Annotated in this window: 108 protein-coding genes, 3 tRNA genes, 1 pseudogene and 1 riboswitch (1 of these 113 cut by a window edge); of the genes and pseudogenes, 57 read left to right on the top strand and 55 right to left on the bottom strand. The window is 71.1% G+C overall.

All coding sequences use genetic code 11. The features are described 5' to 3' along the window. On the top strand, positions 1–753 hold the 3' portion of the coding sequence (locus FH610_RS44565) for an RICIN domain-containing protein (RefSeq protein ID WP_139576573.1). It extends 540 nt beyond the left edge of the window; only the last 753 of its 1,293 coding nucleotides appear in the window; its start codon lies beyond the left edge, outside the window; it ends in the stop codon at positions 751–753. A gap of 299 nt (positions 754–1,052) precedes the next feature. Here FH610_RS44565 and FH610_RS22705 read toward each other — a convergent pair whose 3' ends face one another. After that, entirely contained in the window at positions 1,053–1,676 is a 624-nt protein-coding gene (locus FH610_RS22705; RefSeq protein WP_139576567.1) for a TetR/AcrR family transcriptional regulator, read from the bottom strand. 71 nt (positions 1,677–1,747) lie between these two features. Between FH610_RS22705 and FH610_RS22700 the strand changes: the two genes are divergently transcribed. Beyond that, complete coding sequence (locus FH610_RS22700; protein WP_139576561.1) at positions 1,748–2,623, top strand: NmrA family NAD(P)-binding protein; 876 nt, start codon at positions 1,748–1,750, stop codon at positions 2,621–2,623. Positions 2,624–3,056: 433 nt separating this feature from the next. On the opposite strand, the gene FH610_RS22695 is transcribed toward FH610_RS22700, so the two are convergent. Beyond that, positions 3,057–3,130 (bottom strand) — tRNA-Arg (locus FH610_RS22695). A gap of 306 nt (positions 3,131–3,436) precedes the next feature. Here FH610_RS22695 and FH610_RS22690 point away from each other — a divergent pair. The 8 genes from FH610_RS22690 (at position 3,437) to FH610_RS22660 (ending at position 10,026) form a co-directional block, all read left to right on the top strand. Continuing rightward, positions 3,437–4,255 (top strand): phosphotransferase, encoded by an 819-nt coding sequence (locus tag FH610_RS22690; protein ID WP_139576555.1) that lies wholly within the window; start codon positions 3,437–3,439, stop codon positions 4,253–4,255. Between the two features lie 41 nt (positions 4,256–4,296). Then, positions 4,297–5,253, top strand: a complete 957-nt coding sequence (locus FH610_RS22685) for a cobalamin biosynthesis protein (RefSeq protein WP_139576775.1) — start codon at positions 4,297–4,299, stop codon at positions 5,251–5,253. After that, complete coding sequence (locus FH610_RS42910; RefSeq protein WP_161628055.1) at positions 5,250–5,396, top strand: hypothetical protein; 147 nt, start codon at positions 5,250–5,252, stop codon at positions 5,394–5,396. Before FH610_RS22685 ends, FH610_RS42910 begins: the two co-directional genes overlap by 4 nt. A gap of 10 nt (positions 5,397–5,406) precedes the next feature. Then, positions 5,407–5,790 (top strand): DCC1-like thiol-disulfide oxidoreductase family protein, encoded by a 384-nt coding sequence (locus FH610_RS22680; protein WP_161628054.1) that lies wholly within the window; start codon positions 5,407–5,409, stop codon positions 5,788–5,790. A 92-nt stretch (positions 5,791–5,882) separates the two neighbouring features. Further along, positions 5,883–6,791: an ABC transporter ATP-binding protein gene (locus tag FH610_RS22675; RefSeq protein ID WP_139576544.1), complete on the top strand. Its 909-nt coding sequence runs from the start codon at positions 5,883–5,885 to the stop codon at positions 6,789–6,791. Then, positions 6,772–7,572, top strand: coding sequence for an ABC transporter permease subunit (locus FH610_RS22670; RefSeq protein ID WP_139576541.1), 801 nt, complete (start codon positions 6,772–6,774; stop codon positions 7,570–7,572). Before FH610_RS22675 ends, FH610_RS22670 begins: the two co-directional genes overlap by 20 nt. Next, entirely contained in the window at positions 7,572–8,624 is a 1,053-nt protein-coding gene (locus FH610_RS22665) for a PucR family transcriptional regulator (RefSeq protein ID WP_139576536.1), read from the top strand. The genes FH610_RS22670 and FH610_RS22665 overlap by 1 nt, the downstream gene beginning before the upstream one ends. 190 nt (positions 8,625–8,814) lie before the next feature. After that, complete coding sequence (locus tag FH610_RS22660) at positions 8,815–10,026, top strand: glycosyltransferase (RefSeq protein ID WP_139576535.1); 1,212 nt, start codon at positions 8,815–8,817, stop codon at positions 10,024–10,026. Positions 10,027–10,091: 65 nt separating this feature from the next. On the opposite strand, the gene FH610_RS22655 is transcribed toward FH610_RS22660, so the two are convergent. From FH610_RS22655 to FH610_RS22620, 8 genes are all read right to left on the bottom strand, one after another. After that, complete coding sequence (locus FH610_RS22655; RefSeq protein WP_139576534.1) at positions 10,092–11,054, bottom strand: quinone oxidoreductase family protein; 963 nt, start codon at positions 11,052–11,054, stop codon at positions 10,092–10,094. An 89-nt stretch (positions 11,055–11,143) separates the two neighbouring features. Continuing rightward, positions 11,144–12,178: a zinc-binding alcohol dehydrogenase family protein gene (locus FH610_RS22650; protein WP_205825976.1), complete on the bottom strand. Its 1,035-nt coding sequence runs from the start codon at positions 12,176–12,178 to the stop codon at positions 11,144–11,146. 137 nt (positions 12,179–12,315) lie between these two features. After that, positions 12,316–12,678 carry a winged helix-turn-helix transcriptional regulator gene (locus FH610_RS22645; protein WP_139576533.1) on the bottom strand — a complete coding sequence of 121 codons (363 nt, stop codon included), beginning with the start codon at positions 12,676–12,678 and terminating at the stop codon, positions 12,316–12,318. Between the two features lie 24 nt (positions 12,679–12,702). Then, entirely contained in the window at positions 12,703–13,386 is a 684-nt protein-coding gene (locus FH610_RS22640; protein ID WP_139576532.1) for an HAD family hydrolase, read from the bottom strand. Next, entirely contained in the window at positions 13,376–14,470 is a 1,095-nt protein-coding gene (locus tag FH610_RS22635) for an ABC transporter ATP-binding protein (RefSeq protein WP_139576531.1), read from the bottom strand. Before FH610_RS22635 ends, FH610_RS22640 begins: the two co-directional genes overlap by 11 nt. Further along, positions 14,467–15,366: an ABC transporter permease gene (locus FH610_RS22630; RefSeq protein ID WP_139576530.1), complete on the bottom strand. Its 900-nt coding sequence runs from the start codon at positions 15,364–15,366 to the stop codon at positions 14,467–14,469. Before FH610_RS22630 ends, FH610_RS22635 begins: the two co-directional genes overlap by 4 nt. Continuing rightward, positions 15,354–16,190, bottom strand: coding sequence for an ABC transporter permease (locus FH610_RS22625; protein ID WP_240809132.1), 837 nt, complete (start codon positions 16,188–16,190; stop codon positions 15,354–15,356). Before FH610_RS22625 ends, FH610_RS22630 begins: the two co-directional genes overlap by 13 nt. Before the next feature lie 4 nt (positions 16,191–16,194). Then, the gene (locus tag FH610_RS22620) at positions 16,195–17,346 is read right to left on the bottom strand and encodes an ABC transporter substrate-binding protein (protein ID WP_240809131.1); all 1,152 of its coding nucleotides are present in this window, start codon (positions 17,344–17,346) and stop codon (positions 16,195–16,197) included. A 112-nt stretch (positions 17,347–17,458) separates the two neighbouring features. Here FH610_RS22620 and FH610_RS22615 point away from each other — a divergent pair, with 112 nt between their 5' ends. Continuing rightward, positions 17,459–18,196: a GntR family transcriptional regulator gene (locus tag FH610_RS22615; RefSeq protein ID WP_139576528.1), complete on the top strand. Its 738-nt coding sequence runs from the start codon at positions 17,459–17,461 to the stop codon at positions 18,194–18,196. A 26-nt stretch (positions 18,197–18,222) separates the two neighbouring features. Here the strand turns inward: FH610_RS22615 and FH610_RS22610 are convergent, their stop codons facing one another. The 5 genes from FH610_RS22610 to FH610_RS22590 are packed head-to-tail and all read right to left on the bottom strand — an operon-like array spanning position 18,223 to position 22,587. Further along, positions 18,223–19,008, bottom strand: a complete 786-nt coding sequence (locus FH610_RS22610; protein ID WP_139576527.1) for a putative hydro-lyase — start codon at positions 19,006–19,008, stop codon at positions 18,223–18,225. Then, the gene (locus FH610_RS22605) at positions 19,008–19,925 is read right to left on the bottom strand and encodes a 5-oxoprolinase subunit C family protein (protein WP_139576526.1); all 918 of its coding nucleotides are present in this window, start codon (positions 19,923–19,925) and stop codon (positions 19,008–19,010) included. The genes FH610_RS22610 and FH610_RS22605 overlap by 1 nt, the downstream gene beginning before the upstream one ends. A gap of 25 nt (positions 19,926–19,950) precedes the next feature. After that, positions 19,951–20,565 (bottom strand): 5-oxoprolinase subunit B family protein, encoded by a 615-nt coding sequence (locus tag FH610_RS22600; protein WP_139576525.1) that lies wholly within the window; start codon positions 20,563–20,565, stop codon positions 19,951–19,953. Beyond that, on the bottom strand, positions 20,562–21,329 hold the full coding sequence (locus FH610_RS22595) for a LamB/YcsF family protein (RefSeq protein WP_139576772.1): 768 nt from the start codon (positions 21,327–21,329) through the stop codon (positions 20,562–20,564). Before FH610_RS22595 ends, FH610_RS22600 begins: the two co-directional genes overlap by 4 nt. Positions 21,330–21,345: 16 nt before the next feature. Further along, positions 21,346–22,587 carry an NRAMP family divalent metal transporter gene (locus FH610_RS22590; protein ID WP_139576524.1) on the bottom strand — a complete coding sequence of 414 codons (1,242 nt, stop codon included), beginning with the start codon at positions 22,585–22,587 and terminating at the stop codon, positions 21,346–21,348. A gap of 188 nt (positions 22,588–22,775) precedes the next feature. On the opposite strand from FH610_RS22590, the gene FH610_RS22585 reads away from it, so the two are divergent. The 4 genes from FH610_RS22585 to FH610_RS22570 all read left to right on the top strand — a co-directional run bounded on the left by FH610_RS22585 (position 22,776) and on the right by FH610_RS22570 (position 28,838). Continuing rightward, positions 22,776–23,474, top strand: a complete 699-nt coding sequence (locus FH610_RS22585) for a GntR family transcriptional regulator (protein ID WP_139576523.1) — start codon at positions 22,776–22,778, stop codon at positions 23,472–23,474. A gap of 66 nt (positions 23,475–23,540) precedes the next feature. Then, complete coding sequence (locus tag FH610_RS22580; RefSeq protein ID WP_139576522.1) at positions 23,541–24,773, top strand: hypothetical protein; 1,233 nt, start codon at positions 23,541–23,543, stop codon at positions 24,771–24,773. Positions 24,774–24,934: 161 nt separating this feature from the next. Further along, positions 24,935–25,201: a DUF6504 family protein gene (locus FH610_RS22575; RefSeq protein ID WP_139576521.1), complete on the top strand. Its 267-nt coding sequence runs from the start codon at positions 24,935–24,937 to the stop codon at positions 25,199–25,201. 79 nt (positions 25,202–25,280) lie between these two features. After that, positions 25,281–28,838, top strand: a complete 3,558-nt coding sequence (locus FH610_RS22570; protein ID WP_139576520.1) for a DNA polymerase III subunit alpha — start codon at positions 25,281–25,283, stop codon at positions 28,836–28,838. 889 nt (positions 28,839–29,727) lie between these two features. On the opposite strand, the gene FH610_RS22565 is transcribed toward FH610_RS22570, so the two are convergent. Continuing rightward, entirely contained in the window at positions 29,728–30,279 is a 552-nt protein-coding gene (locus FH610_RS22565; protein ID WP_139576519.1) for a DUF4760 domain-containing protein, read from the bottom strand. A 166-nt stretch (positions 30,280–30,445) separates the two neighbouring features. Here FH610_RS22565 and FH610_RS22560 point away from each other — a divergent pair, with 166 nt between their 5' ends. After that, entirely contained in the window at positions 30,446–30,916 is a 471-nt protein-coding gene (locus tag FH610_RS22560) for a DinB family protein (protein WP_139576518.1), read from the top strand. A 112-nt stretch (positions 30,917–31,028) separates the two neighbouring features. On the opposite strand, the gene FH610_RS22555 is transcribed toward FH610_RS22560, so the two are convergent. After that, positions 31,029–31,871 (bottom strand): LysR family transcriptional regulator, encoded by an 843-nt coding sequence (locus tag FH610_RS22555; RefSeq protein ID WP_139576517.1) that lies wholly within the window; start codon positions 31,869–31,871, stop codon positions 31,029–31,031. 75 nt (positions 31,872–31,946) lie between these two features. Here FH610_RS22555 and FH610_RS22550 point away from each other — a divergent pair, with 75 nt between their 5' ends. Continuing rightward, positions 31,947–32,657 carry a CTP synthase C-terminal region-related (seleno)protein gene (locus tag FH610_RS22550; RefSeq protein WP_240809130.1) on the top strand — a complete coding sequence of 237 codons (711 nt, stop codon included), beginning with the start codon at positions 31,947–31,949 and terminating at the stop codon, positions 32,655–32,657. On the opposite strand, the gene FH610_RS22545 is transcribed toward FH610_RS22550, so the two are convergent. Together FH610_RS22545 and FH610_RS22540 are read right to left on the bottom strand one after the other, a co-directional pair. Beyond that, positions 32,626–33,639 carry an LLM class F420-dependent oxidoreductase gene (locus FH610_RS22545; protein ID WP_139576515.1) on the bottom strand — a complete coding sequence of 338 codons (1,014 nt, stop codon included), beginning with the start codon at positions 33,637–33,639 and terminating at the stop codon, positions 32,626–32,628. The genes FH610_RS22550 and FH610_RS22545 overlap by 32 nt on opposite strands. Before the next feature lie 20 nt (positions 33,640–33,659). Then, positions 33,660–34,418 (bottom strand): FadR/GntR family transcriptional regulator, encoded by a 759-nt coding sequence (locus FH610_RS22540; protein WP_139576514.1) that lies wholly within the window; start codon positions 34,416–34,418, stop codon positions 33,660–33,662. Positions 34,419–34,509: 91 nt separating this feature from the next. Here FH610_RS22540 and FH610_RS22535 point away from each other — a divergent pair, with 91 nt between their 5' ends. Genes FH610_RS22535 through FH610_RS22525 form a run of 3 tightly spaced genes read left to right on the top strand, consistent with a single transcriptional unit; the run spans position 34,510 to position 37,267 of the window. Next, positions 34,510–35,247, top strand: coding sequence for a (Fe-S)-binding protein (locus FH610_RS22535; RefSeq protein WP_139576513.1), 738 nt, complete (start codon positions 34,510–34,512; stop codon positions 35,245–35,247). Next, positions 35,244–36,659, top strand: a complete 1,416-nt coding sequence (locus FH610_RS22530; RefSeq protein WP_139576512.1) for a lactate utilization protein B — start codon at positions 35,244–35,246, stop codon at positions 36,657–36,659. Before FH610_RS22535 ends, FH610_RS22530 begins: the two co-directional genes overlap by 4 nt. Beyond that, on the top strand, positions 36,656–37,267 hold the full coding sequence (locus tag FH610_RS22525; protein WP_139576511.1) for a LutC/YkgG family protein: 612 nt from the start codon (positions 36,656–36,658) through the stop codon (positions 37,265–37,267). The genes FH610_RS22530 and FH610_RS22525 overlap by 4 nt, the downstream gene beginning before the upstream one ends. Positions 37,268–37,289: 22 nt before the next feature. On the opposite strand, the gene FH610_RS22520 is transcribed toward FH610_RS22525, so the two are convergent. Beyond that, positions 37,290–38,363: a baeRF2 domain-containing protein gene (locus FH610_RS22520; RefSeq protein ID WP_139576510.1), complete on the bottom strand. Its 1,074-nt coding sequence runs from the start codon at positions 38,361–38,363 to the stop codon at positions 37,290–37,292. 9 nt (positions 38,364–38,372) lie between these two features. Beyond that, the gene (locus FH610_RS22515) at positions 38,373–38,792 is read right to left on the bottom strand and encodes a DUF2795 domain-containing protein (protein WP_139576509.1); all 420 of its coding nucleotides are present in this window, start codon (positions 38,790–38,792) and stop codon (positions 38,373–38,375) included. 134 nt (positions 38,793–38,926) lie between these two features. On the opposite strand from FH610_RS22515, the gene FH610_RS22510 reads away from it, so the two are divergent. From FH610_RS22510 to FH610_RS22460, 11 genes are all read left to right on the top strand, one after another. Beyond that, complete coding sequence (locus FH610_RS22510) at positions 38,927–40,015, top strand: GNAT family N-acetyltransferase (RefSeq protein ID WP_139576508.1); 1,089 nt, start codon at positions 38,927–38,929, stop codon at positions 40,013–40,015. A 215-nt stretch (positions 40,016–40,230) separates the two neighbouring features. Then, complete coding sequence (locus FH610_RS22505; protein ID WP_205825974.1) at positions 40,231–41,409, top strand: sirohydrochlorin chelatase; 1,179 nt, start codon at positions 40,231–40,233, stop codon at positions 41,407–41,409. A gap of 22 nt (positions 41,410–41,431) precedes the next feature. Further along, positions 41,432–42,517 (top strand): nicotinate-nucleotide--dimethylbenzimidazole phosphoribosyltransferase, encoded by a 1,086-nt coding sequence (gene cobT / locus FH610_RS22500; protein ID WP_139576507.1) that lies wholly within the window; start codon positions 41,432–41,434, stop codon positions 42,515–42,517. 126 nt (positions 42,518–42,643) lie between these two features. Beyond that, positions 42,644–43,876, top strand: a complete 1,233-nt coding sequence (gene cobA / locus FH610_RS22495) for a uroporphyrinogen-III C-methyltransferase (protein WP_139576506.1) — start codon at positions 42,644–42,646, stop codon at positions 43,874–43,876. Continuing rightward, on the top strand, positions 43,873–46,080 hold the full coding sequence (locus FH610_RS22490) for a dynamin family protein (RefSeq protein ID WP_240809129.1): 2,208 nt from the start codon (positions 43,873–43,875) through the stop codon (positions 46,078–46,080). Before cobA ends, FH610_RS22490 begins: the two co-directional genes overlap by 4 nt. Positions 46,081–46,138: 58 nt before the next feature. After that, positions 46,139–47,770, top strand: a complete 1,632-nt coding sequence (locus FH610_RS22485) for a GTPase (protein ID WP_139576505.1) — start codon at positions 46,139–46,141, stop codon at positions 47,768–47,770. A 157-nt stretch (positions 47,771–47,927) separates the two neighbouring features. Then, complete coding sequence (locus FH610_RS22480) at positions 47,928–48,701, top strand: single-stranded DNA-binding protein (protein WP_139576504.1); 774 nt, start codon at positions 47,928–47,930, stop codon at positions 48,699–48,701. Positions 48,702–49,047: 346 nt separating this feature from the next. Further along, a complete protein-coding gene (locus FH610_RS22475; protein WP_139576503.1) occupies positions 49,048–49,641 on the top strand; it encodes a pyridoxamine 5'-phosphate oxidase family protein in 594 nt (197 codons plus the stop codon). A gap of 237 nt (positions 49,642–49,878) precedes the next feature. Continuing rightward, positions 49,879–51,180: a GGDEF domain-containing protein gene (locus FH610_RS22470; protein ID WP_139576502.1), complete on the top strand. Its 1,302-nt coding sequence runs from the start codon at positions 49,879–49,881 to the stop codon at positions 51,178–51,180. Positions 51,181–51,190: 10 nt separating this feature from the next. Further along, positions 51,191–52,855, top strand: a complete 1,665-nt coding sequence (ettA, locus tag FH610_RS22465) for an energy-dependent translational throttle protein EttA (protein ID WP_139576501.1) — start codon at positions 51,191–51,193, stop codon at positions 52,853–52,855. 85 nt (positions 52,856–52,940) lie between these two features. Beyond that, positions 52,941–53,378: an acyl-CoA thioesterase gene (locus FH610_RS22460; RefSeq protein WP_240809128.1), complete on the top strand. Its 438-nt coding sequence runs from the start codon at positions 52,941–52,943 to the stop codon at positions 53,376–53,378. 48 nt (positions 53,379–53,426) lie between these two features. On the opposite strand, the gene FH610_RS22455 is transcribed toward FH610_RS22460, so the two are convergent. From FH610_RS22455 to FH610_RS22440, 4 genes are all read right to left on the bottom strand, one after another. Continuing rightward, positions 53,427–54,977, bottom strand: a complete 1,551-nt coding sequence (locus tag FH610_RS22455; protein WP_139576500.1) for a glycoside hydrolase family 13 protein — start codon at positions 54,975–54,977, stop codon at positions 53,427–53,429. A 30-nt stretch (positions 54,978–55,007) separates the two neighbouring features. Then, a complete protein-coding gene (locus FH610_RS22450) occupies positions 55,008–55,391 on the bottom strand; it encodes a globin (protein WP_139576499.1) in 384 nt (127 codons plus the stop codon). A 34-nt stretch (positions 55,392–55,425) separates the two neighbouring features. Continuing rightward, positions 55,426–56,436 carry a mechanosensitive ion channel family protein gene (locus FH610_RS22445; protein ID WP_240809127.1) on the bottom strand — a complete coding sequence of 337 codons (1,011 nt, stop codon included), beginning with the start codon at positions 56,434–56,436 and terminating at the stop codon, positions 55,426–55,428. Positions 56,437–56,890: 454 nt separating this feature from the next. Continuing rightward, positions 56,891–57,151, bottom strand: a complete 261-nt coding sequence (locus FH610_RS22440; protein ID WP_030509616.1) for a hypothetical protein — start codon at positions 57,149–57,151, stop codon at positions 56,891–56,893. 335 nt (positions 57,152–57,486) lie between these two features. On the opposite strand from FH610_RS22440, the gene FH610_RS22435 reads away from it, so the two are divergent. From FH610_RS22435 to purU, 4 genes are all read left to right on the top strand, one after another. Continuing rightward, complete coding sequence (locus FH610_RS22435; protein ID WP_139576497.1) at positions 57,487–59,076, top strand: tetratricopeptide repeat protein; 1,590 nt, start codon at positions 57,487–57,489, stop codon at positions 59,074–59,076. A 21-nt stretch (positions 59,077–59,097) separates the two neighbouring features. After that, positions 59,098–59,664, top strand: coding sequence for a GNAT family N-acetyltransferase (locus FH610_RS22430; protein ID WP_240809126.1), 567 nt, complete (start codon positions 59,098–59,100; stop codon positions 59,662–59,664). 247 nt (positions 59,665–59,911) lie between these two features. Next, on the top strand, positions 59,912–61,825 hold the full coding sequence (locus tag FH610_RS22425; protein WP_139576496.1) for a tetratricopeptide repeat protein: 1,914 nt from the start codon (positions 59,912–59,914) through the stop codon (positions 61,823–61,825). A gap of 133 nt (positions 61,826–61,958) precedes the next feature. Continuing rightward, positions 61,959–62,807, top strand: coding sequence for a formyltetrahydrofolate deformylase (gene purU / locus FH610_RS22420; protein ID WP_139576495.1), 849 nt, complete (start codon positions 61,959–61,961; stop codon positions 62,805–62,807). 10 nt (positions 62,808–62,817) lie between these two features. Here purU and FH610_RS22415 read toward each other — a convergent pair whose 3' ends face one another. Next, on the bottom strand, positions 62,818–64,881 hold the full coding sequence (locus FH610_RS22415) for a prolyl oligopeptidase family serine peptidase (protein ID WP_139576494.1): 2,064 nt from the start codon (positions 64,879–64,881) through the stop codon (positions 62,818–62,820). Positions 64,882–65,182: 301 nt separating this feature from the next. On the opposite strand from FH610_RS22415, the gene FH610_RS22410 reads away from it, so the two are divergent. The 3 genes from FH610_RS22410 to FH610_RS22400 all read left to right on the top strand — a co-directional run bounded on the left by FH610_RS22410 (position 65,183) and on the right by FH610_RS22400 (position 66,807). Continuing rightward, positions 65,183–65,692, top strand: coding sequence for an HNH endonuclease (locus FH610_RS22410; protein WP_139576493.1), 510 nt, complete (start codon positions 65,183–65,185; stop codon positions 65,690–65,692). 11 nt (positions 65,693–65,703) lie between these two features. Continuing rightward, complete coding sequence (locus FH610_RS22405; protein WP_139576492.1) at positions 65,704–66,519, top strand: GNAT family N-acetyltransferase; 816 nt, start codon at positions 65,704–65,706, stop codon at positions 66,517–66,519. Positions 66,520–66,582: 63 nt separating this feature from the next. Then, entirely contained in the window at positions 66,583–66,807 is a 225-nt protein-coding gene (locus FH610_RS22400; protein WP_139576491.1) for an FmdB family zinc ribbon protein, read from the top strand. An 88-nt stretch (positions 66,808–66,895) separates the two neighbouring features. Here FH610_RS22400 and FH610_RS22395 read toward each other — a convergent pair whose 3' ends face one another. Next, positions 66,896–67,390 (bottom strand): helix-turn-helix transcriptional regulator, encoded by a 495-nt coding sequence (locus tag FH610_RS22395; protein ID WP_030509607.1) that lies wholly within the window; start codon positions 67,388–67,390, stop codon positions 66,896–66,898. Between the two features lie 300 nt (positions 67,391–67,690). On the opposite strand from FH610_RS22395, the gene FH610_RS43770 reads away from it, so the two are divergent. Continuing rightward, positions 67,691–67,906: a hypothetical protein gene (locus FH610_RS43770; RefSeq protein ID WP_205825973.1), complete on the top strand. Its 216-nt coding sequence runs from the start codon at positions 67,691–67,693 to the stop codon at positions 67,904–67,906. A 158-nt stretch (positions 67,907–68,064) separates the two neighbouring features. Then, positions 68,065–68,538, top strand: a complete 474-nt coding sequence (locus FH610_RS22385) for a hypothetical protein (RefSeq protein WP_139576490.1) — start codon at positions 68,065–68,067, stop codon at positions 68,536–68,538. A gap of 48 nt (positions 68,539–68,586) precedes the next feature. On the opposite strand, the gene ilvD is transcribed toward FH610_RS22385, so the two are convergent. Beyond that, positions 68,587–70,425, bottom strand: coding sequence for a dihydroxy-acid dehydratase (ilvD, locus tag FH610_RS22380; RefSeq protein ID WP_139576489.1), 1,839 nt, complete (start codon positions 70,423–70,425; stop codon positions 68,587–68,589). A 91-nt stretch (positions 70,426–70,516) separates the two neighbouring features. After that, positions 70,517–71,296 carry a nuclease-related domain-containing protein gene (locus FH610_RS22375; protein WP_240809125.1) on the bottom strand — a complete coding sequence of 260 codons (780 nt, stop codon included), beginning with the start codon at positions 71,294–71,296 and terminating at the stop codon, positions 70,517–70,519. A 195-nt stretch (positions 71,297–71,491) separates the two neighbouring features. On the opposite strand from FH610_RS22375, the gene FH610_RS22370 reads away from it, so the two are divergent. After that, positions 71,492–72,919 (top strand): amidase, encoded by a 1,428-nt coding sequence (locus tag FH610_RS22370; RefSeq protein ID WP_139576488.1) that lies wholly within the window; start codon positions 71,492–71,494, stop codon positions 72,917–72,919. Positions 72,920–72,922: 3 nt separating this feature from the next. On the opposite strand, the gene FH610_RS22365 is transcribed toward FH610_RS22370, so the two are convergent. From FH610_RS22365 to pepN, 4 genes are all read right to left on the bottom strand, one after another. Further along, complete coding sequence (locus FH610_RS22365; protein ID WP_139576487.1) at positions 72,923–73,894, bottom strand: hypothetical protein; 972 nt, start codon at positions 73,892–73,894, stop codon at positions 72,923–72,925. 9 nt (positions 73,895–73,903) lie between these two features. After that, positions 73,904–75,373, bottom strand: a complete 1,470-nt coding sequence (locus FH610_RS22360; RefSeq protein WP_139576486.1) for a DUF2207 family protein — start codon at positions 75,371–75,373, stop codon at positions 73,904–73,906. Between the two features lie 2 nt (positions 75,374–75,375). Continuing rightward, a complete protein-coding gene (locus FH610_RS22355; RefSeq protein ID WP_240809124.1) occupies positions 75,376–75,918 on the bottom strand; it encodes a LemA family protein in 543 nt (180 codons plus the stop codon). Positions 75,919–76,133: 215 nt separating this feature from the next. After that, positions 76,134–78,698, bottom strand: coding sequence for an aminopeptidase N (pepN, locus tag FH610_RS22350; RefSeq protein ID WP_139576484.1), 2,565 nt, complete (start codon positions 78,696–78,698; stop codon positions 76,134–76,136). A 182-nt stretch (positions 78,699–78,880) separates the two neighbouring features. Between pepN and FH610_RS22345 the strand changes: the two genes are divergently transcribed. Both FH610_RS22345 and FH610_RS22340 read left to right on the top strand, forming a co-directional pair. Then, complete coding sequence (locus tag FH610_RS22345) at positions 78,881–79,489, top strand: mycothiol-dependent nitroreductase Rv2466c family protein (RefSeq protein WP_139576483.1); 609 nt, start codon at positions 78,881–78,883, stop codon at positions 79,487–79,489. 95 nt (positions 79,490–79,584) lie between these two features. Beyond that, positions 79,585–80,991, top strand: coding sequence for an aldehyde dehydrogenase family protein (locus FH610_RS22340; RefSeq protein ID WP_139576482.1), 1,407 nt, complete (start codon positions 79,585–79,587; stop codon positions 80,989–80,991). Positions 80,992–80,995: 4 nt separating this feature from the next. Here the strand turns inward: FH610_RS22340 and def are convergent, their stop codons facing one another. Then, complete coding sequence (gene def, locus FH610_RS22335) at positions 80,996–81,484, bottom strand: peptide deformylase (RefSeq protein WP_139576481.1); 489 nt, start codon at positions 81,482–81,484, stop codon at positions 80,996–80,998. Between the two features lie 107 nt (positions 81,485–81,591). Between def and FH610_RS22330 the strand changes: the two genes are divergently transcribed. After that, positions 81,592–82,062, top strand: a complete 471-nt coding sequence (locus FH610_RS22330; protein WP_139576480.1) for a ribose-5-phosphate isomerase — start codon at positions 81,592–81,594, stop codon at positions 82,060–82,062. Between the two features lie 22 nt (positions 82,063–82,084). On the opposite strand, the gene FH610_RS42905 is transcribed toward FH610_RS22330, so the two are convergent. Both FH610_RS42905 and FH610_RS22325 read right to left on the bottom strand, forming a co-directional pair. Beyond that, entirely contained in the window at positions 82,085–82,246 is a 162-nt protein-coding gene (locus tag FH610_RS42905) for a hypothetical protein (RefSeq protein ID WP_161628053.1), read from the bottom strand. Between the two features lie 54 nt (positions 82,247–82,300). Next, complete coding sequence (locus tag FH610_RS22325) at positions 82,301–83,530, bottom strand: GNAT family N-acetyltransferase (RefSeq protein WP_139576479.1); 1,230 nt, start codon at positions 83,528–83,530, stop codon at positions 82,301–82,303. 117 nt (positions 83,531–83,647) lie between these two features. Here FH610_RS22325 and FH610_RS22320 point away from each other — a divergent pair, with 117 nt between their 5' ends. Further along, entirely contained in the window at positions 83,648–84,760 is a 1,113-nt protein-coding gene (locus tag FH610_RS22320; RefSeq protein ID WP_139576478.1) for a PP2C family protein-serine/threonine phosphatase, read from the top strand. Positions 84,761–84,764: 4 nt separating this feature from the next. On the opposite strand, the gene FH610_RS22315 is transcribed toward FH610_RS22320, so the two are convergent. Further along, on the bottom strand, positions 84,765–85,370 hold the full coding sequence (locus FH610_RS22315; protein ID WP_139576477.1) for a response regulator transcription factor: 606 nt from the start codon (positions 85,368–85,370) through the stop codon (positions 84,765–84,767). Between the two features lie 190 nt (positions 85,371–85,560). On the opposite strand from FH610_RS22315, the gene FH610_RS22310 reads away from it, so the two are divergent. Continuing rightward, on the top strand, positions 85,561–86,865 hold the full coding sequence (locus FH610_RS22310; RefSeq protein WP_139576476.1) for a M50 family metallopeptidase: 1,305 nt from the start codon (positions 85,561–85,563) through the stop codon (positions 86,863–86,865). An 18-nt stretch (positions 86,866–86,883) separates the two neighbouring features. Here FH610_RS22310 and FH610_RS22305 read toward each other — a convergent pair whose 3' ends face one another. From FH610_RS22305 to FH610_RS22285, 5 genes are all read right to left on the bottom strand, one after another. Beyond that, entirely contained in the window at positions 86,884–87,393 is a 510-nt protein-coding gene (locus FH610_RS22305; protein WP_139576475.1) for a DinB family protein, read from the bottom strand. A 36-nt stretch (positions 87,394–87,429) separates the two neighbouring features. Next, entirely contained in the window at positions 87,430–87,984 is a 555-nt protein-coding gene (locus FH610_RS22300; protein ID WP_139576474.1) for a dihydrofolate reductase family protein, read from the bottom strand. Between the two features lie 162 nt (positions 87,985–88,146). Further along, the gene (locus FH610_RS22295) at positions 88,147–88,617 is read right to left on the bottom strand and encodes a hypothetical protein (protein ID WP_139576473.1); all 471 of its coding nucleotides are present in this window, start codon (positions 88,615–88,617) and stop codon (positions 88,147–88,149) included. A 170-nt stretch (positions 88,618–88,787) separates the two neighbouring features. Then, on the bottom strand, positions 88,788–89,627 hold the full coding sequence (locus tag FH610_RS22290) for an alpha/beta fold hydrolase (protein ID WP_240809123.1): 840 nt from the start codon (positions 89,625–89,627) through the stop codon (positions 88,788–88,790). A 17-nt stretch (positions 89,628–89,644) separates the two neighbouring features. Continuing rightward, complete coding sequence (locus FH610_RS22285; protein ID WP_139576471.1) at positions 89,645–90,793, bottom strand: FAD-dependent oxidoreductase; 1,149 nt, start codon at positions 90,791–90,793, stop codon at positions 89,645–89,647. Positions 90,794–90,881: 88 nt separating this feature from the next. On the opposite strand from FH610_RS22285, the gene FH610_RS22280 reads away from it, so the two are divergent. Further along, positions 90,882–91,433 (top strand): TetR/AcrR family transcriptional regulator C-terminal domain-containing protein, encoded by a 552-nt coding sequence (locus tag FH610_RS22280; RefSeq protein WP_139576470.1) that lies wholly within the window; start codon positions 90,882–90,884, stop codon positions 91,431–91,433. Then, the gene (locus tag FH610_RS42900) at positions 91,430–91,585 is read left to right on the top strand and encodes a hypothetical protein (RefSeq protein WP_161628052.1); all 156 of its coding nucleotides are present in this window, start codon (positions 91,430–91,432) and stop codon (positions 91,583–91,585) included. Before FH610_RS22280 ends, FH610_RS42900 begins: the two co-directional genes overlap by 4 nt. Before the next feature lie 291 nt (positions 91,586–91,876). On the opposite strand, the gene FH610_RS22275 is transcribed toward FH610_RS42900, so the two are convergent. The 4 genes from FH610_RS22275 to FH610_RS22260 all read right to left on the bottom strand — a co-directional run bounded on the left by FH610_RS22275 (position 91,877) and on the right by FH610_RS22260 (position 95,570). Further along, positions 91,877–92,437: an HAD domain-containing protein gene (locus tag FH610_RS22275; RefSeq protein WP_240809122.1), complete on the bottom strand. Its 561-nt coding sequence runs from the start codon at positions 92,435–92,437 to the stop codon at positions 91,877–91,879. A 21-nt stretch (positions 92,438–92,458) separates the two neighbouring features. After that, complete coding sequence (locus FH610_RS22270) at positions 92,459–93,370, bottom strand: coiled-coil domain-containing protein (protein ID WP_240809121.1); 912 nt, start codon at positions 93,368–93,370, stop codon at positions 92,459–92,461. Between the two features lie 34 nt (positions 93,371–93,404). Continuing rightward, positions 93,405–93,543: riboswitch (cyclic di-AMP (ydaO/yuaA leader) on the bottom strand. Between the two features lie 70 nt (positions 93,544–93,613). Then, on the bottom strand, positions 93,614–94,672 hold the full coding sequence (galT, locus tag FH610_RS22265) for a galactose-1-phosphate uridylyltransferase (protein WP_139576469.1): 1,059 nt from the start codon (positions 94,670–94,672) through the stop codon (positions 93,614–93,616). Between the two features lie 94 nt (positions 94,673–94,766). Then, positions 94,767–95,570, bottom strand: coding sequence for a DeoR/GlpR family DNA-binding transcription regulator (locus FH610_RS22260; RefSeq protein ID WP_139576468.1), 804 nt, complete (start codon positions 95,568–95,570; stop codon positions 94,767–94,769). Here FH610_RS22260 and FH610_RS45850 point away from each other — a divergent pair. Then, a complete protein-coding gene (locus FH610_RS45850; protein WP_476703418.1) occupies positions 95,470–95,787 on the top strand; it encodes a 50S ribosomal protein bL37 in 318 nt (105 codons plus the stop codon). The genes FH610_RS22260 and FH610_RS45850 overlap by 101 nt on opposite strands. Before the next feature lie 94 nt (positions 95,788–95,881). Here FH610_RS45850 and FH610_RS22255 read toward each other — a convergent pair whose 3' ends face one another. The 4 genes from FH610_RS22255 to FH610_RS22240 all read right to left on the bottom strand — a co-directional run bounded on the left by FH610_RS22255 (position 95,882) and on the right by FH610_RS22240 (position 100,365). Next, entirely contained in the window at positions 95,882–96,448 is a 567-nt protein-coding gene (locus tag FH610_RS22255; protein ID WP_139576467.1) for a TIGR03086 family metal-binding protein, read from the bottom strand. An 87-nt stretch (positions 96,449–96,535) separates the two neighbouring features. Beyond that, entirely contained in the window at positions 96,536–98,269 is a 1,734-nt protein-coding gene (locus FH610_RS22250) for an ATP-binding SpoIIE family protein phosphatase (protein ID WP_139576466.1), read from the bottom strand. A 162-nt stretch (positions 98,270–98,431) separates the two neighbouring features. Next, entirely contained in the window at positions 98,432–99,790 is a 1,359-nt protein-coding gene (locus FH610_RS22245) for a TrpB-like pyridoxal phosphate-dependent enzyme (protein WP_139576465.1), read from the bottom strand. A gap of 77 nt (positions 99,791–99,867) precedes the next feature. Next, positions 99,868–100,365: a DUF2087 domain-containing protein gene (locus FH610_RS22240; protein ID WP_139576464.1), complete on the bottom strand. Its 498-nt coding sequence runs from the start codon at positions 100,363–100,365 to the stop codon at positions 99,868–99,870. 20 nt (positions 100,366–100,385) lie between these two features. On the opposite strand from FH610_RS22240, the gene FH610_RS22235 reads away from it, so the two are divergent. After that, the gene (locus FH610_RS22235) at positions 100,386–100,808 is read left to right on the top strand and encodes a VOC family protein (protein WP_338104569.1); all 423 of its coding nucleotides are present in this window, start codon (positions 100,386–100,388) and stop codon (positions 100,806–100,808) included. Positions 100,809–100,811: 3 nt separating this feature from the next. Here FH610_RS22235 and FH610_RS22230 read toward each other — a convergent pair whose 3' ends face one another. Further along, positions 100,812–101,573: an enoyl-CoA hydratase gene (locus tag FH610_RS22230; RefSeq protein WP_139576463.1), complete on the bottom strand. Its 762-nt coding sequence runs from the start codon at positions 101,571–101,573 to the stop codon at positions 100,812–100,814. A 772-nt stretch (positions 101,574–102,345) separates the two neighbouring features. Further along, a tRNA-Pro gene (locus FH610_RS22220) sits at positions 102,346–102,422 on the bottom strand. A 90-nt stretch (positions 102,423–102,512) separates the two neighbouring features. On the opposite strand from FH610_RS22220, the gene FH610_RS22215 reads away from it, so the two are divergent. Beyond that, positions 102,513–102,583, top strand: a tRNA-Gly gene (locus FH610_RS22215). 95 nt (positions 102,584–102,678) lie between these two features. Here the strand turns inward: FH610_RS22215 and FH610_RS45270 are convergent. The 3 genes and pseudogenes from FH610_RS45270 to FH610_RS22200 form a co-directional block, all read right to left on the bottom strand. Further along, positions 102,679–102,978, bottom strand: a pseudogene (locus FH610_RS45270) (tyrosine-type recombinase/integrase); the annotation flags it as partial. Positions 102,979–103,189: 211 nt separating this feature from the next. Next, positions 103,190–103,384 carry a hypothetical protein gene (locus FH610_RS22205; RefSeq protein ID WP_139576461.1) on the bottom strand — a complete coding sequence of 65 codons (195 nt, stop codon included), beginning with the start codon at positions 103,382–103,384 and terminating at the stop codon, positions 103,190–103,192. A 491-nt stretch (positions 103,385–103,875) separates the two neighbouring features. Continuing rightward, the gene (locus FH610_RS22200; RefSeq protein WP_139576460.1) at positions 103,876–104,355 is read right to left on the bottom strand and encodes an ATP-binding protein; all 480 of its coding nucleotides are present in this window, start codon (positions 104,353–104,355) and stop codon (positions 103,876–103,878) included. A 275-nt stretch (positions 104,356–104,630) separates the two neighbouring features. On the opposite strand from FH610_RS22200, the gene FH610_RS22195 reads away from it, so the two are divergent. The 6 genes from FH610_RS22195 (at position 104,631) to FH610_RS22170 (ending at position 112,936) form a co-directional block, all read left to right on the top strand. Next, positions 104,631–105,497: a helix-turn-helix domain-containing protein gene (locus tag FH610_RS22195; RefSeq protein ID WP_139576459.1), complete on the top strand. Its 867-nt coding sequence runs from the start codon at positions 104,631–104,633 to the stop codon at positions 105,495–105,497. A gap of 201 nt (positions 105,498–105,698) precedes the next feature. Beyond that, a complete protein-coding gene (gene tig, locus FH610_RS22190; protein WP_139576458.1) occupies positions 105,699–107,093 on the top strand; it encodes a trigger factor in 1,395 nt (464 codons plus the stop codon). A 356-nt stretch (positions 107,094–107,449) separates the two neighbouring features. Next, positions 107,450–108,094, top strand: coding sequence for a ClpP family protease (locus tag FH610_RS22185; protein WP_030509565.1), 645 nt, complete (start codon positions 107,450–107,452; stop codon positions 108,092–108,094). A gap of 14 nt (positions 108,095–108,108) precedes the next feature. Then, positions 108,109–108,756, top strand: a complete 648-nt coding sequence (locus tag FH610_RS22180; protein ID WP_139576457.1) for an ATP-dependent Clp protease proteolytic subunit — start codon at positions 108,109–108,111, stop codon at positions 108,754–108,756. A 234-nt stretch (positions 108,757–108,990) separates the two neighbouring features. Then, positions 108,991–110,274, top strand: coding sequence for an ATP-dependent Clp protease ATP-binding subunit ClpX (gene clpX, locus FH610_RS22175; protein WP_079317756.1), 1,284 nt, complete (start codon positions 108,991–108,993; stop codon positions 110,272–110,274). 73 nt (positions 110,275–110,347) lie between these two features. After that, the gene (locus FH610_RS22170; RefSeq protein ID WP_139576456.1) at positions 110,348–112,936 is read left to right on the top strand and encodes a valine--tRNA ligase; all 2,589 of its coding nucleotides are present in this window, start codon (positions 110,348–110,350) and stop codon (positions 112,934–112,936) included. The last annotated feature ends 588 nt before the right edge of the window (positions 112,937–113,524 follow it).

The raw sequence follows: 113,524 nt of genomic DNA, 5'->3' as shown, positions 1-113,524 counted from the left end.
CTCCGCCGGCTGACGAAGCCGATCGCCTACTTCATCGGCGGGCCGAGTGACATCGCCTACCCGAACGCCATCGACGACTGGGGCAAGTTGCCGGCGGGACTGCCCGCGTTCATGGGCAATCTGAACGTCGGACACGGCGGCACCTACGACCAGACCAACGGCGGAGAGTTCGGCCGTGTGGCGGTGCTGTACCTCAAGTGGCGGCTGAAGGGCGACACGACGGCCGGCGCCAACTTCGTCGGCCCCAACTGCGGCCTGTGCAGCACCCAGTGGCAGGTCCAGCAGAAGAACCTCACGCTCGACGGCGGTACCTCGTCTCCGTCCCCCAGCCCGTCCCCCAGCCCGAGCGTGACTCCTACCTCCGGTGGTGGTAGCGGGCCGATCAAGGGGGCGGCCTCCGGCCGCTGCCTGGACGTGCCCGGCGCGAGCACCGCCGACGGCACCCAGGTGCAGCTGTGGGACTGCAACGGCGGCACCAACCAGACCTGGACCTCCACCTCCGCCGGTGAGATCCGGGTGTACGGCAACAAGTGCCTCGACGCGGCCGGCACCGGCAACGGCGCCAAGGTCCAGATCTACTCCTGCTGGGGCGGCGACAACCAGAAGTGGCGGGTGAACTCCGACGGCACCATCCAGGGCGTCCAGTCCGGGTTGTGCCTCGACGCCGCCGGAGCCGGCACCGGCAACGGCACCAAGATCCAGCTTTATTCCTGCTGGGGCGGCACCAACCAGAAGTGGGCCTGGAACGGATAGCCCGCGCCCGTGGCCTGCGGTGCCGACCACCCCGCCGCACCGCAGGCCACGCCCCGGGCAGCCCCTCACCCGCTGATGCCGGGACGACGCGGTAGCGGGCCGGTGTCAGCCGAGCACCTCCGGACCAAAGAAGAGCCCCTGACCTGCGTTGTCACAGGTCAGGGGCTCTTCTAACGTCGCCACCCAGCGCGTAGGGAGCCCGGCGCCGACGCGGGCGTGCTGACCGAGGTCCGGCGGGTGTTCGAGGCCGACGTCTTCTGGCCGAGCAGGAGTGCGGCGGCCGTCGGCAGTGGCCTGTGTCACGCTGCAGTCGGCGGCGGCATGACGATGTGGAGGAGTCGCCGGATTCTGTCAAGGTCGACGTCGGTCGCCAGCCGGGCCTCCTCTGGCATCTCGTCCACGAGGGGTTCGACTCCGAACAGCAGGCGGGGGAGCGTCGGGTGGATGACGAGGCCGATCAGTTCGTTCGCCACGACCTCGGCCTTGTCAGGCGCGAGCCCCAGGGCTGTCACCAGATGTGAGGCGAGATCGCGGACCGTGATCCCGAAGAGGACGTCGTAGAGGCCCGCTGCCAGATCCGGTAGTCGGTCGGCCTCGGCGACGCCGAGACGGAGCATCCTGGCGACCGAGGACCACCGCAACAGCTGTACGAAGCGCCCGCAGTACTGCACGACCGCTTCCGACGGTTGCGCGGAGTACTCGGCAGGTGTGCGCATCCGGGCACCGAACAGGACACGGATGCGCTCGACGACCGCGAGGAACAGCGCGTCCTTGGTCGGGAAGTGCGCATACAGGGAACGCTTCGACGTTTCCGCGCGCGCCGCGATCGCATCCATGGAGGTCCGCTCGAAGCCGTCCTCCAGGAACGCGAGCTTCGCCGTGTCGAGGATGTGCTCGCGCAACTCTTGCCCGCGTCGGGCCATTGGCACTCACCTTAAAGTATACGGTACAGTCGAGTTTACTTCGCTCTCAGTGCTGATTGGAGTCATCATCCATGATTGTGATTACCGCTCCGACCGGGCAGATCGGCAGCAAGCTCGTCGCCACGCTGCTCCAGCAGAGTGAGCCGGTCCGCCTCATCACCCGGGACCCCGGCAAGCTACCCGCCGAGGTACGAGACCGAGCCGAGATCGTCGTCGGATCGCACCGGGATCGCGACGTTCTGGACCGCGCGCTCGAGGGCGCCGACGCGCTGTTCTGGCTCATGCCGGCGGACGCGACCGCGAGCAGCCCCTACGAGGCGTACGTCACCGCCTCCGTCCCAGGCGCGGATGCCGTCGTGCGCCACGCGGTGGCGCGCGTCGTGATCATCTCCGCGCTCGGGCGCGGATCGCAGATCTATGCCGGCCACGTCTCCGCGTCGCACGCGATGGAGGACCTCTTTCGCAGCACCGGCGCGCACGTGCGCGCTCTGGCTCTGCCCACCTTCATGGACAACATCCTCCGGCAGACGGCCACGATCAGGAACGGGGTCATCTCGGGCACCCTCCCGGCCGATTTCACGATGCCGTGGATCGCGACGAAGGACATCGCGGCGCTCGCCGCCAAGTACCTTCTCGACCACACCTGGACCGGGCAGGACTCGGTCGAGGTCCTCGGCGGTGAGGACCTCTCGTACCACGACATCGCCGAAATCCTCACCGACGTTCTCGGCACACCCGTCCGGTTCGAGCACGGAGACCGCACTGCCGTCAGACACTTCCTCATCAGCTGTGGTTTCTCCGAGGCGATGGCCCAGTCGATGATGGATATGGACCTCGCCGGCGAACGCGGCATCAACAACGCCACGCCGCGCACCGCCGAGTCCACCACGCCCACCACCTTCCGCGAGTTCGCCGAAGAAGCCATCAAGCCGGCGGTGGCCGAATGAGCGGCGCCGTCGGCCTCCCAGCGCTCCGCCGTACGGCCTGAACCGCAGTGACCCCGCCCGTTGTCCCACGACTGGTCCCTGACGCAGGGCAGGGGAACCGGCTCGCCGGCCCGTGATCACGGGATGTCCCGCGCGACCGTCCGGCTGACGTGCTGCGCGCGACTGCTCGCCCGTCATCCCTCTCACCTCGCTACCCAGGACCGTCTACGAGTGGGGGGTCCCAGTCCGACGTATGCCCGTGACCGCGGCTCTCGGGTAGAGAGTGTCCACAGCGGGTTTGCCCGTCGCCTTGCGGAAATGCGGCCAAGATCATTTCGGATATGTTCCGGGACTGGCCGCCTGGGACTGCATCTGGTGACGTCCGGCTGCATCCTCGGCACAGCCCGATCAAGGGAAAGCCCAGCTCAGAGGGCATCTGGGCTGGATGGGGGAGCGCGCCCTGAGGGATTCGAACCCCCGACCGTCGGATTAGAAGTCCGATGCTCTATCCAGCTGAGCTAAGGGCGCTCGTGCCTAATTCTGCATGATCCGGGGACCGGGTACACACCCGGTTTCCCGGACATGGGCCGGACCGCGCCTCTCACGGGCCCCGAGACCGGTGTCCGTGCTCGTCGGAGATGGCCTGCTGCCGACGTCGCTCAGGCCCTCGTCCAGGTCCCTGCGTGCGAGGAGGGTGTCCCCGATGTTCCGATCGTGGCGCGTCCGGCGCCGCCGGCCGCCGTACGAGGCGCTGAGAAGCGCCCGTCAGGGGAACGATAGGGAAGTCGCCCGCGCGACTGCGGTCCGGTGATCGCGCGGCTACACTGCATCGCCATGTCCGTACGCGAGATCCCGCTCATCGGAGATGTCTCCGAGGGGGTCGTACGGGTGGGGGCGACGGTGCGGCGGCCGATGCGGCCCACGTCGCCGTCGGTCCACGCGCTGCTGCGGCACCTGGAGTCCGCCGGGTTCGACCGGGCGCCGCGGGTTCTCGGGATCGACGAGCGGGGCAGGGCGATCCTCACGTACGTCGAGGGCGTGGTGCCCGCGCATCCCCTGCCGGCGTACGCGGTGGGCGACGAGGCGCTGACCGCGCTGGCCCGGCTGCTGCGGCGCTTCCACGACGCGGCGGCCTCGTTCAGCCCGCCTCCCGGCGCCGTCTGGGAGGACGGCTCGGCGCCGGAGGGCCCTGCCGAGCTCGTGGGCCACTGCGACGTCACCCCGGCCAACGTCGTCTTCCGCGAGCGGCCCGGCTCGGGACTCCTGCCGTACGCGCTGATCGACTTCGACATGGCCAGGCCGACCACGCGGCTGTTCGACGTGGTCACCACGTTGCGACACTGGGCCCCGCTCGCCGATCCGCTGGACCGCGACCCGCTGCAGCGGTCCCTGGACGCGGCGGCCCGGGTGCGGTCGTTCTGCGACGCGTACGGCCTGCCGGCGCGGGACCGGCTCAAGCTGGTGGAGACGGCCAGGACGCGGTTCGGCCGCTCCTACGCGCTCATGCGGGACCGGGCCAGGACGCTCGGCGGCGGCTGGGCGCGCATGTGGGACGGCGGCGCGGGCGGACGGATCAGGCGCGCCGCGGCCTGGCTCGACGCCAACGAGGACGCGATCCAGCGCCGTCTCCTCGGCGACGAGCCCATCGCGTGACAAATGCGCACGTACGGCAGAATGCGTGCGTGACCCGGATCATGGACGGTGCCACGGCGGCGGGGCTGCTCGCCGGGGCCGCGATCGACGCCGCGGTGGGAGATCCCCGGCGGGGTCATCCCGTCGCGGTGTTCGGCAGCCGGGCCGCCGCCCTCGAAAAGCGCATATATCGTGATTCGCGGTTGGCGGGCCTGGCCTACACCACCGTCTGTGTCGGCGTGGCGACGGCCGCGGGGCTGCTCGCCGAGCGAATGACCAGATCGAGCCCGATCGCGCGGGCCATGGTCACCGCCGCCGCCACGTGGGCGGTGCTCGGCGGCACGACACTGGGCAGGGAGGGCGCGCTGATGGCCCACTCGTTGAAGGAGGGCGACCTGGCCGCCGCCCGCGCACGCCTTCCGCATCTGTGCGGGCGCGACCCGTCGGGGCTGGACGCCGCGGAGCTCTCGCGGGGCACGGTCGAGTCCATCGCGGAGAACACCTCGGACGCCGTCGTCGCCCCGCTCGTGTGGGGCGCGCTCTTCGGCGTGCCCGGCCTGCTCGGCTACCGCGCGGCGAACACGCTCGACGCGATGGTGGGCCACCGGTCGCCGCGCTACGCGAGGTTCGGCTGGGCATCGGCCCGGCTGGACGACGTGGCCAACTACGTGCCGGCCCGGCTGACGGCCCTGCTCACCGTGGGCCTCGCCGGTCTGGCGGGCGGTTCCCCGCGCCGCGCGGCGGCCGTCCTCGTGCGGGACGGGCACCGCCATCCCAGCCCCAACTCCGGACGTTGCGAGGCGGCCTTCGCCGGCGCCCTCGGCGTACGCCTCGGCGGGGCCAACGACTACGGCGGCAGGGTGGAGCACCGCCCGGAGCTGGGCGACGGTCCCCGCCCGGCCGTCTCCGACATCCCCAGGTCCGTACGGCTGGCGCGCGCGGTGTCGTACGCGTCGGTCGGCCTGGCCGTCGCCGCCCGGCTCGCCCTCACCCGGAACCGCCGAAGGGATCGACGATGAGTGCGCTCGTCCTGCTGCTGGTCTTCGCGGTCGTCTTCAGCGTCGCGGTCGCGGTGATCGTGCTCGCCGTGCTGATCATGCGCGCGTCGCGGCGGCCGGCGCCGCCACCACGAGACCGGAATGATCCGTCCCAGGATTGGTAGGTTCGACGGCATGGGCGAAGAAAGCGGAGAGAACCGGGTCCTGCTGGTCTTCGACGGCGACTGCGCCTTCTGCCAGACGTGCGTGAACGCCGGGCATCGGCTCCTGCCGTACATGCCCGCCGTGCGGGCGTGGCAGGGCCTCGACCTCGGCGCGGTGGGGCTGACGCGCGAGGAGGTCGCGACGTCCGTGCAGCTCCTGGGCCCGGACGGGCTGCGCGCCCACGGCGCGCGCGCCGTCGCACTGCTCCTCGCCCTGCAGCCGCGCGCGGCCTGGCGCGCGGCCGGCCGGGCGATGCTGACCCCGCCGGTGAGCTGGCTCGCGGAGGCGGGCTACCGGCTGGTCTCGCGCTACCGCCACCTGCTGCCCGGCTCCACCACCTGCGGCACGTCTTGACCTCCGCTTTGCCGAAGGTGCGAACAAACACGACCGGCAAGTGTCCGGAAGCGGGCATACCCCGCGCCTGACGGGAGCGCCACCATTGCGGCATGACAGCAGTGGTGGAGACCGAAGGACTGACGAAGTTCTACGGTACGAGACGGGGCCTCGAGGACCTCACCCTCGAAATCCGGCCGGGCGAGGTCTTCGGCTATCTGGGCCCCAACGGCGCCGGCAAGACGACGACGATCCGGCTGCTCCTCGACGTGATCCGGCCGACGTCCGGCCGGGCGACCGTCTTCGGCGCCGACACCCGTGATCCGCGCGTACGCGCCCGGATCGGCTACCTCCCGGGCGAGCTGGCCCTGGAGGGCAGGGAGCGGGCCCGCGACTACCTGCAGTTCCTCGCCGACGTGCGCGGCGGGGTGAGCCGCGGCAGGATCGACGAACTGGCCGAGCGGCTCGACGCCGACCTGTCCGTCAGGATGGGCGAACTGTCGAAGGGCAACAAGCAGAAGGTCGGCCTCATCCAGGCGTTCATGCACGAGCCCGAGCTGCTCATCCTCGACGAGCCGACGAGCGGGCTCGACCCGCTGGTGCAGCAGGAGTTCCTGGCCATGGTCCGGGAGGCGCGCACGGCCGGCCACACCATCCTGATGTCGTCGCACGTGCTCGCCGAGGTGGAGCACGTGGCCGACCGGGTGGGCATCGTGCGCGCGGGCCGCCTCGTCGCGGTCGAGGACATCGCCGCCCTGCGCGAGCGGGCCGTACGGCACGTGGAGCTCCATTTCGACGCGCCGGTCCCCAAGGAGTCGTTCGACGGGCTCCCGGGCGTACGCGACGTGGTCGTCCAGGGGGCGAGCCTGCGCTGCACGATCGACGGCAGGCCCGACGCGCTGATCAAGGCGGCGGCCCGCTACACCGTGGTCCACATGGTCAGCGCGGAGCCGGACCTCGAGGAGATCTTCCTGACCTACTACAGCGAGGAGGAGGGCCGTCATGCCCACGCTGGTGCGTAAGAGCCTCGGAGAGTACCGCCGCGCCCTCATCGGGTGGACGGTCGGGCTGTGCGCGTTCCTCGGGATGTACATCTCGATCTACGCGAGCATGATGAAGGACCCCGAGACGTTCAGCAGGCAGGCCATCGCCAAGTATCCCGGCGCGTTCAGGGACCTGATGGGCGGCATGACCGACATCGCGACCGGGCGCGGCTACCTGCAGGCGGTCGCCTACCAGCTCCTCGGCCCGCTGCTGTTCACCATGTGCGCCGCGATCCTCGGCAACCGGGCCATCGCCGGCCCGGAGGAGGCCAAGACGCTGGAGCTCACGCTGACGCTGCCGATCGACCGCAGGCGGCTGCTCCTGGAGCGCTGGGCCGCGCTGACGCTCGGCCTGCTCGGGGTGGCGCTGGTGACGCTGGCCGTCGCCGCCGGGGCCTCGTCCGCCGCCGACATGGACGTGCCGTTCGGCAGCATCCTCGCCGCGCACACCGGGCTGTTCCTGCTCGTGCTGTTCTTCGGGACGCTGACGCTGTGTGTGGGCGCGGCCTTCGGGCGCAAGCAGATCGCGCTCGCCGTGGTCGGCGTCTGGGGCGTGGCCGGGTACATCGTGGAGACCATGGGCAGGAGCATCGACGCGATCTCCTGGCTGCGCTGGATCTCGCCCGTCCACTACTACCTCGACGGCAGGCCGCTCTATCAGGGCTGGCCGTACGGCGACTACCTTGTGCTGCTGGGTGCGACGGCCGTCCTCCTCATGACGGCGCTGCTCGCTTTCGAACGGCGTGACGTAGGAGTCTGATGGACAGCGTTCTCGCTCGCGTGAGCGAGGCGACCGGGGTGCCCGCCGACTTACTCGGCGGGTTCCTGTCGGTTCTGGCCGCGTCGGCCGCCACCGGCAGGCTGCCCGGCCGCGCCGACATGGACGGCCTGCGTGAGTGCGGTGCCCTCGCCGCCGAACGCGGCATCCCGCTGCGGGTGCTCGCCGACGCCTGCCTGCACGCCGCCGAGATCACCGCGGGCGGGGCCTTCGGCGCCGTACGCCGCGGCATGGCCGCCTACATCGAGGGATACGAGGAGGCCCAGCGGGCCGCCCTCCGGCAGGAGGAGGAGGCCCGCCGCCTGTTCGTCGACGACCTGCTGCAGGGCAGGGCGGACGCCGAGCGGGCCGAGCACTTCGGCCTGCGGCTCGCCGGGGCGTACGTCGTGACCGTGGCCAGGCCCCGCACCCCGGTGACGGCGGGCGACCCGCTGGCCGGGAGGATCGAGCAGGCGCTGGTGGCGAGATTCGGATCGCACAACATCCTGGTCGCCGTCCGCGACGGCCTTCTGGTGTGCGTGTCCCCGGGCGCGCTGACCGCCGCGACCGGGGAGTTCACCCACCACGTACGCTCCGCGCTCACGGACTGGCGGGCGGGGGTGGGCCGCCCCCACCAGGGCCCCGGCGGCATCGTCACCTCCTATCGGGAAGCGGTCAACGCGATCGACCTCGGCGAGCGGCTCGGCCTGCGGGCCCAGGTGCTGAAGGCGGCCGACCTGCTGGTCTTCCCGGTGCTGCTACGGGACAGGGAGGCGATCGTGGACCTCGTCTCCACCGTGCTCGGGCCGCTGACCTCCGCCCGCGGCGGCCCCGAGCCGCTGCTGGAGACGCTGGAGGCGATCTTCGCCTCCCAGGGCAACCACACGGCGGCGGCGCGCAGGCTCGGCGTCAGCACCCGGGCGATCACCTACCGGCTGGAGCGGATCAGGAGGCTGACCGGCTTCTCGCCGAGCGACCCCACACAGCGGTTCACGCTGGAGACGGCCGTGCTCGGGGCCCGCCTCCTGGAGTGGCCGGCCCACCCGCTGGCCTGATCGAGGCATCTCCGCCACTTTCAACGTATAGGTGACGGGGGGACTTGCGGCAAGGCCCCGGTGACGGCGCACAATCGGGGGCCGTGAGCCGGGCCGGCCCACGGCGGACGCCGCACCGAGCCGCGAGCACGCTCACGTCCACCATGCCGTCACAGGGGCCGTCACAAGGGGCCGTCACAGGGGAGTGCACATGCGCGTGTTGTTGTCCACGATCGGAACGCGGGGGGAAGTCCAGCCGATGGTGGCGCTGGCCATGGCGTTGCGGGAACTTGGGCAGGAGGCCCGCCTGTGCGTGCCTCCCGACTTCCGCGACTGGGTCGAGGGCCTCGGATTCCCCGTCGTGCCCATCGGGCCGGAGCTGCGCCCGACCGCCTCGGCCGCCCCACGGGTCCAGGCGCCGCCCACGCCCGAGCAACGCCGGCGGATGATCGAGGGCACGGTCGCCGTCCAGTTCGCCACGATCCCCGCGGCGGCCGAGGGCTGCGACGTCATCGTGGGAGGCGGGGCCATGTCGATGGCCGCCCACTCGGTGGCGGAGCAGCTGGGGATCGGCTACGTCTACGTGAGCTACTGCCCCGTCACGCTGCCGTCGCCGCATCACGCGCCCGTACCCGTCTGGGGGCAGGCGCCGGCGGACGCGACGGCCGGCAACCGCGCGCGCTGGGCCGAGGACGCGCGGCGCTGGAACGGCACCGTCGGCGCCGCGCTCAACGCCCACCGGGCCGCGGCCGGCCTGGCTCCGGTGGCGGACACGCGAGGTCACATGTTCACCGACCGGCCCTGGCTGGCCGCCGACCCGACGCTGGGGCCCTGGCCCGAGCCCGCTGACGTCGGCGTCGTGCAGACGGGCGCCTGGATCCTGCCGGACCGGCGCCCGCTGCCACCGGAACTGGAGAAGTTCCTCGACGACGGAGAGCCGCCCGTCTGCGTCGGCTTCGGCAGCGTCCGCGCTCCCCGGGACATCGCGCAGGCGACGGTCGAGGCGGCCCGCGCGCTCGGACGCCGCGTGGTCGTGCTCCGCGGCTGGGCCGGCCTGTCCCCGGCGGACGGCGGACCCGATTGCCTGTCGATCGACGAGGTCAACCAGCAGGCGCTGTTCCCCCGGGTCGCCGCCGTCGTCCACCACGGCGGCGCGGGCACCACGACCGCCGCCGCGCTGGCCGGGGCAACTCAGGTCGTCCTGCCGCAGCACTACGACCAGCACTACTGGGCAGAGCGGGTCGCCGATCTCGGGATCGGGATCGCGCACCCGCCCGCCGCGCCGACCGCCGAGTCGCTGGCCACGGCTGTCGACCGGGCCCTCTACCCCGGCGTGGCGGCCCGTGCCGCGGCCGTCGCGGGCGAGGTGCGTACCGACGGCGCCGCGGCCGCGGCGCGGCGGCTGGTCGCCATGGTGGCCTGAGGACGGTTGCCCACGGCCCAGGAGATCAGCGGTTCAGGAGCTCAGCGGTTCAGGAGATCAGCGGTTCAGGGGATCAGCAGCAGCTTGCCGGTCGTCCGCCTGCCTTCCAGGTCGTCGTGGGCGCGCCGGGCCTCGGCGAGCGGATAGCGCTGGGAGACGTGCACCTTCAGCGCGCCGGAGGCGACCCAGCCGAGCAGGTCGTTCGCCCGCGACAGCAGCTCCTCGCGGGTGGCCGTGTAGTGCGCGAGCGTGGGCCGGGTCAGGAACAGCGAGCCGCCCGCGTTGAGCCGCTGCGGGTCGAACGGCGGGACGGGGCCGCTGGCCGCGCCGTACAGCGCCATCATGCCGCGCGGCCGCAGCGACGCGAGCGACCCCTCGAACGTGGCGGCGCCGACCCCGTCGTAGACGACGTGCACTCCGGCGCCGTCGGTGATCTCCCTGACGGCCTCGGGGAAGCCCTCGTAGCCGACGATCTCGTCGGCGCCCGCCTGCCGGGCGAGCTTCTCCTTCTCTGCGCTGGAGACCGTGCCGATCACGCGGGCGCCGCGGAGCTTGGCCATCTGGACGAGCAGCAGGCCCATGCCGCCGGCCGCCGCGTGCACGAGCACGTCGTCGCCCGACCGGACCGCGTACGTGGAGTGGGTCAGGTAATGCGCGGTCAGCCCCTGGAGCAGCACAGCCGCCGCGAGGTCCGGTGACAGCCCCTCGGGCAGCCGGACCAGCTTGTCTGCCGGCACCACGGCCTTGGTCGCGTACGAGCCCATGACGCTGGCCCAGCCGACCCGGTCGCCGGGCACGACGTCGGTCACGCCGGGCCCGACGGCCGTGACCGTGCCCGCGCCCTCGTTGCCTGGCACCAGCGGGAGCGGCATCGGGTAGCGGCCCTCGCGGTGGTAGACGTCGATGAAGTTGACGCCCGTCGCCGCGACCTCGACCAGCACCTCACCGGGACCGGGCTCGGGGTCGGGCCGCTCGGCGTACTCCAGCACGGAGGAATCACCGTAAGCGGGGATGACGATGGCATGCATGCGCGGCTCCTGTTGTCTTCGGCTCGGTTCCTGTGGTCCCCAACCGGCCGGGCCGTATCCGTTGTTCCCCGGCCCCGGCACGGCGGGCCTCAGAAGCCCGTAAGAGTGATCTTGCCGATCGCGGTGCCCGATTCGATGATCCGGTGGGCCTCGCGGAGGTTGGCGGCGTTGACCGGGCCGAGGTCGCGGGTGGCGGTGGTGGTGACGACTCCCGCGTCCACGAGCCGTGCGACCCGGTCGAGGATGCGGTGCTGGTTCACCTGGTGCGGGGTCCGGAACAGCGAGTGGGTGAACATGAGCTCCCAGTGGAACGAGATGCTCTTCGACTTGAGCACGCCGATGTCGAGGGAGTCGTGGTCGTCGATGGCGACGATCTGACCGAAGGGGATGAGCGCCTCGGCGTAGGCCGCGAGGTTGCGGTCGGTGCCGGTCGTGCTGAAGACGTAGTCCATGCCGTCGGGCGCGACCTCGGCCAGTTGCTTCGCCATCGGTCCCCGGTGGTCCACGACGTGGTGGGCGCCCATCCGGCGGGCGAACTCGACCGTCTCGGGGCGGGAGGCCGTGCCGATCACCGTGAGCCCGGTCAGGGCACGTGCGAGCTGCACGACGATGGAGCCGACGCCGCCCGCGGCCGCGGTCACCAGCAGCGTTCCGGTCTGGTCGAGGGCGTCGCCGCGCAGGCCCAGCCGCTCGAACAGGCCCTCCCAGGCCGTGAGGGAGGTCAGCGGCAGCGCGGCGGCCTCGGTGAAGGACAACGTGGCGGGCTTGTGGCCGACGATGCGCTCGTCCACCACGTGGAAGCGGGAGTTCGCGCCGGGCCGGTCGATCGCACCGGCGTAGTAGACCTCGTCGCCGACCTCGAACAGCTCCACCTCGTCGCCCACGGCGACCACGGTGCCGGCGGCGTCCCAGCCGAGCACCCTGGGCTCGCCGCCCGGATCGCTGTTCCGCCGGACCTTGTAGTCCACCGGGTTCACGGCGACCGCCTCCACCCGGACCAGCAGATCGCGCGGGCCGGGGTGCGGCACCGGCAGCTCCACGTCAAGGAGGCTTTCCGGGTCGTCGACGGGGAGGCTGCGCCGGAAGGCGACGGCGGGCATGGTCCCGTTCTGGTTCTCAGTCATGTCTGTCCCCTGCGCTTCATGGATCCCGTGCCGAAGCCGGTCGTACGGCTCGGCGGCATGACCCGCACGGTATCCACCGACGCCTGGTTACCCGCAAGGGACACGAGTACCCATCGGGAACCATCGAGGTCAGCGGGCTAGTCCAGGTCGGGGAAGCGGTCGATGTTGCGCTCCACCCACGTCCGCAGGTGGGCGAGCGGGACGTTGGCGTCGCGGCCGAGCGGGGTGAGGCTGTATTCCACGCGCAGCGGCACCTCGGGATACACGTCGCGGTGGACGAGACCGTGGTCCTCCAGGCGGCGCAGGGTCTGGGTGAGCACCTTGGGGCTGACGCCCTGGAGACGTGCGCGCAGCGCGCCGAAACGCTGCGGCCCGTCCTCCAGGGCGCCCAGGGCCAGTGCGCTCCACTTGTTGGCCAGCAGGTCGAGCATGTTGCGGCACGGGCAGGCGGCCGAGTAGACGTCCTTGGGGTCGTCACAAACCGTCTTCATGGCGTTCATGCTGTGACGATACCCAAAAGGAACTTAGGTTCGAGGAGTGACCGCCCCGGGATCGGAGACGAGCCGGCGCAGCAGCGGCAGGTCGACGCTCTCCAGCGTCGGCACCGCCGTCACACCGTCGACAGCGATTGAGGGGCCGACCACGATGACGGCGCACCCGGCGGACCGGGCCGAGGCGACGCCGGTCGGGCTGTCCTCGATCGCCACGCACGCGGTCGGGTCGACGCCGAGCCGCGCGGCGGCGGCCAGGTACGGATCGGGCGCGGGCTTGTTCCTGGCGCTGTCCCCAGCGGCCACCGACAGCCGGAAGCGGTGCCCGCCGACGGTCTCGAGCACCAGGTCCACGACCGGCCGGGGGGACGCGCTGACCAGCCCGGCCGGGATCCCGGCCGCGCGCAGGGCCTCCAGCAGCGCGACCGCGCCGGGAAGCGTGGTCACCCCGTTCTCCAGCCGGCCGGTGAACGCGTCCGTCAGCATGGTCTCGACGGCCCGCGCCCCGGGGCCCCCGATGGAGTCCAGGGCGGCTGTGATGTGCAGGGCGGCGTCCTCGACCGACAGGCCGAACAGCGCCTCCCGGTCGGCCTCCCCGAGAGGGGAGCCCAGGCCGTCCGCGACCTCCACGCAGGCGTCCCACCACAGGTCCTCGGTGTCCACCAGCGTGCCGTCCATGTCGAACAGGACCGCCGCCGGGCTCTCCCTAGACGACATCGGGTTCGGGGACCGCCGCCGCGGCCCCGGTCTCCGAACGGGCCGACACGAGCACCGGCCGGTCGACCAGCCCGACCCGTACGGCGGTGCCGGGCGCGAAGCGCGCCGAGTCGTGGCCGGGGACGTCGGCCAGCACCTCGGTGCCGTCGCTCAGGCGGACCCGCAGGCGGGCGGTGGAGCCGCGGAACGACGACACCATGACGATCCCGTCGCCCTCGGCGCCGGACGCGTCGACCGGCGTGACCAGCACGGCCTCGGGCCGCACCAGCACGTCCGCCCGCGCCGTGCCCGGCGCCCGGCCCTCCACGGGCAGCGTCTGCCCGAGGACGGTGACCCCGTCGCCCGACACCAGGCCGGGCAGGTGGTTCATCGCGCCGACGAACTCGGCGACGAACGGGGTCGCCGGCCGGTCGTACAGGGTGGCGGGGTCGGCGACCTGCTCCAGGCGGCCGTCGCGCAGCACGGCGACCCGGTCGGCCATCGACAGCGCCTCCTCCTGGTCGTGCGTCACGAAGATCGTCGTGATGCCGAGGGAGAGCTGCAGGCGGCGGATCTCCTCGCGCAGCGTGACCCGCACCTTGGCGTCGAGCGCCGACAGCGGCTCGTCCAGCAGCAGCACCCTGGGCTCCAGGGCGAGCGCGCGGGCCAGCGCCACGCGCTGCTGCTGGCCGCCGGACAACTGGTGGGGGTAGCGGTCGCCGACCGAGGGCAGGCCGACCAGCTCAAGCAACTCCTGCGCGCGGGCGTGCCGCCTGGCGGCGGGCACCTTGCGCACCCGCATGCCGAAGCCCACGTTGTCCCGGGCGTTGAGGTTGGGGAAGAGGCTGTAGGACTGGAAGACCATGCCGGCGTCGCGCCGGTTGGCCGGCACCCGCGTGATGTCGGCGCCGTCCACCAGCACCTCGCCCTCGTCGGGCTGCTCGAAGCCGGCCAGGCAGCGCAGCGCCGTGGTCTTGCCGCACCCCGACGGGCCGAGCAGCGCGATCAGCTCGCCCGGTTCCACCGTGAGGTCGAGTCCGTCCAGCGCCACCGTGCTCCCGAACCGCCGGCGCAGCCCGCGGAACTCGACCCGGGCGCCGTTCATGATCCACTCCTTTGCCGTGCACCGGCGGACGACAGGGCGAGCAGCAGCAGCCAGGTGATCAGCAGGCTGAACACCGAGACGGCCACCGACACCTGCGCCTGTGAGCCGGAGATCCGGTAGATCCAGTTGGGGAAGGTCTGGAAGCTGAGCAGCCGGGCGATCGTGAACTCCCCGAGCACCAGCGCCAGCGTGAGGAACGACGCGCTCGCCATCGCCGACCGCATGTTGGGGATGATCACCCGCAGCAGCACGTGGGGCCACGAAGCCCCGAGGTTCCTGGCCGCCTCCGACAGCGTGCGCACGTCGATCGCGCCCAGGCCCGCGTCGAGCGAGCGGTAGGCGAACGGCAGCGCCAGCACGACGTAGGCGAGCACGAGCACCACCGGGAAGTCCGGGTTCTGCACCGCGATCATCGTCTGGTAGAACGGCGTGCTCGCCAGGTAGTCGGGCCCCCACCGCAGCACGGTGCTGATCCCGGCCACGAACGTGATCGGGGGCACGACCAGCGGCAGCGTGCAGACCACCTCGAGCACCGGCCGCAGCCGCGGCGCGCCGAGCCGTACGGCCACCGCGGCGGGCAGCGTCAGCAGCAGGACCAGCACGATCGTGGCGACGCCGAGCCCGAGCGACAGCAGGAGGCTGCCCCCGAAGCCCTCGGCCGAGAAGATCTGGCCGTACGCGTCGAGCGAGAAGCCCTGATTGGGCACCTTCACCGTGAAGACGAACGACGCGATCAGCGGGACGAGGAAGTAGACGGCGGCCAGCGCGAGGACCACCCCGCGCCACACCCGGGGACGCCGCGGCCGGCCGGGCCGGGAGGGTGCGGGGGCCGGGGCGGCGCCGGGCACCGTCCCGGGGGTCACCTGCGTAGTCACCTGGGGGGTCAGCGAAGCCATCGGGCGCTCCTTCGCTGCAGCGGGAGGTAGACGGCCATGACCAGGCCCGCGACCACGATCATGTCGAGGCTGAGGGCCAGCGCGACGTTCTCGTGGCCGATCAGGACGTTGCCGGTGAGCGCGTCGGCGATCTTCAGCGTGACCAGCGGGACGGTGGACCCGACCATGGCCTGCGCCGTGGCGTAGGCCGAGAACGCGCCGCCGAACAGCAGCACGACCCCGCCGAGCAGCGCCGGGGTCAGCACCGGAATCCCGACGTACCGCCAGAACTGCCAGGTGCTCGCGCCGTTGTTCTGCGCGGCCTCACGCCACTGCGGGCGCAGCCCGTCGAGCGCGGGCACGACCGTGAGCACTTGAAGGGGGATGGAGAAGTACAGGTAGACCAGGGTGAGACCCCAGAAGTTGTACAGGCTCCACCCGTGGCCGCCGAGGCCGAGCGTGGTGGTGACGACGCCCGCGTTGCCGAGCGTGGCGATCCAGGCGAAGGCCAGCGGCACGCCGCCGAAGTTGGCCAGCACCCCGGAGGCGGTCAGCACCGCCTCGCGCAGCGTACGGGACCTGGAGGTCACCACGGCCTGGGCGAGGAAGGTGCCGAGCACCCCGCCCAGCACCGCCACGAGTGCCGAGATCTTGACGCTCCCGAGCAGGGCGGTCAGGTACGCGCCCTGGAGCGACTCGGTGAGGTTGGCGGTGCTGAGCGTGCCCTCCTTGGTGAACGTGCCACCGAGGAGGACCAGCATCGGCACGCCGAAGACGATGACGACGAAGACCAGCAGCGGTACGGCCGCCCACCGGCTCTTCGATCGCGTACGGCTGTCGCGCACGAAATCAGCCCGAGACCGCCGCGCCCCACCCGCTCGCCAGGACCTCCTTGGCCTTGTTGACCTGGTCGGGCGTGGGGAACGTGGGGGTGCCCTCGACCTTGGGGAGCTGGGCGACCATGGCCGCGTCCGCGCTGCCGTCCTGCTGCATGGAGGGCAGCAGCACCGGGCGGGCGTAGCCCTTCAGCCACAGGTTCTGGCCCTCGGCGCTGTAGAGGAACTCCTGCCAGAGGCGGGCGGCGGCGGGGTGCGGCGCCCACTTGTTGATCGCCTGGGCGTAGAAGTTGGCGTACTGGCCGTCCGCGGGGATGGCGATCTTCCAGTCCACGCCCTTGGAGGAGAACTCCTTGGCGTAGCTGGCCTGCAGGTAGTCCCAGTCGAGGGTGACCGGGGTCTCGCCCTTCTCCACCGTGGCGGGGGTGGCCTCGACCGGGTTGAAGTTGCCGTTCTCCTTGAGCTTCTTGAAGAAGTCGATGCCGGGCTGGATGTCGTCGAACGAGCCCTGGTTGGCGAGCGAGGCGGCGTACACGCCGGCGAAGGCGGCGCCGGCCTTGGTCGGGTCGCCGTTCAGCGCGACCATGCCCTTGTATTCGGGCTTGAGCAGGTCGGCGAACGTCTGGGGGCAGGTCTTGACCCGCTTGGCGTCGCAGCCGATGGAGATGTAGCCGCCGTAGTCGTAGTACCAGGCGCCGCCGGTCTCCTTCTGCCCATCGGGGATCTTGTCCCAGCTCTGCACCTTGTAGGGCGCGAACAGGCCCTCCTGAGCGCCGCTGAGCGCGAAGGCGCTGCCGAGGTCGAGCACGTCGGGAGCGCGGCCCTGGCCCTTGAGGGTCTTGACCGCGTTGATCTCGTCCTGGCTGGAGCCGTCGGGGTTGTCATTGGTGATCTTGATGCCGTACTTGGCCTCGAACGCCTTGATGACCTCGCCGTAGTTGGCCCAGTCCGGCGGCAGCGCGATGGTGTTGAGCTGGCCCTCCTTCTTGGCGGCCTCCACCAGCTTGTCCAGCCCGCCGAAGTCCTGGGCCGAGGTCGCGGTGGCCGCCTTGGAGTCACCGGATCCCGAGCCGCCGCCGGCGGTCGTGGGGGCGGCGCCGCACGCCGCGATCACTGAGGTGGTTATCGTGAGCGCGGCCACGAGGCCGGCGGTACGTGTGGACAACGGTCCCTCCCACTGTGGTGCGTGGATCGAACTTAGGCGAACTTGTACAAACAAGCCAGAGCTAGTAAGTCGCATATCGATGTCAGTCGCGTGAACGGAAGGGCTCAGCACGATGGCGCGCTACGAACAGATCGCGAGTGACTTGCGGGATGCCATCGTCCGGGGGGACTATCCGATAGGCGCTCAGCTCCCCTCCGAGGCTGAGCTGGCCTTACGTTATTCGGCGGCGCGCGGGACCGTTCGCCAGGCCGTCGCCCTGCTCGCCGCCGAGGGGCTGGTCGGGTCCCGGCAGGGCGCGCGGCGCATCGTGCTCGGCAGCGAGCGCAGCCAGAGCTTCGCCGAGTTGCACAGCTTCGCCCAGTGGGCCCGGTCGATGGGCTACCGCGCCAGCGGCACCGTGCTGTCCTCCCGGCGCCGCCCGTGCTCGCCCTCCGAGGCCGTACGGCTGTCGCTGGAGCCGGGGGAGGAGGTGCTCGACGTGCTGCGGCTGCGGCGGCTCGACGGCGAACCGGTGCTGGTCGAGCGCACGGTCTACGCCGGCTGGATCGCCCCCGCCGTCGAGCGGCTCGACCCCGACTGCGAGTCGGTGACCCAGGAGCTCTACGAGTCCGTCGGCCTGGTCTTCGCGTACGGCGAGCACCTGATCGACGCGGTGGCGGCCGGCAGCGAGGACGCCCGGCTGCTCGGCGTGCGGCGGGGCAGCCCCCTGCTGCGCCAGCGCCGCGTCACCACCACCCAGGAGGGCCGGCCCGTCGAGTGCTCCGACGACCGCTACCGCGCCGGGAGCGTGACCTTCAGCATCCGCAACTCCACCGCCGCCAACCCCCTCGTCCGCCGCGCCGGCGACTGACAGCGCCAGACCGGGTAAGCGCTGTCTCAGGGGACCAGGTAGGCGCTGTCGCGGGCGTCGGTGATCGCCATGTGGCCGGGCGCGTGGCCGATGGCGAACGGCGGGCGCGACCGCATCACCGCGGCCTGCGGCGTCACCCCGCAGGCCCAGAAGACCGGCAGCTCGCCGTCGCGCACCTCGACCGGGTCGCCGAAGTCGGGCGTGCCGAGGTCGGCGATGCCGAGCGCGGCGGGGTCGCCGACGTGCACCGGCGCGCCGTGCACGGCCGGATAGCGCGAGGTGACCCGTACGGCGACCGGCACCAGCTGGGCGGGGATCGGGCGCATCGACACCACGAGGGGGCCGGAAAGCTCGCCCGCCGGGACGCACGGCCGGTCGGTCAGGTACATCGGCACGTTCGTGCCCGCCTCGATGTGGCGGATCGGGACGCCGGCCTCCAGCAACGCGGCCTCGAAGGTGAAACTGCAGCCGATGAGGAAGCCCACGAGGTCGTCGCGCCAGTAGGACGTCACATCGGTGACCTCGGCGACCTGCTCGCCGTCCCGGTAGACGCGGTAGGCGGGCAGGTCGGTGCGCAGGTCGCCGTCGAAGATCGACGCGAACGGCGCACCCGGCTCGGTGACGGCGAGCACGGGGCAGGGGCGCGGGTTGCGCTGCGCGAACACCAGGAAGTCGTACGCCCGGTCCCTCGGCAGCGCGATCAGGTTGGCCTGCGCCCATCCCGCCGCCCAGCCGGACGTGGGCGTGACCAGCCCACCCTGGAACAGCGCCCGCGCCTCGCGGGGGGTCAGACGTGCGGGGTCGAGTTCCATCAGGGCCTCCTCGGACGAATGGGCCGGTGGTCGCCGGCCACCCGGAAACGGATGCGCTGCCCGGGGCGGGCCTGCGCCGCCCGGTCGATGTGGTGATCGCGCACCACCGCGATGACGGGATATCCACCGGTCACGGGGTGATCCGCGAGGAAGAGCGTCGGCTGTCCGGACGGCGGCACCTGCAGCGCGCCGGGGACCATGCCCTCGCTCGGCAGCTCCCCGTCGCGCGCGCGTTCGAGGCGCGGCCCGCGCAGCCGCATGCCGACCCGGTCGCTCTGCGCCGTGACCTCGTACGGCTCCGCGCACAGGGCCGTCAGCGCCCCGGGCGCGAACCAGTCGTGGCGTGGTCCCGGGAGCACGTCCAGTATGAGGACGCCGGACTCCGGCTCGGGCACCGGCGCGAGATCGGCCGCGGGGAACTCCGCAGGCGCCGGCCCGACCGGGAGCACCGATCCGGGCGCCGGACGTTCCGGGCCGAGTCCCGAGAGCAGATCGGTGGCCCGTGACCCCAGCACCTCGGGGACGTCGATCCCGCCGCGGACCGCGAGGTAGGTCCGCAGCCCGCGGGGCGGCACGCCGAGCCGCAGCGTCGCCCCGTCGGGCAGGCGCTCGACCGACGCGTGCCCGATGCCGCCCGTGCGCCCGTCGGGGTAGGTGACGGTGGCGGGGCACGGCGCGCCGGTGAGCGTCACGAGCAGGTCGCCGGTGGCGCGCACCTTCAGCCCGCCCAGGGTGACCTCCAGGCAGGCGGCGTCCTCGGGATTGGCCAGCAGGCGGTTGGCCAGCCGCAGCGCGCCCCGGTCGGCGGCGCCGGAGCGCCCGACGCCGAGATGGCTGTGCCGGCGCCGCCCGAGGTCCTGCACCGTGGTGAGGGGACCGGGAGCCAGCACCACCAGCGCCCGCCGAAGCTCGCTCACAGCGCCTCGTTCACAGTCGCCCCGCTCACATTGCCTCCGCGAATCGCACCCGCACGCCCGGGCGCAGCAGGGCGGGCGGGTCGGCCGCGATGTCCCACACCACGGTCTCGGTACGCCCGATCAGCTGCCAGCCGCCCGGAGACTCGCGCGGGTAGACCCCGCTGAACTCCCCGGCGAGCCCCACGGAGCCGGTGGGCACGCGCACGCGCGACTCCGGCCGCCGGGGCACGGCCAGCCGGGGATCGCCGCCGATCAGATAGCCGAAGCCGGGGGCGAACCCGCAGAAGGCGACCGTCCACGCTGTCCCGGTGTGCGCCGCCACGACCTCGCGTTCGGTGAGCCCGGTCAGCCGGGCCACGTCGGCGAGGTCGTCGCCGTCGTACTCCACCGGGATCACCACCTCCTCGCTCGTCGCGAGGCGGCCTCCGGCCGGCCGCACGGCCAGGACGGCGGACTCCACCTCATTGTGGCGTGCCGGCGGCTCGAACCGGACGAGCAGCGTGCGCGCCGCGGGGACGATGTCGACGATTCCCCGCGGGGGGTCGGCCGCGAGGGCGTCGTAGAGGGCGACCACCTCCTCGAGACGGTCGAGCTCGACCAGGACCGCGTGCTCGCCACAGCGGTGCAGCCGTGCGTTCACGGCTTCTCCTCGACGAACGGCGCCAGGCCGATGCCGTTCTCCTTGAGCGCGTCACGGACCTCGAGCGCCATGGTCACGGCGCCGGGGCTGTCGCCGTGCACGCAGATCGAGTCCGCCGTGATGGTGAGCGGCGTCCCGTCGACGGCCTCGACCGGCTCGCCCCTGGCCATGCGCACGCTGCGCTCGGCGACCCGCGCGGGGTCGTGCAGGACGGCGCCGGGCACGCCGCGCGGCACCAGCCTGCCCTCGCGGGTGTAGGCGCGGTCGGCGAAGCATTCGGCGACCGTGGTGAGGCCGGCCCGGCAGGCCTGGCGCAGCCACGCCGAGCCGGGGAGGCCGAGCACGGGCAGGCCGGGGTCGTAGGCGCGCACGGCCGCGACCACCGCGGCGGCCTGCGCCTCGTGGTGCACGATCGCGTTGTAGAGCGCGCCGTGCGGCTTGACGTACCTGACCCTGGTGCCCGCCACCCGCGCGAAGGCGTCCAGAGCGCCGATCTGGTAGATGACGTCGTCGGCGAGTTCGACGGGCGGCACGTCGACGAAGCGCCGCCCGAAGCCCGCCAGGTCGCGGTAGCCGACCTGGGCGCCGATCACCACGCCGCGCGCGGCCGCGGTCTCGCAGGTGCGCCGCATGATCACCGGATCTCCCGCGTGGAACCCGCAGGCGACGTTGGCGCTCGTGACGATCGACAGCAGCGCGTCGTCGTCGCCGAGCGTCCACTGGCCGAAGCCCTCGCCCAGGTCGGAGTTGAGGTCGATGCACATGGTCGGGTAGGGCACGTCAGCTCCAGAGCGCGCTGATCCCGTTGAGGGAGTTCCAGCCGAGGTAGATGGTCAGCGCCCAGGCGAGCACACCGATGCCGAGCAGCCAGACAGGGTAGCGGTACCCGCCCATGAGATCACGACGGCGTGCGGCGACCCAGAGGATCACCGCCAGACCGACGGGCAGGATGAGGCCGTTGAGCGCTCCGGCGAGGATCAGGAGGTTGGCCGGAGCCTTGCCGAGGAGGAGGAAGACCGCGGTCGAGACCACGATGAAGGCCACCGTGATCCACGAGCGGTAGCGGTCCGTGCGGGGCGAGAAGCTGGCGAGGAACGACACCGACGTGTACGAGGCGCCGATGACCGAGGTGATGGCCGCGGCCCACAGGACGACCCCGAACAGCCTCAGCCCCACCTCGCCCGCCGCGCTCAGGAAGATGTCGGCGGCCGGGTTCGCCGAGTCCGCGGCGAGCCGGAATCCTCCGGCCACCACGCCGAGCGAGGCGAGGAAGAGGATCACCCGCATGACTCCGGTGACGAGGATGCCGGTGACCGAGCCGCGGGTGATCTGCCCGGCGTTCCGCGGCCCGGTCACGCCCGCGTCGATGAGCCGGTGCGCGCCCGCGTAGGTGATGTAACCCCCGACCGTGCCGCCGATCAGCGTCGTGACGGCGAGGAAGTCGACCGTGTCCGGCAGGACCGTCTGCCGCAGGGCCTCGCCCACCGGCGGGTGGGAGACGATCGCCACGTACAGCGTCAGCGCCACCATCACGACGCCGAGGACGACGACGATCCGGTCGACGGCCACCCCGGCCCGCCTACTGAGGAAGATGGCGACGGCGATCAGGGCGGACACCGTGCCGCCGATCTTGACATCGATCCCCGCGAGGGCGTTCAGGCCGAGCGCCGCGCCGCCGACGTTGCCGATGTTGAACACCAGGCCGCCGAAGGCCACGAGGACGGCCAAGAGATATCCCGAACCGGGCAGCACCCGGTTGCCCAGCGTCTGGGCGCGCATCCCAGAGACGCCGATCACCCGCCAGACGTTCAGCTGGACGGCGATGTCGACGAGGATCGAAGCGACGATCACGAACGCGAACGCCGCGCCGAGCCGCGCCGTGAACGTCGTCGTCTGAGTGATGAAGCCGGGGCCGATGGCACTCGTGGCCATGAGGAACATCGCGCCGAGCAGCGCCGAGCGCCGCCCTCCGCTCGTGATGCCCGCGGATGAGGCCGTCTGGGTGTCGGGGGGTCGGTTCATGCGAGACTCCTTTGCTCACCTCCCCTGGAAGCTAGAGGATTGTTCAACGATTCATCAAGCCTCTTGTCGGTTACTTCTCCGCTACAACCGGGTGTGATCGCGCGAAGCCCGATGGTGATCGCTGGATCCCGGCGACGTCCCGCGGCCTAAGCTGGGAGTGATCGGGCGGTCGAGAAGGGGTTGCGGCGATGACGGCTATGGCGGACTGGGCGGCACGGTTGAGCGCGGCTCGGCCGGTGCTCGATCGGGCCAGCGCCGCCGAACTGGTCGCCGACGTCCTGCGGGAGAACGTCATCGACGGCTCCCTGCCCCCGGGCACCCGCCTGTCGGAGGAGACGATCGGCAACCTGCTCGGCGTCTCCCGCAACACGCTCAGAGAGGCGTTCAGGCTGCTGTCGCACGAGAACCTGCTGGTGCACGAGCTGCACCGCGGTGTCTTCGTCCGCAAGCTCGCCGCGGCCGACGTCGCGGACATCTACGCGATGCGGCGCATTCTCGAGACGGCGGGCGTACGAGCGGTCGTCACGGCCCCGCCCGGGGCCGTGGGGGAGGTGCGGCGCCACGTCGAGGAGGGTCAGGCGGCCGCGGAGAACGGCGACTGGGCGGCCGTCGGCACCGCGAACATGTGGTTCCACCGCGCGATCGCCGCGCTGCTCACCAGTCCCCGTGTGGACAAGACCATGGCGCGCCTGCTCGCCGAGCTGCGGCTGGCCTTCCACGTGATGGGCGAGCTCAGGACCTTCCACGAGCCCTATCTGGAAGACAACGCGCGCATCGCCACGCTGCTGATCGACGGCGACCACGAGCGGGCCGAGCGGGAGCTGCTCGCGTACTTCGACACCGCGGAGGCCCAGCTGCTGGCCGCCTACGCGGAACGCGCGGTCTGAGCCCAGGGGGCACGGCCGGCAGCGGGTTCGGCAGAACCGGATGCCGGCCCGCCGCGTCCTACGGATATGCGGACGCGGATTCTGGGTGTGACGGCGGCGCTGGCCGCGATGGTGCTGCCGGCGGCGTGCGCGTCGACCACGCCTCGCGATCTCGAGACCTGGAACGAGACCGACGCCGCGGCCGCCACGGCCGCCGCGCGGGAGCGGCCTTCGCCCTCCTGCCTGACCGGCTCGCCCACACCGGAGCCGAGCCCGGTCCGGGACGGCGGGTGGCGCGTCGCCTACTACGACTACCGTGACCGCATCACCGGCCTGGCCGTGACCCGCGAGGGGACCGTGTGGGCGGCCGGCACGCGCGTGCCCGAGCCGTGCGGGCCCGAGACGAACGCGCCGCTGCTGCTGCGCGGGGACGGCGGGCGGTGGCGCGAGGTTCCGGCCCCGCCGCTGTCCGAGCCGCGCGCCGTGGCCGCCTCCTCCGACCGCGACGTGTGGCTGTTCGGCGAGAAGACCGCCGCGCGCTGGAACGGGCGGAGGTGGACCGCGGCGCCGAGCCCGGGCGCGGAGCCGGAGCGGGTGCACGCGGCGGCCCCCGGCGACGTCTGGGCGATCCTCAACGCGAACTTCCTTGACGGGGCAGGGGGAGCCGAGGGGCCCTGGAGCTCCTGGTCGGATCTGCGGCACTGGGACGGCACGGCCTGGCGCACGGCGCGGCCGCCGCTGGTCGCCAAGGACGTGGACGGTCTGCCCGGCGGCGCGGTGTGGGCGGCCGGTTCCAGCCGCGGCCGGGCCGCCGTCGCCCGATGGAACGGCTGGTCCTGGAGCATGGTCCCGCTCCCCGCGGTCCCCGCGCTGCACCGGGGTCAGCTCTCCGAGCTCGTGGACCTCGCGGTGGACGAGTCGGGCGCAGTGGCGGCCGTCGGCTGGGTCGCCTGGGTCTGCGGCACCGAGGAGGAGGACGTGACCTTCTGCGGCCGCACGCTGTTCCTGCGCCGGGAGAACGGACGGTGGAGCTACAGCCTGCCGGGCGAGCCCGAGCTCGACCCCCACCTGCGGCTGGAGGCCGACGGCCGGGGCGGGTTCTGGCTGTTCTACGCGAAGAACGAGTGGAGCACGGCGTTAGGTCACTGGTCGGGCGGCCAGTGGACGCACGGGACGTTTCCGGCGGGTCCGCTCGGGCACACCCGGGTGGCGGCCGTCGTCAGGGGGCCGGGGACGGCGCGCGTCTGGGCGGCGGTGGCGGACGCCACCGAACGGGAGGAGCCGCCCTACCGGGGCGGCGGGATCTGGCTCGGCGAGTGATCCGCCGGCGGACGCGCTTCCTGGGCTTTTGTTCCCGGAAAGGGGCCGCGCCGACTTGCGTTCACTCCGCTGGGAACGTATGTTCGAAGTAGCGGCGATTCTGCCCGAATCATCCGCCCGTCTTCCCCCGGGTGGCCACGAAGCCACAGGGAGAAGGAGTCTTGAGCAGACTTTACGGCGATCCGATCGAGGTGTGGGTCCGGGGCGGGCACCCTGCTCAGTTCGTCTGGCGTGACCGGCTCTACACCGTCCGCGAGATCCAGGACCACTGGGTGGTCGCCAGGGAATGGTGGAAGACCTCGGACGCCGATCCCGGCGAGCGGCGTTTCTGGCGAGTGGGGGCCGCGGCCGGCAAGGAGGTCGGGACCTATGAACTGCGCTTCGACACCGCCAGCGGCGGCTGGCTCCTGCTGAGGGCCTGGGACTGATGGGAACGCTCCAGCTCCCCACGACGACCGGGGGACGGGCCGCTGGAGGACGGACCGGGGGACGGACGGGGGCGCGCCTATGACGCACGCCTTCGCCCACCTGCACGTGGCGTCCGCCTTCTCGCTGCGGTACGGCACCGCGTTCCCGGCCGCCCTCGTCCGGCGGGCCGCCGAGCACGGCATGGACACCCTGGCGCTGACCGACCGCGACGGCCTCTACGGCGCGATCAAGCACGTCATCGCCTGCCACGAGCAGGGCGTCCGCCCGGTCGTCGGGGTCGATCTCGCCCTCGACCAAGGTTCTTCCACGTCGGACGACCTGTTCGGAGGCGGCCTGCCGTCCGGCCGCCGCGCCGGACACGGGCACGGGCACGGACACGGACACGGGCGTGGCCGGGGGACGGCGGCCGAGCCGGCGCGGGTCGTCGTGCTCGCGCGCTCGGACGGCTGGGCCTCGCTGTGCCGCCTGGTCACGGCCGCCCACCAGGTGGGGGAGCGCGGCGCGCCGTACGTCACGCCGGGGATGGTGGCCGAGCACGCGACCGGCCCGGACGGCGGGCCGCGGCTGACCGTGCTGCTCGGGCCCCGCTCGGGGGTCGGCCGCGCGGTGGCCGAGCGGCGCGACGACCAGGCCAGGGCCCTGCTGGCCGCCTGGCGCGCGGTGGTCCCCGACCTGGTCGTCGAGGTGTCCGACCTGTACGGCTACCGCGACGCGAACACCGCCGCCCGCATGATCGGGCTGGCCGACTCGATGGGCGTGCCGGTCGTGCTGACCAACGCGGTCCGCTACCTGGACGCCGCCGATCACCAGATCGGCAACGTGCTCGACGCGGCGCGCAAGCTGGTGCCCCTCGACGGGCGGCACCTCGACGACCCCACGGCTCACGCGTACCTGAAGGACGGCGCCGAGATGGCGCGGGTGGCCGCACGGATCTGCGGCGGCGACACCGGCCGGGCCGCGCTGCTGCTGGCCGAGACGCGCCGCGTGGCCGGCAGGTGCGTGCTCGACCCCGTCGAGGTCGTGCCCCTGCTCGAACCCGAGCGGCCCCGGCTCCACCTGCCCGAGGTCGGCGAGGACCCGGTGCCCCTGCTGCGGCGCCGCTGCGAGGAGGGGCTGGCCCGGCGGGGCTTGGAGCGCTCGGCCGAGGCCCGCGACCGGCTCGCCGCCGAACTCCGCGTCATCGAGAAGAAGCGGCTGTCGGGCTATTTCACGTCCGTCGCCGGCATCACGGACATGATCCGGGCGATGGGCGTGCGGTGCGCGATCCGCGGCTCGGGGGCGGGCAGCCTGGTCAACTACCTGATCGGCATCGGCGAGGTGGATCCGCTCGAACACGGCCTGCTGATGGAGCGCTTCCTGTCGGAGGGCCGCAAGGGCCTGCCCGACATCGACATCGACGTGGAGTCGGCCCGCCGCCTCGACTGCTACCGCGCGATCCTCGACAGGTACGGCGAGGAGCGGGTGGCCTGCGTGTCGATGATGGAGACCTACCGCGCCCGCAGCGCGATCAGGGACGTCGGCGCCGCCATGGGCCTGCCGCCGCACGAGATCGACGTCATCGCCAAGGCGTTCCCGCAGGTACGGGCCAGGCAGATCAGGGCCGCGCTGTCCGACCTGCCGGAGCTGCGCGACAGCGGGCTCAACGACCGGTCGCTGGAGACCGTGTTCCGCCTGGCGGAGCGGCTCGACGGGCTGCCCCGGCACATCGCGCTGCACCCCTGCGGCGTGCTGATCGGCAACTCCACGCTGCGCGACCGCACGCCGGTCGAGCGCAGCCTGCTGGAGTTCCCGATGTCGCAGTTCGACAAGGACGACGTCGAGGAGGCGGGCCTGCTCAAGCTCGACGTGCTCGGCGTGCGGATGCAGTCCGCCCTGGCGTACGCCCTCCAGGAGGTCGAGCGGGTCGAGGGGCGGCGGATCGACCTGGACGCCGTCCCGCGCGACGACCGGGAGACCTACGACATGATCCGCCTCAGCCGCACGATCGGCTGCTTCCAGATCGAGTCGCCGGGGCAGCGCGAACTGGTCGCGAAGCTGGAGCCGCGCACGATGCACGACCTGATCGTGGACATCTCGCTGTTCCGCCCGGGACCGGTCAACTCCGACATGGTCACGCCCTATCTGGAGACCAGGCACGGCTTCCGTGAGGCGCGCTACCCGCACGAGTCGCTGCGCGACGCGCTCAGGGAGACCAACGGGGTGGTCGTCTTCCACGAGCAGGTCATGAAGGTCATCGACATCATGACCGGGTCGGGGCTGTCGGAGGCCGACCGGGCCCGCCGCGCCCTCGGGACGCCGGAGGGCCGCGAGGCCGTACGCGCTTGGTTCGTGCCGCTCGCGAGGGGGAACGGCTACGCCCCCGACGTCGTCGAGCGGGCGTGGAAGGTGCTCGACGCGTTCGGCGGGTTCGGGTTCTGCAAGGCGCACGCGGCGGCGTTCGCGCTGCCCACCTACCAGTCGGCCTGGCTGAAGCGGCACCACACCGCCGCGTTCCTCGCGGGCGTGCTCACTCACGACCCCGGCATGTACCCGAGCCGGGTCATCCTCGACGAGGCCCGCCAGTGCGGGGTGGACGTCCTGCCCCTCGACGTCAACCGCTCGGGGAAGACCTGGCTGGTCGAGCGTACGGGTCCGGCGGAGGACGGTCCCGGGGAGTTCGGCCGCGGGTACGGCCTGCGGGTGCCGTTCTCGGCCGTCCGAGGGGTGAGCGAGGCCGAGGTGGACCGCATGGTCGCGGCCCGGCCCTACACCTCGCTGGCCGACTTCTGGGAGCGGGCCCGGCCCTCACGGCCGATCGCCGAGCGGATCGTGGAGGTCGGCGGGTTCGACGCGCTGCACGGCCTGCGGCCGGGGGAGCCGCGCTGGCGGCCGGGGCGGCTGACCAGGCGCGACCTGATCGCCCAGGTCGGCGCGCTCGACCGGGGCTCTCCCGTGGGCGCGGCCGGGCAGCTTCCGATAGGGTTCACCGATCGGGTCACGCCTGGCGAACTGCCGGAGATGACCGAGGCCGAGGCCGTCGAGGCCGAGCTGGAGATCCTCGGCATGGACGTGAGCCACCACGTCATGGACTTCTACCGCGACCTGCTCGACGCGCTCGGCGTGACGCGGGCCAGGGATCTGGTCCGGCAGCGCAACGGTGCGGAGATCCTGGTCGCGGGAGTGAAGGTCGCCACCCAGACGCCCGCCGTGCGGTCGGGGCAGCGGGTCATCTTCACCACCCTGGACGACTCCACCGGCCCGATCGACCTGACGTTCTTCGAGTCGGTGCAGGCGCACACGGCCGCGACCGTGTTCGGGTCGTGGCTGCTGGCCGCCAGGGGAGTGGTGCGGCGCACCGGGGTCAGGGCGGTCTCGCTGCGCGCCGTGCACTGCTGGAACCTCGCCGACCTCGACCGCGTGTGGCGCGACCAGGGGCTCGACGCCGTACGCGCCGTGATCAGCGAGGTCCCCGCGCCCGGCGCGGGGGTGGGCGGACGGCCCATCGAGTACGGCAACGGCTTCCGGGTGTCGCCCTACTCCGACAACGGCGCCCCGCCGGCCGTACGCGAGGGGCGGTTCCTCGGCCATCCGTCCGCGCCCCAGCGGCGGCTCTGGCACGCCAGTTCCGGCAGCTCGGGACCGCCGCCCGGCCGGTGATCCTCCCCGCCGCCGTCCGCGAGTGGGGCGCCCGCCGGTGTCGCCGGTGCCGTCGGCATGCCGGACGGCCGTTCGCCGTGGCCGAGGCGGACCTGCGGCCGGACGGCGGGCCGCACCGCCCGCTTCCGTCCGGCGCCGGTGTGCCGGGCGGTGACCTCGTGGACGGCCGAGGCGCACAGGAGCGCCGCGACGGCGACCGCGGCGGCCTGTGGCGTGCCGAGGCCGGTCAGCCCGTCCCGGGCCGGGTCGGCGAACACCAGCCCGAGCGCGGCCAGCCAGCTCACCCACCAGCAGGCGAGGACGATCAGCCACCGCGTCCGGTCCCAGCCGCCGTACGGCTCGCTCCGCGCGAGGCCGCCGCTTCGCACGATGCCGCTTCGCGCGGGGCCGTCGCTTCGCCGGGTGCGGCCCGCCGGACCCTCGCGCCAGGCCAGGTCGGCGAGGAACGGCGGGACCACGAGGTTGACTCCGGGCACGAGGCACGCCGCCACGAGCGCGACGGGCGGCGTGGCCGGGCGCACCCGCCGCAGCCAGGACAGGTAGGCGGCGGCGCACGCCACGGTGGCGCCGATCATCACCAGGACCAGCACGGCGAACGCCGTCGCCGCGCCGCTGACGGTCCGGGCGGCGGGAGAGGCGGGATCGCCGCCGAAGGCCGCGATCTGCGTGGCCAGCCGCCTGCCCCGGGTCTCCTCGAACACGGCGAGCGCGGCCACCGAGACGACCTGGGCGGCGAGGGCCGCGTACACGCCGGCGGCCGCCCGGCTCACCGCTGACGACGTGGACCGCATGTGTTCTCCCCCCGCGCCGGGTGCGTGACCTGCCTCACTCTTATCCCGTCCGCGATCGCGCTAATCCGGTCCGGGACCACCCGGCGGGGAAGGATGGTTCAGGGCATTTGCGGCTTTTCTTCAGTTCGAACCTGATTCGGTGTCACTGGGAGAGTTTTGAGACGGAGTCCATAACTGGTGTGCAGCGGCATGTGCGCGCGGACTCGCCCCACGAAATCCTCGAACATGCCCGCGTATCGGTCGTCGGATCCGCGAATCTCGCGCTCGCGCCGGACGAACGGCTCTACGGCGTCCCATGCCCTGCTCGCGCGATATCCGATCAGCGGGACGACGAGACTTTCGGCCGCCATTTTCTTGTATACGAAGTAGCCGAATCCGCTGAAGTACCCGATCACCTTGTTGACGGCGATCCTCGCCTCGTCCGGCAGGGCTGAGCAGCCGATCTCCGGGTCGTGCTCGGCCCGGAGGCGTCCCAGGACGTAGGCCTCGGCGCGCTGCCATTCCGTCGACCGGAATTCTTGAAAAAGCTCGACCAGAACGGGGAGCTGATTCGAGTGCCGCATCATCGTCGTCTGACGCAGGGCCGTGAAGACGGACACGACGAGCGCGAGCAGGGAGACCACCAACGCGGCGATATCGGACAGGTCCATCGATCTCCTCGGTGATATTCGGGACCCTTCATCCGATGCCAACGCCCGGGTTCTCCGAATGGTTCGCTCATTTCCGGAAAACGCTCGATGAGGACGTTTCGGCGGGCGTCGAAACGCCGGGGGCCTAGCCTGCGCGGCACATCCCCTCGCACCTCGGAGGCCGCACATGACCGACATCCCGCTGACCGACGACCGCGAGCCCGCGCGGGTCGTGACCGAGATGATCGACCACGTTCTCCGCCTGGCGGCGACCTGGACGGCCTGGGACGGCCGTCCGGTGCCGTCGGGCGACCGGATCTACACCCCGCACAAGGCGATCCGCCGGGTGGCCGACCATCTCGTGGACCACCTGGCGGAGGTCGAGGACCGGCTGGCCGGTCGCATGCCCCTGCCGGACCACTGGCACGGGTCGATGATCACTACTGCGGCCGACCTCGCCCCGTTCACCGAGCAGGACCTCGACGAGGCCCGCAGCAGGCTCACTCGGCTCGCCCGGATCTGGACGGCCTGCCTGGAGGTGCTGACCCCGGAGCAGCTCGACCACTCGCCGGGGGACGGCTGGACGCTCCGCCAGGTCGCCTTCCACGTCAGCGGGTCGGTCTACTACGCCGACGCGGTGGGCGACCTGTCCGGCTGATATCCGTTGCCGCGCGAGCACTTCTCCGCGTTCTCGGGCGCGGACACCGGACAGCGGCTGTCCGGTGTCCGCGGTTGTCTTCTCCGTCCTGCCGCCGGCGGTCTGGAGGGGCTCAGGAGGTGAGCGCGCGGACGACCTCGGCGGCGGGGCCCGGCGGGAGGGCCGCGTGCACCAGTTCGACCCGGTGCACGATCCTCGGCGCGACCAGTGGCACCCGCACCCCGCACGGCGCGGCGGACGCGGGCAGCAGGGTCAGGCCGTGCCCGGCCGCGGCCAGGCGCGCCGCGACGGCCGGGTCGTGGCCCTCGTAGCGGATGCCGGGCCGCAGCCCGTCGAGCCGTGCCACGGCCCGCAGGCGGTCGAGCGGCATCACCTCCGGGGCGTCCACCCACAGGGCGTCGGCCAGGTCGTCCAGCCGCAGACCGGCCCGGCCCGCCAGCGGATGCCCCTCCGCCAGCACGACGACCAGCTCCTCCTCCCGTACGCCGACGGTGGTGAGCGGCCCCGCCTCGGGGAGGTTCAGCGGGTCGGACGGCGCCGCCGGGCCGTCGGCCAGCGCGAGGTCGGCCTCGCCCGAGGCCACCAGCGCCATGGCCGCCGCCGCGCCGGCGATGCGCAGCGTCGTCACCCCGGCCAGCGCCGCCGCCGTACCCGCCGTGAGGACGAGCGGGCCGGCGGCGACGGTGAGGGTCCGCGGCCGCGCGGCCAGCCGCGCCACGTCCGTCCGCGCGGCCCGCAGCCGCAGCAGCAGCGGACCCGCGTGCTCCAGGAGGCGCTCGCCCGCCCTGGTCGGCCGTACGGGACGGCGGGTGAGCAGCGGCACCCCGAGGTCGGCCTCCAGTGCCGCGATCTGCTGGGACACCGCGGGCTGGGTGTAGCCGAGCCGATCCGCGGCGGCCGAGAACGACCCCTCGGTGACCACGGTCACGAACGTGCGCAGCAGATGAGGGTCCACGACATCAGCATCGCTTATGGAGACCTCAGAAATCATCATTTGTCATTAAGTTCGCACGTCGCCAGCATGGAGGTCATGAGACCCCGCATCGCGCTGGTGGGCGACCGGTCACCCGCCGTCCGCTCCCACACCCGCATCCCGCTCATCCTCGACGCGCTGCGCGAGCGTGAGGGGCTGGACCTCGACGCCTACTGGATCAGGACCGACGAGGTCGCCGATCTCGGCGGGTTCGACGGCGTCTGGATCCTGCCCGGCAGCCCCTACCGCAGCGAGCAGGGCGCGATCACGGCCGCGCGGACCGCCAGGGAGAACGCGATCCCGCTGCTCGGCACCTGCGCCGGCTTCCAGCACGCCCTGCTGGAGTACGCCCGCCACGTGTGCGGGCTGAGCGTGAGCCACGCGGAGAACGACCCGGACGCCCCGAACCCGCTGATCAGGCAGCTCGCCTGCTCCCTAGCCGGTCACGAGGCGGCGGTGCGGCTCGTCCCCGGCTCGCTCGCCGAGCGGATCGTCGGCGCCGACCGGACCGTGGAGCGGTACTTCTGCTCCTACGGCCCCGATCCCGCCTATCTGGAGACCCTGGAGGCCCACGGCCTGCGCTTCACCGGCCACGATGAGGAGGGGGAGACGCGGGTGGCCGAGCTGCCCGGCCACCCCTTCTATCTGGTCACGCTGTTCCAGCCCGAGCTGGCCGAGCGCCGGCCCCATCCGCTCGTGCGCGCGTTCGCCGCCGCCGCCGCCGACCGGGCGGCGCTCAGCCGAGGACCAGATCCCGTACGGCTCTGAGCGTGGGCTCGTCGCGGGGGCCCATGACGAGCAGCGTGGTGACCGGGCTGCGGCGCCACAGCTCCAGCCGCTCCCGGATGCGGCCGAGCGGCCCGAGGAGCGCGATGCCGTCGGCCAGCTCGTCGGGAATGGCGGCGAACGCCTCGTCGCGGCGGCCGGCCAGATAGAGCTCCTGGATGCGGCGGGCCTGCTCGGCGTAGCCCATGCGGCCGATGATGTCGGCGTGGAAGTTGCGGGTCCTGGCCCCCATGCCGCCGATGTAGAGCGTCAGCATCATCTTCACGCCGTCGAGCGCGGCCCGCAGGTCGTCGGTGACGACCACCATGACCATGGCGGCGACGTCGAACCCGGGCTTCGCGCCGGACAGCGCGTCGCCGTACATCGCCTCGATCTTCTCGGGGAAGGCGAACAGCGGTAGCCAGCCCTGCCCGATCCCGGCGGCGAGCGCGACGTTCTTCGGGCCCTCCGCGCCCAGGTAGACCGGGATGTCGGGCCGGAGCGGACGGGTGATCAGCTTGAGCGGCTTTCCGAGCCCGCCGGGCAGCGGCAGCGGATAGTGCGGGCCGGGGTTGGTCGCCGGCTCCTCCCGCCGCCACACCCTGCGCATGATCTCGACGTACTCGCGGGTGCGGGCGAGCGGCGCGGCGAACGGCTGGCCATACCAGCCCTCGACGACCTGCGGGCCCGAGGCGCCGACGCCGAGCAGCAGCCGCCCGCCGGTCAGATGGTCGAGCGTCATCGCGGTCATCGCGGTCGTCACCGGGGGCCGGGCGGACAGCTGGGCGACGCTGGTGCCGAGCTTGATGCGGCTGGTCCTGGCGCCATACCAGGCCAGCGGGGTGAACGCGTCGCTGCCGTACGCCTCGGCGGTCCACACCGACTCGTAGCCCAGCCGTTCGGCGGTTTGCACGACCTCGGTCGCGTCGTCGGCGTTCCGCTGCCAGTACCCGAGGTTCAATCCGAGTCTCAGATCATCGGCCACAGGCGTGATTAGAACACGTTCTATGAATCCCGGCCAGACTCCGGATAGGCCCGCGCCAGGTGCTCGGCGACCGCGGCCGCCGCCGCCCCGGCGTCGCCGTCCTCGATCGCCCGGTGGATGCGCCGGTGGTCGTCCTGCAGGCCGCCGGTGTCGCCGAGCCGTACGACGGCGTCCACGGCGTAGCGGCGCAGGGCGTCGCGCAGCGCCCGCATGACCGCCGTGATCAGCCGGTTGCCCGCCGCCTCCGCGAGGGCCAGGTGGAACGCGATGTCGTGCTCGACGAACTCGGCCGGATCGCCGGCGGCGTCCATGGCCGCGATCGCCTCCGCCATCCGCGCCGTCGCCGTGTGCGCGGAAGCGGCCGGTGTGGAAGCGGCCGGTGTGGAAGCCGCCGGTGGGGGAGCCGCCGCCGCGCGGGCCGCGGCCCACTGCTCGATCATCAGCCGGGTGTCGATCACCTCGCGCATCGAGAGCGTCGCGAGGCCGAGATGCAGCCGGAGCAGGTCGGTGAGCGCGTTTCCCGGGCGAGAGGTGAGCACAGCCCCGGCGTCCGGGCCCCGCCCGGCCTGCGACGCGACCACCCCGAGGGTCTCCAGCACGCGCAGCGCCTCCCTGACCGACGACCGGCCCACGCCGAGCTGCTCGGCGAGCTGCCGTTCGCCCGGCAGCCGGTCGCCCACGGTCAGGCCGTCGGCTGTGATCCGCTCCTCGATGCGGGCGAGCACCTCCTCGAAGGCGCGCGGGCGGGCGTCCGGACGCCGGCGTTCTTCGGTGGTCACCGCGGCTCCTCCCGATGCCGGTGTCGCCGGGGGCGAACCAGGATGTATGGTCTGACCATATTTGGTCTGACCATACACGCCGGGAGGGCATGTGCGGGTAGCCCTGTTCGTCACCTGCGTCAACGACACGCTCTTCCCGGACACCGGCCGGGCGGTCGTGCGCCTGCTGCGCCGCCTCGGCGTCGAGGCCGACTTCCCCCGCGCCCAGACCTGCTGCGGCCAGATGCACGCCAACACCGGCTACCGGGACGAGGCCGTACGGCTGGCCCGGCGGAGCGTGGCGGCGCTGCGCGGCTATGACGCGGTCGTCGTCCCCTCGGGCTCGTGCGCGGCCATGATCCGTGAGCAGTACCCGAAGCTGGCCGGGTCGTCCGGACCTTTCGCCGACGCGGTGGCGCAGGTGGTGCCGAAGACGTACGAGCTGACCGAGTTCCTGGTCGACGTGCTGGGGGTGACCGACGTGGGGGCCTACTTCCCGCACCGGGTCACCTACCACCCGACGTGCCACTCCCTGCGCGGCATCCACCTGGGCGACCGCCCGCTGACGCTGTTACGCCAGGTCAAGGGGCTCGAACTGGTGCCGCTGCCGGGCGCGGAGGAGTGCTGCGGATTCGGCGGCACCTTCGCGCTGAAGAACGCCGACGTGTCGGCGGCGATGTGCGCCGACAAAGTGCGGGCCGTCCTCGACACCGGTGCCGAGGTGCTGTGCGCGGCCGACAACTCGTGCCTGATGCACATCGGCGGCATGCTCGGCCGGCAGAAGTCGGGCGTGCGGGTGACGCACCTGGCCGAGATCCTCTGCTCGACCGAGACGGCGGGTGCCCGATGAGCGTCACCTTCCTCGGCATGCCCGCCGACCGCCCCTTCCCCCGCAACGCCGCCAGAGCCCTGCGGGACTCGCAACTGCGCTTCAACCTCCGCAAGGCGACTCGGACGATCAGGGCCAGGCGGGCGAGCGTCGTCGCGGAGGCGCCCGACTGGGCCGAGCTGCGCGAGGCCGGCCGGACGATCAAGGAGCACACGCTCCGCAACCTGGACAGATACCTGGTGCAGCTGGAGGAGGCCGTCACGGCGGCCGGAGGCCACGTGCACTGGGCCGCCGACGCGGCCGAGGCCAACGGGATCGTCGCCGCGCTGGTGAAGGCCACGGGCGAGACCGAGGTCGTCAAGGTCAAGTCGATGGCCACCCAGGAGATCGGGCTCAACGAGGCGCTGCTGGAGCACGGCATCACCGCGTACGAGACCGACCTCGCCGAGCTCATCGTGCAGCTGGGCGACGACCGGCCCTCGCACATCCTCGTCCCGGCGATCCACCGCAACCGCGCGGAGATCCGGGAGATCTTCGCCGAGCACATGTCCGGCTGGGGCAGGCCCGCCCCCGAGGACCTGACCGACGACCCCGCGGAGCTGGCCGAGGCGGCCAGGCTCCATCTGCGCGAGCGCTTCCTGAAGACCAAGGTGGCGATCTCCGGCGCCAACTTCGCGATCGCCGAGACCGGCACGATGGTCGTGCTGGAGTCCGAGGGCAACGGCCGCATGTGCCTCACCCTGCCGCGCACCCTGATCAGCGTGGTCGGCATCGAGAAGGTGCTGCCGACCTGGCGCGACCTGGAGGTCTTCCTGCAGTTGCTGCCCCGCAGCTCCACGGGGGAGCGGATGAACCCCTACACCTCGTCGTGGACCGGCGCCGCCGAGGGTCAGGAGTTCCACCTCGTGCTGCTCGACAACGGCCGCACCGGCGTCCTCGCCGACGAGGTGGGGCGGCAGGCCCTGCGCTGCATCCGCTGCTCGGCCTGCCTCAACGTCTGCCCCGTGTACGAACGGGCGGGCGGCCACGCGTACGGGTCGGTCTATCCCGGGCCGATCGGGGCGATCCTGACGCCACAGCTCCGCGGCATGGGCTCCGAGCTCGACCGCTCATTGCCGTACGCCTCCTCGCTGTGCGGCGCCTGCTACGAGGTCTGCCCGGTGGCCATCGACATCCCGTCCGTACTGCTGGACCTGCGGGCCCGGGCCCGCCACCCCTGGCCCGAGCGCGCCGGGATGGCGGCGGCCGGATGGGTGTTCGAGCGGTCGGGACGGCTGGCGCGCCTGCAGCGGGCCGGGGGACGGCTGCGCCGGCTCGTGCCCCGCCGGCTGCCCGGGCCCCTCGGCGGCTGGACCGACACAAGGGACCTCCCCGAGGTGCCGGAAGAGTCGTTCCGCGCATGGTGGGACCGCACGGACGGAGGACGCCGATGAGCTCCCGCGACCTGATCCTCGCCCGGGTCCGCCGCGCCCTGGCGGGCGTGCCCGACGTCGAGATCACCCGTGCCTACCGCGGGCCTTCGCGGACGCCGGGCGAGATCCGCCTGTTCGAGGAGCGGGTCCGCGATTACCGCGCCGTGGTCCACCTCGTGGACGAGGCGGGCGTGGCGGAGCGCGTCGCGCTGTCTCTCGCCGGGCGCGGGGCGCGGCGGGTCGTCGTGCCCGCCGGGTTCCCCGCGCGATGGCTCGCCGCCGCGGACGCGGAGGCGGTCGCCGACGACCCGCCGCTGAGCGCCGCCGACCTCGACGCCGTGGACGGCGTGCTCACCACCTGCGCGGTCGCGATCGCGGAGACCGGCACGATCGTCCTCGACGCCGGGCCGGGCCAGGGCCGGCGGGCGCTCACGCTGGTGCCCGATCACCACCTGTGCGTGGTGCGGGCCGACCAGGTCGTCGCGGGGGTGCCGGACGCCGTCGACCGGCTCGCCCCCGCGCGGCCCCTGACCTGGATCAGCGGCCCCTCGGCGACCAGCGACATCGAGCTGAACCGGGTCGAGGGAGTCCACGGCCCCCGCACGCTCGAAGTGCTGATCGTGGCCTGAACCCCATCCCGAATCCTGCGCGTCAGAAGCGCAGCAGCGCGCCGATGCCGTCGGGTGACTCGAGGCGCGGGACGAACCACAGCTCGGCGTCGGTCGCGGCCACCGCCCGCGCGAGGGCGGCGTCCGCGCGTTCCCGCATGGGCTCCTCGACCCCCCAGGCGGCCAGCTCCGCCGGGTCGGTGGACAACTGCGTGGGCTCGGGGCCGATCCACATCATGGCCGTGGAGGACGGGTCGTCGTGCATCAGCACCGCGCCCACCCGCCGGTCGCGCAGCGCGCGTGCCGTCTCCGTCAGGCCCGCCACGGCGTTGCCCGCCGCGTACGTGTTCAGCAGCTCCTCGCAGCGCCGATCGGTCCAGGCCCGGCAGGCCCCTTCGACCTCCTGCCGGAAGTGGTCCAGGTCGGCGCCCGGGGCCCGGCTGCCGTGCTCGGCCACCGTCAGCCGCCGTACGACGTCCTTGGCGAGGTAGTCGGTCACGAGCGCGCGGGCCTTGGGATCACCGGCCAGCACCACGACCTCCGCGCCGATGCCGTGCGCCTCCTTCTCCACCACCTCGGCGACGGCCACGGCGTTGCGGCGCCAGCCCTCCTCGACCTCCCGGTCGAAGTTGGCCTGCGACCAGCCGCCCTGGCCGGTCTTCTGGAGCGACCGGTCCGGGTCCGCCACCTCCACCGTCAGCTCGCGCCGCCGCCCGTCGGCAACGACGGCGACGTCGCCCCCGGCCCGGTCGGCCAGCACCTCGACGTGCGGGACGTGCTCGCCGCGCTGCGCGAGCAGCGGCACCACGTGGGGGAGCGGCGACCACCGCGCGGTCTGGCGGCGCGGCCGGTGGGTGAGCGGCTCGGTGAGCACGACCTCGCCCTCCCTGGCGAAGGCGGCGCGTCCGGGCGCGACCCACCCGGGGTCGAGCATCAGCTCGCCGATGGGATCGAGGGCCGAGGCGGGCGCTCCTTCCTCGGTGAGCCGCTCCCTGAGATGGGCCCACCGCCGCTGGATGACGTTGGCCGCGCCCTCGGACGTCCGGTCGGTGTCCACGTATACGGAGGCATACGGGCCGCCCCGCTCGTACAACCGGCGAATGAAGTCCAGTCTCACGGGCCCTCCCTACCAGCGCTGCCGTTCCACTCCGAGTCCGAGTGCCTCCGCCACCTCCCCGATGTTGTGGAACCTCATCTCGGGCAGTCGCCGTACGGCGTCGATCACGGCGTCGGGGGCGTTCTTGCGTTCCGCGTGGGCGAGCAGTTTGGCCGGATCGGCGGGGAAACCGGCGTCGCTGAGCCAGGTGGCGAGGTGGCTGCGGCGCTCCACGTCGGCGGGGGTGATGCCGAGCGGCGTCCCGGGTTCGCGGCCGGGCGGCTGCCGGCGCGGCGGCGACATGTCCTCCTCGGGCTGCTGCGTCGGCTCGGGCTCGCGCCACTCCTCCGCCCGGCTGGTTCCGGTGCCCTGCACGAGGCCTTGCGTCTCGTGCTTCTGCTGCTCGTCGAGCCGGCGGCCGTGCTTGTCGCTGCCGCGTTGGATACTCATGACCTCACCTCCCGATTAGGGTCACTGTCGTGCCTCGTACCCGGACCGCCTGCCCCAAACATCGGGAGCGGTGAGGCCGTGTCCCACATAATCTGCGGCGGCCGAAAAATCCGCTTATGTGATGGAGTGACGCATTGTTCGACGAGCGGCTGACGATCAACACCGAACGGCTGATCCTGCGGCCGTTCGGCCCCGGGGACGCGGGCCAGGTGCGGGCCGTCATCGAGGACGGCGCGCACTCCACCGCGCTGCCCCCGGGCGCGCCCGGGCACGCGTCCGGGATCGCGCAGTGGCTGTCGTACGGCGTGCACGAGCTGTGGCGCTCGGGCCAGGGGATCCACCTCGCGATGCACGCGCGGGACGGCGTGGTCGGGTCGATCAGCGTCTTCAAGGCCCAGTGGGGCGTGGGCACCGCCGAGGTGGGATACGGCGTGCACCCCGCCTACCGCCGCCGGGGATACGCGACCGAGGCGGTCCGCGGGCTCGTCGGCCGCCTGCTCGGGGAGGGCCCGCTGAGGCGGATCGAACTGCGGGCCAACGCCGACAACCTCGCGTCGATCAGGGTCGCGGAGAAGGCGGGCTTCACCCGTGAGGGACTGCTCCGCGGCGCGGGGTTCGAAGACGACGGCCCGCACGACCTGGTGGTCTTCGGCCGGCTGCGCGGCGACGAGCGGTGGGTTCCGCGCCGCAGGATCGAGAGCGAGCGGCTGGTCCTGCGGCCGTTCGCCCGGCAGGACGCCTTCGACGTCGTCGACGCGGTGAAGGGCGACTCCGAGATCGCCCGCTGGATGCCGTGGGCCGAGGGCTACACGCTGGAGCGCGCGCTGGAGTGGTGCACCCGGCTCGCGCACGCGAACGGCCCCGGCTATGGTGGCAACTTCGCGATACAGCCGAAGGACGGGGAACGGCTCGCCGGAGCCATCGGCGTGCAGCGTGAGGACCACGAACGCGGGGACGCCGAACTGGGGTACTGGATCGCGCCGTGGGCCCGCCGCAGAGGGTACGCGGTGGAGGCCACGCAACTGGCCACGGCCTACCTGTTCGACCTCGGCTTCCATCGGGTCCACCTGCTGGTGGCGACGGGCAACCGCGCCAGCCAGGCGGTCGCGAGGAAGGCCGGGTTCATCGAGGAGGGCATCATGCGGCAGGCGCTGCCGATCCCGGGGGGCTGGGCCGACGCCGTCCTGTTCGGCATGCTCAACGGGGAAATTTCCTGGCATTAGGTAAAGAATCCCCCTAGTCGCTGTGCCATCGGTCAAGTGGCCACCATGATTGGGGGCCGGAAGGCTATCCTCGCCAGCCGTGACCCTCCCGCCGGCCGGTGAGCGCGCGTCCAGAAGCGGGAGACCCGGTCCCCGCATGCGCACGGGCGGCGCCGGCCCGACGGGGCGGGGGATTGTGAACGACACGCAGGTCAACTGCAGGGGAGATCAGCTAGATGAAACCGCCGCTGCTGCTCATCGGCCACGGCACCCACGATGAGACCGGCGTCGCCGAGTTCGGCAGGTTCGTTCACCGCCTTCGCTGCCGCCTCGACGGGCTTCCCGCCGAGGTGAGCGGCGGCTTCATCACGAACGCCCGCCCCCCGCTCGGCGACTCCATCGCCTCTCTCGTGGCCCGGGGGCATCACCACCTGATCGCGGTGCCGCTCAGTCTGACCGGCGACCGGCACGCGCTCGGGGACATCCCCGGCACCATGGCCCTGGAGCAGGAGCGGCACCCCACGCTCGAATACGACCTCGGCCGCCCCCTCGGGCCCGACTCGCGGGTGCTCAAGCTGCTCGCGGAGCGGCTCGCCGACGCCCGCGCCGAGATGCCGCGGTTCGTGACCGACGAACCGCCCGCCGAGATCGCGCCCGGCGAGACCGCGGTCGTCCTGGTCGGGCACGGCTCCACCGATCCCGCCGTCAACGCCGAGGTCCACCGGGTCTCGCGGCTGTTCTGGGAGACCCACGCAGCCGACCTGCTGACCGTGGAGACCGCGTACGTGTCACACACCCGCCCCGGCGTGCCGGGCGGCCTGGAGCGCTGCCGCAGGCTCGGCGCCAAGCGCGTGATCGTCCTGCCGTACGTCCTGTTCGCCGGCGGAGTCCTCGAACGCATCTGGGCGCAGGCGCTGGCGTACGGCGCCAACCACGAGGGCCTCGACATCCGCTGCGCCGAGGTGATCGGCGACTGCGAGGGCCTCGCCGACGTGGTGATCGACAGGTATGAGGAGGCGCTCGCCGGGGGCGGCCAGTCCTCGGCGCCGGCCGCACGCCGCCCGTCCACGGTGCTGCCGGTGACCCGGCCGTTCCCCTCGGGGCGTACGCCGGACATGGGCCCGGGCGCCGGGAACGGCGCCGGCCTCGTGACCGCCATCGCCGCGCGGCTGAGCACGACCAGGGACGCCGACGCCGAGCCGCAGAGCCCTGCGTCCTTGGATCTGGAATCGCTCGACGTGGATGTCTTCGACGTGGAGGCGCTCGACGCCGAGACCCTGGAACCGGAAACGGAAGGCGAGATCGAGGCCGATAGCATGATCGGCGTGGCCGGCCGCGGCGAGGCGGGGGAGGAGCCCCGCGGCGATGCGCCGGACGGGCCGCTCGCCCAGCCCGGAGTCGCCAGCGTGGTGTAGGCGCCGCGCAGAAGGAGAAAGCATGACGTCCCTCGGCGAGACGATCGGCGCCATCCGCCCGGTCGAGCCCGGCCCCATGACGGAGGCCAGGGCCCACCAGGACAGGCTCACCAAGCCGAGCGGCTCGCTCGGGGTGCTCGAGGACGTCGCGGTGCGGCTCGCCGGCATCGCCGGGACGTGCCCGCCGCCGCTCCCGGTCCCGGCCGCCCTGGCGATCTTCGCCGCCGACCACGGCGTGCACGCGCAAGGGGTGAGCCCCTGGCCGCAGGAGGTCACCGCGCAGATGGTGGCCAACTTCACGGCGGGAGGAGCGGTCGCCAACGCCTTCGCCGCCGAGGTGGGCGCGTCGGTGACCGTGGTGGACGTGGGCGTCGCGGCCGACCTGCCGCCCGCGCCCCGGCTGCTCGCCCGCAAGGTCGCGTACGGCACGGCCGACCTGTCGCAGGGGCCCGCGATGACGCAGGAGCAGGCCACCGCCGCCCTGACGGCCGGGATCGAGGTCGCCCGCGAGCTGGTGGACGCGGGCGGGCGCTGCCTGGTCACCGGCGACATGGGCATCGCGAACACCACCGCGTCGGCCGCCCTGATCTGCGCCTTCACCGGCAGGCCCGCCGCCGGGGTCACCGGCCGGGGGACCGGCGTCGACGACGCCACCTACGAGCACAAGATCGAGATCGTACGGCGGGGCCTGCGGGCCAACGGGATCACCGAGGCGGGAGCCGTACCCGACGGGCCCGACGAGGCGCTGCGGGTGCTCGCGGCGGTCGGCGGCCTGGAGCACGCCGCTATCGCCGGATTCGTGCTCGGCGCCGCCGCGGCCCGGGTGCCCGTCATCCTCGACGGGGTGATCGCCGGAGCCGCGGCCCTGGTGGCCGGCGCGCTCGCGCCCGACGCGATCGGCTACTGCCTGGCCGGGCACCGCTCGGCCGAGCCCGGCCACGCGGTCGCGCTGGCCCACCTGGGCCTCGACCCGCTCGTCGACCTGCGGCTGCGCCTCGGGGAGGGAACCGGCGGGCTGCTCGCCCACCCTCTGGTCAGCGCGGCGGCGCGGGTCATGCACGAGGTCGCCACGTTCGACTCCGCGGGCGTGGCGGACAAGGGCGACTGAGCCGCGCGGGCCCGCGGGCGACCGCCCCGTGGACTCACAAGTCTCATCCCGTGAATGTCGCCCGAGCCCAGCGGGTAGGTTTGCCTCCTAACAATGCACGCTTGACGCAATAGGGAGACAGGGGTCATGGCGCCCTACCTGCTCGGCCTCCGCCTCGACGGGCGGCGTGTGCTCGTGGTCGGAGGAGGACGCGTCGCTCAGCGACGGGTCCCCGCACTGCTCGACGCCGGAGCCTCCGTCACCCTGGTCTCGCCCAGTGTCACCCCGGCGCTGGACGACCTCATCGCCACGGGCCGGGTGACCTGGGAGCGGCGGCCCTACCAGGTCGGCGACTGCGACGGCGCCTGGCTGGTGCACGCCTGCACCGACCACCGCGACGTCAACACCGCGGTCGCCGCCGAGGCCGAGGCCAAGCGCATCTGGTGCGTGCGGGCCGACGACAAGGACGCCTCCGCGGCCTGGACCCCCGCCAGCGGGCGGGTGGACGAGGTCGGCGTGGCGGTCACCGCCGGTGGCGACCCCCGCCGGGCGGCGGGCATCCGCGACGCGATCGTGGGCGCGCTGCGCGACGGCACCGTGGACGCCCGGCGGCACCGCACCAAGCCGGTCGGCGTCGCGCTGGTGGGCGGCGGTCCCGGCGACCCCGGCCTGATCACCGTGCGGGGCCGCCAGCTCCTGGCCCAGGCCGACGTGGTCGTGGCCGACCGCCTCGCGCCGCGCGCGCTCCTGGACGAGCTGTCGCCCGACGTCGAGCTGATCGACGCGGCGAAGGTGCCGTACGGCCGGTCGCTGGCCCAGGAGAAGATCAACGAACTGCTCATCGAGCACGCCCGCAAGGGCAGATTCGTCGTACGGCTGAAGGGCGGCGATCCGTTCGTGTTCGGCCGGGGCGGCGAGGAGATGATCGCCTGTGCCCGGGCGGGCATCCCGGTGACCGTGGTGCCCGGGATCACCAGTGCGGTCGCGGTGCCCGGGGCGGCCGGAGTCCCGGTCACCCATCGCGGGGTGAGCCAGGAGTTCCACGTCATCTCCGTGCACGTCGCGCCCGGCGACCCCGCGTCCACCGTCGACTGGCCCGGATTGGCGAGATCGACGGGAACCCTGATACTTCTCATGGCCGTCGAACGGATCAAGGAGATCGCCGAAACGCTGGTCCGAGACGGACGTTCGCCGGAAACTCCCGTGATGGTGGTACAGGACGGTACTCTTCCGACCCAGCGAGCCGTTGCCGCCACGTTGTCGACCGTGGCGGAACGGGTGACCGCGGCCGGAGTGCGGCCTCCGGCGATCGTGATCGTCGGTGAGGTCGTCAAGGTCGGCCAGGAGATCGAAATGGTGCGAGCGGAGCGGATCCCGTGAGATCGGCAGCCAGGAACACGCCCGACCACGGGACCGGTGCGGGTTCCGGCGACGCCGTGACCGAGGAGCCGGACATCGAGGAGCACCCGGAGTCGCCGGGGGAGCAGACCATCGCGTTCCGCCCGATCCGCGACGACGAGCCCGCGCCGGAGCTTGCTTCGTCTCCCTCGGGCTCGGGCGGGCGGCTGTCCGCCGGGTCCGCCGCGGACGCGATCGAGGACGAGGCCTCCCATGAGGACGTCCCCGAGGCCGCGGACGACCCCGTGCGGTCCGCCGAGCCCGACGGGGCCTCGCACGACGCGGCGGCCGAGAAGACCGAGGAGAGCGAGAGCGGGCCGGCGGACGACGACGGCGAACAGGGCGCGGCAGACGCGGCTTACGCCGCATACACCGAGGACGCGCAGAGCCTTGAGGACTCGGCGGACCCTGAGGACGACTCGAAGGGCGCTGAAGACGCGGAGCACACCGAGCACGCCGAGGGCACGGAGGACGCCGCCGACGAGCTTGACGGCGATGGGGTCCGTTCGTTCCCGATGCCGGAGCCGGTCTCGGCGGCGCTGACCGAGGCGCTCAACCAGCTCCGCACGGCGGTGAAGGGCCTGCACTTCGGTCTCGACGTGCCGGGCTCCGAGGAGGCGCGCAAGGCGCAGGCGGCGGTCCTGGCGCAGCTCGACGACTACGTCATCCCGCGCGTCCACATGAGCACCGCGCCCGCGCTGATCGCCGTGGCCGGTTCGACGGGGGCGGGCAAGTCCACCATCGTCAACTCGCTCGCCGGAGGGAAGGTCTCGGCCACGGGAGTGCGCCGCCCGACCACGGCGACGCCCGTGATCGTCTGCCACCCCGACGACCACGAGTGGTACGCGCGGGGCGACCTCCTCGGAGGCGTGCAAAGGCTCGAAGAACCCACGCGGGACGCCCCGCCCGGCAGCGTGGTGCTGACGTCGAGCCCGTCCCTGCCCCGGGGACTCGCGCTGCTCGACACGCCCGACATCGACTCGGTCGTGGAGGAGCACCACGAGATCGCGCACCGCATGCTGGACGCCGCCGACCTGTGGGTGTTCGTCACCACGGCGTCCCGGTACGCCGACGCGCCGTCCTGGAGCCTGCTGCGCCGGGCCAAGGAACGCGGGGCCCGCCTGGTCATCGTGCTGTCCCGCGTGCCGCCGCGGTCCCGCGAGGTCGTCGTGAAGCACTTCGGCCGGATGCTGCACGAGTACGGCCTGGGCGAGGTCGAGCGCTTCGTCATCAAGGAGACGTCCGTACAGGACGGGCGGCTGCCCGAGATCGAGATCGCGGATCTCCGCATGTGGCTGTCCGCGTTGTCCGTCGACGACGAGCGGCGGGACGCGGCGGTCAAGGCGACGCTGAACGGCGTGCTGAACAGCTTCCGCACCAGGCTGCCCGCGCTCGCCCGGCATCTCGAGACCCAGGTCGCCCTGCGCGCCGATCTGCGCTCCGACGTCGATGCGGCCTACATGGGCGCCCTGGCGCGGATCGACGAGGCGACCAGGGACGGCTCGCTGCTGCGCGGGGAGGTGCTCGCCCGGTGGCAGGACTTCGCCGGCTCGGGCGACCTCATGCGCACCCTCCGGTTGCGCCGCGGCGTCAAGGGCCACCAGCAGGGCCCCGAGCGGGTGCGCGGGCTGAGGGCCGCCCTGCGGGCGGGCCTCGAAGCGCTGGTCAACTCGGCCGTCCAGCAGGCCGCCGAGGAGGCCGTGGCGCGCTGGCGGCAGCGGGCGGGCGCGGGCGACCGCCTGGCCGCGACTCCGGGGCTCGGCCGCCCGGCGGAGGAGATCGCCCGCAGGACCACCAGGACCATCACCGCCTGGCAGGACCACGTCACCGAGCTGATCCGCACCGAGGGCGTGACCAAGCGGTCGGTGGCCAAGCTGATCTCCTTCGACGTGGAGTCGCTCTCGCTGATCTTCATGATCGGCCTGCTCGGCTACGGCGCCACGGACGCGCCGGCGGGCGCGGGCGCCGGCGCGCTGCCCCAGCGGCTGCTGCGCGGCCTGCTCGGCGCCGAGTCGCTGCGCAACATCAGTGCCAAGGCCCGCAGCGACCTGCGCGCCCGCGTCGGCCTGCTCTTCGACGAGGAAACCCTCCGGTATGTCGACGCGCTCGACAGCGCCGGCATCCCGGACGAGGCCGCGGCGACGCGGCTCTACCAGGCAACGTACAACCTCGAGGTCGCACGATGACGCAGCCGATCCGGCAGATCGCGCCCGGGTACGTCTCCGGCACCACGGTGAGGAATCCATGACGGCTGTCAGCACCGCCGAAACGCAGCACGGGCTCGGCCCCAGGCTCGCCGCCCTGGCCAAGATCGTCGAGCTGGGACAGGGCCGGCTCGACCCGGCGCTGGTCACGGAGGCCGCCCAGCTCCTGCTGCGTGCGGGCGACCGGCTCAAGCTGTCGTCCGACCACACGGTCGTCGCGCTGGCCGGTGGCACGGGCAGCGGCAAGTCGTCCCTGTTCAACGCCGTCTCCGGGCTGGAGCTTTCGCCCATCGGCGTACGCAGGCCGACCACGGCGCGCACCCACGCCTGCGTGTGGGGCATCGACGGCGCGGGCCCGCTGCTCGACTGGCTGCAGATCCAGTGGCGGCACCGGTTCGCCCGCGCCAGCGCCCTCGACAAGGGCGAGAGCCAGCTGCACGGGCTGATCCTGCTCGACCTGCCCGACCACGACTCGATCCGCGCGCTCACCGACCACGAGGCCCACCGGCTGATCCAGGTGGCCGACCTCATCGTGTGGGTGCTCGACCCGCAGAAGTACGCCGACGCCTCGGTGCACCGGCGTTACGTGACCGAGCTGACCGGGCACGACGCGGTGACGGTCTTCGTGCTGAACCAGTCCGACCGGCTCACCCCGGAGGAGCAGGCGGAGTGCGTGGCCGACCTGGAGGACCTTCTCCGGCGTGAGGGCGTCGCCCATCCCCGGGTGGTCGCGACGTCCGCCACCACCGGCAGGGGCGTCGACAGCCTGAAGGCCGTCCTGGCCGAGTCCGTGGCCGCCCGGCGTGCGGCCTACCAGCGCCTGGAGGCCGACCTCGACCGGCTGGTGCTGCGCCTGGTGAAGGACGTGCCGGAGTTGCTGCGGGTGGAGCCCATGCTGGACGGCGCGCGGCGCGCGGGGCTGGTCGACGCGCTGTGCGACGCCATCGGCGTCTCCGCTCTCGGCGAGGCCCTCGAGAACGTGTACGCCGTCCGGTCCGCCGACTGGGTCGGGTGGCCGTTCGCGCGCTGGGCGGCCCGACTGCGGCCCGACCCGCTCAAGAGCCTGCGTCTGGGGGCCGTGAAGGACGACATCCGCGGCCTTGTCGCGAGTTCGGTCACCGCTCAGCCCGCCGAGGTGGACAACGCGGTGCAGGCGCTCGCCGACGGGCTGACGGCCGGCATGCCGGAGGTGTGGCGCGACGGCGTGCGCGAGGCGGCCCGCTCACGGGTGGACGAGCTTCCCGAGGCGCTGTCCGACGAGCTGTCTGAGGTGGCTCCGCCGCTCGACCGGGTGCCCGTCTGGTGGTGGCTTCTGAAGATCTGGCAGTACCTCCTGGTGGTCATGTTCGTCGCGAGCCTCGCCTGGGCGGGCGCGATCCTGGCGTACGGCGTGTTCAAGGCGGGCCGTCCGCCGGCCGAGGTCCTCGGCGACGTGGCCGTGCTGCCCTGGGTGGGGCTGATGATGATCAGCGTCCTCGGGCTCGGCCTGTTCTCGGCCATGGCGAGCAGGAACTTCGTGGTGCTCGCCGCGGGCAAGGAACGCGACCGGCTGGAGCACGACATGAGACGCCGGGTGGGCGTCCTCGCGCAGGACATGGTCGTCCAGCCGGTCGAGCGCGAGCTGACCCGCTACAACGAGTATTTCGGCGCGATGGCGGCCGCCCGGCGCTGAACGGCCCGCCGCCCGACTGCCACGAGCAGGCGACCCGAAGCGTTGTCCACAGGCGTGGCTTCGTCCACAGAACGGGTTTCTGGCCCGTGAGGCGGCGGGGCGCGCGGCCAGTCTGTCCCCCGAGCCCGGCGAGTGACCGGGCCGGGGAGGCACTTCGATGAACGACATCTACGTCACGCTGAGCGGGAACGTCACCGACGACCCCCGGCAGTACCGGTTCCGCGACGGCTCGCGTGTCACCTCGATGCGGATGGCCGTCAACAGGCGCGTCCTCGACCAGCAGACCAACACCTGGCAGACCAGGGACACCACCTACTACACCGTGCGCTGCTATCGCGGCCTGGCCGACAACGTGCAGCAGTCGATCCGCAAGGGCCACCCGGTCGTGGTGTACGGCAAGCTGCGGATCAAGCAGTTCGAGCGCGACGGCGAGCAGCGGTTCTGGGCGGAGATCGAGGCCGGCTCGGTGGGCCATGACCTCAAGTGGGGCATCGCCACGTTCGAGAAGCCGGTCCGGGCCTACTCGGCGGGCGCGCCGAATGACGACGAGCGCCAGGCGATGGAAGACGCGACGCGGGAATGGGAGCTGACCGGTCCCACCGGACCCGGTGCGGCGTCCGTCGTCGACGTAGGCAATGGGGGCGATGACGAGGCGTTCGACGCCCTCGTCGGCGAACGAGGCGCGAACGACGCGGCTCCGCAGGTCGCCGGAGCGCGGGCGACCGCGGGCGCCCGCCATGCCGGGGGAGCGTGGCGGGGCGACGAGACACCGCAGACCGGCGGCACGGACGAGACCGGCACGGAGGAAGGCACAACGGAAAGCACGGAGGACAGGGCGACGGACAGGGCGACGGACGGGGTGACGGATCCGGAGCCCGGCCTGCGGGAAAGCGACGACGCCGCCTGGATCCCGCCCGCACTGGCGGCTTAGCAGCTCGGTTCGGGCAGGTAGCGGTGCGATGCGGGCGTGATCCCCGAACGACTCACGCATGTCCGGCAGCGGCTGAAGGTGTTCGCCGCTGAGCTGTTCGCTCCTTTGGCCCGCCGGGACCCAGCGGGCCAAAGGGCAGAACCCGGCCAACGTGCCGGGAGCGAACGTGCACAACATCCGTGAGCAGCTCATCGAGGCGCCCAGAGCCTGCCTGCGGGCCCGCCGCTGAACGGCCCGCCACCCGGCAGGTCGCCGCGCGCCGCTTCCGTTCCCGCTGTGCCGTCCCCGGTCCCGCTGTGCCGTCCCCGCTCCTGCCCTGCCGGATCACCCCGGTCATAATCAGGTCATGGGGAAGAGCTATGAGCGGATAGACGGTAGATTGCGTGCTTTCATCGAGGCGCAGCACATCTTCTTCACCGCGACCGCGCCGCTGGACGGCGAGGGCACCGTCAACCTTTCACCCAAGGGCCTGACCGGCTCGTTCGCCGTGATCGACGAACTCACCGTGGCCTACCTGGATTTCGCCGGCAGCAACGCCGAGACGATCGCCCACCTGCGCGAGAACGGCCGCATCACCCTGATGTGGTGCGCCTTCGACGGCCCTCCCAATATCGTGCGGGTGCACGGTCGCGGAGAGCCGGTCTTCCGCGACGATCCACGTTGGGCCGGCCTGATGCGCTACTTCCCGGACATCGACCCGACCTCGCACGGCCTGCGCGCGATCATCGTCGTGACCGCCGAGAAGATCCGTGATACGTGCGGGTACGCCGTCCCGTTCATGACCTATGAAGAGGACCGCCCGCTGCACCGCTCACGGTTCGAACGCGAGACCGACGAGTCGCTCGACGCGTACTTCCACAAGAAGGAGCACGTCGCGACCAGTATCGACGGCCTGCCAGGTCTGCCGCTGCCGCTGCCGCCGCTTCCACACACCGCATGACACCCGGCCGGGTGGAGCCGGCCTGCTCTTGCCTCCGGGCGACACCCCTCCGGGCGACACCACGGGGTCGGCGGGAGCTGCGTGAATCGCGGGTCGGGCAATCCGCCGCAGATGCCTCCTTAGCCCATCAGATGCAGATGGCCATCGTGCCAAGGTAGCGGTTCCCGTCGCGCATCGCACACTCCGCAACTATTGTGTTACTCATCGTGAGATGGGCTTCGGCTACTGGGGGGCGGGATGACGGCTACCGGTCAGACCTCGGCCAGGCCGCGAAGCGCGATCTACTCGCGAAGTCGCTGGCCGCTGCTCGCCCAGCCGCCCGCCCTCGTGTCCTACGTGTGCGCGATCGTGGCGTTCGACGCGGTCCTGATCGCGGTGCTGGCGAAGTCGACCGCGTTCCACGCCCACCACCTCGCCATGTTCGGGGCGCTCACCGTGTGCGGTGCGGTGTGCATCGAGGCGACCCGTCGCCTCGGCATGCCCGCCGGTGTGTCCCGTGACCTGCTGTCCGCCTGGTGGTTGCCGGTGGCGTTCCTGCTTCCGCCGGTCTATGCCCTGCTCGCGCCCATACCGATGCAGATCCTGCTGCAGCTCAGGGTCCGGGCGACCGTGCTGTATCGCCGCGTGTTCAGCGCGGCGGCGATCGGGCTCGCGGCGGCCTCCGCCTCGGCCGTCTTCCATCGCTGGGTCCCCGTCCCCGTGCACCTGTCCGCGGGGGAGGGCGAGCCGATCGCGGTCGCGGCGGCCTGCGCGGTGCTGTTCACGGTGCTCAACACCGCGCTGATCGCGGTCGCGGCGCACGCGTCCGACCCGGAGGGCCGCTGGGGCGAGGTCCTGTGGGACCGCGAACGCGTCCTGCTCGACGCGGTCGAACTCTGCCTCGGCGTCCTCGTCGCGGTCGTCTGCGGCCTCAACCTGGCGCTGCTGCTGCTCGTGTTGCCGCCCGTCGTGCTGCTCCAGCGGAGCCTGCTGCACGCCCAGCTCCAGGCCGCGGCCCGCACGGACCCGAAGACGGGCCTGCTGAACGCGGCCGCCTGGCAGCGGGAGGCGGACACGGAGATCGTCAGGGCCCAGCGGACGGGGGAGGCCCTCGCGCTGGTCCTGGTGGACATCGACCACTTCAAGAAGGTCAACGACACCTACGGCCACCTGGTGGGCGACCAGGTCCTCGCCCAGGTGGCGGCCACCCTCCGTACGCAGCTGCGTGAGTACGACGTGGTGGGGCGGTTCGGCGGCGAGGAGTTCGTCGTGCTGCTGCCCGGCGCCGACGTGCATGAGGCGAGGCGGGTGGCCGAGCGGCTGCGCACCCGGGTCGGCCGGATGGTGGTCCCCGCCGAGCAGGCGACGGTCACGGTCACGGTCTCCGCCGGGGTGGCCATCATGAACGTTCACGGTGAGGACCTGATCGAGCTGCTGGCGGCGGCCGACCTCGCGCTCTACCGTGCCAAGGAGCTCGGCAGGGACAGGGTCTGCCTCCCCGCCGCCCCAGTGGCCCCACCTCCCCGCAGCGCGGACGGCGCTGCCGGTGCGATCCCCTAGGCTTGAAGGTATGCCGGAGTACATCTACACGTTGCAGCGCGTGCGCAAAGCGCACGGTGACAAGGTGGTCCTTGACGACGTCACGCTGTCGTTCCTGCCGGGGGCCAAGATCGGTGTCCTGGGTCCGAACGGCACGGGCAAGTCGACGCTGCTCAAGATGATGGCGGGGCTGGAGCAGCCGTCCAACGGCGAGGCCCGGCTGATGCCCGGCTTCACGGTCGGCATCCTGCTGCAGGAGCCGTCGCTCAACGAGTCGAAGACCGTGCTCGGGAACGTCGAGGAGGGCGTCGCCGAGACCAAGGCGATGCTCGACCGGTTCAACGAGATCGCCGAGCAGATGGCCACCGACTACAGCGACGAGCTGCTGGAGGAGATGGGCCGCCTGCAGGACGCGCTCGACCACCGCAACGCGTGGGACCTCGACAGCCAGCTCGAACAGGCCATGGACGCGCTGCGCTGCCCGCCGCCCGACGCCGAGGTGACCAAGCTCAGCGGTGGCGAGCGGCGCCGGGTCGCGCTGTGCAAGCTGCTGCTGGAGCAGCCCGACCTGCTGCTGCTCGACGAGCCCACCAACCACCTCGACGCCGAGAGCGTCCAGTGGCTGGAGCAGCACCTGGAGAAGTATCCCGGCACCGTCCTGGCCGTCACCCACGACCGTTACTTCCTCGACAACGTGGCCGGCTGGATCCTGGAGCTCGACCGCGGCCGGTGCTACGCCTACGAGGGCAACTACTCCACTTATCTCGAGGCCAAGGCCGCGCGTCTGAAGGTCGAGGGCCAGAAGGACGTCAAGCGCAAGAAGCGCCTGGAGGAGGAGCTGGAGTGGGTGCGCTCCAACGCGCGCGCCCGCCAGACCAAGAGCCGCGCCCGTCTCCAGCGCTACGAGGAGATGGCCGCCGAAGCCGACAAGTACCGCAAGCTCGACTTCGAGGAGATCCAGATCCCGCCGGGTCCGCGCCTGGGCACGACGGTCATCCGGGCAGAGAAGCTGAGCAAGGGCTTCGCCGACCGGCTGCTCATGGACGAGCTGTCCTTCGACCTGCCGCGCAACGGCATCGTCGGCATCATCGGCCCCAACGGCGTCGGCAAGACCACGCTGTTCCGGATGATCACCGGGTCCGAGAATCCGGACACCGGGTCCATCACGGTCGGAGAGACCGTCAAGATCTCCTACGTGGACCAGAGCAGGGCCGGCATTGAGCCGAACAAGAACGTCTGGCAGGTCGTCTCCGACGGGCTCGACCACATCAAGGTCGGCAACGTCGAGATGCCCTCGCGGGCGTACGTCGCGGCGTTCGGCTTCAAGGGCCCCGACCAGCAGAAGCTCGCGGGCGTCCTGTCCGGCGGCGAGCGCAACCGGCTCAACCTCGCGCTCACCCTCAAGCAGGGCGGCAACGTGCTGCTGCTGGACGAGCCCACCAACGACCTCGACACCGAGACGCTGTCGAGCCTGGAGAACGCGCTGCTCGACTTCCCGGGCTGCGCCGTGATCACCTCGCACGACCGGTGGTTCCTCGACCGCATCGCCACCCACATCCTGGCGTGGGAAGAGGGCTCGAACTGGTTCTGGTTCGAGGGCAACTACGCCGACTACGAGAAGAACAAGATCGAGCGGCTGGGCGCGGACGCCGCCCGCCCGCACCGCGTCACCTACCGCAAGCTCACCCGCGACTGACCCGAGTCCCCTTCCGCTGTTCGCGGGCCTGCCGCCTGCGTCCCCCGCCGCCGGGCGGGGGACGGGGGGCCGTTAGGTTTGACCGGTGACCGAGCTACGCCATCCTCCAGAGCGGCTGACCCGCTTCGTCTTCGAGCGCAAGGTGCGCTTCGCCGACATCGACAGCTTCGGCCACGTCAACAACGTCCGCTTCCTCGACTACCTCGAGGACGCGCGGGTGTCCATGCTGTGGGAGCGGCCGCGTGAGATCACCGGCCGCCGGCAGGACCTGGTGGTCGCGCGACATGAGATCGACTACCGGCGGCCCCTGACCTTCCGCTCCGATCCCGTCCGCGTCGAGGTGTGGGTCACCGAGATCTCCAGGGTCCGCTTCACGCTCGCGTACGAGATCCGCGACGACGAGACGCTCTACGTCGAGGCGCGCACGGTCATGGTCGCCTACGACGCCGCGGCGGCCCGCCCCCGCAGGCTCGACGAGGACGAGCTCGCATACCTCAAGCGGTTCTCCGCCCTCGCTCCGTGACCGGCCGCGACGGCCGGAGCCGGCGGCCGGTCCGGAGGCGGGGCGAGGTCAGCCGGTGAGCAGCCAGGCCGCCGTGTCGGCAGGGAGGGCGGTGCCGTCGAGCGGGCCGCTGGTGATCAGCACCTGGTGGTGGGGCGGGAGCGCCACCGCGCCCTCGCCGCAGTTGATCACGCAGAGCAGCGGGCCCCGCTGGAAGAACAGCGTCTCCTCCGGCGACTCCAGCCAGGTGATCGCGTCGGGCAGCGTGCCGCGCAGCTCTCGCCGCGTCTGCAGCACCCGGCGGTAGAACCACAGCGTCGAGGACGGGTCGGCTGCCTGCCGTTCGGCCGTGAGGTCCGCCCAGTTCGCCGGCTGCGGCAGCCACGACCCGCCGGACCCGAAGCCGTACGGCGGCTCGGTGCCCGACCAGGGCAGCGGCACCCGGCAGCCGTCGCGGCCCGGCAGCTCGCCGTTCGACCGCGCGAAGATCGGGTCCTGCCGCGCCTCCGGAGGCAGGTCGGTGACCTCGGGCAGCCCGAGCTCCTCACCTTGGTACAGGTAGGCCGACCCCGGCAGGGCGAGCATGGCGAGCAACGCCGCGCGGGCCCGGGCCAGACCGGCCTCCGGGTCGAGCGACCCCTGGCCGTAGCGGGTCACGTGCCGTACGACGTCGTGGTTGGACAGCACCCAGGTCGGCGAGGTGACGGCCTTGAGGGTGTCGTCGATGACCTTCCTGAAGGCCGTGGCCGACCAGGGGGCCTCCAACCAGGCGAAGTTGAAGCTCTGGTGCAGTTCGTCGGACCGCACGTACAACGCGAGGTCCTCGGCCGAGTCGGTCCAGACCTCGCCGATGGCGACACGGGTGCCGGGGTAGGAGTCGAGCACCCGCCGCCAGTCGCGATAGATGTCGTGCACCTCCGGCTGACTCCAGATCGGCGACCTCGAGGTGAAGCCGGGATCGGTGTCGGGCAGCCCTTCCGCCTTGATCAGGCCCATCGCGACGTCGATCCGGAAGCCGTCCACCCCCCGGTCGAGCCAGAACCGCAGGATGTCGAGGAACTCCTCCCGCACCTCGGGGTTGCGCCAGTTGAAGTCGGGCTGCTCGGGTGCGAACAGGTGGAGGTACCACTGCCCGTCGGGCACCTGGGTCCACGCCGGGCCCCCGAAGGTCGACAGCCAGTTGTTCGGCTCTCCGTGGCCGCTTCCGCGGCCCTCGGGACCGCCGTCCCTGAACATGTACCGCTCGCGCTCCTGGGAGCCCCTGGGGGACGCCAGGGCCTTCTGGAACCAGGGGTGGGCCGACGAGCTGTGGTTCGGCACGATGTCCACCATCAGCCGCAGGCCGTGCGCGTGCGCGTCGGCGACCAGGTCGTCGAAGTCGGCCAGCGACCCGAACAACGAATCGACGTCGCGGTAGTCCGCCACGTCGTAGCCGCCGTCGGCCATGGGGGAGGGATAGAAGGGGGTCAGCCAGATCGCGTCGACGCCGAGCTCGGCGAGGTACGGCAGGCGGTCGCGGATTCCCGCCAGGTCGCCCGTACCGTCGCCGGAGGCGTCGGCGAAACTGCGGACGTAGATCTCATAGACAACGGCATCACGCCACCAGGGGGTTGTTTCCATGAGTCTTGGGCTGCCCGCTGCTTCCGTTACTTATGCGTTGACCATGCTGTGGGCGGCGTAGACGAGGTAGTCCCACAGCTCCTTCTCGCGCTCGGCCGGCAGGCCGAGGGAACGCACGGCGTCGCCCATGTGCCTGAGCCAGGCATCTCGTGCCGCCTCGTCGACGACGAACGGCACGTGCCGCATCCGCAGCCGGGGGTGGCCGCGCTGCTCGCTGTAGGTCCTCGGGCCGCCCCAGTACTGGATGAGGAACAGGCGCAGCCGCTCCTCCGCGCCGGTGAGGTCCTCTTCGGGGTACATCGGGCGCAGTAGGGGGTCTTCCGCGACGCCCTCGTAGAACCGGCGGACGAGGCGCTCGAAGGCCTCCTCACCGCCGATCGCCTCGTAGAAGGACAGGGTCTGCTCGCTGGTCACGGTTTCAGCCTAAGTCAGCTACCGATCGGTAAGGTCAGGCGGCGAAGGCGAGACTCTTCTCGTCGAAGGCCCGCTTCACCCGAAGGCGCAGCTCACGGGCGACCTCCAGGTGCCGCGCCGGCACGGTCTTCGCGCTGATCCGGAAGATGACGGACGAGCCCGAGACCGACTCCAGGCCGAAGACCTGCGGCTCCTCGACGATGACCGTGTCCCGATACTCCGGGTCCTCCCACAGGTCGTGTGCGAGGCCGTTGAGCAGCTCGCGGACCGTCGCCACGTCGCTGTCGTACGGCACCGGCACGTCCACCAGGGCCCTCGACCAGCCCTGCGACTCGTTGCCGATCCTGGTGATCGTGCCGTTGCGCACGTACCAGACCTTGCCGTCGGCGTCGCGCAGGCGGGTGATGCGGAGCGTGACGGCCTCCACCGTGCCGACGGCCACCCCCGTGTCGATCACGTCGCCGACGCCGTACTGGTCCTCCAGGAGCATGAACATGCCGGCGATGAAGTCCTTGACCAGCTCCTGGGCGCCGAAGCCGACCGCGACACCGATGATGCCGACGCTCGTGAGCAGCGGCGCCAGCTCGACCCCGAGCTTCGCGAAGATCATTAACGCCGCGGTGCCCAGGATCACGACGGACGCGAGGCTCCGCAGCACCGAGCCCATCGTCTCGGCGCGCGCCCTGCGGCGCTCCGTCATGATCGCCACCGCGGCCTCCGTGCTCGTCAGCACGGTCTTGCCGCGCAGCCGCTCCGGCAGCACGCCGACGCTGGCCCGCATGGTGAGCCGGGTGATCAGCCGGTGCACGACGTTCCGGACGATGAGCGCTCCGGCCAGGATCAGCACGAGCATCACGAGCACGTCGACGACGCCGGCCACGAGCTGCACCCAGGCCGGGAAGTCCCGGTCCGGGAAGGCACTGTTGAGAACCGTGCAGAAGACGCCCTCGCTCTTCTCGCACGCCTTCGTCACAGCCGCGGCCGCCTCGGTCAGGTCGGGCACGGTCGGCGCGGGACTGGGCGTCGCGGGCGACAGCGGTAACACGAGGTGGATCCCCCCCGGATCGGATCAACGGCAGTTCTTGAACGTAGCCAATACTGCCGACTGATCCGGCCTCCGTCACATCGCCGGGGAAGACGGAAGCGTGTCCCGTCCGGGGCCGCGGAGGGCGGACCGGACACGCTCCAGTGACGGTGTGGCAGGGCGCGGGCGCGCACCCGGAAGCGCGCCCGGCGCCGTTCTCCAAGTGGGGATCCCCCCCGATCACCGTCCGGCCCCACCTGCTCGACAGGGCCGGACGGCGGTCAATGACGACCGGCGAGCCGGTCGGCCGCGAGATTCGGACGGGGTCGGGGCGGGCGGGACGCCGCAGCGTCGCCGTCGCGCCGGGGCGGCGCGACGGCCACGCTCCGCACCGGGCGTCCTGCCCGCCCCCTGAGGCCGCGGTGGATGCGGCGGTCCACGGCGACTGCACTCTCACCCGGGCCGCCGCCTTCCCCTACTCGCTCACCGCGGCAAGCACGCGGGCCACCTTCGTGGCCGCTCCGGCGGGGTCGTCCGCCCGGTGCATCCGCTCACCCCAGGACCACCAGTAGTCGGCCGCCTGGCAGACCACGTTCTCCGTGAGGCTCGTCGCGTCGGGGTTGATCACGCGTACGTAGGCGCGGCCCGACGGGGTGCGCACGACTCGCGCGAGTAGACCCCGCGCGTCGAGTTCGGCCACCAAATGTTCCAGGCGCCGGAAATCGTCCTCCCCCACCGTAGGTCCTCCTTCATTTCCGTTCGCGGGCGGAATGTGTACTTTGCGTTCCCGTCTGTTCACTCTGGTGCGCCCAAGATGGCTCACGGAAGTGCTCGGGTCAACGAGGGCGGGAAGCGGCCGCGGTGGAGGAAAACCCATGTCGGTTGAAAGAAAACCCCTATCGGGAGACGATCCTTAGTCGGCACGTTCATGTTGGGGGCTTGGCCGCGCCAACTATGGTCCATCATTATGGTGTGGTCGGAGCGCGACGAGTAAGTCACTCTCCGTCACGAGGTGAGGACCGCTCGAGACCACGGGCTGCGAGTGCGGCCGGCCACGAGAGAGGGGCCGGAATGTCCGGCAGGCAACACAGGGAGACGGAAATCGCGCGCCGGATCCGGGCGCGGGGCCTGGCCGCCGGGCGCAGCCTGGCCGAGATCGCCCAGGAGATCCACAACGACTGCGGACCACAGTTCGGCACGACTCGGATCAAGGCGCATCGCCTCTCGCACGGTGTGGCGCTCGCCGACGTGATCGAGCAGGTGCGCGCGCTCTTCGAGAGGGACGGAAAAGCCATCCCCGGCATCGGCGAGACGCTACTGTCCGCGTACGAGTCGGGCATGAAGCGGCCCGGCCCGGAGTATCTCCACTACCTGTGCTCGGTCTACCGGGTGGAGCCCCTGGCCCTCGGGTTCGAAAGCCCGTGTATCTGCGGCCACGGACACTTGGCCGAATCAGGTGGCGGTGACCCAGAACAGGACAGACCTATCACTTCACCCGCTCCGTGGGGTGCGCCGCCCCCGTCGGGCGGCTGCACCCATCCGGTGGACGGGGGCGAGGAGGACGAGAACGTGCTACGGAGGACGCTGTTGAGGCTCCTCGCCGGCGGCACCGTCGGGGCGGTTGGGCTCAAGGAGCTCAACGAAGAGGTGCTCGGCGCGGTGGAGAACCTCCGCCGGCGGATGGACGAGACGATGGTCACGGCCACCGTCTCGCCGGCGATGCTCGACCAGTGGGAGCAGGCCACGTTCGGCTTCGGGCGGCAGTACATGAACACCCCGCCCGTACGGCTGCTCTGCGACGTCATGCTGGAGTTCACCGCTGTACGCAAGGCCCTGGACCGCCGGCAGCCCATCGACGTGCAGGAGCGGCTGTGCCGGATGGCGGCCCAGCTCGCCGGGCTCTCGGGGATGATCATGATCGACCTCGGGGACCAGCGGATGGCCCGCTCGTTCTTCCGCACGGGCCGGATGGCGGCGGACGAGACCGGCGACCGGGCCCTGCGCGCCTGGGTCACCGCCCGCGAGGCGCTGGTCCCGCTCTACTACGGCGACCCGCGCGAGGCGCTCACGCTGGCGAAGAAGAGCCGCGACCTGGCCGGCCACACCCCCTGTGCCGCGCGGACCATGGCGCCCGTCGTCGAGGCGAGGGCGCTGGCGAAGATCGCCGGTGTCAACGGCTCGCGGCACGAGGTGGTCGAGCAGGCCAAGCGGGCCCTGCATCGCGCCAGGGCGGCCTTCCAGCAGATGAACGACAGCGACCGGGAGGACCCGGCGTTCGGCTACACCGAGCGGCAGCTCTACTTCTACCAGGGCGACGTCCTGGTGAAGCTGGGGCAGACGGTGGAGGCCGACGTGATCCTGCAGCAGGCGCTCGAGAAGTACACGGACGAGGACCTGCTCGACCAGACCCTGATCCGGTTCGACCGGGCGATGTGCCGGCTCATCGACGGCGACGTCGAGGCAGCGCTCAAGCTGGGCCAGGAGGCCATCGAGTTGGTCGACAAGGACTACCGGACCGACCTGCTGCTCAAACCGGCGTACGACCTGGCGAAGGAGGTCAAGGCCAAGCACGGCGACTCGCCCCGGCTTCAGGCCTTCTGCGAGGTGATCAAGCAGAGCCGGGTCACGGTCCCGCCGGAGCTGCTCCGGGACGCCGGGTGACGTGGGTACCGAGGAGGACGTGTGGCAGGAGACGCGCTGGCGGGAGATCTCGATCCGGGAGATCCCGTGAGAGGCGGGGAGAGCGGGGCCGCGCCGCTGAGGATCCGGCGATACCGCTGGTCCGACCTCGACGCGGTGTGGTCCCTCCATCAGATCGGCCTGGCCCAGGTGGGCGTGGTGCCGGGTGACGGCGTCTACTACGACGACGACTTCCCCCGGATCACCGAGGTCTACCTGGCCGCCGGGGGTGACTTCCTGGTGGGCGAGGTGTCCGGGGCGGGGCTCGTCGCGATGGGCGGCCTGCGGCGCATCGACGCCGACACGGCGGAGATGTGCCGGCTCCGGGTCCACCCCGATCACCAGCGGCGCGGCTACGGCGCCCAGATCACGGAGGAGCTCGAGGATCGGGCGCGCCGGCTCGGCTACAGGACGTTGCGCGGTGACACCACCCTGCGTCAGGTCGCCGCGCTTGAGCTCTATCGCAAATCCGGGTGGCGGGAGCTGCGGCGCGAGGTACGCGGTGACAACGTGGTGATTTATATCGAGAAGCAGCTGAATGCCGTAGTCTCTCCGCTTTTCTCCCGATAGATAATGCTTCCATCCCTTGGCGGATAGCTGATCCCTGCGAATACTTGTGCCTTGTCCGCAAGAGTGGGGAAAGAGGCATGATGAAGAAGATCATTATCCGTAAGCCGGGAACGACCAAGCTCAGCGGTACCTCGAGCGTCATCCACAAGGGGTGAGGGACCACCCGAGCCACATCTGGGTCCGGGGAGACCTCTCCCGGGACCGCGTGGCGGCCCTCCGCGCGCTTGCTCTGGAGGTGCCGCCTCCCATGGCGCCCGTCGTCAACGGGCACCGCCGGCTACGCGGTCCGTACACGATCGGTGGCGCGATCCTGCGCGCCCTCGTCCCGGTCGCCTTGGAGCGTTCCCCGGGCCTGGTGGCGGAACACGACATCGAGATCCGCGCCGTCGCTCCCAGCCTGCGCCCTCTGGTGCCCGCGCGGCGGCAGACCATCGAGGCGCGTCTGACGGAGGACGAGCGGATCCTCGTGCCCGCGCCGCGCCGCACGCTGCGGATCGCCAACGGGATCGCCGAGTTCGTCCGCGACTGCCTCGAAGAGCCGCGGACGCTGCTGGTGGACAACCTGCACGAGGCGGATCCGGCCGACCGCGAACTGCTGCGCGTCCTGGCGCGCCGGGTGCCGGATCTGACGCTGGTCCTGGCCTCCGCGGAGCCCCAATGGGAGGGCACGCGGCTGATGGAGGCCCGGGTCCAGGGCGGCCCGCCCGACGACTACGTCGTCTCGGACTGCACCTCCGACGACCCCCGGGCCTACCGGGCGTACCTGTCGCTGCCGCCGGAGGAACGGGCGCGCCGGCACGACCGGCGTGTCGCCGAACTGCGGGCCGACGCCGCGGCCTCGGAGCACGCGCTGGGCGCGGTGCCGTACCACCTGGAGCACGGCGGCGATATGGACGCGGCGGCGCAGGCCCTGTGGGCGGCGGTGGACCACTGCGTCACCGAGGGTTTCCTGCACGCGGTCGTGGAGCTGGGCTCGCGCGGCCTGCGACTGGTGGAGCCGGGTTCCGACCTGTGGTGGCGCTTCACCCACCGCACCGCGACCGCCCTGGCGGGGCTGGGCCGGCGGGCGCACGCGCAGGAGCTGTACGACCAGGCCCGGAGGGTCAGCGTCGATCCGGCCGTGCACGCCGCCGCCGCGTACGGCACGGCGATGCTCGACGCGCGCGACCGCGATCCGGCGCGGCGCGACCTGACCAGGGCCAGAGCCTGGATCAACGAGGCGATAGCGATCTCCACGCTGCTGCCTGACCGGCGGACGCGAGCCTTCAAACTCGGATTCGACCAGAACGGCCGCGCGCTGATCGAGCTGCGGGAGGGGCGTATCGACGAGGCGCTCGGCCTGGTGCGGTCGGCCATCGACCTGGCCGAGCGTGATCTCCCACCGGACGCCCACCCCGTGCACCGGATGGTGCTGTTCGCCAACCGCGCGCAGCTCCTCGCGCGCCTGGGCCGCGGGGAGGAGGCGCTGGCCGACTTCGACCGCGCCGTCGCGATCGACCCGGGCTTCCCCGACCACTATCTCGACCGGGGCAACCTGCTGTTCGAGATGGGACGTACGGACGAGGCGCTGGCCGACTACGAGACGGCGATGCGGGTGAGCCCGCCGCTGCCCGAGGCGTACTACAACCGGGCGGAGCTGCGCCTGGCCGCCGGGGACCTGGACGGCGCCCGGGCCGACCTCGACCATGTGCTCGACCTCGACCCCGGCTACCTCGACGCGTACGTCAACCGGGCCGGTGTGCTGGAGATGCTCGGCGAGCACGAGGCCGCCAGGCGCGACGTCGAGGCGGGGCTCGCCCTCGACCCCGGCAACGCGCACCTGCACGGCGTGCTCGGGCAGTTGGAGACCGAGGCGGGCCGCTACGCGGAGGCCGCCCTGGCCTTCGACGCGGCGCTGGCCGCCGACGCCCGCCTGGCCTCGGCCTGGGCGAACCGCGCGACCCTGCGGTTCGAGACCGGCGACGCGCGGGGCGCCGTCGACGACCTGACCCGGGCGATCGAGCTGGGCGAGGACGCGGCCCTGTACTTCAACCGGGCGACCGCGCTCGACGCGCTCGGCCGGGGGCGGGAGGCGCTGCTCGACCTGCGCCGGGCGCTGTCCCTGGCCCCCGGTGACCCCGATGTACGCGCGGCGCTGCAGCGGCACGAGAAGGAGGGCTGACGCGGGGACGCTCACGGCGGGCGGCCGGCCGGTCGTCCGCCGCCCCGCCTCCACCTGCCCGCACCTGCCCGCACCCTGCGATCGGCTGGCCCTACCCTTGAAGCCGACACCGTCACCCGTCGAGGATCTGAGCATGAGCGCTGAATATGTGCTGACCCTGTCCTGTCCGGACCGGCCCGGAGTGGTCGCGGCCGTCTCCGGGCTGCTGGCCGGGAAGGGCTGCAACATCATCGAGAGCCAGCAGTTCGGCGACCCGGTCGAGGAGCGGTTCTTCATGCGCGTGCAGTTCTCCGGCGGGAGCGCCGTCGACGAGTTGCGAGCAGCGTTCGCCTCGCTCGCGTCGGAGTTCGCCATGGAGTTCCAGCTCTTCGACCTCGCGGTGCGGACGCGGGCGCTGGTGCTCGTCAGCCGGTTCGACCACTGCCTCAACGACCTGCTCTACCGGGTTCGCTCGGGCCTGCTGCCCATCGAGATCGTGGGCGTCGCGTCCAACCACCCCGACCTGCGTCCCCTCACCCAGTCGTACGGCGTCGACTACCACCACCTGCCGGTCACCGCGGACACCAAGCCGCGGCAGGAGGCGGAGATCCTCACGCTGGTCGACCACTACCAGGCCGATCTGGTCGTGCTCGCCCGCTACATGCAGGTGCTCTCGCAGGAGATGTGCGCCAAGCTCGCCGGGCGCATGATCAACATCCACCACTCGTTCCTGCCGTCGTTCAAGGGCGCCAAGCCGTACCACCAGGCGTACTCCCGGGGCGTGAAGCTGATCGGCGCCACGGCGCACTACGTGACGCCCGACCTCGACGAGGGGCCGATCATCGAGCAGGAGGTCGCGCGGGTGAACCACACCCACTCGCCCGAGGACCTCGCCGCGATCGGCCGCGACCTCGAATGCCAGGCGCTGGCCCGGGCCGTCCGCTGGCACGCCGAGCACCGCGTGCTGCTGGACGGCCACAAGACCGTCATCTTCCCGCGCTGACCTGTACGCCTCAGCCGACCCGCAGGCCGGTGTGCCGGGCCAGGAACGCGAGCTGGTCGGCCGAGAGCTCGACCGACCGGCTCACCGCCCGGGCGCCGTGCCCCACCTCGGTCTCGTTGCGCAGCAGGATCGGCCGGTCGCCCGCCTGCGCGTGCTGCAGGGCCGCCGCCATCTTCCACGCGTGCAGCGGGTGGACGCGGGTGTCGGAGGCGAACACGGCGAACAGCGTGGCCGGGTACGACGCCCCCTCACGCACGTGGTGGTACGGCGAGTAGCCCCACAGCCAGGCGAACTCCTCCGGCACGTCGGCCGAGCCGTACTCGACGTTCCAGGTCGCCCCGAGGCCGAACTTCTCATACCTGACCATGTCGAGCAGCGGGGCCACGCAGACGACGGCCGCGTACAGATCGGGGCGCTGGGTGAGCCCCGCGCCGACGAGCAGGCCGCCGTTGGAGCCGCCGGAGATGGCGAGCCGGTCCGGGCTGGTGACACCGGTGGCGATGAGGTGCTCGGCCGCGGCGTGCAGGTCGTCGAAGACGTTCTGCTTGTTGCCGAGCATGCCGGCCCGGTGCCACTGCTCGCCCTCCTCGCCGCCGCCGCGAAGCTGGGCGACCGCGTAGACGCCGCCCGCCTCGACCCACGCCAGCGTCGTGGCGGAGAACCCGGGGTTCATCGGGACCCCGAAGCCGCCGTAGCCGTACAGGATGGTGGGACGGGGCCCGGAGCCGGGGCGTGAGGTGACCAGCATGTGCACCTCGGTGCCGTCCTTGGATCGGTAGACCACCTGCTCGGTCGTCGCCTCGGGCACCTCCACCGCGCCGGGAGGCGCCTCCCAGAGCGAGGTCTCGCGGGTCAGCGCGTCGTAGTGGTACACCGCGGTCGGAGTGATGCCGTCGGTGTAGCTGAACCACGCCTCGTGCCCGCCCTCCGGACGCTCGAAGATCCCCCCGATCGAGCCGAGCCCCGGCAGCGGGACCTCGCCGATCCGCTCGCCGGTCTCCAGCGCGTGGACGGAGATCTCGCCGATCGCGTGCCGGGTCCAGCCGACGAGCAGGACCGGCTCTGCCATGCCGTCGAGGATCGCGAAGTCGGACAGCACCGCCTCGGCGTCCTCGGGAATGAGGTCGCGCCAGTGCTCGGGGCCGGGCGTCTCCGGAGAGGTGACGCAGACCCGCCCGCGCGAGGCGTCGAGGTCGGTGAAGACGTAGAGCCGCCCGTCGCGGCCGAAGTGGAGCCCGGTCTGGGCGTCGACGTCCTGCTGCACGGTGACCAGTTCCGGCGCCCGCGGCGACGAGGCGACCAGGTCGGCCACCCACAGGTCGTTGCGCGGGGCGGTCCCCCGCGAGGCGGAGATCGACAGCCATCTGCCGTCGAGCGAGACCGACACCCCGTAGTAGTTGGTCTTCTCCAGGCCATCGCCGAAGATCAGCACGTCCTCGTCGGGGGAGGTGCCGACGCGGTGCAGGTAGACGCGGCGGTGGTACTGCTCCTCGCCGACCGGGACCAGCGAGGGCGCCAGCCTTCGCACGTAGTAGAACGCCTCGCCGCCGGGCAGCCATGCCACGGGGGAGTAGCGGCAGCGGTCGATCGGCCCCTCGACGACCTCTCCGGTCGTCACGTCGACCACGTACAGGCGCGACTCCTCGTCGCCGCCGATCGAGATCTGGTACGCCAGCCGGTTGCCCTCCTTGTCCGGCTGGTAGGAGTCGAGCGTGGTCAGGCCCGAGGGGTCGAGGGCGGTGGGATCGAGCAGCACGCGCTCGCCGTCACCGTCCGCGACGTACAGGACCGGGTGCTCCTGGTCGGGGGCCCGGCGGGTGAAGAAGCGGCGTTCGCCGCGCCAGGACGGTGTCCCCACCGACCCGGACCGCAGCAGTTCGGCGATGCGCTCGCGGAAGTGGTCGCGCCCTTCGAGTTCGGCTGACCGGAACAGGGTTTCCTGCGCGTCCAGCCACTCCTTCGTCGCCGGATCGTCCGGATCCTCCAGCCACCGGTACGGGTCGGGGACGGGCGTTCCGTGGAGATCGTCGACGATGTCGTCACGGCGGGCTGGCGGGTACGGCACTCGGCTCATGCTGGCACTTTAAATCAGCCGGGCGACTGCGACGGTACATCGTCCGTACCCGGCCAAGACGGGAATAAAGGGGTGAACTGCTGGGCATAGAAGCAGCAGGCGTTCCAGTCGTTCACCTCACGGACCCTTTTTATGGGGTGGCGAAGGGGCCGCCGAAAAGGCCACACTTTGGTGAAGGGCGGTGCCGTGGTGACGATCCGCTGGGCCGTCCGGCGGAGGTCCCTGTGACGGAAGCACCCGGGTCCCAACCGACGGGGCCACAACCCAGGCGCACAGCCGAGACCGCTGTGGAGGCCGGCTGATGCGCCAAGTCCTGCTACTCAACGCCACATACGAACCGCTGACCACGCTTTCCCTGCACCGGGCCGTCATCCTGGTGCTGAGGGAGAAGGCGGACGTCGTCCACCGCGACGGCCGGGGCGCGGTCCTGCGCTCGGCCACTCGCACGCTCGACGTCCCGTCGGTGATCCGGCTGCGGCGTTACGTCCGCATTCCCTACCGGACGCGCATCCCGCTCACCCGGGCGGCGCTGATGCGCCGGGACAACTTCCGCTGCGCCTACTGCGGTCAGCGGGCCGAGACCATCGACCACGTCATCCCGCGATCCAGGGGAGGCCCCCACACCTGGGAGAACTGCGTCGCCTCGTGCATGCCGTGCAACCACCGCAAGGCCGACAGGCTGCTGGAGGAGATCGGGTGGGCGCTGAGCGTGCCCCCCGTGGTGCCGCACGGCGCGCACTGGCGGCTCATCGGCGCGCAACTCGACGGCGATCCGCAGTGGGCGCCCTACCTGTCGGAGACGGCGGCCTGACGGATGACGTCATGAAGTGGACGATCACCGCCGACGTGGAGGAGTACGCCGCGGCGGCCGAGCCCTGGCTGTTGCGCGATCCCGTCCGCAACACGGTCATGCTGACCGTGCTGCGCGGGATCCGCAGCGGCCAGTTCACGATCGATCCCCTGCTGGCCTGGCTGGAGGACGGCGACACGGTGGCGGGGGCGGCCTGCCAGACGCCGCCCTATCCGCTCGCGCTGGGCGACGTCCCGCTCGCGGCGCTTCCCCTGCTGGCGCGCGACCTGATCGAGATGGACCACGACGTGCCCGCGGTCGGCGGTCCTGCGGCCGTCGCCGAGGCGTTCGCACGCGCCTGGTGGCGGCCTGAGACACGCCGCCGGGCCGAGCGGCTCTACCGCCTCGGTTCGCTGCGGGCTCCCTCCGCGCCGGGGAAGCCTCGCGTCGCAGGCCCCGACGACCTGCCCACGGCCGTGCGCTTCTTCCAGGAGTTCCAGCACGAGGCACACGTCGAGCGGACGGCCGACCCGACTCCCGTCGTCGCCGCGCGTGTCAATCGCGAGGAACTGATCTGGTGGGAGGACGACGACCGGCCCGTGTCCATCGCCGGAGTCTCCGCGCCGATCGCCGGCATGTCGCGAATCGGGCCCGTCTACACCCCGCCCGATCTGCGTGGACGCGGGTACGGCAGCGCCGTCAGCCACGCGGCCAGCAGGAAGGCGCTCGACGACGGCGCCACCGAGGTGCTGCTGTTCACCGATCTCAGCAACCCCACCTCGAACTCCGTCTACCAGCGGCTCGGCTACCGGCCCATCGCCGACTACGCCACCATCCACTTCACCTGAGGTGTTTCCCGGTGCTTCCCCGGGGGCGCTCGCGGTCGCCGCGCCGGGCCGTAATCTGGACGCATGCCTCGCTATGACTACCGTTGCCGCGCGTGCGGATCGACGTTCGAGCTCAACCGTCCCATGGCGGAGGCCGGCGACCGGGCGGTGTGCCCCTCCGGCCACGACGACACCGTGAAGCTGCTGTCCACCGTGGCCGTCACGGGCAGGGCGTCCGGGGCTCCCGCCGCCCGTCCGTCGAGCGGCGCGGGCGGCGCTTGCTGCGGAGGTGGCTGCTGCGGCGGCTGATCCGAGCGGTTTCCGGCCGTGCGTCCGTGTCCGGCCGCCTGCGGCCCGCGGGCGTGGGCGCCAGGCGCCACGCCCGCGGGCAGCGGCGTCAGGCCGCGGACGGGCGACTGGCCCGCGAGCGCCGTTGGAACGGCAGGTAGCGCTGCGGCAGGTGGGCACGGGCCGGCAGGTCGGTCGGCTCGACCGCCAGGATGCGGTCGAAGCGGAAGGCCCTGATCGACCGGCGCATGCGGCACCAGCCCACCAGGTACCAGAACTCGCCGTGGACCAGGCAGGTCACCGGCTCGACGTCGCGGACCGTCATCCGGCCTGCGGCGTCGTGATACTGGATGCGGATCACCAGGCGCGCGGTGATCGCGTTGGCCACCGCCCGCGCCCGCCGGGCGACGTCGGTGGGCAGCGGAGTGGTCAGGGTGGTCAGGGTCGTGGCGATGACGTCGTCGTCCAGATCGAGGTGCTCGAAGGCGTGGCGCAGACCGCGCCGGGCGGTGACCGACTGCGGGCCGGCACCGAGATGAGCGAGCGACAGGGCGAGGGCGGCGAGTTCCTCGGCGGTCAGCGAGTGCCGAATGACGTTGGCCATACCTCGACAATAGCGACGAGGACTGACATTTTTCCGAACGCGCGCTCGGGAAGAGCGATAGGTTGGTCTGTCCTCCTGGTCATCGTTTCCTGCCCGGGACGCTTGGCCGCCGACGTGGGAAACCGCTTTTCCCGCCTATGCCGGCCGCTGCGGTTTCTCCGGCGTGTATCCACCCGTCGAGCCGTACGACCACGGGTATATGGACACCGGCGTGCTCGTCCACGGCCGCCTCGACTTGGGGGGCCGCTGGAGACCGCCTGGCAGCTCGCCCGGGCCTGGCCGGACGCGCGCCTGGTCGTGGTGGACGACGCAGGCCACACCGGCAGCGACGCCATGCGCCGCGAGATCGGGGCGCCGCCGGACGGCTTCGCGAGTGCCGCGACGGATGACGCGCTGAAACTTTCACCGGCCGGGCTCCGCCCGGAAATCACGGCGAGCCGGGCATTCGAAACATTTCGCCGAATCGCTCGTAAAATTGCCGCGATCGCCGCTGCGTATCGGATTTCGGCTGCGTGATCAGCCGCAACCGCGTTTCGGGCCCTCTGTGGAGCGCACTTTCAGTCGGCACGATGTTCCGGCCTGCCGAAAACGCAGGTGATTGACCGCTCCTGGGGGAGGTGGTGCATTCGCTGTGGCTGATTGCAAATGCGGGAGAAGGGACACCAATGTTCGCTGTGAATCCAGCCCGGAGGGTGCTCGCGCTCGGTGCGGCGCTCGTCACGACCGGCGTGCTGAGCCTGGCGCTCGCCCCCAGCCCTGCCATGGCCGGCACCGTCACGCTGCAGGCCACGGTGGACTGCCTCAACTACAACAGTTTCGGGGACACCAGGGACTGGTACCCCATCTCCCCGTCCGTCGGCGCCTCACCGTACGGCGGAGGGGGGACGGTGCCCTACACCAGCATGGTCGCGGTCCCGGCCACGCACGCGTGGCAGTTCACACAGACGCTGCCCAGTGGGACGACGTCCGTCAGCGTCTCCGCCATGTGCAGCGAGGGCCATACGTACGACTTCGCCGGCTCCGCGGGCGGCGTCAGCATCCCTGCGGGAACCACCACCGTGACCGCCACCTGGGGCTGCACGACGGCCCCGGTCTATCCCGGTCCGTGGATGACGAACTGCAGCGTGCAGTCGGTTTCCTACAGCTGACCGGGATGAACACATGGGGCCGCCTCCGGCGAGGCGGCCCCACACGACCTACCGGGAGAGCTGGGACAGGTCGCGGGACGCGCCGGTCGAGGCCGAGGTGGTCAGCGCGGCGTACGCCTGCAGGGCGGCCGACACCGGGCGCTGCCGGTCGCGTGGCCGGTAGCCGCCGAGGTCGGCCAGCAGCCGCTCGCGGCGGGCGGCCAGCACGTCCTCGGCCACCTTGAGCTCGATCGAGCGGCCCGGGATGTCGATCTCGATGATGTCGCCGTCCTCGATCAGGGCCATCGTGCCGCCCTCGGCGGCCTCCGGGGAGGCGTGGCCGATGGACAGGCCCGACGTGCCGCCCGAGAAGCGGCCGTCGGTGATCAGCGCGCACGCCTTGCCCAGGCCCTTGCCCTTGAGGAAGCTCGTCGGGTAGAGCATCTCCTGCATGCCCGGGCCGCCCTTGGGGCCCTCGTAGCGGATGACGACCACGTCGCCGGCCTTGACCTTGCCGCCGAGGATGCCCTCGGAGGCCTCCTCCTGCGACTCGAACACGACCGCCGGGCCCGAGAAGCGCCAGATCGACTCGTCCACGCCGGCGGTCTTGACCACGCAACCGTCCTGCGCGATGTTCCCGTACAGCACGGCGAGGCCGCCGTCCTTGGTGTACGCGTGGTCGAGGTCGCGGATGCAGCCCTCGGCGCGGTCGAGGTCGAGCGACTCCCAGCGGGCGTCCTGGGAGTAGGCCTTGACGGTCCGCACGTTGCCGGGCGCCGCGTGCCACAGCTCCAGGGCCTCCTCGGTGACCTCCGGAGACTTCGGGTCCCACTTGGCGATGTACTCGGCCATGGAGGAGGAGGACACGGTCGGCAGGTCGCGGTGGAGCAGGCCGGCCCGGTCCAGCTCGCCGAGGATGCCGGGGATGCCACCCGCCCGGTGCACGTCCTCGACGTGGTACTTCATCGTCGCGGGGGCGACCTTGCACAGGCACGGCACCCGCAGCGACAGCTCGTTGATCTCCTTGAGCCCGAAGTCGACGCCCGCCTCACGGGCGGCGGCCAGGATGTGGAGGATCGTGTTGGTCGATCCGCCCATGGCGACGTCGAGGGCCATCGCGTTCTCGAACGCCTCGCGGGTGGCGATGCTCCTCGGCAGGACCGACTCGTCGTCGTCCTCGTAGTAGCGCCGGGCGAGGTCGACGATCTGCCGTCCCGCGTTCTCGAACAGGGTCTTGCGGGCCTTGTGGGTGGCCAGCGTGGTGCCGTTGCCGGGCAGGGCCAGGCCGATCGCCTCGGCGAGGCAGTTCATGGAGTTGGCGGTGAACATGCCGCTGCAGGACCCGCAGGTCGGGCAGGCGTTCTCCTCCATCTCCAGGAGGTCGGCGTCCGACACGCTCGCGTCGGCGGAGGCGATCATCGGGTCGATCAGGTCGAGCTTGCGGCCGGGGATCTTGCCGGCCTCCATCGGGCCGCCGGACACGAAGATCGTGGGAATGTTGAGCCGGAAGGCGGCGAGCAGCATCCCGGGCGTGATCTTGTCGCAGTTGGAGACGCAGACCAGCGCGTCGGCGCAGTGGGCGTTGACCATGTACTCGACCGCGTCGGCGATCAGCTCGCGGGACGGCAGCGAGTAGAGCATGCCGCCGTGGCCCATCGCGATGCCGTCGTCCACGGCGATCGTGTTGAACTCGCGCGGGATGGCCCCCGCCTCGCGGACCGCGCCGGCCACCACCTCGGCGACCTCGCGCAGGTGCACGTGGCCGGGCACGAACTGCGTGAAGCTGTTGGCCACCGCGACGATCGGCTTGCCGAGGTCGCTCCCCGCTACGCCCGTGGCCCTGAGCAGCGCGCGGGCGCCGGCCATGTTCCTGCCGTGAGTGACAGTGCGGGACCTGAGAGCGGGCATCGAGGGACCCCCATCCGGAGACTACTGAGTCTTCAAATGGTACGGCCAGTGCCCGGCTGCCGAGACCCGCTGTCCACGAGTCGGGACGTGTCTACTCGGGATACCGCGAGGGCAGCACGCGTTCGGCGGCCCGGTAGATCGCGTCGATCTCCGCGGTGGTGAGCGACCTCTCCCGCTTGGTGATCCACTTGCGCACCAGCCCGCCGGAGAAGACGTCCACCTCACGGATGTTGAGGATGCGCCACGGGATCGGCGGCCCGTAGATGGCCAGGGACGGCACCACGGTGATCTCCCGGCCGAGCGCCTTGCTGATCAGGTCGCTGGCCTGCGCCGCCTCCCACCGGGCCTCGTCGAGCCGCGGCTTCTGGTTGAACGGGCCGTGGAAGAGCTTGCGGTGCGACTGGACCCTTACGGGCAGCCGCTTGTCCCACTTCTCCGAGTCCACCGCGTACACGCCGGTGGGCCCGACCACCAGGTGGTCGATCTGCGCCTCGCTGCCGGGGATGGCTCGGGCGTGCAGCGTCTTGTACCCGTTGCGCTCCAGCTTCTTGAGCTGGGCCTCCGTCTGACGCTCCGCCGCGGAGGCGCGCCGCCACGCGGGGATGGAGGAGACCGTCCTCGCCCGGTAGACGGCGTCGGCGACGCACGCGAGGATGGCCGCGGTGAGCCCGAGCCGCCAGCTGGCGAAGAGCACGCCGAACACCACGCCCGCCGCGACCGCGATCACGGCTCGGCGGCGCAGGTGGCGGTATCGCGTGTCCTGCCACAGGCTGCTCAGCGATGTGCGCTCGACTGGAGCGTACGTGGGAGACGCCGGCGCCTCAGGTGGCGCCGAAGGGCGTTCCGCCTGCTCTGACGATTGGTCACTCACCCAGATAGGTGACGTATCGTGACCGTCTTCTGGCGCTAGACCGGTATCCACATCACTCACGGTAGTTGAGCCGTCAGCGGCTTGCCTAGTGTTGGATGGTTCATACTTTTGTGGCCTGCTTGAGCCGATTCGTTGCGCGGAAGTGCGGGTATCTTCTCTAGATATCCGTCGCCCGAGGACCTACCGTTCGGTAGCGTGGCGCACATTCACGATCTTACCGCCCTTGAGCAGGCGGCAGCCGTACGTACGGGTGAACTTTCTCCTGTCCAGATCACCGAGCACTACCTGGAGCGCATCGAGCGGCTCGACCCCGGCCTGGGGGCGTTCGTCACGGTGACCGCCGACCGGGCCCTGGCCCAGGCCCGCGAACAGGAGGCCCGGCTCGCCGCCGGCGACGCGGAGGACCTGCCCCCGCTGCTGGGCGTGCCGATCCCCATCAAGGACCTCAACTTCGTCAAGGACGTGCCGGTCTACTTCGGCTCGGCCGCGTACGAGGGGTTCGTCGCGCCCGCGGACGACAGCATGGTCGAGCGCCTTCGGGACGCCGGCACGATCATGCTGGGCAAGACCAGCACCCCCGAGTTCGGCATGCCCTGCTACACGGAGACCTACCTGCACGAGCCCACCCGCACGCCGTGGGACACCACGCGGTCGGCCGGGGGATCGAGCGGGGGAGCGGGGGCCGCCGTCGCGGCCGGTCTCGCGCCCGCCGCGCAGGGCAGCGACGGCGCGGGCTCGATCCGCATCCCCGCCTCCGTCTGCGGCCTGTACGGCATCAAGCCCAGCCGTGGCCGCATCTCCGCGGCCCCGATCATGCCCGACCTCGCGGGGCTGTCGACCAACGGGCCGCTGGCCAGGAACGTCGCCGACGCCGCGGCGCTGCTGGACGTCATGGCCCACAACAATCCCGGCGACCTCTACCACGCCCCGGCGCCGGCGCTCGGGTCGTTCTCGGCCTACGCCGGCCGGGACCCGGGCCGCCTGCGGATCGCCAGGTTCGCCACACCCGCCGTGCCCGGCGCGGAGGTCCACCCCGACGTGCTGGCGGCGTACGAGAGCGCCTCGGCGGTGCTGGAGTCGCTCGGCCACGAGGTCGAGGAGATCGCGCCGCCGTTCGGCCCGGACGTGGTGCCCGAGTTCGTCAAGATGTGGTTCAGCTTCTCCTGCATGCACCCCGTGACGGAGGAACTGGAGCCGAAGCTGCGCCCGCTCACCGCGTGGCTGCGCGAGCGCGGCCACGCGATCTCGGCCCCCGAGTTCCTCCAGGCGCAGTCGACGCTCCAGCTCGCCACCCGGTTCGCGCTGCTCGTGACCGACGCCTACGACGCGGTGCTCTCGCCGACCGTCACCCAGCCGCCCGTGCCCGTGGGCTGGTTCGAGGACGTCGAGTCGCCCGAGGAGACGTTCGAGCGGATGATGCGCTTCGCCCCCTTCGCGGCCATCTACAACGTGAGCGGCCAGCCCGCGGTGAACCTCCCGCTCTACTGGACGCCCGACGGCCTCCCCATCGGCGTCATGCTGGCGGGCAGGTACGGCGACGAGGGGACGCTCATCTCGCTGTCGTCCCAGGTGGAGGCGTCGGTCGGCGGCTTCTGGGGGGACCGCAGGCCGCCGGTCTGGTGACGGCTATCCCCGCAGCAGTTCGACGACGTACGCCGAGACGTCGGCGAGCAGCGTGGCCGGCCGCACCGGCGCCGCCGCGACGGCGGAGAACAGGGCGGGAAGCCCCGGCAGCGGGAAGCCGTCGTCGGCGCTGACCGCGGCGGCCGCCTCGTGCTTGGCCAGCGCGGCGCGGCTGCGCTCCCACGCCTCCAGCACCTCCTCCGGCGACGGCACGCCGAAGCCGTGGCCGACGGGGGCGGCGTGGCGCAGCCGTACGAGCGGGGTCTCGGCGAACGCCAGCGCGATCCGGCAACGGGCGGACAGGCCGTCGAGGTCCGGCACCCAGTCGAGGGCGGGGCAGGGGGTGCGGCACCGGCCCGCGCAGGTGGCGAGGGCCCCCGCCACCTGGCTGTGCTGCCGGTCGAAGTAGGCCCGCCAGCCCGCGGGCGGCTCCACGGCCACCCGCAGCGTCCGCTCGGCCGCCGACCGCTCCGCCCTCGTATGGTCGCACTCCCGGTCGGGCATGACCCCGAACCGGCTGCCGGGGGCGCGCAGGCCCTCCGGCCAGCGAACCGGGTCGCCCGCGTGGCCGAGCGCGGGCTCGAAGGCGAGCAGCGGGAGATACTCGCTGCAGATGTGCACGGCCGCGATCATGGAGCTGAGCTCGCGCCGCCGCCAGCGGGCCTCGACGACCTCGAGGAGCAGCGCGTACGCCGGCCGCAGCGAGTCGAGCGCGCCGCGCGGCTGCTCCCTCGGCGTCTGCGGCATGTGGCACGCGCGGGCGCGCCTGCGCAGGTCGGCCGGCACTGTCTGGGCGTCGATCTCGGTGTGGAAGTCCTCCGCGTCGAGAGTGAGCAGCCGCTGGCCGAACTCGCAGACCGACGCCACCAGGGCCGCCCGCCCGCCCTCCCCGAGCACGGCCGGCGCGAGCGCGCCGACGTCGCCGAACGAGTACCTCCCGGCCAGGGCGATCAACAGGTCGTGGGCTGAGTGCACCCGACGACCTTACTCAGGGCGCCGGCAGTCATCCGCCCTGCCGTCCTCGGCTCGGGACGCACGCGCGGGGTGGTCGGGCAGGACGCGCACCTCGCCGAGGTTCTCCGGGGCGTCCACCAGATGCTCGCCCGTGTCGTCGTAAGAGGCCCGCAGCCGGGAGCCCTCGATCACGTCGATCCGCCTGATCCAGCCGAGTCTGCGCCCCGCCGCGGCCCGCACCTTGTCGCCCTCCCGCAGGGGGCGCCACATCTCCTCGCTCAGGCCCATGGCCCTGACCTCGCGGGAGCCCCCTTCGTCGATCGCGCACCAGTACGTCCACTTGGCGGTGTCGTTCGCCTTGCCGCCGTCCCGGAAGCGACGCAGCCGGACGATCCGGCCCTCGACGGTCGCCGCGCCGCCGAGGTCGGCGATCGCGTAGACGACCGGCAGACCGGCGACCGCCAGGCCTGCGGCGAGGGCGGCGGGCAGGACCAGCCCGTCCGGCCACACGCCGAAGGCGGTGGCGACCACCAGGAGGATCCAGGCGAAGAACCCGGCGAACCAGCCGGCCGCGAGGCCCCGCAGGATCGTCGCCCCCGGCGGCCGGCCCCACAGCAGGCGTGAGGGGTAGCGGACGTTCACGACGTGCCACATCCCGCCGTAGTCGGACCAGGCCCGGTTGTCGTCCGCAGGGGTGCTGACCGGAAGGCTTCCGACGGACCGCGGCGCGAGCCCGAGCGCGGCGGCGTACGCGAGGTGGCGGCCCCAGATCGCGACCGAGGCGGCCGGCTGCTCGGCGAACCGTCCGGTCGCCCGCAGGTGCTCGCGGACGCCGAGCCAGTGCGCGGCGGCCCTGGCCCCTTCGGCCGTGCCGCGCTCCCCGTTCAGTCTGCCCATCAACGCCATGAGCAGGGCGAAGGACACGATCGCCGCGCCGGGCCCGCCGTCGTGGTTCGCGCGGGCGTCGTCGGCGGAGACCGCGATGCCGATCGCCACGGCGGGGACGACCGCCGCCGCGCCGAGGAGCAGCGCGTGGGCCCGGCTCCAGCGCGGCCGGGACAGACCCTGCTCCCGCGCCTCGACGATCACCTTCTTGCGGAAGCTCTTCCACCACCGGCGCAGGTCGCGCGAGCCCTCGGCCAGCGCCCCGGTCGCCACCACGCCGTCGACGGCCAGCGCGCGCACGTGGTCGTAGACGAGCCGCTCATACGGCCTCAGGCCGCCCGGCTCTCCGCGCAGCCGTACGAGGGACAGCTCGGGGCCGATCTCCTCGACGGCCACGACGCCCCTGGCGGCCAGGTCGAGCAGGGTGGCGGAGGCCGCCTCGTCGCACAACCGCCAGTCGCCGGTGATCAGGTCGACCACCGCGGGGGACTGCCCGGCGAGCTCCCGGGTGGCCGGCCCCGGCTCGACGTCCGGGTTCCTCGTCGCCACGGCGAGCGCGAGCAGGAGCAGCAGCCACAGGCCGGTCGCCGCCGCCGCGGCCATCCAGAAGGCCATGATCAGAACCTGACCTGTACGGGGCCGCGCTCCTCGCCGGGCGCCCGGAAGTACTCGCGGGGGGTGAAGCCCGTCATGCCGGCCACGATGTTGGCGGGAACCGTCTGGATGGCGTTGTTGTAGGTCAGGACGGCGTCGTTGTAGTACTGCCGGGAGTAGGCGATCCGGTTCTCCGTGGCGGCCAGCTCCTCCTGGAGCTCGGCGAAGACGGCGCTCGCCTTGAGGTCGGGGTAGGCCTCGGCCACCGCGAACAGGCTCTTCAGCGCGCCGGACAGCATGTTCTCGGCCGCCGCCCGCTCCTCGGGGCCCCGGGCGCCGATGGCCTGGGAGCGCGCCGCGACGACGGCCTCCAGTGTGGCCCGCTCGTGGGCGGCGTAGCCCTTGACCGTCTCCACGAGGTTGGGGATCAGGTCGTAGCGGCGCTTGAGCTGCACGTCGATCTGCGCCCAGGCGTTGTCGACGTTGTTGCGGGCGCGTACGAGGCGGTTGTAGGCGGAGACGAGCGCCGCGACGAGGACGGCCACGACGGCGAGGACGACGATCATAGGGATCATGGCGATCACGGGCCTTCTGCACGGACGGTGGTCCCGGCCCGTTCACCCTGTGAACGGCCCGGCGCGCCCATGGCACCCCCGATGCCTTGCACCGGGCTTGCGCCCCGCTTTCACGCTCCCGCCGCGCCGCCTGTCCCCTGGCATGCCCGAGGGCCCCGGCGGTGTGCCGGGGCCCTCGGGATCGTGATCGTGCGGCCGTACGCGGATCAGGCGGAGGCGTCCCGGGCCCGGGCGCGCAGCGCCCGGCTGACGCCGTCCGCGCCCTCAAGCAGCAGGCGGCGCAGCGCGTGCGGCGGCTGCTTGGCGCTGATGTGGTCCTGCGTGCGGGCCACGGTCTCCGGACGGATCAGCAGCGCGGGGTAGCAGCCGATGGCGAAGTTCTGCGCCATGTCGGAGGTCCACTCGCTCCAGACCCGGCCGACCTCCTCGAAGTACCGGTCGGCGTACGGCTCCAGCAGCTCGGGGTGGTGCGGGTCCACGAAGCCGAGGATCGTGGCGCGCAGCAGCGCGCCGCTCAGCTTCCCTCCCACGATCGTCGCCCAGGTCTCGGCCTTGGCCTCCGGGGTCGGGATCGAGGCCCGGCTGGTGGCGGCCGAGCGCTCGCCGGTCGCCGTGGCGTCCCTGGCCAGCTCGGCGTCGATGTCCCCGGCGCCGAGGACGCCGCCGGACACGAGCGCCTGGATGAGCGTCCAGCGCAGGTCGGCGTCGACGGCCAGGCCCTCGGGCGCCTCGGTGCCGTCGAGCACGCCCTTGAGGAACGCCAGGTCCTCGGACGAGGTGGCGGTCGCGGCGAGGGCGTTGACGTACGCGAGCTGGTGGTCCGAGCCCGGCTCGGCCGCCGCGACGAGGCGGCGCAGCGCGCCGGCCAGCTCGGCCAGGCCGGTGGCCCGCCACGCCGGGTCGGCGTACTGCTGGACGGCCTGGCGGGCCTGGCGCAGCACGGTCTGCAGGACGGTCATGTCGCGCACCGAGTCGATGCCGGAGACGACCAGCTTGACGTAGTCGCGGGTGGCCATCTCGGCGTCCCGCGTCATGTCCCAGGCGGCCGACCAGCACAGCGCGCGGGGCAGCGACTCGGTGAACGCGGTGATCCCGCCGCCGACGAGGGTGCGCAGCGACCGCTCGTCGAGCCGGATCTTGGCGTAGGTGAGGTCGTCGTCGTTCACCAGCACCAGGTCGGGCTGGACCTCGCCGACCAGCTCGGGCACGGCCGTGCGCGCGCCGACGACGTCGAGCTCGACCCGCTTGGTCCTGGTCAGCACGCCCTCGCGCAGGGAGTACAGGCCGATGGCCACCCGGTGCGAGCGCAGCGTCGGGTGCTCCTGCGTGGCCTCCTGCAGCACGTCGAAGCTCAGGAACCGGCCCTCGTCGTCGGTGGTGAACGACGGCCGCAGCGTGTTGACGCCCGAGGTCTCCAGCCACTCCTTCGACCAGGACGACAGCTCGCGCCCGGAGGTGCGCTCCAGCGCCGACAGCAGGTCCTGCAGGGTGGTGTTCTTCCAGGCGTGCTCGTTGAAGTAGTCGCGCACCCCGGCGAGGAAGTTGTCGAGCCCCACGTACGCGACGAGCTGCTTGAGCACCGAGGCGCCCTTGGCGTACGTGATGCCGTCGAAGTTGACCTCGACGGCCTGCATGTCCGGGATGTCGGCGGCGATGGGATGGGTGGAGGGCAGCTGGTCCTGCCGGTAGGCCCAGGCCTTCTCGACGTTGGCGAACGTCGTCCACGCGCCCTGGCCCCACCGGGTGGCCTCGGCCTGGCACAGCACGGACATGTAGGTGGCGAACGACTCGTTCAGCCACAGGTCGTCCCACCAGCGCATGGTGACGAGGTCGCCGAACCACATGTGCGCCATCTCGTGCAGGATCGTCTCCGCGCGGCGCTCGATGAGCGCGTCGGTCACGCGCGAGCGGAAGACGTAGTCCTCCAGGAACGTCACCGCGCCCGCGTTCTCCATGGCGCCCGCGTTGAACTCCGGCACGAACAACTGGTCGTACTTGCCGAAGGGGTAGCGCAGGCCGAAGACGCGGTGGAAGAAGTCGAAGCCCTGCTTGGTGACCTCGAAGATGTTGTCGGGGTCGAGGTACTGCGCGAGCGAGCGCCGCACGTAGATCCCGAGCGGGATCCCGTCGTGCTCGTCCCGCACGACCGCGTACGGCCCGGCGATGAGGGCCGTGATGTACGTCGACATGACGGGGGTCGGCGGGAAGTGCCAGCGCTTGGCGGCCTGCAGCGTGCCGTGCCGCCCGCGGTGCTCCTCGAGCGCCTCGGCCGCGTCGGGGGCGGCGTTGGACACCACCTCCCAGTCGCCGGGGGCGAGGACGGTCAGCTCGAAGGTCGCCTTGAGGTCCGGCTGGTCGAAGCAGGCGTACATCCGGTGCGCGTCGGCCGTCTCGAACTGGCTGTGCAGGTAGACCTGCTGGTCCACGGGGTCGACGAAGCGGTGCAGGCCCTCACCGGTGCGCATGTAGGAGCAGTCGGCGTCCACGCGCAGCTCGTTGTGCCCGGCCAGCCCCGGCAGCGGGATGCGGCCCTTCTCGGCGTCATAGGTGCTGACGTCCAGCTCCCTGCCGTTGAGCACGACCTTCCGCACGTGCGCGCCGTGGAGGTCGATGAACGTGTCCGCCCCCTCGCGGTCCGACGTGAAGTGGACCGTCGTGACGCTCTCGAACCGCTCCTCGCCCTCCGTCAGGTCGAGTTCGACCTGGTAGGACTGGACGGAGAGCAACCGAGCACGCTCCCGAGCCTCGTCCCGTGTCAGATTCCCTGCCACACCCGCTCCTCATCGCATGATCAACGCCCCCGATCCCCGCCGCCCCGTCGCGTCAGGGATTGCATGAATCCTGCCACGCCGCGGCGACACGGCGGATTCGAGATCGCTCCTACCTGGAATAGGAGATTTCCTGCCCGGGTTGACGACCGAGGGAACCATAGTCCGTTCGAGAGGGTGCCACAGTGTCCGACCGAAAGCTTGTCGATTTCTGGTTCGACCCCGCCTGCCCCTGGGCGTGGATCACTTCGCGCTGGATCCACGAGGTGGCCGCGCTCCGTCCCGTCGACGTGCGCTGGCACATCATGAGCCTGGCGGTGCTGAACGAGGACAAGGACATCCCCGCCGACTACCGCGAGCGGGTCAAGCAGACGCTCGGCGCCGTACGGGTGCTGGCCGCCGCCGCGGACAAGTACGGCGAGGAGGTCCTCGGCGACCTCTACACCGAGATCGGCAGGCGCTTCCACGACGAGGGGCGCGAGCGCGACCGGGACACGATCGCCGAGGCCCTCACCGCCGCCGGGCTCGACCCCGCGCTGGTGGCCGCCCACGACTCGGACGAGTACGACGAGGCGATCCGGCGCTCGCACGGCGAGGGCATCGACCTGGTCGGCCAGGAGGTCGGCACGCCTGTCATCGCCGTCGAGGGAGCGGCGTTCTTCGGCCCCGTCGTGTCGCCCATCCCCAGGGGCGAGGCCGCCGCGCGCCTGTGGGACGGCGTCCTGCTCGTCGCCGGCACCGACGGCTTCTTCGAGCTGAAGAGGTCGAGGACCCGCGACCCGATCTTCTCCTGAGACTTCACAGGCTCCTTCACCCTCGTGCGAACCGACCGGAAAGGTTTCCGCTGGAAGGCTCGCCATCTGACAGCGGAGGCGCAAGGATGAGTGACATGCGTCACCTCTACGTGAACGGAGCCTGGGTCCCGTCCTCCTCCCGCGAGGCCGTCGACGTCGTCAACCCCGCGACCGAGGAGGTCGTGGACCGGGTGCCCGCAGGGGCGCCCGCCGACGTCGAGTCCGCCGTCGCCGCCGCCCGCGCCGCCTTCCCCGCATGGTCGGCCCTGGAACCGGCGGAACGCGCCGCGTTCCTGGGGGCGGCGGCCGGGCTGCTGCAGGAGCGTGCCAAGGAGATCGCGGCGACGATCGCCACCGACATGGGCGCCCCGCTCACGCTCGCGCTGAAGGTGCAGACGCTGATGCCCGCCGAGGTGCTGGCCTCCTACGCCGACCTCGCCAAGCGGTACGAGTTCGACGGCGGCCGCGTGGGCAACTCGCTCATCGTGCGGGAGCCCGTCGGCGTGGTCGGCGCGATCACGCCGTGGAACTACCCGCTCCACCAGGTGGTGTGCAAGGTGGCCCCGGCTCTCGCGGCCGGCTGCACCGTCGTGCTCAAGCCGAGCGAGGTCGCGCCGCTCGCGGCGTACGCGCTGGCCGACATCTTCCACGAGATCGGGCTGCCGCCCGGCGTGTTCAACATGGTCAGCGGCCACGGGCCGGTCGTCGGCGAGGCCATCGCCGCCCATCCGGACGTCGACATGGTCTCGTTCACCGGGTCCACCAGGGCCGGGCGCAGGGTCGCGGCCCTCGCGGCCGAGACGGTCAAGCGGGTGGCCCTGGAGTTGGGCGGCAAGTCGGCGAACATCATCCTCCCCGACGCCGACCTGGAGAAGGCGGTGAAGAACGGGGTCGCGGGCGCCTACCTCAACGCGGGCCAGACCTGCTCGGCGCTGACCCGGATGCTCGTCCACTGGGACCAGTACGACGACGCCGTGCGGCTCGCCGTGGAGGCGGCCGGCGCCTACGTCCCCGGTGACCCGTTCGCCGAGGGCACCCGCCTCGGGCCCCTGGTGTCCGCCGCCCAGCGCGACCGGGTCGTCAGGTACATCAACCGCGGCCAGGAGGAGGGCGCCCGCCTCGTGCTCGGCGGGACCGACAACCCCATGGAACGGGGCTACTACGTCGAGCCCGCGATCTTCGCGGGCGTCTCGCCCGGCATGTCGATCGAGCAGGAGGAGATCTTCGGCCCGGTGCTGTCGATCATCCCGTTCGCGTCGGAGAACGAGGCCGTCGAGATCGCCAACGGCACGCCGTACGGGCTGTCGGGGGCGGTGTGGGCGGGCACCGAGGACAAGGCGCTCGCGGTCGCGCGCCGCCTGCGCACCGGGCAGGTGGCGATCAACGGCGGCCGGTTCAACACGATGGCGCCGTTCGGCGGCTACAAGCACTCCGGGATCGGCCGCGAGCTCGGCGAGTTCGGCCTGGACGAGTTCCTGGAGGTCAAGGCCATCCAGCTGTAGGACGTCAGGGCGTCTGCAGGAGGATCTTGCGGCGCTCGTCCTTGCCCAGCCGGTCGACGTACAGCGTGCCCTCGAGGTGGTCGAACTCGTGCTGGAAGCACCGGGCGAGCATGCCCCGGGCCTTGACGATGACGGGCCGGCCGAGCTTGTCGACCCCGCGCACGGTCACTCCGGCGGCGCGGGCGGTCGGGGCGTACAGCGGCTTGCCGGTCTCCTTGCCGGGCACCGACAGGCAGCCCTCCTCCTCGACGACCTGCTCGGGGTCGTCGATCGTCAGCTCCGGATTGATCACGTGGCCCTTGCGGTTGCTGATGTCGTAGACGAACAGCCGCCGGCCCACGCCGATCTGCGGCCCTGCGAGCCCGACGCCGTCGGCCTGGTACATGACCGCGAACATCTCGTCGATCAGCCGGCGCAGTTCGCGGTCGAAGTCCGTCACCGGTTCCGCGGGGGTGCGCAGGACCGGGTCGCCGACATAACGAAGCTCGCGCATGACACTCCTGTCAGGCCGGAGGTGTAAGGGACGGAGGCCCGTCTTGGCTATTACTTTAGTGGAGCCCGGGGTCGTCTTCGCCAGAGGCTTTCTGGGAAACTTGTGCCGTGCGTGTCTACATCGGTGCCGACCATGCCGGCTACGAGCTGAAGAATCACCTGGTCTCCTGGCTGAAGGAGCAGGGCCACGAGGTGGAGGACTGCGGTCCCCACGTCTACGACGCGGAGGACGACTACCCGCCGTTCGTGCTGCGGGCCGCGCAGGGCGTGGCCGGCGACGCGGGCAGCCTCGGGGTCGTGATCGGCGGATCGGGGAACGGCGAGCAGATCGCCGCCAACAAGGTGCGGGGGGTGCGCGCGGCCCTAGCCTGGAACGAGGACACGGCGAAGCTGGCCCGCGAGCACAACGACGCCAACGTGATCAGCCTGGGCGCCCGCCAGCACACGCCGGAGGAGGCCGCCAGGTTCGTCGGCCTCTTCCTGGCCACGCCGTTCTCCGGGGCCGAGCGGCACGCCCGGCGGATCCGCCAGCTCGCCGACTACGAGACCACGGGCGAACTGCCGCCGCTGCCCGCCTGAGCACCTCTGGCCGTACCTCTGGCTAGTGGGTGTCCCTGTCCCGGCCCCGGCGGGGCTCCCGCCGGGGCGTCTCGTCGCGCAGCGGCCGCTGGTCGGCGGCCTCCTGCTGCTCGGACGTGGGCCGGGACACGTCGCGGGCCCGCATGGCCGTGATCGCGGTGATCTGCAAACTCTGCAGCGCCATGCCTCGAAGCCTACGCGGTTTCGACGCCCGCGCCCCGGCTGTCGGCGGTGCGTCTCAGAACACCCGGCAGCCCCAGGGGGCCGGGTCCCACGCCATCGCGGCCGACAGCTCGCGCAGGGCCCCCGGCCGGTGCTCCCGCACCAGCCCGGCGTCCGCCGCCGCCCGCAGGGGCCGCCCGCCGAGGTACGCCGCGCCCAGCACGTCGACCGGCAGCGTGAGGTCGGCGGGCGCGCCGGTCGGTTCGCAGGACGCCTTGTCGGTGACGAGTCGCCGGCGGCCGGCGTTCCACGGGCAGACCTCGTCCTCGACTTCCAGCACCAGGTCGGCCGGGGCCGCGTACGCGCGGGAGGCCAGGGCCCGGTCCACGTCCACCAGGCGGATCCACAGGTCGTCGAACCAGACCGCGTTGAGCTGCCGGGGTTCGGTCAGCAGGTGCATGATCGGGTCGTCCACCGGCCGCCGCCCGGCGTGGACGACCGAGCACAGGTCCCGGTCGAGGACGCCGCGCCAGACCAGCGCGTACGCCGCGGGATCGGAGGCCATCAGCTCCAGGAGCCGGACCTCCCCGTCCGGCACGGCGTGCTGGTTCCAGTCGGCCTTCGCCCGGAACAGGGCGTAGCCGCGCGCCCCCGTCGCGTCCTCCGCGAGCAGGCAGCGCAGCGGACCCATCCCGCCCCGGTCGTGCTCGGTGTCCGGGATGATCTCAGTCCGCCAGAACCCGTCGGACCTCGCGTACATGCCGGGACGGCCGGGCCGTACGGCGTCGTAGACCCGCCGAAGGCCGGGCAGCGCGTCGGCGGGATCGGCCACGCGCAGGCGCAGCGCGGGATCGGCGGGGGCCGAGCGCGTGAAGGCCGAGCCGTGGGTGGGGATGCGGAAGGACAAGGTGTCGGCGGCCCTGCCGTACCCGAAACGCCCGTAGATGCCCGCCTGGCTGGCGTAGAGCGCGGCCACGGCCTCACGCCCGTCCTCGTGCAGGCCGTGCAGCTGCCGGGTCATCAGCGCGGTCAGCACGCCGCGGCGGCGATGCGAGGGGAGCACGCCCACCGACGTGACGCCGGCCACAGGGATCGGCCCGCCGGGGACCGTCATCTCGAAGGACAGCGCGCCGGCGCAGCCGACCATCAGATCGCCGTCGAAGGCGGACAGCAGGCGGTCGAGCTCCAGGACCTCGCGCCAGCGGTCGGCCATCTCCACGGGATAGGTGGCGCTGAACGCCTCGTAGTCGACGGCGACGAAGGCCGGCCACTCGGATTCCCCGATGCGACGAACGGTGATGCTCACCAGATCACCGTAGAAGCGGGCCGCCGGGTGAGGCGACCCAATATCCGTGCCGGATGATCTAGACGTTGGTCAAGCAGGTGCCGCCACCTGGGATGGCCGGATACAGTCGAGGCCATCATGACTTCCCGTCCGGCGCCGCTGATCCCTCCTCGGCTGCGCGCGCTCCTGGCGCGCGTGCCACTCCTGGTGCCGTTGGTCCGTTTTGTCAGGAAGGTTTGGTCGAAGGACCGGTACCTCCTCATCGCCCTCGTCGTGCTCACCGTCGTGATCGGCGTGCTCGACGCGGAGGTGTCGCCGTACTGGTTCTCGCCCTCGCTGCTGATCCTCTTCACGCTGATCGGCGGCCTCCAGCTCCGGCTGCGCAGCCTCGCGATCCTGCTGTGCGTGGTCGTGGCGTCCCTGGCGTACATGGGACCGATCAGGGGAGTGCTCAGCGTCGGCCCCGGCCTGCTGATCACGATGGCCTTCACCGCCGCGCTGGCCTGGATGATGGCGCGGACGCGGGGCAAGCTCGGCGTCCAGGGCCTGCGCGGCGACGCGATGCTGCTGGAGCTGCGCGACCGGCTCAAGCGGCAGAGCGAGCTGCCGCCGCTGCCCAAGGACTGGGGCGGCAAGGTGGTGCTGAAGCAGGCCGGGGGATCGTCGTTCGGCGGCGACTTCGTCGTCTCGATGCGGGAGGGCGACCGGGTCCGGGTGGCGGTCGTCGACGTGTCCGGCAAGGGAGTGGACGCGGGAACCCGCGCGCTCATGCTGTCGGGCACCTTCGGCGGCCTGCTCGGCTCGGTGGACGACTTCCTCGTCGCGTGCAACTCCTACCTGCACCGCCAGCTCGGCGACGAGGGGTTCGTCACCGCCGTCCACCTGGAGCTCGACCTGTCCACGGGGGAGTACACGATCACTTCGGCCGGGCACCCGCCCGTGGTCCGGTTCGACTCCGGGTCGGGCACGTGGCGGGTCTCCACGGCGAAGGGCGTCGTGCTCGGGGTGGTGCCCGACCTGGCCTGCGAGACCGACAGCGGGGTGCTGCGCAAGGGCGACGCGCTCATGCTGTTCACCGACGGGCTGATCGAGCAGCCCGGCCGGGACATCGACGCCGGGCTCGACCGGTTGCTGGGCGAGGCCGAGCGGCTGCTGCCGTCGGGATTCCGCGACAAGGCCCGGCAGCTCGTCCAGTCGATGTCATCCGGCCACAACGACGACTGCGCGCTCGTCCTGATCTGGCGGCCCTGAGTTCCTACAGCCAGCCGGAGTCGGTGGCGATTCTCACGGCGTCGACGCGGTTGCGCGCTCCCGTCTTGACGAGGATGCGCGACAGGTGGTTGCGCACGGTGCCGACGGACAGGCCCAGCTCGGCGGCGATGTCCTTCGAGTGCCCGCCCCCCGCCGCGAGCCGCAGCACCTCGTGCTCCCTCGGCGTCAGCGGGCAGTCGGCGGCCTCCAGCGCGGCGACCGCCAGCTCGGAGTCGACGACCCGGCGCCCGGCGGCCATCCGGCGGATGCCGTCGGCGAGATGCTCGGGGGCCACCTCGATGCTCAGGTAGCCGAGGACGCCCGCCGCGAATGCCCGCTTGAAGTGACCCGGGCTGGGCTGCGCCGACAGCAGCATCACGCGGCAGCGTGGCGCCTTCTCTCCCAGCCGCGCGGCCGCGGTGAGCCCGTCCACTCCGGGCAGGTCCGCGTCGATGACGGCGGCGTCCGGCCGCACGTCCAGGGCCGCGGGCACGATGTCCTCGCCCGACCCGACGTCCGCGACCACCCGCAGGTCGTCCTCCCCGTCGAGGGACGCGACCAGGCCTCGCCGTACCAACGGAAGGTGTTCGGCCACCAGGATCCGGATCAAGGTTCTCCCCTCTGGACGTCTCTCAAAGGGTGATCGACCAATTGCGTACTGTCAACGAAGTGTCCCCAATCGGTCACACATGGGCAAGCCGCACCCGTCCCGGAAAAGTCTTCACCCTCGTGCGGGTGGGCTACGCTCGAAGGGTGCTTCGTCCGCCAGGGCACCTTCTCCGATTCGGGGGTACGCGCTGATGAGCTGGCTCTTCGTGGCCGGATTCGGGATCCTCTTCGTCGGTCTGCTGGTCTCGATCGCGCTTCACGAGATCGGCCACCTCGTGCCCGCCAAGCTCTTCGGCGTCCGCGTGACCCAATACATGGTCGGCTTCGGGCCCACGATGTGGTCCCGCAGGCGCGGCGAGACCGAATACGGCGTGAAGTGGGTTCCGCTCGGCGGCTACATCCGCATGATCGGCATGCTCCCGCCGCGTCCCTCCGACGCGCCCGGCAAGCTGCGCAGCGTCTCCACCGGTCCCTGGCAGGGCCTGATCGAGAACGCGCGGGCGGTCGCGTCCGAGGAGATCCGGCCGGGCGACGAGGACCGGGTCTTCTACCGCAAGCCCTGGTGGCAGAAGGTCATCATCATGGCCGGCGGCCCGGCGATGAACTTCGTGCTCGCGTTCGTGCTGTTCGCGGTCGTGATGATGGGCTTCGGCGTCCGTGAGCTGACGCCGGTCGTGTCCTCGGTGTCCAAGTGCGCCATCCCCGCAGCCGAGGCGGAGCACCGCGACTGCCGGCCGAGCGATCCCCTGACGCCCGCCGCCAAGGCCGGTCTGCGGCCCGGCGACCACATCGTCGCCGTCGGCGGCGCGCCGGTCGCCGACTGGGAGGCCGCGCAGCGGCTGATCCGCGAGCACGGCTCGGGGGTGACGACGCTCGGCATCGAGCGGGGCGGGCAGCGGACCGATGTGAGTGTCGACCTGATCGCGCAGGACATGCCCTCGCTGACCGATCCCGACAAGGTCGAGAAGAACGTCGGCTTCCTGGGCGTGAGCCCGACCGCCGTCGTCGAGAAGAAGGGCCCCGGCTACGTCGTCGGGCAGATGTGGGACCTGACCGAGCGCACCGCCGTCGCGATGGTCAACATCCCCAAGAAGATGGTCGGCGTGTGGAACGCCGCGTTCTCGGGCGAGAAACGCGACCCGAACGGGCCGATCGGCATCGTCGGGGCCGGCCGCATCGGCGGTGAGATCGCCGCCTCGGACCTCTCGGTCGAAAACAAGATCGAAATCTTCATCAACCTGCTGGCCGGGCTGAACCTCGCCGTGGGCATGTTCAACCTGATCCCGCTGCTGCCGCTGGACGGCGGTCACATCGCCGGCGGGCTGTGGGAGGGCGTCAAGCGGGCCTTCGCGCGGGTGCGCCGCCGGCCCGTCCCCGGTTACGTGGACGTGGCCAAGGCGCTCCCGCTGACGTACGTCATGGCGGCCCTGCTGGTCGTCATGGGCGGCCTTCTCATCTACGCCGACCTCGTCAACCCGGTCCGCCTGTCCGGCTGAGCCCCGCCGGGCAGGGGGCTACTCGCCCGTCGCCCCGTCGATGCGTTCGCGCAGCAGATCGGCGTGGCCGTTGTGGCGGGCGTACTCCTCGATCATGTGGCACATGATCCAGCGCAGCGAGTAGTGGACGCCCTGGCGGTCCGTCTTCGTCATCGCGTCCAGGTCGGCGCAGGCCTCCTCGGCCGCCCGCGCGTGCTCGATCTCCGCGTGCCAGGTCGCGAAGGCCTCCTCGGCGGACGCTGTGTCCACGTTGTCGAACTCGCCGTCCGGGTCGTCGTCGCTGTAGTAGATGCCGCCGAGGTCCTCGCCGTTCAGCCGCCGCCGGAACCAGGAGCGCTCCACATCGGCCATGTGCCGTACAAGGCCGAGCAGCGACATGCTGGAGGGCGGCACGGAGCGCAGCCGTAGCTGCTCCTCCGTGAGGCCCTCACACTTCACCGCGAGGGTCTCACGGTGCCAGTCCAGCCAGGCGCGCAGCATCGCGCGCTCTCCCGCGACGACAGGGGGATCGATACGTGTGTCGGTCATCCTGGCATCCTGCCCGAGCCGCGGCGCGGAGTCATGTCAATTGAAGCTCGCCGGCCGGTATTCGAGCAGGACGACGCGTGAGTCGAGGACCCTGGTGCCGGCCAGTTCCAGCCCGGTGCGGGGGTAGCCGGCGTAGGCGGGCTCCCGGCCGTCGCCGCCCAGCGTCAGGGGGAAGACCATCACCCGGAGCCGGTCGACCAACCCGAGCTCCATCATGCTTCTCACCAGCGTGAGGCTGCCGATCGAGCGCAGCGGCACGTCCGACTCCCGCTTGAGCGCCGTGATCCGCTCGGCGAGGTCGCCGCGTACGAGCCGGGTGTTCTTCCAGGCGAGCGGCTCTCGCAGGGTGTTGGAGAAGACGGCCTTCGGCAGGTCGTTCATCCGGGTGCTCGCCTCGTCGGCGGCCGTGGACGAGATGGCCGCCAGCGCCTCATAGGTGACGCGCCCCATGAGCATCAGCTGCGGCTGCTCGGTCGCCTCGCGTATCCAGGCGTCGAGGCCCGGACCCGAGTAGCCGAAGAAGGGTCCCACGTCCACGCCGGCGGCGAAGCCGTCCATCGACACGAACACGTCCGCTATGAGTTCAGCCACGGCGTGACCCCTTCAGCCCATCCGGTTCTGCTCAGGCATTGTCCGGGACAGGACGCGATATCGCTGCATCCTTGGGTCATGCCTCCAGAACCGGTGTGGAGGTGAGGAATCCCATGGTCTGCCGACGGCGCACACGAGTATGGGCTCCATTCAGCAGGCCGGTCAGGAAACCCAGCCCTCATTACTGCGATGCTCTCCGAGGCCGACGGAACTGAATTCGTCGAACAAGCCGTCGTTCCGGGCGCCGAGGTATCGGAGTGCTTGCGAGATGGGGCTACCTTCTACCGGGAAGGGTTCCTTCTCGCCCACCTTGAGCGGCCCGAGAACCAGACGCCCGTCGTGCCAGACTGCTGCGCGCTGTTCGCCTGTTCCGCCAAAATATTCTGCCTCCACGTACGCTACGGGCCCGGCCTGTGACCAGCCGGCAATGGTGCGATCGAACCCATTGGGCAGGCGCCGAAACTCCTGCATACGATCAGCCGTATAGTCGACCACGGAGTCGAAAAGTTCGTCGGTGATGGGCAGAAGCGAAAAGCCCTGTCGCAGTGAACCGAGCCGTGTATGGGTGAGTGTGACGGTCACGGTGCGCAGCAGCCGGGTGCTTGCGATTACCCCCTGCACGTCATAACTCATGACGCCCCCTTCAGATATCCGAACCGGGCACGGCTCAGGCAAGCATGGCATGCAGCATGACCGACTACGTGACAGCACCGACGTGCGGCTCTGAGCGACCCCCTGCTCCACCAGGCGGCGATACGGGTGGTGCCGCCGGGTGCGCGGGTGCCGTTGACAGCCTCCGCCCGTCATCGCGCGCCGAAGAACTCACGCAGAGCCTGGGCCACGACGAGCGGAGCTCCGTCGTCCTCCGGCCCCGAATGTCCGACCCCCGGCAGGTCGATGCTTCGCGCGTGCGGGAGCACCTCGGAGAGTTTCCGGAGCGCGAGACGCAAGTATGCCGCGCTCTTCGTGCCGCCGAGGAGCAGCACCCGCGCATCGAGCGCCGCGTAGTCCATGACCGTGTCGGCCGTCTCCCTGATCACCTGTACGTCGAATCGCAGCGTCGGGATGAGCGCCTCGACCGGCACCTCATCGGGGGATCCGTCGCCCTGCAGGCGCGCGCCGATCGCCAGGAGCGGCACGAGGGCGAAGCGGGGGACCCTGGTGAACAACGACGGCTCGGCGTCCAAGCCTTTCATCCCCGTGACCAGAGCGGAGGCGGATCTTCCCGCGGCGATCTCGCGGTCGAAGCGCGCCAACCAGTCCGTCGGCACCGAGCCGCCGATTGACAATGGAGGCTCATACAGGGCGATCCGGTCAAGGGCGGGCATGACCAGGGCCGTACGCAGGGTGACGAGCGCGCCCGCGCTCAGGCCGAAGATCTGCGACGCGCCGGTCGCCGTGACGAGCGCCTGCAGGTCTTCGACCTCCCGTTCGACGCTGAAGTCGGCGCCGTGAGGGCCGCTCAGCCCCCGTCCGCGCCGGTCGGGCACATACACGGTGAATGAGGTCGACAGGGCGGCGGCGAGCTTCGTGAAGTGCTGCGACGCCAGCATCGCGCCGTGTACGAGGATCAGTCCGGGACCGTGGCCACTGCGGCGGTAGCCGATCACGGTTCCGTCGGCCGAACGAACCTGTTCGCGCACGGTGCGCGGCGAATCCTTCATCGCGCGCCTGCAGCCGGGACGAACATGTGCATCGCCCGCTTGCCGGCCTCCACCGCCGCGTTCCCGCGTTCCAGCAGCTCGTGCTGGTATTCGTCCAGAGCCGAGATCAGGTCCCGCCGGCCCTGATCGACCTCGGCCAGCCGCGCGCTCAGCCGTACGGCGTCCAGCATCGCGGTGCCGGCGCCGTTCCCGCCGCTGGCCGGCGTCAGGTGGGCCGCGTCGCCCAGCAGCGTGACGCGGCCCACCTGCCACGGCGGCATCGGGCGGTCGTGGACCTTGGAGCGGCCCACACCGCTCATGTCGGCGCTGCGTATCAGGTCCCGCAGGTCGGGGTGCCAGTCGCCGATCAACTCCAGCACCAGTTCGCGGGCGTCCTCCCGGCCCGGCATGGTGGCCGCCGGATGGTCCGGCGGTAGGAGCAGCACCCACCTCACATAGCTCTCTCTGCGGGGCATGGGCAGGCCGGGAACGAGTTCGGCGGCGGCTTCGCAGGGTTCCCTGCCGAATTGCATCCTTCCCAGCATCAGTGTGATGCCCGGTCCCTTGACCATCGTGCCGCGCCCCGGCACGAGTGCCAGGAAGCGGTCGGCGGCGGGGGTGCGGCCCATCACCCCGCACAGGTCGGCGTCGATGAGCTTGACCTCGGGCACCAACCGGCGCCGCACCGCAGAGTTCCCGCCGTCGGCTCCGACCAGGACGTCACCCGTGGCCCGCGTGCCGTCGGCGAAGAGCGCGGTGACGGTCCCGTCCGCCCCTTCCACGAAGCTCTTCAGCCGTTTGCCGAAGGAGGCCCGGCCGTCCAGATCGCCGAGCAGGATCTGCCGCAGCACCTGCCGGTCGAACGCCCTGGACTCCTCCGATCCGGGCAGGTCGTCGCCGAGCAGCGTGAGCCGCTGGTCGAACAGCAACCCCGGCCCGGTCAGGCTGCCGCTGGTGGCTTCGGCCAATTCGTACAGCCGTGGCGGCAGGCTGACGCGTAATGCCTCCATCGCCGGCGGCGCGAGTCCGATCCGGTAGCCCTGAGCCCGCTCGCCGGTGCCGTCGTCGGCCTCGTACACGCGTACGTCGAGGCCCGCACGGATGAGGGCGTGCGCGAGCGTCAGTCCGCCGAGCCCTGCCCCGATCACCAGGACACGTGTCATCATGATCCTCCATTGCTAGGTGAACGATGTTCACGTGTACATTGTTCACGTAGGCGGGGAAGGACTGTCAACCCCGATTCAGGAGGACGCGATGGGGCAGCGGCGCACCGAGGTGCTGCAGGCGGCGATCGAGCTGCTCGACGAGGTAGGCCTGGACGCTCTCACCATGCGGCTGCTGGCGAGCCGGCTCGGCGTGCGAGCGAGTGCCCTGTACCGGCACTACCCCAGCAAGCAGGCCCTGCTGGACGCCATAGTCACGCACCTGGTCAGCCCGGCGGACGACGTCGTTCCGCTCTCCGACGCCCCCTGGGACGAGCTGTTGCGCGGCGTGGCGTCCGGCGTGCGCGAGGTCATGCTGGCCCACCGCGACGGCGCCCGCCTCATATCCGGCTTCCACCACCCGGGCGACGAGGCCGTCGCCACCTTCAGGCGTCTCATCGCCGCCCTGATCGCCGCGGGTGTCCCGGCCGACACGGCCACCATCGCCGTGGACACCGTCCTGGCCTACGTCAACGGCTACACGATCGAGGAACAGGCCCGCAAGACCGGAGTCGACGGCTGGCCCAGAGAGCGCCGGGACCGCGCCTTTCATGACGGCCTCGAATTGATCATCGCCGGTGCCAGAGGAACTCTGTCGTCTTGACGTCGGCTCCAGCCGGGTCGCCCCGCTACCCGCCGTCTACGAACCACTCCTCGCGGGTGCGGATGTTCCTCGCGTGGCCGACCAGCCCGCCGCCGTCGGGCTACGAGCCGGCGGTCATCACCGGCAGTATCGGCGACATCGTGGGTGCCTAACCTTTCCGGGCCGTCCACCGTCGCCCACGGGGTGTCCACCATCGTCCGCGAGCGTTGTCACGCAGTTCGTCACGGAGAGACGCCCCGCCGGCGGCTTGCCGGGCCAAGGTCACGTCCGTCACAGACCTCGATGTCCGTGATCCTCGTCGCGGTGGGGTCCAAGCTCAGCCAGATGACGTCTTCACCGTTGCGTTCCAACTGCACCACCCAGCAACCTGAGGAACCTCGCGGGGCCGTCAAGAGGGTGGTGCACGTGGACCTACAGGTCGAATTCTGTGGATCGCGGGTGATTCAAAAGGCTCGAAACCATTGATCGAGGACGGCGAAGTCTTCGTCGGCGAGTCCCCTGTATGACTCCACGTGGTGAAGGAGAGCCCGACCGCTGTGGTGTACGGAGACCCACTCCCTATCGACGTCGGTGATCTCATCGTCGACCCAGGCGAACGGGCGTCCGCCCGCCCAGTTCACGAGGGTGCGGGTCTTCCAGCAGAGCCCGAACCATTGGTCCTCACGTTTGTGCTGGTCGGTTGGCTCCGGCCAGCTCACGACAGGCAGTCGCGGCAGCCCGATCCGGGGTGCTATCTCGACATTCGCCTCCTCTTCCCAGGTTGTCGCCCAGACGAGTTCGCAGGGCAGCGCTGCCAGCCGACTCCCCACCTCGGAGGTGAGCCGCGCCAAGCGCCAGTCCGGTGTAGTGCCCCGCGGTGCGCGTTGCGGGTCCTCGCCGAAGGGGAGAAGCGGTCCGTCGACGTCGAGGAAGAGCAGTGGGCGTTCAGCGTGATCGGTCATGCTGCCCCGACCTCGGTCACGTTCGGCAAGGACGCCGCGTTCGAAGATGTCGAGACCAAACATTCAGGCACGCGGCTTGTGGACCTAGTACATCGAGATGTGCACGTGGTCGTAGTGGTTGGCGGTGATTCCGCCGCGGTCGGACATGGTCCGCCAGCCCGGATGGCCGAGGTTGTAGATGCGCTGCTGCCAGATCACGTACATCACGCCCAGCTTCGGCCCGTTCTTGATGGCCCAGGCGGCCAGGCTGTCGCCGAGCGCCTTCATCTCGGGCGAGGGTATGGCGCCGCCCGAGCTCATCATGAAGTCGCAGGCGCGCCCGAGGGGGTGCTCGCCGCTGTTCTCCGCGCGGTAGCAGCCGACCGGAAACCGCAGGTCGAAGTTCTTTTCGACCTCGCTGCGGGTGAGCCGCATCCGGGGCGTGATGTTGTCGGAGCCGCTGGGCAGCTCCGGCGCCCACGACCCGCCCGCGCGCTTTCCCGGCGCGATCGGGATCAGCGCGTCGAGCTTGTCCTTGATCTCGTCGATGAGATCCTCGGCGTCCTCGCGCTGTCCTGCGACCTCGGCGGCCTGCGTCTTCAGCTGCCCGGTCAGCGTCTTGGCGGCGTCCGCGGCCCGCTGCCGTTCGGTGCGGACCTGGTCGAAGTGCGCGAGCCTGGCGGCCTGCTCCTCCTTGAGCTGGTAGTTCAGCGCGGCGGTGTTCATGTCGGGCAGCGCCATCGCGCTCTCGGTCTGGTAGCGCAGCCCGGCCAGCTGCCGTACGGCGTCGCTGGCGGCCTCGTAGTCGGCCTCCGCCTTGGCCAGCCGGCCTCGGGCCGCCTTCTCGTCCACGCGGGCCTTGGCGAGGGCGACGCGTTTGGCGTTGTAGTCGCCGATCAACCGGTCGACCTTCTTCCGCAGGTCCGACAGCTCCTTCTTGAGCTGCTTCTCCGTCGGTTTGGGGTCGGCGGCACCAGGCGCGGTCGTGCCGAACACGAGGACGGCGGAGGCGAGCACGCCGACAGCCAGGGGGAACGCGCGGGGCAGAGCCCACTCCTCTCCATCTGCCGACCGGGTTAGCTGACGGGTTCGGGCTGGAGGAGCCCGGGCAGGCAACTGCCTTGACCCCAGGTGCGTGATTGGGTCCCCGGCTCCCGGGCGGGGCGCCCGGGATTAGGCGTACCGGTTGTGACGGCCGGTGTCAGGGATACTAGTGGTAAAGAAACCGTGGCTGCCACCAAAGTCGCAACCAACCGGAGATCAAGCCGTTATCGCTTCGCGAAGCATCCGGGCGGCCTCCTCAGGCAGCACGTCGTTGACGAACGCGCCCATGGCCGACTCCGATCCGGCCAGGTACTTCAGCTTGTTCGGCGCGCGCCGGATCGTGAAGAGCTGCAGGTGGAGGTAGGCGAGGTCGCGCCGGTAGGCGACCGGGGCCTGGTGCCAGGCCGCGACGTACGGCATGACGACGCCGAACAGTCCGTCCAGGCGGCGCAGCACCTCGATGTAGAGCGGCGCGAAGGCGGCCCGCTCCTCGGGCGACAGCGCGGGGATGTCGGGCACCTGACGGTGCGGGTAGACGTGCACCTCGAACGGGTAGCGCGCGGCGGCCGGGACGAAGGCCGTCCAGTGCTCGTTGGCGGCCACCACCCGGGGGCCCCTCCGCTCCGCGGCCAGGACGTCCGCGAACAGGTTGCCGCCCTGATGGCGGGCGGCAGCGTCCAGCATCTGCCGCGTACGCGGCGTGACGTACGGATAGGCGTAGATCTGGCCGTGGGGGTGCGGCAGCGTGATGCCGATCTCGGCGCCGCGGTTCTCGAAGCAGAAGACCTGCTCCACGCCGGGCAGCGAGGACAGCTCGGCCGTACGGTCGGCCCACGCCTCGACGACCAGCTCGGCCTGCTCGTCGCTCAGTGAACTGAACGACGCGTCGTGGTCGGAGGTGAAGCAGACGACCTCACAGCGCCCGATCCCCGGCCGCACCTCGCTCAGCCCGCCCACCTGCTCGTACGCACCGGTGTTGAAGCTGAACGACGGGAATCGGTTCTCGAACACCGCCACCTCGTACGGCGAGGGGACCTCCGAGCCGGGATGACCCGGGCAGAGCGGGCACTCATCGGCGGACGGCAGGTGGGTGCGCGTCTGGCGGTGCCGGGCCACGGCCACCCACTCGTCCATCAGGGGGTCGTAGCGCAACTCGGAGGCGAGCGGACGCGGCGGCAGGTCCCTGGTGTCGGTGGCGCTGTGGTCGGCGTCGTCGCGCCGGTCGAAATAGATCAGCTCACGGCCGTCGGCGAGATGGGTGATGGTGCGCTTCACAGAGCGGTTCTCCAGCTTCACGGTGCGGTGTCCCGGGTCACAGCGGGCTTCCAGATGTCCGGGGGCACAGCGGGCTTCCTGCAGAGGTCCGGCGTCACAGTGCGGTCTCCAGCTCGGTCTCCCCGGACGGATCGGCGAGGAGGAGCTCGCCTGCGTGCTCCGACAGCGCGGCGCGCGCCTCCTCCGGCAGGCCGACGTCGCTCACGACCACGCCGGCCTCGCCGAGGGCGGCGATCGTGCTGATGCCGATCGTCCCCCACTTGGTGTGGTCGGCCAGGACCACGAGCTGCTGGGCGGCCGCGATGAGGGCGCGGTCGGTCTCCGCCTCCAGCAGGTTCGGCGTGGTGTAACCGGCCCGGACGCTCATGCCGTGCACGCCGAGCATGAGCGTGTCGACGTTCAGGGAGCGGACGGCCGCCACGGCCACCGGGCCGACCAGCGCGTCGGAGGGCGTGCGGACGCCTCCCACCAGCACCACGGTCTGGTCGGGCCGTCCCGCCCGATGGAAGACGTCGGCCACCTGGACGGAGTTGGTGATCACGGTCAGTTCGGGCACGTCCACCAGGTGGTGGGCCAGTGTCCAGGTCGTGGTCCCGGCCGAAAGGGCGACGGAGCTGCCCGGCCGTACGAGCATGGCGGCCCGGCGGGCGATGGCCTCCTTCTCGGCCTGCTGTCGCACCGACTTGGCCGCGAAGCCCGGCTCCTCCGTCGAGCCGGTGCCGGTGGCGGTCGCCCCGCCGTGCACTTTGACGATCAGGCCGCGTTCCGCGAGGACCTCCAGGTCGCGGCGGATCGTCATGTCCGAGACCCCGAGGTCGCGCACGAGCTGCGCGACGCGCACCCCGCCGGTTCTGCGTACCCTCTCCAGGATCGCCTGCTGCCGTTGCTGGGCCAGCATCCACCACTCCTGTCAACAGATTCAAACAAATTATGCCTCACGCACGTGGAGACATGTTGAGTTGGGGTCCGGGTACTTGCCGCCGGCGGTCCGGGGGAGGACAGTGAGCGAAAGCCGTACTCGACGGAAGGCGGTCGTGATGGGCAGGCGCGCACGCAAGTCCAAGGCACGCAAGAAGAAGAAGGCCAACCACGGCAGGCGGCCCACAGGGCGGTAGCCCTGCCATAGGACCCGTGCGGTAGCCCTGCCATAGGACCGTGCGGTAGGCGCTGCGATAGGACCGTGCGGTAGCCCTGGCCCTGCGACAGGACCTACGGGTTCCTGCCCCAGGCGGCAAGCAGATGAGTCTGCTGGTCGGCGCCGGCCGGAACGCCTCGCTCGTCCCCGATCACCCCCGCCTCGCGGTAGTCCTCCCGCGCCTTCTCGAACCATTCCGAGCAGGAGGCGACGAGTTCGGGGTCGAGCCGTTCCGGCCCGCCGATGGCACGTGCCAGGTCCCAGGTGTGGATCAGCACGTCCGCGAACAGCTCGGTGATGTACTCCTCGCCCGGCACGTCGCCGAAGGACAGATGGGCCACGCTGGTCAGGGCGCCCTCGGCGTACACCGCCTGGACGGCGCCCTGCGCGGAGGCCTCGAACGCCTTGAGCGGGTCGTCGCCGAGCACGTCGCCCTCGAAGGCGTCCCCCACCTCGGCGACCGTACGGCCGGACAGCAGCTCGGGGGCCCACAGGTTCTCGGCCACGACGTGGTTGACGAGCCCCCGGACGTCCCAGTCGACACAAGGAGTCGGCAGCTCCCACTGTCCGCGGCGGACGAGATGGAGGCGGTCTCCGAAACCGTCCAGCGCCCTGCGGTACGCGTCACGGATGTCGATCATGTCCCCTCCTCGCCACGAACTCCCCATTCGACCGTAACTCTTCTCGACGATCAGTCATACACGCTCGCAGGGGAGGGAACGTCCGAGTCAAGGGAGATGCTGCTCGACCCAGACGATCTTTCCGTACGGGGTGGGCCGGGTGCCCCAGCGGTAGGCGAACCGCTTGATCAGTTGGAGACCGCGGCCGGTGTCCTCGTCGGGGGTGGCCGTGCGCGGGGCGGGAGCGGCGGGGGAGCCGTCGACGACCTCGACCACCAGCGTGCGGCCGCGCAGCATGCGCAGCTCGATCGGCGGCCAGCCGTGTTTGAGCGCGTTGGTGACCAGTTCGCTCACGATGAGCTGGGTGCTGTCCACCAAACCGCTCAGCCCCCACCTTTGCAGGGTGCTGCGGACGAAGCGGCGGGCGTGCGAGACGAACCGCGGGTCGGACGGCAACGGGCAGGTCGCCACCTCGTCCGGGTCGAGATCGCGCACCCGGGCCACCATCAGGGCGATGTCGTCACGCTCGTGGCCCGACCGCTGGCTGCTGATGATCACATCGCACATGTCCTCCAGGTCCTCGATCGGACCGGCGAGCAGGCGGCGCAGCCCCATGATCCCGGCGTCCAGGTCCCGCTCCCGGCTCTCCACGAGGCCGTCGGTGTAGAGGGCGAGCACGCTTCCGGCCGGCAGGATCAGCTCGCGCGACTCCAGCGGGTCGCTGCCGATGCCGAGAGGCAGGCCCGAGGGCAGCTCGATGATCTCGGTCGACCGGTCGGGGTGCAGCAGGATCGGCGGCACGTGCCCGGCACGGGCGAGCGCGCAGTTGCGCGTCACCGGGTCGTAGACGGCGTAGATGCACGTGGCGATCTGGCTCGGGTCGAGGTCCTGACTCATCAGGTTGAGCCGGAACAGCACCTCGTCGGGCGGCAGGTCGAGGCTCGCGAGCGTCCGCGCGGCCGTGCGGAGCTGGCCCATGGTCGCGGCGGCCCTGGTCCCGTGGCCCATGACGTCGCCCACCACCAGGGCCGTACGGCACCCGGGCAGGGCGATCACGTCGTACCAGTCGCCCCCGACGCCCATCAGGTCGCTGGCGGGCAGGTAGCGCGAGGCGATGTCCATGCCGAGCGCCTGCGGCAGTTCGACGGGCAACAGGCTGCTCTGCAGGGTCAGCGCGGTCCTGCGCTCCCTGGTGTACAGCCGCGCGTTGTCGATGCACACGGCGGTGCGGGCGGCCAGGTCCTCGGCCACCACCACGTCCTGCTCCTCGAACGGCAGGCTGCCCGGGTGTCTGATGAAGATCAGGCACCCGAGGACCCTTCCCCGCGCTCGCAGGGGCACCGCGAGGAACGAGGAGTCGGTCAGGAGCGAGGCGACCGCCTCCTCCCGGTCCAGGCTGGCGCCGATCAGCCGGGCGCTCTCCTTGTCGAGGGCCGGGTACATCAGCGGTTTGCCGCCGGCCATGCACTGGGCCTGCGGAAGGATCGCCGGGTAGACCGTCGCCTCGCCGACGGGAAAGGCCGTCATCCAGGCGTCCGGATCGGCACCGGCCACGCCCAAGGCGACCCGGCGTACGAGGGTGGTCCCGTCCACCGGCCTGGACGACAACTCGCCGTCCGCCATGAGGCGGTCCTGCACCATCACGGCCGCCGCGTCGGCGAAGCGGGGGACCGCCACGTCGACGAGCTCCCGGCTCGTCTCGGATAAGTCGAGCGTGCTGCCGATCCGCCGGCTCGCCTCGTTCAGGAAAGCCAGCCGCTCGTGCGCGGACGCGGCGCTGCTGCGGCGCCACTGCGCCCGGTTGCCCGGGGCGGGGTCCTTGATGACGCAGTTCCGGTTCAACGATTTCTCCGGAGAGAGCGGATGGTGTTCCAGAATCGTATGGAGCTGATACCGCGCATTTCAGCCGTTTGACATGAGTGCTCCGGTCGGTATGACGGCGCGATGGCGCAGCCGTACCCGCCGGTCAAGGGACGAAACGGATATCGGCGGGCATGCGTCACATCAGACGGCGGGCAGGTGCGCGAGGGCCGCGTCGATCCGCTCCTGCGGAAGCGTGAAATCCTCAAGGCGTCCGGCGAGACGGCTCTCGTAGGCCGGCAGGTCGAAGTGGCCGTGCCCGCACAGGGACATCACGATGACCTTCTCCTCGCCCGACTCGGCGCACCGCAACGCCTCCGCGATCGTCGCGGCCACCGCGTGGGAGGGTTCGGGAGCCGGCACGATCCCCTCGGCCCTGGCGAAGCGGATTCCCGCGTCGAAGCACTCGGTCTGCGTGACGGCCACGGCCTCCACCAGGCCCAGCGCGTAGATGTGCGAGAGCAGCGGCGACATGCCGTGGTAGCGCAGCCCGCCGGCGTGGATCGGGTCGGGCACGAACGTGTGCCCCAGCGTGTGCATCTTCATCAGCGGCGTGAACCCCGCCGTGTCGCCGAAGTCGTACGCGTAGGTGCCCCGGGTCAGGGACGGGCAGGCGGCGGGCTCGACGCTCCGCAGCACGGGGTTCATGCGCCCCGCCAGCTTCTCGCGCAGGAACGGGAAGGCCAGCCCGGCGAAGTTGGAGCCGCCGCCGGTGCAGCCGATCACCACGTCCGGGGTCTCGCCGAGGACGGCCAACTGCTCCAGCGCCTCCTCGCCGATCACGGTCTGGTGCAGCAGAACGTGGTTGAGCACCGAGCCGAGGGCGTATCGCGTGTCGTCGTGCTGCCCGGCGACCTCGACCGCCTCGCTGATCGCGATGCCCAGCGACCCCGTGCAGTGGGGGTCCTCCGCCAGGATCCTGCTGCCCGCCGTGGTCACGGCCGACGGGCTGGCGTGCAGGGTCGCGCCGTAGATCTTCATCAGCGTGCGGCGGTAGGGCTTCTGCTCGTACGACGCCCTGACCATCCAGACCTCGCAGGCCAGGCCGTATTGTGCGCAGGCGAACGCCAGGGCGGAGCCCCACTGGCCCGCGCCGGTCTCGGTGGTCAGCCTCCGCACGCCCTCCCGCGCGTTGTAGTACGCCTGGGGGACCGCCGTGTTGGGCTTGTGCGAGCCCGACGGGCTGCCGCCCTCGTACTTGTAGTAGATCCGCGCGGGCGTGCCGAGGACGCGCTCAAGCCGCCGGGCGCGGATGAGGGGCGTGGGCCGCCAGAGGCGGTAGACGTCGAGGACGCCGTCAGGGATCGGGACGAACCGCTCACCCGACACCTCCTGCTCGATCAGCGCCGCCGGGAAGAGCGGGGCGAGGTCGTCGGGTCCGACCGGCTGCAGCGTCGCCGGGTGGAGCACCGGCGGGGGAGGCGTGGGCAGATCGGGGACGACGTTGTACCAGTTCCGGGGAATCCGGGACTCGTCGAGAAGGACCCTGGTCGGCTCGCCCATAACTCCCAGTGTCCGCGCCGGGGGCTCATCGGGAAAGGGCGTTCGCCGATGTGGCCGGACCCGGTCAGGCGGCTGCGTCAGGTGGTTCCGCCCGAGCGCCAATAGACGTTGGCCTCCCGGGTGAGGAACCCCTCGTCCACCAGATAACGGCGCAGCGCGGCGTAGTCGTCGTGGAACGCCCGCAGCGCCACGTCGACCTCCTTCTCCGAGTAGCGCACGCCCACCTCGAACACCTGCGCGATGTAGTCGAGCACCATCAGCCGCTTGGCCCTCTTCACGGGGATGGAGACGAGCCGCCCGCCGACCAGGAACGCGTCCATCGGGTCCGCCGGCGTGGAGGGGATCGTGCGCAGCAGGTCGCGGAAGGTCTCGGGCCGCGCCCGCCAGCCGTCCCCGTCCCGTGCGGCGAGGCCGCCCCGCTCCAGCCGGTCCAGGGCCTTGGACACCACTTCCGGGTCGAGCCCGGTGACCTTGTCGAGCGGCTCACCGGGACGCAGGACCAGACCGGCGAGGACCCGGAGCGTGTCGTCCTGCCCGAGCAGCCCGAGCACGCGGGAGATGTGCTTGTCGATCACCTGTCCACGGTATTGCGTCGATGAAGACCGTAGGAAACCTGGAGGGCGACGTGACCGCTCGACTGGATCACACGATCGTGCACAGCAGCGACCGCTTCGAGTCCGCCCGGTTCCTGACCGGGCTGCTCGGCGAGCCCGAGCCCGGCGCGTTCGGGCCGTTCGCCACGGTCCGGGTCGGCAACGGCGTGACGATCGACTACGCCGACTCGATCGTCGACCGGGACCGGATCGTCATGCAGCACCTGGCGTTCCTAGTCTCTGAGGACGAGTTCGACGACATCTGCGCCCGCATCGCCGAGCGGGGCCTGCCCTACTGGGGCGGCCCCCACCACCAGGAGCCGCAGCAGATCAACCACCGCCACCACGGCCGCGGGGTGTACGTGGACGACCCCGACGGTCACGCCATCGAGTTCCTCACCCATCCGTACGTGGAGGAGGAGTGACTTTCAGCGGGTCTGCGTCCGGCCCCGGTCGAACACGGCGCGTCTGCGGGCGGCGAAATCCTCGGGGCTGGTGATGGCGAGCCCGTCCCGGCCGGTCTCCAGTTCGGCCCGGAGGCCGTCGGCGCCGGTGCCGTCGCGCAGGAGGTCGTAGATCTCCCGGATCCTGCTCAGCGTCTCCGGCGTCGTCGTCGCGATGCTCTGCGCGAGCTCAACGGCCCGGGGCAGCAGCCGGTCGTGCGCGACGACCTCGTTCACCAGGCCGATGCGCAGTGCCAGGGGAGCGTCGACGAAGTCCCCGGTGAACGTCATCTGCCGGGCCCAGGCCTGCCCGACGGCCTGGCTGAGCCGGGCCGTCATGCCCCAGGAGGGCACGATGCCGACGCGGGTGTGGGTGTCGGCGAACCTCGCCCGTTCGCTGGCGATCCTGAAGTCGCAGGCGAGAGCGAACTCCAGGCCACCGGTCACCGCCACGCCGTTGACCGCCCCGATGACGGGCACCGGGAAGTTCCGCAGCGGGAGGATGGAGTCGGGGTGGCCGATCTTCACCGCCGCTTCGAGTTCGCCGAGGTCCAGGCCCGCGCAGAAGGCGGGGTCGGCCCCGGTGAGGACCATCGCGCGCAGGCCGGGCTCCTCCGCGAGCCGCTTGAGCGTGTCATGGAACTCTTCGAGCAGCGCCTTGGAGATCGCGTTGTACTTGCGCGGACGGTTCAGCGTCACGACCGCGACGGCCTCGGAGGGCCGGTCGACGAGGACCAGGTCACCCATGATGCTCCTCAGGGTTCCGGGGGTAGCGAGAACAGGTTATAGAAAGGTGCCGGGCCCCGGACGTCGGTGACGCCGGTGCGCGGGCAGCCCGCCCGCAGGATCAGCGGTCACCTGGGCCATCCGGCTCGAACTCTCGCCAAGATCGTGGTACGCATCGTCCATGCGGCGCTCTGTGGCGATACCTCTGATCACTGCGATCGTCGCCGCCTTCGGCGCCGCCGTCAGCGCCACCTTCGCGCTGATTCTCCCCGGCCCTGGTTCCACCACGCCGTACCGCGCGCCCACCGCGTCGGGACGGCCGACGGAATCGGCCCTCGACGTGCCCACGATGCCCGAGCTCTGGCATCAGGACGCGGAGACCGCGAGAAGAGTGGTCACCGCTCTCGGATTCGTCCCGGAGATACACACCGTGGACGGCGAGGAGATGAAGGTCCCGACGGATTGGATCGTGGTCGGCCAGGAACCGGCTCCGGGAACCCTTCTCAAGAGCACCATGCCGATCGTGTTCTATGTCACGCGTAAAGACATGCCCGTGCCCAGCCCACCACAGCGACCGCACACCCGTATGAGCCGGCCCACCGTGATCTCCATGCCCGGCAGAACACGACCGAAGGCCGAGGACGTCGTGGGCGTTGACTGGATCCGGATGCGGCCCGTGCCGGGTGCCTCCCCAGAGGTCCTGGCCGTGCTCGTCCAGCAGCAGGCCGCGGCGTTCGCGGCCACGGGCGACCGCTCCCGGCGAGCGGAAGCGGTCTATGTAGTACGCGAGAGCTGGTCGGGGCGACAGGATTTGAACCTGCGACTTCTTGCTCCCAAAGCAAGCGCGCTACCAAGCTGCGCCACGCCCCGTCTCGTCGGGTACGCGAGCGGTCCGAGACTCCGGTACGCTTACGCCCTGACGACCGGATGAAGTCTAGACCAGATGGACACCGGGCGCGCGCGGACGTAGCTCAATGGTAGAGCCCCAGTCTTCCAAACTGGCTACGCGGGTTCGATTCCCGTCGTCCGCTCTCAGTATAAAAGGCCAGGTCACCCCGCACGGGGAGCCTGGCCTTTGTGATCTAACGGCACTGTTTCCGATCTTCCGTGCCACATACGTGCCACTTCAGTTTTCGATTTTCGTTCCGGCCGCCGTCTTGAGCGTCTGCCCGAGCGCTTTGGCGATCGCCTGATCACGGCCCTGCGTGGCGTGCAGGTAGATCAGGGCCGCCCGAGTGGACGAGTGACCCATGCGCGCCATCTGCTCCTTGAGGCTGGCACCGTCGGCAGCCGCCAGTGTGTTCCCGACGTGCCGCAGGTCGTGAAAGTGGAGATCGGGGAGACCGACCGCCGTACGGACCTTGCTCCAGGTCCCGCGGAAGCTGGAGCGCCGGAGACGAGCGCCCTTGGGGCCAATGAAGACCCAGCGTCCGCCGCCTTGTCCGAGTAGCGCTCGACATGCTCCCGAAGCTGGGGAAGGAGTTCCGGAGGGATGGCGACACCCCGACGACCGGCGGGCGACTTGGGTGTGTCATCAAGCAGCTTCCCGCCGTCAAGTTCGGCCAGCGCTCCCACGACCCGGACCACACCGGCCTCCAGTCAAGGGCGGCGCTCCGCGCCGCCTCGCGGCCGCGCGCCTACTCGCTGAGCAGCACCCAAACGGCTGACAGGCCGGCGTGTGCCGTTATCTGCCGCGTTACGACGTCCACAAGGTCATCGGCGACGTTTGCAGGGAGATCCCCTTCGATGGACACCTGCCAGCCGACATCCTCGGCCGAGAAGGAGACGTCGACATCCCGCACCCGAATCCGGTGATCGCCCCAGCCGTCCACGAGGGAAGCCTCCCACCCGTCAGGGGTAAGGACGCGCGCAAGATCTCGGGCGTGTATGGGGATCCATTCCGGCCCGCCCTCCGGCCTGATCAGGTACGAACGAGTCTCCTGCATGATCCATACCGTGCCACGAGCGTGCCAGTCATAGCGGGGAATCAGGAGCAGTCGCAGGTATGAGCGGACACCCGGAAATCGCCCCTGACCAGCGCTGGAGCAGCTGAGCCGTGGCGATCCGAACTCTTCCGAACCGGCTATGCGGGTTCGATTCTCGTCGTCCGCTCCTGATGACGAAGGCCCAGGTGGCGTCGTCCTCCCGGGAATGGAAGGCACGGACCCCCCGACGGGCAGGTCATCGCGACCGAGGAGAACGGCGGAGTGAAAGGGGCCGACCTCCGGAGCGGCGGGCGAGCCTCCTCGGATGCCCTGTCTCTGACCCGGATCTCGCAAACCTGGGACGAGGTGACGGGGAACGGCCGGACGCTGAGAAACGGTCAGTCGCCGGTGCGGAAGAGGGCCCAGACCGCCTTGCCGCCCTCGTCCAGCGCGTCCCAGCCCCACGCCTGACTGTAGGTCTCGACGATGTAGAGGCCGCGTCCGTGCTCGGAGACGAAGTCGGGCTGCACGGGCGAGGGCGCCTGGTCGCTCGGATCCGAGACGGCGAGCAGCACGTGCGGGGCGATGCGCAGGAGCGTCAGTGTTATCGGCCGGTCGCCGGAGCGGTTCGCCGGATACAGCGCGTAACGAACCGCGTTCGTCACCAGTTCGCTCACGACCAGTGCCGCGTCGTCACTCAGTTCCGACAGACCCCACTGTTGCAGGGTCGTCCGCGTGACGTCACGTGCGGTCTTGACGGAGTCGGCCTGCGGGGCCAGGGGGCACATCGTCGTATCGGACGCCCCTGCCGCCCTCCGGAACCAGCCGAATCCCACGTCACGGGTCAGCTGGCCGCCGGGTTTGGGCTCGTCCGACATGGTTGCCCGTACCTCCCGCTGGCCTGAATCGAGGACTGGTGCACATTTGGCCCAATATGCACCTAGACATGATGGATCAGCGCCTCCTGCCGCTGCAAGACCCAAATGCACGTGCAATTGTCACGTGCATACGCACAATGCGGTAGTGCTAACCGTCAGGGACACGTAGATCAGACCTTGTCATCGGAGCCCGAAGTGGTGACACTGTGTGGGCTGGGGGTGTCGTGCGGGTCGTCCCTTGGCGGCACACAAGGCCGAGGTGAGAGGGAGGCGCCGTGATACAGATCCAGGCTGGATCGGGTCCGACGGCTCTGCGCATCCTTCTCGGTTCCCAGCTCCGCAAGCTCCGTGAGAGCAAGGGCATCAGCCGTGACCAGGCCGGCCAGTGCATCCGGGCGTCCGAATCGAAGATCAGCCGGATGGAGCTGGGCCGGGTCGGATTCAAGGAACGCGACGTGGCCGACCTTCTCGCCCTCTACGGAGTGGAGGACGAGGAGACGCGCGATGTCGTGATGAACCTGGTCGATCAGGCCAACGAGCCCGGCTGGTGGCACCGGTTCAACGACCTGCTGCCTTCGTGGTTCCAGGCCTACGTCGGCCTGGAGGAGGCCGCCGAGCGCATCCGCACCTACGAGGTGCAGTTCGTTCCCGGCCTGCTGCAGACAAAGGAGTACGCGCGGGCGGTCATCATGGCCGGCGCGGTCGGCGCGGCGCCGGAGGAGATCGCCAGGCGGGTGGACCTGCGGCTGGAACGCCAGCGCATCCTCGACGGCGAGAACAGCCCGAAGTTCTGGGCGGTGATCGACGAGGCCGCGCTGCGCCGCCCGATCGGCGGCGTCGAGGTGATGCGGGGTCAGATCCAGCACCTCATCGACCTGATGAACCAGCCCAACGTGACCATCCAGGTCATCCCGTTCAGCTATGGCGGACACGCCGCCGAGGGCGGTGCTTTCAGCATCCTGCGGTTTTCCGATCCCGACCTGCCCGACATCGTGTACGTCGAGCAGCTCGCCAGCGCGCTCTACCTGGACAAACGGGAAGAAGTCGATCGCTACAGCGAGGTCATGGAACGCCTCTGCGCGGTCAGCACCACCCCCACGGAGACGGTGGACCTGCTGCGGCAGATCATGGCCGACCTCTGATCAGTCGCTACCGGGCTTCATCTGTTCTAGACTGCCCTTGGCGTTGGACACCCGCCACAGTCGAGCATGCCCGGACAGGTCGCGTGCAGGCGAGACGGTGATCCTGTGCCTTTCACGTGGGCGCGGCGCGCGTTACTGTGCCGCGGTTGCCGTGCACGACGTGCCCGCGATCACCAGATGCTGGATCAAGGAGACCACCCCGTGAAGACCGCTGTCGAGGAGCTCAGCCCTACCCGGGTCAAGCTCACCGTCGAGGTGCCGTTCAAGGAGCTCGAGCCGAGCCTGCAGGCCGCGTACAAGAAGGTCGCGCAGCAGGTGCGCGTGCCCGGCTTCCGTCCTGGCAAGGTGCCGGCCCGGATCATCGAGCAGCGCTTCGGCCGCGCGGTGGTTCTCGAGGAGACCCTGAACGACGCCCTGCCCAAGCTGTACGGCCAGGCCGTTGACGAGACCGAGGTCTTTCCGGTCAGCCAGCCGGAGATCGAGGTCACCAAGATCGAGGACGGCGAGCAGGTCGAGTTCACCGCCGAGGTGGACATCCGTCCCGCCTTCGACATTCCGGACTACCAGGGCGCCGAGGTCGTGGTCGACCCCGCCGAGGTGACCGACGAGGACATCACCACCCAGCTCGAGGCCCTGCGCCAGCGCTTCGCGACGCTGACCGGCGTCGAGCGGCCGGCCCAGACCGGCGACTACGTCGTGATGGACCTGCGTGCCGAGATCGACGGCCGCAACCTAGACGAGCAGCAGGCCGCCGACGTGTCGTACGAGGTCGGTGCGGGCTCGGTCCTGCAGGGCCTGGACGACGCGCTGGAGGGCATGGCCGCCGGTGACGAGAAGACCTTCCGCACCACGCTCGTCGGCGGTGAGAACGCCGGCGAGGAGGCCGACGTGATCATCAACGTCAAGTCGGTCAAGGAGAAGGTGCTGCCCGAGCTCGACGACGAGTTCGCGCAGCTCGCCAGCGAGTTCGACACGCTTGACGAGCTCAAGGACAGCATCCGTCAGCAGGTTCGCCGCAACAAGCTGGTGGACCAGGTCGTGCAGAGCCGCGAGAAGGCGCTCGACGCGCTGCTCGACAAGATCGACATTCCGCTGCCCGAGAGCGCGCTCCAGGCGGAGATCGACGCGCGCAAGCACAACCTCGAGCACCAGGTCGCCGAGAGCGGCCTGAGCCGTGAGGCGTACCTCCGCCTCCAGCAGACCTCCGAGGAGGAGCTGTTCGCCGAGTACGAGTCGACCTCGGCCAAGGCGCTGAAGTCGGGCTTCGTGCTCGACAAGATCGTCAAGGCGGAGGAGATCGGCGTCAGCGAGCAGGAGCTGACCGACTTCGTGGTGCGCCGCGCCATGCAGATGGGCGTCGCGCCGAACACGCTGGCCCAGCACCTCGCGGACAACAACCAGCTTCCGCTGGCGATGATGGAGATCGTGCGCGAGAAGGCCAAGACCCTCATCGGCGACGCGGCCAAGGTGACCGACACGGCCGGCAACGAGGTGGACGTCAAGGCCATCTACGCCGAGCTCAACCCCGAGCAGGAGGCCGTGGGCGTGGAGGAGGCGGGTGCCGGGGAGCCCGCCGACGAGGCTGAGGAAAGCTGATTTCCCAGGCTCTCGCCTGACTTCTGCCACCGACCGGCCGGGAGGCCGGTCGGTGTCGCGGTAACGGTGAAACCCCCGTCGCACTCGGGTGCGCCGGGGGTTTCCGGTTATGTTCGGGCAAATCCCTGCAAATTTGTTTCTTACCGCGTGTCGGGGAGCAATCGTACGGCTGAGATCCCTGTGCCCCCGGCCGTGCGGCCACGGCGGGAAACACGGGCGATGCGGCGCAGGGACCCCGTGGCGGGCCGGGCATGCGCCGTCAGCGAACAGTACGGCGCACGGGCATGACCTGTCTGCGTCGCGCGTTAAGGTCACAAGCAAAGCCAATCGATTACGACGCATCGGAAGGTGACGCTGTGACCAGCCCGCCGACCTTCTTCCCAACCGGTGGTTCCGGCTTCGAGGCCCGGAGCCCGGAGGGTGGCCCCTCCCGCCTCGAGGACCAGCTCTACCAGCGCCTGCTGCGCGAGCGGATCGTGGTGCTCGGCACCCAGGTCAACGACGAGGTGGCCAACCGGCTGGCCGCTGAGCTCCTGCTCCTCGCCGCCGATGACCCGGACCGCGACATCTGGATGTACATCAACTCCCCCGGTGGCTCGGTGACCGCGGGCATGGCGATTTACGACATGATGGAGTACGTGCCGAACGACGTCTGCACGGTCGCCATGGGCCTGGCCGCCTCCATGGGGCAGTTCCTGCTCTGTGCCGGCGCCCGCGGCAAGCGGTACGCGCTTCCGCACGCCCGGATCATGATGCACCAGCCGTCGGGCGGCATCGGCGGCACCGCGGCCGACATCGCGATCCAGGCCGAGCAGATGCTCTACGTGAAGAAGACGCTCGCGGAGCGGATCGCTTTCCACACCGGCCAGCCGCTCGATCAGATCGAGCGCGACTCCGACCGGGACCGCTGGTTCACGGCCGAGGAGGCCAAGGACTACGGCTTCATCGACCACGTGGTGCGCAGCGCCCGCCAGGTGCCCTCCGAGGGCGCCGTCTCGTGACTGGAGCTTCCCAGATGAGTGAGCTGATCCGGCCGGGTGACATCAACGGCCGCTACGTTCTTCCCTCCTTCGTCGAGCGCACGTCGTACGGCGTCAAGGAGATGAACCCCTACAACAAGCTGTTCGAGGACCGCATCATCTTCCTCGGCGTCCAGATCGACGACGCTTCGGCGAACGACGTGATGGCGCAGCTGCTGACGCTGGAGTCGCTGGACCCGGACCGCGACATCAGCATGTACATCAACTCGCCGGGCGGCTCGTTCACCGCGATGACCGCGATCTACGACACCATGCAGTTCGTCCGGCCCGAGATCCAGACGGTCTGCCTTGGGCAGGCGGCCTCGGCCGCAGCGGTCCTGCTGGCCGGCGGCACGCCGGGCAAGCGGTTCGCGCTGCCCAACGCCCGCGTGCTGATCCACCAGCCCTACACCGAGGGCGGCGGCCAGGGCAGTGACATCGAGATCCAGGCTCGTGAGATCCTGCGGATGAGGTCGCTGCTCGAGGAGATCGTGGCGAAGCACTCGGGCAAGGCGCCCGACGAGGTCCGCAAGGACATCGAGCGTGACAAGATCCTCAGCGCCGAGGAGGCGAAGGCGTACGGGTTGGTGGACGACATCATCCCGTCGCGGAAGAAGCGCGCGGCGGCGGTCGCCGCTTCCTGAGGGAGTTGCCGCACCGGAACGGTGCCCATTTGGGCACGTTCCGGTGCGACTCACCGCTAGGGGGCTCACTGAGGGCCCGAGAGACGGTAACGTCGAAACCTGAGCGGGATGACGTTTTCGCACCGGATCGCGATCGCTGGCTCATGGCCCAGGATCATGAGCCCGGATCGTGAGCAGGTGCGGACGGAAGCGACCGCGGCGGCAGGGGCGGTCCCACGCAAAGGAGTATCTGGGGTGGCACGCATCGGCGACGGGGGAGACCTGCTGAAGTGCTCGTTCTGCGGCAAGAGCCAGAAGCAGGTCAAGAAGCTCATCGCCGGACCAGGCGTCTACATCTGCGATGAGTGCATCGATCTCTGCAACGAGATCATCGAGGAGGAGCTGTCCGAGTCCTCCGAGCTCAAGTGGGACAACCTTCCCAAGCCGCGCGAGATCTACGAGTTCCTCGACGCGTACGTCATCGGGCAGGACAAGGCGAAGAAGGCCCTGTCGGTAGCGGTCTACAACCACTACAAGCGCGTCCAGTCCGGGGAGCGGGGCCGTGACGACGGCCTGGAGCTGGCCAAGTCCAACATCCTGCTGCTCGGCCCCACCGGGTCGGGCAAGACCCTGCTCGCGCAGACCCTCGCCAAGATGCTCAACGTGCCGTTCGCCATCGCGGACGCGACCGCGCTGACCGAGGCCGGCTACGTCGGCGAGGACGTGGAGAACATCCTCCTCAAGCTGATCCAGGCCGCGGACTACGACGTCAAGAAGGCCGAGACCGGCATCATCTACATCGACGAGGTCGACAAGATCGCCCGTAAGAGCGAGAACCCGTCGATCACGCGGGACGTGTCGGGTGAGGGCGTGCAGCAGGCCCTGCTGAAGATCCTTGAGGGGACCACGGCGAGTGTGCCCCCGCAGGGCGGGCGCAAGCACCCCCACCAGGAGTTCATCCAGATCGACACCACGAACGTGCTGTTCATCTGCGGTGGCGCCTTCGCCGGTCTCGAGAAGATCATCGAGTCGAGGGTCGGCAGGAAGGGCATCGGCTTCAACGCGATCATCCACTCGAAGGAGGAGATGGACTCCTCCGACATCTTCTCGGACGTCATGCCGGAAGATCTCCTGAAGTTCGGCATGATCCCCGAGTTCGTCGGCCGGCTCCCGGTGATCACGTCGGTGCACAACCTTGACAGGGACGCGCTGATCCAGATCCTCACCGAGCCGCGCAACGCGCTCGTGAAGCAGTACCGGCGCCTGCTCGAACTCGACAACGTCGAGCTGGAGTTCTCCGACGACGCGCTGGAGGCCATCGCCGACCAGGCCATCCTGCGCGGCACCGGCGCCCGCGGGCTGCGCGCCATCATGGAGGAAGTCCTCCAGTCCGTGATGTACGAGGTGCCCTCCCGCCAGGACGTGGCCCGCGTCGTCATCACCCGCGAGGCCGTGCTGGAGCACGTGAATCCGACCCTGGTGCCACGCGACCAGCTGCAGGCCAAGCAGCAGCGGACCCCGAGGGAGAAGTCGGCCTGACGCGGGCCTTCGCCGGCGCGTTGTCCACAGGGCGTGCGGCGACGGCTCGGGCGGCGTCCGGACGTCCCTAGAATTGGGCACCGTGACTACGTCTGAGCTGCCCACCCAGTACGCCCCCGCCGATGTCGAGATCCGGAGCTACGAGCGCTGGGTATCGGCGGGCTACTTCACCGCAGACCCGGGCAGCGGGCGCGAGCCGTACAGCATCGTGCTTCCCCCGCCGAACGTGACCGGGTCGCTCCACGTGGGCCACGCCCTCGACCACTCGATCCAGGACGCGCTCACCCGGCGAGCCCGGATGCGGGGCATGGAGACGCTGTGGCTCCCCGGCATGGACCACGCCGGCATCGCCACCCAGAACGTCGTGGAGCGCGAGATCGCCAAGGAGGGCCTGTCTCGCCACGACTTCGGCCGTGAGGCGTTCGTCGAGCGCGTCTGGCAGTGGAAAGAAGAGTCCGGCGGCCGGATCCTGGGCCAGATGAAGAAGCTCGGCGACGGCGTGGACTGGTCGCGTGAGCGCTTCACGATGGACGAGGGGCTCTCCCGGGCCGTCCAGACGATCTTCAAGAAGCTGTTCGACGACGGTCTCATCTATCGCGCCGAGCGGATCATCAACTGGTGCCCCCGCTGCCTGACCGCCCTGTCCGACATCGAGGTCGAGCACAGCGACGACGACGGTGAGCTCGTCTCGATCCGGTACGGCTCGGGCGACGAGGAGATCGTCGTCGCCACCACCCGCGCCGAGACAATGCTGGGCGACACCGCGGTCGCCGTCCACCCCGCCGACGAGCGCTACGCGCACCTGGTCGGCAAGTACGTCGAGGTGCCGCTCACCGGGCGGCGCATTCCGATCGTCGCGGACGAGCACGTGGACCCCTCCTTCGGCACCGGCGCGGTCAAGGTCACCCCCGCGCACGATCCGAACGACTTCGAGATCGGGCGCCGCCACTCGCTGGAGTCGCTCGTCATCATGGACGAGCGCGGCGTCATCACCGCCCACGGGCCCTTCCAGGGCCTCGACCGGTTCGAGGCGCGGCCCGCCGTGGTCGCCGCGCTGCGTGAGCAGGGCCGCATCGTCGCCGAGAAGCGGCCGTACGTGCACTCCGTCGGGCACTGCTCCCGCTGCAAGACCGTGGTCGAGCCGCGGCTGTCGCTGCAGTGGTTCGTCAACGTCACACCGCTGGCCAAGGCCGCCGGTGACGCCGTGCGTGACGGCCGCACCCGCATCCACCCGCCGGAGCTGGCCAAGCGCTACTTCGACTGGGTCGACGACATGCACGACTGGTGCATCTCGCGCCAGCTGTGGTGGGGACACCGGATCCCCGTCTGGTATGGCCCGGACGGCGACATGGTCTGTGTGGGGCCCGATGAGGAGCCGCCGGCCGGTTACGAGCAGGACCAGGACGTCCTCGACACGTGGTTCTCCTCCGGGCTGTGGCCGTTCTCCACGCTGGGCTGGCCCGACGCCACGCCCGATCTGGCCCGCTTCTATCCGACGACCGTGCTCGTCACCGGTTACGACATCCTGTTCTTCTGGGTCGCCCGGATGATGATGTTCGGGTTGTACGCGATGGACGGCCAGCCGCCGTTCCGCACCGTGGCGCTGCACGGCATGGTGCGCGACCAGTTCGGCAAGAAGATGTCGAAGTCGTTCGGCAACGTCGTCGACCCGCTCGACTGGATCGAGCGGTACGGCGCGGACGCCACTCGCTTCACGCTCCTGCGTGGTGCCAACCCCGGCTCCGACGTGGCGATCAGCGAGGACTGGGCGGCCGGATCCCGCAACTTCTGCAACAAGATCTGGAACGCCACCCGCTTCGCCTTGATGAACGGCGCCGTCTCCGACGGCCTGCCCGAAGACCTCACGGCGGCCGACCGGTGGATCCTGTCGCGCCTGCAGGAGGTCGTCACGAGTGTCGACGCGGCCTTCGAGGAGTTCGAGTTCGCCAAGGCCTCCGACGCCCTCTACCACTTCGCCTGGGACGAGGTCTTCGACTGGTACGTCGAGCTGGCCAAGGTCCAGTTCGCCGAGGGCGGCGCGGTGGCCGAGAACACCAAGCGGGTGCTGGGGCATGTCCTCGACGCGCTGCTCCGGCTGCTCCACCCGCTCGTGCCGTTCGTGACGGAGGAGCTGTGGCGGGCTTTGACCGGCGGGGAGTCGATCGTGGTCGCTCCCTGGCCCTCCGCCTCGCCCGGGCTGCTCGATCCCACGGCCGAGCAGGAGATCTCCTCACTGCAGAACCTCGTGACGGAGGTGCGCAGGTTCCGCTCGGACCAGGGCCTGAAGCCCGGCCAGCGGGTGGCCGCGCGACTGTCCCTGTCCGGTACGGCTCTCGCCGCCCATGAGGGTGCGATCCGCGTCCTGCTGCGTCTGGACGAACCTGCGGACACCTTCAACCCGACAGCCCGGCTCACCGTCGGCACGGTGCTCGTGGAGATCGACACGGCCGGAGCCATCGACGTCGTCGCCGAGCGGAAGCGGCTGGAGAAGGACCTGGCCGTGGCACGCAAGGAGCAGGCGCAGGTCACAGCGAAGCTCGGCAACGAGCAGTTCATGGCCAAGGCGCCAGAGGATGTCGTGGCGAAGGTGCGCCGGCGGGCCGAGCAGGCCGCCGAGGACATCTCGCGCCTCGAGGCCCAGCTCGCCGCCCTGCCGGCTTAGGCCGTCGTCCTGTGCGCCCTCGTCTGCCGCGAGGGCGCACACGCTCTCCTGGCTTTGTGGCGGCTGAGGTTTGAAGGGCGCGGAGACAGGGCAGGACCCTAAAGTTGCCCAAGTTGTGCGCACCACCTCTCGACGGGTGCTAGTCTTTCTGCACGCGCTGAGGACCGGCGAGCCTGAACCCCCCTCGGGGGATCGGCTGTTAGGCTCTCAGTAACTCCCTTACATCGGACCCGATCTCGGGATGTCTCGTCACGATTCGACGGACTTTCAGGAATCGGGTAAGTTAGAGGGGTTGCCCCGGAAACGGGGTGGTCGAATTCCTGTCGGTCGGCGGGTTTCGGGTCAAATAAGTCCCGGTGGGGCGGATTTGACACGGAAGAGCCGGTCGGGAAGAATTAAGACCAGCAAGACAAAAGAAAAACAAACGGTGAAACGCCCCGGAGTGCGGGACCTTCTTCAAAGGGTTTCGGGTGATGGTGGTCGCGTCCGTTTCTTGAGAACTCAACAGTGTGCTAAAAGCCAGTGCATGAATCATGCATGACCCCGTCATAGCGGCACTCTTGTGGTGTCGGTGACGGATTCCTTTGA

It is taken from the genome of Microbispora catharanthi (assembly GCF_006334915.2).
GTDB classification, from domain to species: domain Bacteria; phylum Actinomycetota; class Actinomycetes; order Streptosporangiales; family Streptosporangiaceae; genus Microbispora; species Microbispora catharanthi.
The sequence above is the reverse complement of the archived record's forward strand: the minus strand, read 5'-3'. Positions and strand labels throughout refer to the sequence as shown.

What these genes read in the sequence shown, in the direction of transcription:
- FH610_RS22705 (WP_139576567.1), bottom strand. Translation starts at nt 1,676, where the DNA reads ATGGCCCGACGCGGGCAAGAGTTGCGCGAGCACATCCTCGACACGGCG.
- FH610_RS22700 (WP_139576561.1), top strand. Translation starts at nt 1,748, where the DNA reads ATGATTGTGATTACCGCTCCGACCGGGCAGATCGGCAGCAAGCTCGTC.
- FH610_RS22690 (WP_139576555.1), top strand. Translation starts at nt 3,437, where the DNA reads ATGTCCGTACGCGAGATCCCGCTCATCGGAGATGTCTCCGAGGGGGTC.
- FH610_RS22685 (WP_139576775.1), top strand. Translation starts at nt 4,297, where the DNA reads ATGGACGGTGCCACGGCGGCGGGGCTGCTCGCCGGGGCCGCGATCGAC.
- FH610_RS42910 (WP_161628055.1), top strand. Translation starts at nt 5,250, where the DNA reads ATGAGTGCGCTCGTCCTGCTGCTGGTCTTCGCGGTCGTCTTCAGCGTC.
- FH610_RS22680 (WP_161628054.1), top strand. Translation starts at nt 5,407, where the DNA reads ATGGGCGAAGAAAGCGGAGAGAACCGGGTCCTGCTGGTCTTCGACGGC.
- FH610_RS22675 (WP_139576544.1), top strand. Translation starts at nt 5,883, where the DNA reads ATGACAGCAGTGGTGGAGACCGAAGGACTGACGAAGTTCTACGGTACG.
- FH610_RS22670 (WP_139576541.1), top strand. Translation starts at nt 6,772, where the DNA reads ATGCCCACGCTGGTGCGTAAGAGCCTCGGAGAGTACCGCCGCGCCCTC.
- FH610_RS22665 (WP_139576536.1), top strand. Translation starts at nt 7,572, where the DNA reads ATGGACAGCGTTCTCGCTCGCGTGAGCGAGGCGACCGGGGTGCCCGCC.
- FH610_RS22660 (WP_139576535.1), top strand. Translation starts at nt 8,815, where the DNA reads ATGCGCGTGTTGTTGTCCACGATCGGAACGCGGGGGGAAGTCCAGCCG.
- FH610_RS22655 (WP_139576534.1), bottom strand. Translation starts at nt 11,054, where the DNA reads ATGCATGCCATCGTCATCCCCGCTTACGGTGATTCCTCCGTGCTGGAG.
- FH610_RS22650 (WP_205825976.1), bottom strand. Translation starts at nt 12,178, where the DNA reads ATGACTGAGAACCAGAACGGGACCATGCCCGCCGTCGCCTTCCGGCGC.
- FH610_RS22645 (WP_139576533.1), bottom strand. Translation starts at nt 12,678, where the DNA reads ATGAACGCCATGAAGACGGTTTGTGACGACCCCAAGGACGTCTACTCG.
- FH610_RS22640 (WP_139576532.1), bottom strand. Translation starts at nt 13,386, where the DNA reads ATGTCGTCTAGGGAGAGCCCGGCGGCGGTCCTGTTCGACATGGACGGC.
- FH610_RS22635 (WP_139576531.1), bottom strand. Translation starts at nt 14,470, where the DNA reads ATGAACGGCGCCCGGGTCGAGTTCCGCGGGCTGCGCCGGCGGTTCGGG.
- FH610_RS22630 (WP_139576530.1), bottom strand. Translation starts at nt 15,366, where the DNA reads ATGGCTTCGCTGACCCCCCAGGTGACTACGCAGGTGACCCCCGGGACG.
- FH610_RS22615 (WP_139576528.1), top strand. Translation starts at nt 17,459, where the DNA reads ATGGCGCGCTACGAACAGATCGCGAGTGACTTGCGGGATGCCATCGTC.
- FH610_RS22610 (WP_139576527.1), bottom strand. Translation starts at nt 19,008, where the DNA reads ATGGAACTCGACCCCGCACGTCTGACCCCCCGCGAGGCGCGGGCGCTG.
- FH610_RS22595 (WP_139576772.1), bottom strand. Translation starts at nt 21,329, where the DNA reads ATGTGCATCGACCTCAACTCCGACCTGGGCGAGGGCTTCGGCCAGTGG.
- FH610_RS22590 (WP_139576524.1), bottom strand. Translation starts at nt 22,587, where the DNA reads ATGAACCGACCCCCCGACACCCAGACGGCCTCATCCGCGGGCATCACG.
- FH610_RS22585 (WP_139576523.1), top strand. Translation starts at nt 22,776, where the DNA reads ATGACGGCTATGGCGGACTGGGCGGCACGGTTGAGCGCGGCTCGGCCG.
- FH610_RS22580 (WP_139576522.1), top strand. Translation starts at nt 23,541, where the DNA reads ATGCGGACGCGGATTCTGGGTGTGACGGCGGCGCTGGCCGCGATGGTG.
- FH610_RS22570 (WP_139576520.1), top strand. Translation starts at nt 25,281, where the DNA reads ATGACGCACGCCTTCGCCCACCTGCACGTGGCGTCCGCCTTCTCGCTG.
- FH610_RS22565 (WP_139576519.1), bottom strand. Translation starts at nt 30,279, where the DNA reads ATGGACCTGTCCGATATCGCCGCGTTGGTGGTCTCCCTGCTCGCGCTC.
- FH610_RS22560 (WP_139576518.1), top strand. Translation starts at nt 30,446, where the DNA reads ATGACCGACATCCCGCTGACCGACGACCGCGAGCCCGCGCGGGTCGTG.
- FH610_RS22550 (WP_240809130.1), top strand. Translation starts at nt 31,947, where the DNA reads ATGAGACCCCGCATCGCGCTGGTGGGCGACCGGTCACCCGCCGTCCGC.
- FH610_RS22530 (WP_139576512.1), top strand. Translation starts at nt 35,244, where the DNA reads ATGAGCGTCACCTTCCTCGGCATGCCCGCCGACCGCCCCTTCCCCCGC.
- FH610_RS22525 (WP_139576511.1), top strand. Translation starts at nt 36,656, where the DNA reads ATGAGCTCCCGCGACCTGATCCTCGCCCGGGTCCGCCGCGCCCTGGCG.
- FH610_RS22515 (WP_139576509.1), bottom strand. Translation starts at nt 38,792, where the DNA reads ATGAGTATCCAACGCGGCAGCGACAAGCACGGCCGCCGGCTCGACGAG.
- FH610_RS22505 (WP_205825974.1), top strand. Translation starts at nt 40,231, where the DNA reads ATGAAACCGCCGCTGCTGCTCATCGGCCACGGCACCCACGATGAGACC.
- cobT (WP_139576507.1), top strand. Translation starts at nt 41,432, where the DNA reads ATGACGTCCCTCGGCGAGACGATCGGCGCCATCCGCCCGGTCGAGCCC.
- cobA (WP_139576506.1), top strand. Translation starts at nt 42,644, where the DNA reads ATGGCGCCCTACCTGCTCGGCCTCCGCCTCGACGGGCGGCGTGTGCTC.
- FH610_RS22485 (WP_139576505.1), top strand. Translation starts at nt 46,139, where the DNA reads ATGACGGCTGTCAGCACCGCCGAAACGCAGCACGGGCTCGGCCCCAGG.
- FH610_RS22480 (WP_139576504.1), top strand. Translation starts at nt 47,928, where the DNA reads ATGAACGACATCTACGTCACGCTGAGCGGGAACGTCACCGACGACCCC.
- FH610_RS22475 (WP_139576503.1), top strand. Translation starts at nt 49,048, where the DNA reads ATGGGGAAGAGCTATGAGCGGATAGACGGTAGATTGCGTGCTTTCATC.
- FH610_RS22470 (WP_139576502.1), top strand. Translation starts at nt 49,879, where the DNA reads ATGACGGCTACCGGTCAGACCTCGGCCAGGCCGCGAAGCGCGATCTAC.
- ettA (WP_139576501.1), top strand. Translation starts at nt 51,191, where the DNA reads ATGCCGGAGTACATCTACACGTTGCAGCGCGTGCGCAAAGCGCACGGT.
- FH610_RS22455 (WP_139576500.1), bottom strand. Translation starts at nt 54,977, where the DNA reads ATGGAAACAACCCCCTGGTGGCGTGATGCCGTTGTCTATGAGATCTAC.
- FH610_RS22435 (WP_139576497.1), top strand. Translation starts at nt 57,487, where the DNA reads ATGTCCGGCAGGCAACACAGGGAGACGGAAATCGCGCGCCGGATCCGG.
- FH610_RS22425 (WP_139576496.1), top strand. Translation starts at nt 59,912, where the DNA reads ATGGCGCCCGTCGTCAACGGGCACCGCCGGCTACGCGGTCCGTACACG.
- purU (WP_139576495.1), top strand. Translation starts at nt 61,959, where the DNA reads ATGAGCGCTGAATATGTGCTGACCCTGTCCTGTCCGGACCGGCCCGGA.
- FH610_RS22415 (WP_139576494.1), bottom strand. Translation starts at nt 64,881, where the DNA reads ATGAGCCGAGTGCCGTACCCGCCAGCCCGCCGTGACGACATCGTCGAC.
- FH610_RS22410 (WP_139576493.1), top strand. Translation starts at nt 65,183, where the DNA reads ATGCGCCAAGTCCTGCTACTCAACGCCACATACGAACCGCTGACCACG.
- FH610_RS22405 (WP_139576492.1), top strand. Translation starts at nt 65,704, where the DNA reads ATGAAGTGGACGATCACCGCCGACGTGGAGGAGTACGCCGCGGCGGCC.
- FH610_RS22400 (WP_139576491.1), top strand. Translation starts at nt 66,583, where the DNA reads ATGCCTCGCTATGACTACCGTTGCCGCGCGTGCGGATCGACGTTCGAG.
- FH610_RS22395 (WP_030509607.1), bottom strand. Translation starts at nt 67,390, where the DNA reads ATGGCCAACGTCATTCGGCACTCGCTGACCGCCGAGGAACTCGCCGCC.
- ilvD (WP_139576489.1), bottom strand. Translation starts at nt 70,425, where the DNA reads ATGCCCGCTCTCAGGTCCCGCACTGTCACTCACGGCAGGAACATGGCC.
- FH610_RS22360 (WP_139576486.1), bottom strand. Translation starts at nt 75,373, where the DNA reads ATGGCCTTCTGGATGGCCGCGGCGGCGGCGACCGGCCTGTGGCTGCTG.
- FH610_RS22355 (WP_240809124.1), bottom strand. Translation starts at nt 75,918, where the DNA reads ATGATCGTCGTCCTCGCCGTCGTGGCCGTCCTCGTCGCGGCGCTCGTC.
- FH610_RS22340 (WP_139576482.1), top strand. Translation starts at nt 79,585, where the DNA reads ATGCGTCACCTCTACGTGAACGGAGCCTGGGTCCCGTCCTCCTCCCGC.
- def (WP_139576481.1), bottom strand. Translation starts at nt 81,484, where the DNA reads ATGCGCGAGCTTCGTTATGTCGGCGACCCGGTCCTGCGCACCCCCGCG.
- FH610_RS42905 (WP_161628053.1), bottom strand. Translation starts at nt 82,246, where the DNA reads ATGGCGCTGCAGAGTTTGCAGATCACCGCGATCACGGCCATGCGGGCC.
- FH610_RS22320 (WP_139576478.1), top strand. Translation starts at nt 83,648, where the DNA reads ATGACTTCCCGTCCGGCGCCGCTGATCCCTCCTCGGCTGCGCGCGCTC.
- FH610_RS22310 (WP_139576476.1), top strand. Translation starts at nt 85,561, where the DNA reads ATGAGCTGGCTCTTCGTGGCCGGATTCGGGATCCTCTTCGTCGGTCTG.
- FH610_RS22305 (WP_139576475.1), bottom strand. Translation starts at nt 87,393, where the DNA reads ATGACCGACACACGTATCGATCCCCCTGTCGTCGCGGGAGAGCGCGCG.
- FH610_RS22295 (WP_139576473.1), bottom strand. Translation starts at nt 88,617, where the DNA reads ATGAGTTATGACGTGCAGGGGGTAATCGCAAGCACCCGGCTGCTGCGC.
- FH610_RS22285 (WP_139576471.1), bottom strand. Translation starts at nt 90,793, where the DNA reads ATGATGACACGTGTCCTGGTGATCGGGGCAGGGCTCGGCGGACTGACG.
- FH610_RS22280 (WP_139576470.1), top strand. Translation starts at nt 90,882, where the DNA reads ATGGGGCAGCGGCGCACCGAGGTGCTGCAGGCGGCGATCGAGCTGCTC.
- FH610_RS22275 (WP_240809122.1), bottom strand. Translation starts at nt 92,437, where the DNA reads ATGTTTGGTCTCGACATCTTCGAACGCGGCGTCCTTGCCGAACGTGAC.
- FH610_RS45850 (WP_476703418.1), top strand. Translation starts at nt 95,470, where the DNA reads ATGTCCGAGACCCCGAGGTCGCGCACGAGCTGCGCGACGCGCACCCCG.
- FH610_RS22260 (WP_139576468.1), bottom strand. Translation starts at nt 95,570, where the DNA reads ATGCTGGCCCAGCAACGGCAGCAGGCGATCCTGGAGAGGGTACGCAGA.
- FH610_RS22255 (WP_139576467.1), bottom strand. Translation starts at nt 96,448, where the DNA reads ATGATCGACATCCGTGACGCGTACCGCAGGGCGCTGGACGGTTTCGGA.
- FH610_RS22245 (WP_139576465.1), bottom strand. Translation starts at nt 99,790, where the DNA reads ATGGGCGAGCCGACCAGGGTCCTTCTCGACGAGTCCCGGATTCCCCGG.
- FH610_RS22235 (WP_338104569.1), top strand. Translation starts at nt 100,386, where the DNA reads ATGAAGACCGTAGGAAACCTGGAGGGCGACGTGACCGCTCGACTGGAT.
- FH610_RS22230 (WP_139576463.1), bottom strand. Translation starts at nt 101,573, where the DNA reads ATGGGTGACCTGGTCCTCGTCGACCGGCCCTCCGAGGCCGTCGCGGTC.
- FH610_RS22200 (WP_139576460.1), bottom strand. Translation starts at nt 104,355, where the DNA reads ATGTCGGACGAGCCCAAACCCGGCGGCCAGCTGACCCGTGACGTGGGA.
- FH610_RS22180 (WP_139576457.1), top strand. Translation starts at nt 108,109, where the DNA reads ATGAGTGAGCTGATCCGGCCGGGTGACATCAACGGCCGCTACGTTCTT.